Source organism: Paracoccus sp. S3-43, from assembly GCF_029027965.1.
Taxonomy (GTDB): Bacteria; Pseudomonadota; Alphaproteobacteria; order Rhodobacterales; family Rhodobacteraceae; genus Paracoccus.
Genome location: NZ_CP119082.1, coordinates 2,577,443 through 2,687,357, shown reverse-complemented (window position 1 = coordinate 2,687,357; position 109,915 = coordinate 2,577,443). Strand labels below are relative to the sequence as shown.

The following is a 109,915-nucleotide window of genomic DNA, read 5'->3' as shown; positions in this document are numbered from 1 at the left end:
CATCGAGGCCGCGAACGGTCCCGTCACGGCCGATGCCGACGCCATCCTGAAGCGCAAGGGCATCGTCATCATCCCCGACATGTATGCCAACGCGGGCGGCGTCACGGTCAGCTATTTCGAATGGGTCAAGAACCTGTCGCAGATCAGCCTGGGCCGCCTGGAACGCCGCCACGAGGAAGCCCGCGCCCGGATGCTGGTCGAGGAGCTGGAGCGGATTTCGGCCGATACGGGCACGAATTTCGAACTGGCGCGGGGCTTCAAGGAGGCGTTCCTGCATGGCGCGGACGAGCTGGATCTGGTGCGGTCCGGCCTGGACGACACCATGCGCGAGGCGTTCGGCAAGATGAAGGAGGTGTGGATGTCGAACCCCAAGGTCGACGACATGCGCACCGCCGCCTATGTCGTGGCGATCCGGCGGATCTCGAACGTCTATGGATCGCTGGGATTGTGAGCGGGCAGGGGGGCGCTGCCCCCCGCCGCCGTTCCGGCGACTCCCCCTGGGATATTTTCTTGAAGAAGAAGTGCTCTTAGCCCCGAGGGGCGGCGGCGCGGCGCAGGCGGTCGTTGATCGCCGCGCCAAGGCCGTGGTCGGGGATCGGGGCGACCGCGATGGGGCGGCCCTCGCGGTCGGCGCGGCGCAGCGTGTCGAACAGGCGGGCGGCGGCCTGGGTCAGGTCGCCGGTTTCCGACAGGGTGAACGGGCCGGGCGCGGCGAAGGCGATATGGGTCTCGCCCGGCGCGGGCGTCGCCGCGTTCAGGCGCAGCGCGGCGGTCGGGGCATAGTGGCTGGTCAGTTGGCCGGGCGCGTTCGGGGCGGTCGGGTGGGCCTGGTGGTCCGCGAGCGGATGGCCGAGGGTTTCGGCGATGGCCTCGGCCGGGACGCCGCCGGGGCGCAGCAGGGTGGCGCGGCCCTCGGGCCAGCCGACGATCGTGGATTCGAGGCCCACCGGGCAGGGACCGGCGTCCAGCACGGCGCTGATGCGCCCCGCCAGCCCGCCATCCGGGTCCAGCACATGATCCGCGCTTGTCGGGCTGATCCGGCCCGAGGCATTGGCCGAGGGCGCGGCCAGCGGTCCCGCCAGCCGCAGCAGCGCCTGCGCGACCGGATGGGCGGGCACGCGGATCGCGATGGTCGCCAGCCCCGCCGTCACCAGAGAGGCGATGCCCGCATCGGCGCGCAGCGGCAGCACAAGGGTCAGGGCGCCGGGCCAGAAAGCCTGGGCCAGCGCCGAAGCCTCGGGCGGGACGTCGGCGATGGTGCGGGCGGTTTCCAGATCCGGGACATGCACGATCAGCGGATTGAAGGACGGCCGCCCCTTGGCCTCATAGATCCGGGCGACCGCCTGACCGCTGCGCGCATCGCCCGCCAGGCCATAGACCGTCTCGGTCGGGATCGCCACGACCTGGCCCGACGCCAGCAGGATCGCGGCGCGCGCCATGCCCATCTGGTCTGGCAACAGTCTCTCGGTCTGCATTCGTGACGCCGGGTTTCGATTGAGCCTTGCCGGAAGCCCCCTAAGATGCCACCCGACAGCGGTTGTGATAGTCGCGCCGGCCTCGATTGCCAAGGCGCCAGGGGAGGGGACCAGATGAGCTACAAGGCGCCGGTCGCGCAGATCGACTTCATCCTGAATCATGTCGTGCCGTTCGGCGATCTTGCCCGCACCGATCTTTTCGCCGAGGCGACGCCGGACACCGCCGCCGCCATCCTGGCCGAGGCCGGGAAGCTGGCCACCAACGTGCTGGCGCCCCTGAACCGCAAGGGCGACGAACATCCGGCGGTGCTGGAAAACGGCCGGGTGCGGTCCTCGCCCGGCTATGCGGACGGATTCCGCGCGATTGCCGAGGGCGGCTGGATCGGGCTGGCGGCGAACCCCGACCATGGCGGCATGGGCCTGCCGCAGGCGCTGAACATGGCCGTGGCCGAGATGATGGCGGGCGCCTGCCTGGCCTTGCAGCTGAACCCGCTGCTGACCCAGGGCCAGATCGAGGCGCTGGAACACCACGCCAGCGACGATCTGAAGGCGCTGTATCTGCCGAAACTGATTTCCGGCGAATGGTCGGGGACCATGAACCTGACCGAACCCGGCGCGGGCAGCGATGTGGGCGCGCTGGTGACCAGGGCCGAACCGGACGGCGACGGCACCTATCGCATCAGCGGGCAGAAGATCTTCATCACCTGGGGCGACAGCGACGTGACCGAGAATGTCTGCCATCTGGTGCTGGCGCGCCTGCCGGACGCGCCCAAGGGGACGCGCGGCATCAGCCTGTTCATGGTGCCGAAGCTGATCCCCGACGAGGCGGGCAGGCCGGGCGTGGCCAACAGCCTCAAGGTCGTCAGCCTTGAGGAAAAGCTGGGCATCCACGGCAGCCCCACCTGTGTTCTCAGCTTCGAGGGCGCGACCGGCTGGCTGGTCGGTGCCGAACACAAGGGCATGGCCGCGATGTTCACGATGATGAACTGCGCCCGGCTGGGCGTCGGGATGCAGGGCGTCGGCCTGGCCGAGGCGGCCTTGCAGCAGGCGGTCGCCTATGCGGCGGATCGCAACCAGATGGGGCCGATCATCCGGCATCCCGATGTGCGCCGGATGCTGGCCACCGCGCGGGCCGAGGTGTTCGCCGCCCGCGCCATCGCCCTCGCCTGCGCCACCGCCATCGACCTGGACCGCGCCACGGGCGATGCGGTCCACGCCGCCCGCGCGGCCTTCCTGACGCCGATCGCCAAGGCTTACGGCACCGATGTCGGCTGCCGCGTCGCCGATATGGGCGTGCAGGTCCATGGCGGCATGGGCTATGTCGAGGAGACGGGCGCCGCCCAGTATCTGCGCGATGTGCGGATCACGCCGATCTATGAGGGCACGAACGGCATCCAGGCGATGGATCTGGTGGGCCGCAAGCTGTCGGATGGGGGCGACGCCGCCCTGCGCCTGCTGGACGAGATCGCGGACGGCGCCAAGGCGGCGCAGGCCGATCATCCGCAGATGGCGAATCAGCTGTGGCAGGCGGCGGAATCGCTGCGCGAGGCGACCCAGACCCTGCTGGAACGCGACCTGCCCGAACGCTTTGCGGGGGCGGTGCCCTATCTGACCGCCTTCGCGCGGGTGCTGGGCGCGCTTTACCACCTGCGCGCGGCGCAGGCGGGCGGCGAATCGCATCTGGCGCTGGCCCGCGTCTTCATGGCCCGTGTGCTGCCGCGCCATGTCTCGGATCTGGCCGAGGCGGTGGCGGGGCTGGACGACCTGACCGGCATTGGCGACGCCGTGCTGTCGGGCGATTTCGCGGCGTGATCGTTTATCCCTTCGATACCCCGCCCGAGCCGGGGCAGGCCGCGACGGTCGCGCCGGGCGTGTTGTGGATGCGCCTGCCGCTGCCGATGGCGCTGGATCACGTCAATGTCTATGCGCTGGAGGACGGCGACGGCTGGACGCTGGTCGATACCGGATTCGACACCGCCGCCAGCCGCGAGGTCTGGGAGACGCTGCTGGCCGGGCCGCTGGAAGGCAGGCCGGTCCGCCGCGTGATCGGCACCCATCACCACCCCGACCATATCGGGCTGGCGGGCTGGTTCATGGCGCGTGACGGGGCCGAACTGGCGATCAGCCGCACTGCCTGGCTGACCGCGCGGATGCTGGTGCTGGACCGGCAGGACCGCGCCGGCCCCGAATCGCTGGCCTTCTGGCGCCGCGCCGGGATGCCCGCCGACCTGCTGGCACAACGCGCCACGGAACGGCCCTTCAACTTTGCCGATGTGGTCCATCCGCTGCCGCTGGGCTTCACGCGGCTGGTGGACGGCCAGCAGATCGGCTTCGGAGGCCGCCGCTGGCGCATCGCCATGGGCCACGGCCATGCGCCTTGCCACGCGACCTTCTGGTCTCTGGACGACGATCTGGTGATCGGAGGCGACCAGTTGCTGCCCTCGATTTCCCCGAATCTGGGCGTCTACCCGACCGAGCCGCAGGCCGACCCGGTGGGCGAATGGCTGGAAAGCTGTCAGCGGATGCAGGATCTGGCGCAGCCGCGGCATCTGGTGCTGCCCGGCCACAAGCTGCCCTTCACCGGCCTGCCCGCGCGGCTGCGGCAGTTGATCGACAACCACCATTCCGCGCTGGATCGCATGACCGCCGCGCTGAGGGATGAACCGCGCACCGCGGTCGGCTGTTTCGACATCCTGTTCAAGCGCCGCATCGGTGCGGGCGAATTCGGCCTGGCCCTGGTCGAGGCGGTGGCCCATGTGAACCACCTGCACCGGCTGGGGATCGTCACGCAGGTCGGCGCAAGGGACGGCGCGGTGCTGTGGGGGGCGTGACAGGGCAGACGGTTTCCGTTATCGCAGGGACGAACCGGACAGGAGGGCAGGCGCATGGCCACGCATCATCACGACGTCACCGACCACAGGATCGGCACCATGGACATCACCGAACAGCAGCGGACCTTCGCGGGCTTTCTGAAGTTCGCGACCTGGGTCGGCATCCTGTCGATCCTGGTCCTGATCTTTATGGCCCTGGTCAACAGCTGATCGGGCAGGCGGGAATTTCATGAAAAGACGCGTCTTTCTGGCGGCGGCGCTGCCCGTCGCCTTGGCCGCCTGCGGCGCCCAGAAGGTCTGGGATTCGGACGAGGAGCTGCGCGCGGCGCGCTTTGTGTCCGACGAGCCGCCCTCGATCACGCTGCTGACGGTGATCGGCATTCCGCGCGGCGAAGGCGGGCATTCGGGGCTGATGATCAACGGCAGCCAGCGGGTGATCTATGATCCGGCGGGAAGCTGGGAACATCCGCGCATCCCTGAACGCAACGACGTGCTGTACGGGATCACCGACAACTTCAAGCACTTCTACATCGACTATCACGCCCGCAAGACCTATTGGGTGGCCGAGGATACGGTCTTTGTCAGCCGGGAGGTTGCCGATGCCGCGATTCGGGCGGTGGAGTCGCAGGGCGCCTCGCCCAAAAGCTATTGCGCGGTGAATTCCGGCAAGGCCCTGCGCCGCGTGCCGGGCTTCGAGGGCGCGCCGACCGGATTTTCGCCGCTGAAGCTGCGCAACTGGTTCCTGACCCTGCCGGGCGTGCAGTCGAAACGGCACATGGACGGCGATCCGGCCAACAACCACGACGTGCTGCTGCGCCAGAAGAACGGGCAGATCGTCGGCTACAACATGTAAAGCAGGCCGAACAGCGTGATCGCGCCCGCAAGGATCGCCAGGATCATGTTCTTCGTCCACAGGCCGACCGCCACCGTCACCGTGGCGGCGGCCATCCGCGCGGGATCGGGCTGGCCGCCGGTCGCGGCGGGCCAGACGACCAGCGGCGCGACCAGGGCGGGCAGCACCGCCACGGGGGTATAGCGCAGCATCCGCAGCATCCATTCCGGCAGATCCCGGCTGCCAAGCGCGCCCAGGAAGGACCAGCGGATCAGGAAGGTGCCGATGCCCAGCACCAGGATGACCAGCCAGATGGTCAGGTCGGATGTCCCGTTGCTCATGGCTGCGCCCTTTTGCGGGACCGGGATTCGACGGCGGCGCCCGCCGCCATGCCCAAGGGCGCCGCGATCAGCAGGCCCAGCCCCGAGGGCAGGCCCGCCAGCACCAGCGATCCCAGCACCGCGACGAAGCAGGCCGCCAGATGCGCGGGCGTGCGCAGCATCGGCGCGATCATCGCCAGGAAGGTGATCGGCATCGCGAAATCCAGGGCGATGTCGTCGGGAATCGCCTTTCCGACCGTCGCGCCCAGCCAGGAAAAGGCCATCCAGGGCAGGCAGACCACCATCACCACGCCCGCGAAGAAAGCCAGCCGCTGCGGCAGGGTCATGCGCGGGTTCGCCTCGTATTCCTGGATCGACAGGGCATAGCTCTGATCGACCAGGGCATAGGCGACCCAGGCCTTCTGCCCCGCCGAGGCATGGCGCAGCCAGGGCACCAGCGAGGCCGAATACATCGCCATGCGCAGGTTCACCGCCAGGCAGGACAGGATCACGATGATGACGGATGCGTTGTCGGACAACAGCTGGACCGCCGTGAACTGCGACGCCCCCGCCAGCACCAGCACCGAAAATCCCATCACCTGCGCCACGTCCATGCCCGCCTCGGTCGCGACGACGCCGAACAGCAGCGCAAAGGGGATCATCACGATCAGGAAGGGCAGGGACTTCACCGCGCCGCGCAGGAAGGTCTGGCGCAGGCTGCGGGTCGGACCGCCGTCGGCAAGGGGCTGCCGGGGATCGGGACGGGGCTGGGGAACGGGAGACATGGGGGCTTTCGCATGGGGCCGGATCGCGGCACCTTCGTTGCACGACGCCCAATCGGAAGGCAAGGCCGCGTGCGGATCACGACCCCCATTCCCGCCCCGCTTCTGGGCGACGCCGCGCGGCTGTGGTGGGCCGCCTTCGCCCCGCCGCTGGGCGCCGCGCGGCCGCCCGCCGTGCGGGCCTGCCACGGCATCGCGGCCGTTGGCGCGGACGGCCGGCTGGGCGGGGTGGCCGGGCTGCGGGACGCGAATGGCGGGTTTCTGGCGGATCAGCCCTGGCTGGCGCGCGCGCTTTATCGCGCGGCGCCCCCGACGGCGGATCTGGTGATCGACGGGATCGTGGTCGACGGCCCGCGCCGGGGCATCGGCCGGGCGCTTCTGGACCGGGCCGTCCAGGGCGCGCGCCGGGCGGGCCATCCCGGCCTGCGGGCCGAAGTCGAGATCCGCAATACCGCCGCCATGGCCTTCTATGCCGCCACCGGCTTTGCCGAGATCGGACGCGGCGCCTTTGGCTGGCCCTGGTCCGGCCCGGTGGCGATCCTGCATCGGCCGGTCTGACCGGCGTTGCGTCAGCCGAAGATCCCCGAGATGCGGCCCAGCAGCATGAAGGCGCGGGCCGACCGGGTCTGGGCCAGCACGGCGACCTGCGCATCGTCCATCTGCGGCAGGTGCCGGGTCAGCATGGCGTCGAAATGGCGCAGGAAATGATGCGTGGTATCGCGGAAGATCTCGTCCCTGCGCAGCAGGCCGGCCGCGATGTCAAGCGCCAGGGGATCCTGGATGCCGCCCAGGGCCGCCACCGCGCTGCCCCGTTCGCCTGCCGCGAAGCGCCGCCAGACGGCCGCCGGGGCCGGATCGGGGGGCAGGTCGTCCATGTACAGATCCTGGCCGGCCAGCAGCGTCACCACGTCCTGGGCCGCGCGCAGGACGCGGGCCTGGTCGGGATCCTGCAAGGCGGCGCGCAGCGCGGCGATGGCGGGCGCGTCATCGGCCCCGTCGGGAAAGTTCAGCGCCCGGATCAGCGTTTCCGCATCGACCGGGGCGGAGGGTTCGCCGCCGCCGCCGCGCATCGGCTGCGGACGCGGATCGGCGGCGGGCCGGGGCGCGGCGCGGGGTGCCGCAGCCGGCGCGGGAACCGGGCGGGGCTGCGGTTCGGTCTCGTCCGCATCGGACAGGGCGATCCGAGGCGGCGCGCCGCGGGTCGCGGCCATGTCGCGCATCTGCGACAGGCGCAGGCGCAGGTCGGCGGCCTCGGCCCGCAGGACCGCCAGGGCGCGGGCCATGCCGACCGCCAGCCAGATCAGCACCAGCGGCAGGATCGTGCCCATGACCGTGGCCAGCCGGGCGATGCCGCCCGGCCCGCCCTCGGCCTCGGGGGCGAGCAGCCAGAACAGGGCCACCAGGAACAGCCAGGCTGCGGTCAGCGCGATGCCGGTGACGGTCAGCGCGTCCCGCTGCGCCAGGCTGGTGATGCGGGCAACCAGGCTCATGGTTTATTCGAACCGAATCGCCAGGATTTCATAGCTGCGCTGCCCGCCGGGGGTCGCGACATCAACGCTGTCGCCGACATCCTTGCCGATCAGCGCGCGCGCCAGGGGCGACCGGATGTTCAGCAGGCCGCTTTCGATATTCGCCTCGGCCTCGCCCACGATCTGATAGGTGCGCTCTTCCTCGGTGTCCTCGTCGATCAGGTGGACGATGGCGCCGAACTTGACCGATCCGGTCAGCTTGGCGGTGTCGATCACCTCGGCCCGCGACAGGATCGATTCCAGTTCCTTGATGCGGCCCTCGATGAAGCCCTGCTTTTCGCGGGCGGCGTGGTATTCGGCGTTTTCCGACAGGTCGCCATGTTCGCGCGCCTCGGCGATCTGGCGGATGATGGCGGGGCGTTCCTTGGATTTCAGGTCGCCCAGTTCGCGTTCCAACGCGGCGCAGCCGCTGCGGGTCATCGGAATCTTGTCCATCGCTGCCCTGTCCTTCCGGGGATGCGTTACCGTCCAAATGCTAAGGCAACGCCCCCGCCATTCGGATGGCAGGGGCGCGGCCTTGTTGTCGGCACCGTGACCCGAATTGCCGCGTCTTTGCAAGCCCGGCTGCGCCGACGGTGGCAGATTTCGGCCGTCGCGTCAGCATTGCCGCGATGCGGCAGAACCGTTACATCCAGACGACAGCCAAGCAAGGGGGGAACCGAGCCATGACCGACACGCCAGCGATCGACCGCGAGTCGATGGAATACGACGTGGTGATCGTGGGGGCGGGGCCTGCGGGCCTGTCGGCGGCGATCCGGCTGAAGCAGATCGACCCGGACCTGTCTGTGGTGGTGCTGGAGAAAGGCTCCGAGGTCGGCGCGCATATCCTGTCGGGCGCGGTGCTGGATCCCATCGGCCTGAACCGGCTGATCCCCGACTGGCGCGAGAGGGGCGCCCCGGTCCGGACCGAGGTCGTGGACGACAACTTCTATGTCCTGGGCGCGGCGGGGCAGGTGCGGGTGCCGAACTGGCCGATGCCGCGGCTGATGAACAACCACGGCAACTATATCGTCAGCATGGGCAGCGTCTGCCGCTGGCTGGCCGAACAGGCCGAGGAACTGGGCGTCGAGATCTTTCCCGGCATGGCCGCCAGTGCAGTCGTGTGGGAGGGCGATCGGGTCAAGGGCGTCGTCGCGGGCGAGATGGGGCTGCAAGCCGACGGCACGCCCGGTCCCCACTATGAACCCGGCATGGAACTGCACGGCAAATACGTCTTCATCGGCGAGGGCGTGCGCGGGTCGCTGGCCAAGGTGATCATCGACCGCCTGAACCTGTCCGAGGGCCACGAGCCGCAGAAATTCGGCCTGGGCATGAAGGAGATCTGGGAGGTCAGCCCCGAGAAGTTCAGCCAGGGCCGCGTGGTGCACACCATGGGCTGGCCCCTGGGCAAGAACGCCGGCGGCGGCAGCTTCATCTATCACTACGAGGACAACCTGGTGATGCTGGGCTTCGTGGTGCATCTGAACTACGAGAACCCGTATCTGTATCCCTATATGGAGTTCCAGCGCTTCAAGCACCACCCGATGGTGGCCGACCTGCTGGAGGGCGGCAAGCGCATCAGCTATGGCGCCCGCGCGATCAGCGAGGGGGGCTACCAGTCGCTGCCGGAACTGAGCTTCGCGGGCGGCGTGCTGCTGGGCTGTTCGGCGGGCATGGTCAACGTGCCGCGCATCAAGGGCAACCACAACGCCATGATCTCGGGCATCGAGGCGGCGGAAGCGGCGGCCAAGGCGATTGCCGAGGGGCGCGAGGGCGACCGGCTGGAGGATTACGATCGGGCGGTGCGGACGGGCGAGATCGGCAAGGATCTGAAGAAGGTCCGCAACGTCAAGCCCGCCTGGTCGCGCTATGGGTTGTGGCCCAGCCTGGTTCTGGGCGGCATGGACATGTGGGGGGCCGGGCTGACCGGGCGCAACATCCTGCGGACCTGGAAGCACGGCAAGTCTGATGCCGAGGCCACCGGCAAGGCGCGGGACTTCAAGCCCATCGACTATCCGAAACCCGACGGCAAGCTGTCCTTCGACCGGCTGACCAACGTGGCCTTTTCCTTCACCAACCACGAGGAAAGCCAGCCCTGCCACCTGAAGCTGAAGGATCCCACGATCCCGATCCGCGTCAACCTGCCCGAATACGCGGAACCCGCGCAACGCTATTGCCCGGCGGGCGTCTATGAGGTGGTCGAGGACGCGGATGGCCCGCGCTTCGTGATCAACTTCCAGAACTGCGTCCACTGCAAGACCTGCGACATCAAGGATCCGTCGCAGAACATCGTCTGGACCACGCCGCAGGGCGGCGACGGGCCGAACTACCCGAATATGTGATCTGCCGGGCGGGGGCAGGCGTTGCGACGGCTTTGGCGCCGCGTTAGGGTCGACAAAACGTTTTTGTGACTTTCCGGGATGGATGCCGTGACCCTGACCCGCCCGACTCTGGCCCTGATCGCCGCCCTGATGGCGGCGCTGTCGCTGCCCGCAGGCGCGCAGGAACGGCCCGCCCCCCGCCCCGAAGGCGATGCGCCCGACGCCGCCGCGACCCAGGCGCCGAAGCCCGATTCCGCGCCGCTGACCTTCGGGTTGGCCGGGCCGTTCCTGGCCGCGCGCATGGCGACGGTGGAAAGCGACTTCCAGGCGGCCGCGCGGTTCTTCGTGCAGGCCGTGGCGCATGATCCGGGCGACCGCTTTTTGCAGGACAGCGCCCTGGTGGCCCTGGTGTCGGCCGGGGAAATCGACCGCGCGGTGGCCCTTGCCGACCGCATCGGGTCCGAGGGCGAGCCGACCGAACTGTCGCATCTGATCCACCGCGCCGATCTGGTGCATTCCGGCGACTGGACCGGGCTGCTGGCCGATGTGGGCACGCCCGGCGATGCGGAATCGGAAGCCGACCTGCTGGCCGGGATGCTGCGCGGCTGGGGCCTTCTGGGCGCGGGCAAGGCGTCCGAGGCGCTGGCCGAATTCGAGCGCCTGTCCCGCGTCGAGGGCGTGGCGCCGATGGTGAACTATCACCTGGCGCTGGCCCGCGCGCTGGTCGGCGATTACGAAGGCGCCGAATCGCTGCTGGCCGACGACATGACCGGCGCGCATATCCTGGGCTTTACCGCCCGCGCGCAGATCCTGACCCAGCTTGAGCGGCGCGACGACGCCGTGGCCATGATCGAGGCGATTCCGGGCGTCGAGGCCGAGCCGCAGCTTCTGGCCCTGCGCGACCGGATCAAATCCGGCCAGCCGGTGGCCTTCGACGTGGTCAGGACGCCCGCCGACGGCATCGCGCAGGCGTTCCTGACCTTTGCATCGGCCCTGGTCTCCAGCCCGGATCCCGAACCCCTGTCGCTGATCCACGCCCGCCTGGCCGCCTGGCTGTCGCCCGACACCGCCGAGGCGCGGCTGATGGTCGCCCAGATCCTTCAGGAACGTCAGCAGTTCGACCTGGCGGAACCCGAATTCGACGCGCTGCGCCGCATGGGCCAGATGCGGCCCGTGGCGGAACTGGCGCGCATCGACACCCTGTCGCGCGCCGACCGCACGGACGAGGCTAGCAAGGCCGCGCTGTCGCTGACCGCCGCCTATCCCGACCTGCCGCAGGCCTGGATCGCGCTGGGCGACCTGCTGCGCCAGCAGGAAAAATTCGCCCAGGCCGTGCCCGCCTATGACAAGGCGCTGGCCCTGCTGGCCGACGCCCCCGCCGATACCCGCTGGTTCCCGCTATATGCGCGCGGCATCGCCCTGGAACGGTCGCAGCAGTTCGACCGGGCCGAGGCCGATTTCCTGGCCGCCCTCGAAATCCGCCCGAATCAGGCCGGCCTGCTGAACTATCTGGGCTATAGCTGGATCGACCGGAACAAGAATCTGGACCGCGCGCTGGACCTGATCAAGAAGGCGGTCGAACTGTCGCCGGACGACGGCTATATCCTCGATTCGCTGGCCTGGGCCTATTACCGGCTGGGCCGCTATCCGGAAGCGGTGGCGCCGATGGAAGCCTCGATCCTGACCATGTCGCAGGATCCGCTGGTGAACGACCATCTGGGCGACATCTACTGGAAGGTCGGCCGCCACCGCGAGGCCGAGATCCAGTGGCGCCGCGCCCTGTCGCTGGAACCGACCGATACCGATGACGTGGATCCCGACCGCATCCGCGCCAAGCTGGACCGGGGCCTTGATGCCGTCCTGGCCGAGGAAGCGGCGGCCCCGGCGGATGCCGCCGCACCCGCCCCGCAGGCCGCGAACAACTAAGGCGATGCCCGTCACCGAAGCTGCGCCGGCCAAGCTGAACCTTGCGCTGCATGTGACGGGGCGTCGCGCGGACGGCTATCACCTGCTGGATTCGCTGGTGGGCTTTGCGGGTGTGGGGGATGTGGTGACTCTGGACCCCGGTCCGCTGTCCTTGCGGATCGACGGGCCGTTCGCGGGGGGGCTGTCGGGGGGTGACAACCTGTGCCTGCGCGCCGCGCGGCTGGCGGGGGCGGATGCGGCGATCACGCTGACCAAGAACCTGCCCGTCGCCAGCGGCATCGGCGGCGGCTCGGCCGACGCGGCGGCGGTGCTGCGCGGGCTGGCCCGCATGGGCCATCCGCTGCCTGCAAACACCGAACGGCTGGGGGCCGATGTGCCGGTCTGCCTGGTCTCGAACCCCGCGCGGATGCAGGGGGTGGGGGAAATCGTGACGCCCTTGCCGCCTTTGCCCGCGATCCCGCTGGTGCTGGTCAATCCGGGCGTGGCGCTGTCCACGCCGCAGGTCTTTGCCGCGATGGAGCAGCGCAACAATCCGGGCCTGCCGCACATTTCGCGCTTTGGGGGGCTTGCCGACCTGACCGCGTGGCTTGCGGAAACGCGCAACGACCTGGAAGCCCCAGCCCGCGCCATCGCCCCGGTGATCGGACAGGTGCTGGAGGCGCTGCGGGCGACGGGCTCCGCCGTCCCGCGCATGTCGGGATCCGGGGCCACCTGCTTCGGATTCTACGATAGCGCCGACCACGCCCGGATTGCCGCCAATGCGTTGAAACAGCATGGCTGGTGGGCGGTCGCGACGGAACTGGCACCCCCGCTGCCGTGCCGCTAGACTGCCGCGAAACAGGGGGACATCCATGCTGCGTCTTGGCGTCAACATCGATCACGTCGCAACCATCCGCAACGCGCGCGGCACGCCCTGGCCCGACCCGCTGCGCGCCGCCCGCATTGCGGAAGGTGCGGGCGCAGACGGCATCACCGCCCATCTGCGAGAGGATCGCCGCCATATCAGCGACGCCGATATCGACGCGCTGATGGCGAAGCTGCGGCTTCCCCTGAACCTGGAAATGGCGGCGACCGCCGAGATGCAGGCCATCGCCCTGCGCCACCGCCCCCATGCCGTCTGCATCGTCCCCGAAAAGCGCGAGGAACGAACGACCGAAGGCGGCCTGGACGTGGCCGGCAACGAAGCCGTGCTGGCCGACTACATCGCCCCCTTGCGCGAGGCGGGCAGCCGCGTGTCGCTGTTCATCGGCCACGCCCCCGCCCAGATCGAGGCCGCCGCCCGCATCGGCGCGGCGGTGGTGGAGCTGCATACTGGCGCCTATTGCGATCTGAACACCGAAGGTCGCCATGCCGAACGCGACACCGAACTGGCGGGCCTGACCCGTGGCGCGCGCCTGGCCGACAGCCTGGGGCTGGAGGTCCACGCAGGCCATGGCCTGACCTTCGACACCGTCGGCCCCATCGCCGCGATCCCGCAGATCAAGGAATTGAACATCGGCCATTTCCTGATCGCCGAATCGGTCTTCACCGGCCTGGGCGAGGCGATCCGCGAAATGCGCCGCAGGATGGACGAGGCGCGCGCATGATCCGCCCCGTCCTCGCCCTGTCGCTGCTTGCCGCCCCCGCCCTGACCATCAATCAGCAGACAGGCGAGATCGCCGTGCGGGGCGCGAAGTGACCGGCAGCTTCTTCTTCATCCAAATATCCATGATCCTGCCGGGGCCACGCGGCGCATGATCCTGGGCATCGGCACCGACCTTGCCAATATCGACCGCATCGCGGGCACGCTCGACCGCTTCGGCGACCGGTTCCGCAACCGCGTCTTCACGCCCACCGAACTGGCCAAGGCCGCGCGCCGCACGGACGAGGCGGGGACGCTGGCGAAACGCTGGGCCGCGAAGGAAGCCTGTTCCAAGGCCTTGGGCACCGGGCTGGCGATGGGCATCAGCTGGCGCGACATGGCGGTCAGCAACCTGCCGTCCGGCCAGCCGGTGATGGCGCTGACCGGCTGGGCGGCGGAGCGGCTGGCGGCGATGACCCCGCCCGGCCACCGCGCGGTGGTTCACGTCACCTTGACCGACGACCACCCCTGGGCGCAGGCTTTCGTGGTGATCGAGGCGCTGCCCCTTGCGCCGCAATCTTGACTTTGCCCCCCGCCGGGGACCATGAACGCGCCAATGCGGCCAATCGCCCGCGCTTGACGACGAAGGACGACATCATGGCCGACAGCACGGCGGGCAAGAAAAAGGAAGGCCTCTGGGAAACGGTCAAGACCGTGTTCTGGGCGCTGGTCATCGCGGGCGTGTTCCGCACGCTGTTCTTCCAGCCCTTCTGGATCCCGTCCGGGTCGATGAAGGACACGCTGCTGATCGGCGATTTCCTGTTCGTCAACAAGATGGCCTATGGCTATTCGCAATATTCCTGCCCCTTCGCGCTATGCCCGATCTCGGGCCGGATCCTCGGCAGCGAACCCGAACGCGGCGATGTGGTGGTGTTCCGCCATCCGACGCGGGGCGTCGATTTCATCAAGCGGCTGATCGGCCTGCCCGGCGATACCGTGCAGATGCGCGGCGGCCGCCTGTTCATCAACGGCCAGGAAGTGCCGATCACCCCGGCCGGAGAGTTCGTCGAGATCAAGGAACAGCAGGGACCGCAGGGCCTGGTGCCGCGCTGCGTCAACGACCCGGTGGCCGAGGGCGGCGACTGCATCAGCCAGCGGTTTACCGAAACCCTGCCGAACGGGCGCAGCCACGCCATCCTGAACATCCAGGACGGCGCCTTCGCCGACGACACGCCGACCTTCACCGTCCCCGAAGGCCAGTATTTCTTCATGGGCGACAACCGCGACAATTCCGAGGATTCGCGCTTTCCGCAGGAAATCGGCGGCCTGGGTTTCGTCCCCGCCGAATACCTGATTGGCCGCGCCGACCGGATCATGTTCTCGTCCGGGGGCCGCTCGCTTCTGTATTTCTGGACCTGGCGGGCGGATCGCTTCTTCAAGGCGGTCGATTGAAGCCGTCCATGATGAAGCCGGGCGCCGACATCCGCGCCTTCATGACCCGACTGGGACACGACTTCGCGCGCCCCGACCTGCTGGTGCGCGCGCTGACCCATGGATCCATCGCCACCACCACCCGGCCCGACAATCAGCGGCTGGAGTTTCTGGGCGACCGGGTGCTGGGCCTGGTCATGGCCGAGGCGCTGTTCGACGCCGACCAGTCCGCCAGCGAAGGCCAGCTTGCGCCCCGCTACAACGCGCTTGTCCGGGGCGAGACCTGCGCGGCCATCGCCCGCGAGATCGGCCTGGGCGAGGTGCTGAAGCTGGGCCGGTCCGAGATGATGTCGGGCGGCCGCCGCAAGGACGCCCTCTTGGCCGACGCTATGGAGGCCGTGCTGGCGGCCGTCTATCTGGACGCGGGCTTCGACGCCGCGCGCCGGATCGTGTTGCGCCTCTGGGCCGACCGGCTGGCGACGCTGGAGGATGATCCCCGCGACGCCAAGACCGCGCTTCAGGAATGGGCGCAGGCCCATGGGATGCCGCCGCCGGCTTACGTCCAGACCGAACGCAGCGGCCCCGACCACGCCCCGGTCTTCCTGATCACCGCGCGGCTGGCCGACGGACGGCAGGCGCAGGCCCAGGGCGCGGGCACGAAACGCAGCATCGAACAGGCGGCGGCCCAGGCCCTGCTGGACCGGCTGGAGGGCCGCGAATGACCGAATCACCCGCCGCCCCGACCCGCGCCGGCTTCGTCGCCCTGATCGGCGAGCCCAATGCCGGGAAATCGACGCTGCTCAACCAGATGGTCGGCGCCAAGGTCAGCATCGTCACCCACAAGGTCCAGACGACCCGCGCCCGGATCCGCGGCATCGCCCTCCACGACGCGGCGCAGATCGTCTTCGTGGACACGCCCGGCATCTTTCGCCCGCGCCGCCGCCTGGACCGTTCCATGGTCGCCGCCGCCTGGGGCGGGGCCTCGGACGCCGACATCATCCTGCTGCTGGTCGAGGCGCATCGCGGCCTCTCGGACGGCGTGGTGGCGATCATCGATTCGCTGAAGACGCTGGACCGCAAGACGCCGGTGGCCCTGGTCATCAACAAGATCGACCGGGTGAAGGCCGAAAGCCTGCTGGCGCTGTCGGCGGAACTGAACGCCGCCTATCCCTTCGTGCAGACCTTCATGATCTCGGCCGAAAAGGGCTATGGCTGCGACCAGTTGCGCGACTGGCTGGCGGCGACCTTGCCGGAAGGCCCCTGGCTTTACCCCGAGGATCAGATCGCCGACCTGCCGATGCGCATGATCGCGGCCGAGATCACCCGCGAAAAGCTGACCCTGCGCCTGCACGAGGAAATCCCCTATCAACTGACGGTCGAGACCGAAGCCTGGGAGGAGCGCAAGGACGGATCGGCCAGGGTCGACCAGATCGTCTATGTCGCCCGCCCCGGCCACAAGGGCATCGTGCTGGGCAAGGGCGGCGACACGATCAAGGCCGTGGGCCAGGCCGCCCGCGCCGAGCTTGAGGAATTCATGGGCCGCCGCGTCCACCTGTTCCTGCAAGTCAAGGTCCGCGAGAACTGGCTGGACGAGGCGGAACGCTATACCGAGATGGGCCTCGATTTCCGCGACGGCGATGCCTGAACCCCGGCTCGCGGCGGGGATCTGGGTGGCGGCCTATCTGGCGCGGCTGGGGGCGGTGAATATCCCGGCCTATGTCACCGCGCGCGGCGACGACACGGCTGGCGCGGTGCTGGTGAAATGCGCGCTGCTGGACGGGACCGCGCGGCTTTACGGGCGCGAATGGGATTTCGACAGCGACAGCCGCCCCTGGCAGGTATTGGCCCAGGGCGACGAGCGCGAGGTGGACCAAGCCATCGCCCGGCAACGCGGCTTCGACCCCGACCTGTGGGTGATCGAGATCGAGAGCCGCGACGGCCGCACGCTGCTGACGGAAGATGGGCTGACCTGACGCGCCCGTGCTAGGCTGCCGCCATGGACGATTCGGTGACGCAGCTTTTTCGCGATTACGAGGCGTTGACCGCACGCGGTTTGCGCGGGGATGTGGATGCCGACGCGTTCGCGGCGTTTTTCGCGCCCGAGTTCATCGGCGCATCTCCGCAGGGCGTGCGCGGCGACAAGAACGACGCGGCGATGCGCGAGGCGATGGCCGAGGAATTCGTCCATCACCGCAAGGTCGGCGCGAAGGCCATGCGGATCGAGGCGATCCGCGTCCTGCCGCTGGATGCGGCCCATTGCGTTGCATCGGTCGATTGGATCGCCAGCTATGGCCGCAAGGCCGGGTCTGATGCGCAGATCCGGTTCACCGTCCACTATTTCGTGCAGCGAACCGCCGATGGCCCGCGCATCTTCGGCTGGGTCAGCGGCGACGAACAGGCGGCGCTGAAGGAACAGGGCATCCTCTGACGCGGCATCTGGCGCGGACCGGTTTTGCAGCCTATGCAACCGATATGAGCAACCCGTCCCCCTCCGGTGATTCCCCGCGCGGCCTGATCCTGGCCATCGCCACCTATGTCATGTGGGGGTTTCTGCCGCTGTTCATGAAGCAGCTTGCCCATGTCCCCCCGTCCGAGGTGATCGCGCATCGGGTTCTGTGGTCCCTGCCCATCGCGCTGGCGGTCCTGCTGTTGCAGCGCCGCTGGGCCGAGGTGGCGGGCGCCCTGCGCCAGCCGCGCCTGCTGGGGATGGCGCTGGTGACGGCGGCGCTGATCTCGGTCAACTGGATGATCTATGTCTGGGCGGTGGGCAACGATCATGCGCTTGATGCGGCGCTTGGTTACTATATCAACCCGCTGTTCAGCGTGCTTCTGGGCGCGACGCTGCTGCGCGAACGGCTGAGCCGGGCGCAGATCGCCGCCATCGCCCTGGCCGCGCTGGCGGTGGTGGTGCTGACGGTGCAGCTGGGACGCCTGCCGATGGTCGCCATCGGGCTGACGCTGACCTGGGGCGTCTATGCCTTCTGCAAGAAAAGCCTGCCGCTTGGCCCGACCCAGGGCTTCACGCTGGAGGTTCTGCTGCTGACGCCCCTGGCGCTGGCCTATGTGATCTGGCTGACGGTCGGTGGCCAGTCGCATTTCGCCGCCGGCAGCCTGACCGACACGCTGCTGCTGATCGGCTGCGGCCCGGTGACCGCCGTGCCGCTGCTGTGCTATGCGACGGCGGCCAAGCAGTTGCGGCTGACCACCATCGGCATCCTGCAATACATCGCGCCGACGATGATCTTCGTCACCGCCGTGCTGGTCTTTGGCGAGCCGTTCGGCCTGGCGCAGATGATCGCCTTTCCGATGATCTGGGCGGCCCTGGCGATCTATACCCTGTCGCTGCTGCGCGGAGCGGGCGCGCGGCGGCGCGCCATGCAATAGCTTGGCAGCGCCGAAGGCCCGTGCCAAGCTGCCACCTTGGAGATTGCCATGTCCCTGTCCCGTCAACGTCTGACCCTCGTCACCCTGGGCGTCGCCGACATGGGCCGCGCGCGGCGGTTCTATGACGCCTGGGGGTGGGCGCCGCATCCCGGTTCGCAGCCGGGCGTGACCTTCTATCAGATGAACGGCGTGGTGCTGGGGCTGTTCGGGCTGGACGATCTGGCCGCCGATCAGGGACGGCCGGGCGCGGCCTTGGGGACCGGGGCGGTCACGCTGGCGCAGAACTGCGCCGAGGACGCGGAAACCGATGCGGTATTCCAGGCGGCGATTGACGCGGGCGCCACGGTTCTGAAGCGGCCCGAAAAAGTCTTCTGGGGCGGTTATTCCGGCTATTTCGCCGATCCCGACGGGCATGTCTGGGAAATCGCCACCAACCCGTTCTGGCCGCTGTCCCCGGACGGGTCGCTGACCCTGCCGGACGCCTGAATGGAGTGGCAGGCAGAAGGCACGGTCCTGGCCCGCCGCCCGCATGGCGAAACCTCGGTGATCCTGGACGTGCTGACCGACCTGCACGGGCGCCATTCGGGGCTGGTGCCGGGCGGCGTGTCGCAAAAGCGCGCGGCGATGCTGCAACCCGGATCGCGGCTGGATCTGCGCTGGCGGGCGCGGCGGGACGACCAACTGGGCACCTTCGCGGCGGAACCCCTGCGGCTGCGGTCGGGGCTGCTGGCCGATCCGCTGGCGCTGGCGGGGCTGAACGCGGTCTGTTCGCTGCTGGTCTTTGCCCTGCCCGAACGCGATCCGCATCCGGTGCTGGTCGGCGCCACCGAAGGTCTGCTGGATCTGATGGAGGCGGGGGCCGACTGGGGCCAGGATTACCTGCGATGGGAAATGCGCCTGCTGGACGAGATGGGCTTCGGCCTGGACCTGTCCGCCTGCGCGGTGACGGGCGCGCCGCAGGGGCTGGCCTATGTCAGCCCGAAATCAGGTCGCGCGGTCAGCCGTGAAGGGGCGGGGGACTGGGCCGACCGGCTGCTGCCGCTGCCCGGCATCCTGGGCGGGGCGGGCGACAATCGCGGCCGGGGCCTGGCCGAGGGGCTGGCCATCACCGGGCATTTCCTGAACGCCCGCCTTGCCGCCGAACTGGTGGGCCGCCCGCTTCCGGCAGCCCGCCAGCGTCTTGTGGACCGGCTGGCGCGCGGCCAGCCGAAGGGCGGTCACTGACCCGCGCGCGCCTGATCCAGCGCGGTGACCTGGCCCTGCGTCTCGGTCACGCCGCGTTCGAAGATCAGCCAGGTCTGGGGCGATTTCACCTTCAGCACGCCGCCGTAATATTCCATCTCGGTCGCCGCTTGCAGGACTTGGAAGAAGCGGTTCTCGATCGTGGCGTTCTTGCCGCAGTCGACATTGGTCCTTTGCAGCGGCGACAGCGCCACCAGCGGCAGTTCGGCGTTGTTCTTGGCGCCATAGCCGTTGCAGGGACCACGGCCCGACACGCTGGTCTCGGCAATGGTCAGCGTCATGTTGCGCAGCGGCACGGTCGCGCCGTCCATGCCCACCAATGCGTAATCGCCGCCCGGAATGAAGCCGCGGTCGTCGGCGGACACGGGGGGCGTCGGTTCGCAGGCGGCAAGGGCAAGGGCTGCGGCGGTCAGCGCGCCGAATGTGCCGAGACGGGGCATGATGGGACTCCTTGGGGCGATCATCGAACGGGGTGCGGCAATTTCCGCATGAATTGCGGCACCCTAGACGAAATCGCGTCAGCCTAACAGCCGCCGGGCGATCACTTGAGCCTGAATTTCGGCCGCCCCCTCAAAAATATTCAGGATGCGTGCATCGCACAACACACGGCTGATCTGGTATTCCAGCGCGAAGCCGTTGCCGCCGTGGATTTGCAGCGCATTGTCGGCCGAGGACCAGGCCACCCGCGCGCCCAGCAGCTTGGCCATCCCGGCCTCCAGGTCGCAGCGATGGCCGTGATCCTTTTCCCAGGCGCTGAAATAGGTCAGCTGCCGGGCGATCATGATTTCCACCGCCATCATCGCCAGCTTATCGGCCACGCGCGGGAAATGGATCAGCGCCTTGCCGAACTGCTTGCGGTCCAGGGCGTATTGCAGGCCCAGCTCCATCGCGTTCTGCGCGACCCCGATGGCCCGCGCCGCCGTCTGGATGCGCGCCGATTCGAAAGTCTGCATCAATTGCTTGAAGCCCTGCCCGGTGACGCCGCCCAGCAGGTTGTCGGCCTTCACCTCGAACCCGTCGAAGGCCAGTTCGTATTCCTTCATGCCGCGATAGCCCAGAACCTCGATCTCGCCGCCGGTCATGCCGGGGGTGGGGAAGGGGTCGGCATCGCCGCCCGGCGTCTTTTCGGCGATGAACATCGACAGCCCGCGATAATCGGTCGTGTCGGGATCGGTGCGGGCCAGCAGCGTCATCACATGAGTGCGCGCGGCATGGGTGATCCAGGTCTTGTTGCCGGTGATCTTCCAGACATCGCCGTCCCTGACCGCGCGGGTGCGCAGGCTGCCCAGGTCGCTGCCGGTGTTCGGTTCGGTAAAGACCGCCGTGGGCAGGATTTCCCCGCTGGCCAGGCGCGGCAGCCAATGCGCCTTCTGGTCGTCGGTGCCGCCGCCCAGGATCAGTTCGGCGGCGATCTCGCTGCGGGTGCCAAGGCTGCCCACGCCGATATAGCCGCGCGACAGTTCCTCGGAGACCACCACCATCGCCGCCTTGGACATGCTCAGGCCGCCCAGGTTTTCCGGGATGGTCAGGCCGAAGACGCCCAGTTCGGCCAGTTCCTCGATGATCTCCATCGGGATGAACTCGTCCTTCAGGTGCCATTCATGGGCATGGGGCACCACCTTGTCGTCGGCCCAACGGCGGAACTGGTCGCGGATCATCTCCAGATCCTCGTCCAGGCCGGTGGCGCCGAAGGTCGCGCTGCCCCTGTTCTCGGCCATCAGCGCGGCCAGCCGGGCGCGGGCGTCGGGCGTGTTCGCGGCCATCAGCGCGCGCGCCGCGTCCGAGGGGTGCCAGTCCACGCCCAGATCGGACAGGCGGGCGAATTCCATCTGGCTCATCGGGATGCCGCCGGCGATCTGGGTCAGGTATTCGCCGAAACCGATCCGGGCGATCAGCGCCTCGATCTCGCCGCGGACGCGGGCGGACCAGGCGGCAAGCTGGCGCAGCGATTCGACATAGGTCGCCAGCCAGGACAGCGCATGGGCGGCGTGCTGGTGCTGCTCCAGTGCCCGGGCATCGACCTTGCCGTCGGCCGTCACCATCGCGCGTAGAGAGTCCGTGGCCCGCGATTGCAGATCCGCCAGTTCGGTCAGGACGGTATCAACCTGTTGCGGCATGTCTTTCATGAAATCCCCCTTGCGGCATCGCGGCATGGGTAGCGCCTTCGCAGTCGCAGCGCAACAATTATGCGCATCGGTCGTGATATGCGAACGAATATGTCTGTCTCGCTGCGATGCGTTCGGCATTTCCATTTCTCCCCCAAGCGGTTAGCGTGCCGGGATGTTTGGACTGGATCCTTGGCAATTCTGGACGATCTTCGCCGTCACGGCCTTCGCGGGCTTCGTGAAGGGCGCCATCGGATTCGCCATGCCGCTGGTCATGGCCTCGGCCTTCGCCTCGATCCTGCCGCCGCAGACGGCGCTTGCCGCGCTGATCCTGCCGGTGCTGACCACCAACGTGAACCAGGCGCTGCGCGAGGGGGTCGGGGCGGCGGCGCGGTCGATCCGCGATTATCGCTGGCATATCGGCATGGTGCTGCTGTTCATGGCGGTCTCGGCAGGCTTCGCCACGGCGATCCCGCAACAGGCGATGTATGCGCTGCTGGGCTTTCCGGTGGTGGGCTTCGCGCTGTGGCAATTGTCGGGGACGCCCCTGGCGCTGCCCGTCCATCACCGCCGCCGGGCCGAGATCGTGACCGGCATCGTCGGCGGCCTCTATGGCGGCGTCTCGGGCATCTGGGGGCCGCCGCTGGTGGTCCTGCTGCTGTCCCTGGGGGCCGAGAAGCGCGAACAGATGCGGGTGCAGGGCGTGGTCTTCTTGCTGGGCAGCGCCGGGCTGACGGTGGCGCATCTGATGTCGGGCGTGCTGAACGCCCAGACCATCCCGCTGTCCGCCGCGCTGTGCATTCCCGCCTTCGCCGGAATGTTCGCGGGTCAGGCCTTGCAGGACCGCATGGATGTCGCACAATTCCGCCGCTGGACGCTGATCCTGCTGGTGATCACCGGCCTGAACCTTGTCCGCCGCGCCCTTTCCGACTGGATATGAGATGATCGACGCCGCCGACCTGACCGCCCGCCTGATCCGCTGCCCCTCGGTCACGCCCGAGGAAGGCGGCGCCCTGGTCCTGCTGGCCGACCTGCTGGCGGAAGCAGGATTCGAGGTTCACCGCGTGGACCGCAACGGCACGCCCAACCTGTTCGCCCGCTGGGGCGCGAGGGGCGCGCGCAGCTTCGGCTTCAACGGCCATACCGATGTGGTGCCGCCGGGCGACCTGGGTTCCTGGACGCATCCCCCGTTCAGCGGCCATGTCGAGGACGGCGTGATCTGGGGCCGGGGCGCGACCGATATGAAATCGGGCGTCGCGGCCTTCGTGGCCGCCGCCATCGACTTCGTGCGCGAAACGCCCCCCGACGGCGCGGTGATCCTGACCATCACCGGGGACGAGGAAGGCCCGTCCCGCGACGGCACCACCGCGATCCTCGACTGGATGGATCAGCACGGCGAACGCATGGACGCCTGCATCGTCGGCGAACCCTCGAACCCCGAGATCATGGGCGAGATGATGAAGATCGGGCGGCGCGGGTCCGTGACGTTCACGATCACCGCCAGGGGGGTGCAGGGCCATGCCGCCTATCCGCACAAGGCCAAGAACCCGCTGCACGCGTTGACCGCTTTTCTGAACGACCTGATCGCCGCGCCGCTGGACGCGGGGACCGAGCATTTCGACCCGACCGGCTTGCAGATCACCAGCATCGACTGCGGCAACCCGGCCTCGAACGTGATCCCGGAAACGGCGCGGGCGGTGGTCAATATCCGCTTCAACGACCTGCACAGCGCCGCCAGCCTGGAAGCCGACCTGACCGCCCGTGCCGCCCGCGTCAGCGCGGCGACCGGCGTGACGCTGACCATTGCCGCCCAAGTCACGGGAGAGGCCTTCCTGACCCAGCCCGGCCCCTTCGTCGATCTGGTCCGCAGCGTCGTCACCCAGGAAACCAACCGCCAGCCGGTGCTGTCCACCACGGGCGGCACCTCGGACGCGCGCTTCATCAAGAACCACTGCCCGGTGGTCGAATTCGGGCTGGTCGGCACCTATATGCACCAGGTGGACGAACGCGTGCCGGTGGCGCAGGTCCAGCAGTTGAAGACCATCTACCAGCGGATTCTGGAAAAATATTTCGAATGAAGATCGAACAGACCGACGACCTTGCCGCCTGCCACGCCCTGCGCCGCGCCGTATTCATCGACGAACAGGGCGTGTCCGAGGCCGAGGAACGGGACGACAGGGACGCGGACGCCATTCACCTGCTGGCGCGCCGGGATGGCCGCCCGGTCGGCACCGCGCGGATCCTGCTGCAAGGCGACACCGGCAAGATCGGCCGCGTCTGCGTGCTGGCGCAGGCGCGCGGCACGGGCCTGGGCGCGGCGCTGATCCGGGCCGCGCTCGACGCGCTGCGGAACCGGCCGGGGATCGTCCGCGCCGAGCTGGGCGCCCAGACCCATGCCCTGGGCTTTTACGAAAAGCTGGGCTTCACCGCATTCGGCCCGGTTTACGACGACGCGGGGATCCCGCATCGTGACATGATCCGCGATCTGTAAGGGGGAACCGCAAGATGGCCCAGATTCCCAGCAAGGAACAGATCATGGAATGGGTCGGCCAGCATCCCGACGCCAATTCCAAGCGCGACATCGCCAAGGCCTTCGGCATCAAGGGCGCGCTTCGGATCGAGCTGAAGCGCCTGCTGAAAGAGCTTGAGGGCGAGGGCCAGCTTGAACGTCGCCGCCGTCACTATCTGGACGCCGAGCGTCTGCCGCCCGTCACGGTGCTGGAACTGCTGCCGCCGGACGGGTCTGGCGATCTGTTCGCGCGCCCGCTGGAATGGCATGGCGACGGGCCGATGCCGCGCATCCACTATGTCCCCCGCGACAGCGATCCGGCGCTTGGCCGGGGCGACCGTTTCCTGGGCCGCCTGGTCGAGGTCCATGGCGAGGATCACCAGTATCAGGCCCGCCTGATCCGCCGCATCACCGCCGCGCCCCATCGCATCACCGGCATCTTCCGCAAGGAAACCGAGGGCGGCCGCATCGTCCCCATCGACAAGGGCCAGGACCGCGAATGGCACGTGCGCCCCGATGCCACGCTCGGCGCGCAGAACGGCGAACTGGTGCAGGCCGAACAGATCGGTCCCAAGGGCCGGATGGGCCTGCCGATGGCGCGGATCATCGACCGGCTGGGCGATCCCTCGGCCCCGCGCGCGGTCAGCCTGATCGCCATCCACCAGCACGGCATCCCCGACGATTTCCCCGATGCGGTGATCGCCGAGGCCGAGGGTGCGAAACCCGCGACCATGAAGGGCCGCGAGGATCTGCGCGACCTGCCGCTGGTGACCATCGACCCCTCGGACGCGCGCGACCACGACGACGCGGTGGCCGCGCAGATCGAGGAGGACGGCGGCGCGACCATCTGGGTCGCCATCGCCGATGTCGCCCATTACGTCACTCCCGGCTCGGCCCTGGACCGGGAAGCCTGGCTGCGCGGCAATTCGACCTATTTCCCCGACCGGGTGGTGCCGATGCTGCCCGAGGCGCTGTCGGCCGACCTGTGCTCGCTGCACGAGGGCGTGGACCGCCCGGTGATCGCCGTCAGGATGCGGCTGGACGCGCAGGGCAACAAGATCGGCCACAATTTCCATCGCGGCATGATGCGCAGCCGCGCCTCGCTGTCCTATGAACAGGCCCAGGCGGCGGCGGACGGCCATCCCGACGCGCAGACGGAACCGCTGATGGACAGCGTGATTCGCCCCCTGTGGCACGCCTATGGCCTGCTGAAAGAGGCCCGCGCCCGCCGCCAGCCGCTGGATCTGGACCTGCCCGAACGCCGCATCGAGCTGACCCCGGACGGCCGCGTCAAGTCGGTGAATTTCCGCGACCGCTTCGACGCCCACCGGCTGATCGAGGAATTCATGGTGCTGGCCAATGTCGCCGCCGCCGAGGAACTGACCCGCCGCCAGCGTCCCCTGCTGTTTCGCGTCCACGAGGAACCGACCCTCGCCAAGATCGACGCGCTGCGCGAGGTGGCGCAGGCTTCGGGCTTCACGCTGGCCAAGGGGCAGGTGCTGCATACCAGCCACCTCAACCGCCTGCTGGCCCAGTCCGAAGGCACCGATTTCGACGAGCTGATCAATATCAGCACCCTGCGGTCGATGACCCAGGCCTATTACCACCCCGAGAATTTCGGCCATTTCGGGCTGGCGCTGAAATCCTATGCGCATTTCACCTCGCCGATCCGGCGCTATTCGGATCTGGTGGTGCATCGCGCGCTGATCTCCGGCCATGGCTGGGGCAGGGACGGGTTGTCGTCCCAGGACATGGACCGGCTGTCCGAAACCGCGACCCATATCAGCGAAACCGAACGCCGCAGCATGGCCGCCGAACGCGACACCACCGACCGCTATCTGGCGGCCTTCCTGGCGGATCGGGTGGGGACCGAGATGACCGGCCGGATCAGCGGCGTCCAGAAATTCGGCGCTTTCGTGAAACTGGACGAGACCGGCGCCGACGGGCTGCTGCCGATCCGCGCCATCGGGCAGGAGTATTTCCATTTCGATCCCGATGCGCAGATGCTGGTCGGCAGCGATACCGGCCTGGAGATCGGCATCGGCCAGCGCGTCACCGTGCGCTTGGCCGAGGCGATCCCGATGACCGGCGGCCTCACGCTGGATCTCTTGGAACTGGACGGCCAGCCGCTGCCGCGCGGCCCGCAAAAGGGCAGGCGCGGCCGCAGCCCCCGGCCGCTATCCACGAAATCCCGCCTTGCCGAGATCAAGCGCGCGACCAGGCGGCGCCGCAAGACATAAACCTGGTGGCTTTTGCCTTGGCCCAAATATCCTCGGGGCTTCGAAGCGCCTGGAAAAAGATCCGGTGGACCTTTTTCAGCGAGGAAGGGGCCGGCAGCCCGAAGGGGGCGCGAAGCCCCGCCGTCAGCTTTCCCGGAACGCCCGGTTGAAGTAATCCGTCAGCGGCTTCACCAGATAGGCCATCGGGCTGCGCTCGCCGGTCTGGATATAGACCTCGACCGGCATGCCGGGAATCAGCGCCAGGTCGCCCAGCTTGGCCAACTGGTCGGCGGGGATCGTCACCTCGGCCCGGTAATAGGGCTGGTGCGTCGCCTCGTCGATCAGCGCATCGGCTGACACGCGGCCCAGCATGCCGTCGATTTCCGGCGTCGTGCGCGACGAAAAGGCCGAGAATCGCAGCACCACCGGCTGGCCCACCTGCACCTCGTCCACGTTGATCGTCGCCAGGCGCGCGCTGACCACCAGCGGGCGGTCCTGCGGGATGACATACAGCACCGGGTCGGCGGGCCGGATCACCGAGCGGGGGGTCGTCACCTGCAGGTCGTAGATCACGCCCGCCGCGGGCGCGCGGATGTCCAGACGGTTGATCTGTTCCGTCAGGCCCCGGCGGCGTTCGGCCAGTTCCAGTTCGCGATAGCCCAGGTCGCGCAACTCGGTTTCAGCCTCCTCGCGGCGTTCGGCGCCCAGGCGCAGCCGCTGGATGTCCAGTTCGGTCTGGCGCGTCTCGGCCGAGGCCCGGCTGGCCTTCAACTCGCCCAACCGGCCGTCCAGGCTGGCTGCCTCGCGCTCCAGCGCCAGCACGCGGGACGCTTGGGCCAGGCCGCGATCCAGCAGGGATTGCTGGTCCTCCAGCTCCTCGCCGATCAGTTCGCGCTGCCGGTCCAGCGCCACGATCTGCGCGTCGATGCCGTCGACCTGCTGGCGGACCTGTTCGGACTGTTTCTCCAATTGTTCAACCGACTGGCGCAGGGTGTCGCGGCGGGTTTCGAACAGGCTGCGCTGTCCCTCGATCAGGGTTTGCAGATCGGCATTGCCTTCCGCCGCCTCCAGCAATTCGTCGGGGATCTGCATGGTTTCGGCGTCGCCGCGTTCGGCCTCGAGCCGGCCGCGCCGGGCCAGGATCTCGAAATACTGGCCTTCGACGATGGCATGTTCGGTGCGCAGCAGGCTGCCGTCCAGGCGGATCAGCGGCTGGCCCGCCTCGACCGTCTGGCCGTCCTTGACCAGGATCTCCTCGACCACGCCGCCGTCGGGATGCTGGACGACCTGGCGCTGCTGCTCGACCTCGACCTGGCCAGAGGCCACGACGGCGCCCGCGATGCGGCTTTGCATCGCCCAGGCGGTAAAGCCGCCCAGCAGCACCACGATCGAGATCAGCCCGGTCAGCAGGGCGCCGCGCACCGACCAGCGGGACGGGTCGGGCGGTGCGATGGGCCGAGGCGGCGGTGGGGGCGAGGGCGGTTCGACCGGGGGCAGCGGCTGCGCCGGGGCGGCCTGCCGGGGCGCGGGGCCGGGAATCGGCGCATCGACCGGCGGGGCGATGCGGCTGGACAGGATCCCGGACTGGATCCCCGACGGGCGGGGGGCGGGGTTCCGATCACCGCCGGGATTCTTGGTCTCGTCGCTCATGCCACGCCCCCTGCGCGTCCGGTTTCCTGCGATTTCAGGATCTGCGCCGAATTCTGCACCATTTCCTGCAACACCTTGTCGCGCGGCCCGAAGGCCCGGCGGATGCCCTGTTCCATGACCAGCAGCAGGTCGCATTCGTTGATCGCGGCGGGCCGGTGCGCCATGATGATGACGCAGCCGTTCTGCGCCTTGATCCGGCGGATCGCGGCGTTCAGCGCCATCGACCCCTCGTTGTCGAGGTTCGAGTTCGGCTCGTCCAGGACCAGCATCACCGGGTCGGGATACAGCGCGCGGGCCAGCCCGACGCGCTGGATCTGCCCGCCCGACAGGCGGCCGGTGGCCTGGCTGATGCGCGTGTCATAGCCCTGCGGCAGATCCAGGATCATCTGATGCGCCGCCGCCGCCTGGGCCGCGCGCACCACGCGGGCCGGATCCATGTCGGGCGACAGGCGGGCGATGTTTTCCGCGATGGTGCCGTCGAACAGCGTCACCTGCTGCGGCAGATAGCCGATCATGTTGCCCAGCACGTCGGGATCGTACTGGTCCAGCGTCGCACCGCCCAGCCGGATCGAACCCGCGCCGACCGGCCAGGCACCGATCAGCGCGCGGGCGAGCGTCGATTTGCCCGCCCCCGACGGCCCGATCACGCCAAGCGCCTGGCCCGGCGCCACCGCGAAGGACACGCCGCGCACGATCGCGACATTCTGGCCCGGAGGCGCCACCGAAAGCTGCCGCACCTCCAGCACCGCCTCGGGGCGGGGCAGGGGGGTATGGGCCGTCTGCGCGGGCTGGCGCGACAGCAGCCGGGCCAGCCGTTCCCAGGCGTCCTGGGCCGCCTGCACCATCGGCCAGCCGCCGACCAGCTGCTCGACCGGCGCAAGCGCCCGGCCCATCATGATCGAACTGGCGATCATCGCGCCCGGCGTGATCGCCTGTTGCAGAACCAGCCAGGCGCCGGCGGCCAGCATCGCGCTTTGCAGAAACAGCCGGAAGCTTTTCGAAAAGACCGTGAAGCCCGACGAGAGGTCGGCGCCCTTCACGGCCTGTTCCTGCGCCTCGGCTCGGGCCTTGCGCCAGCGGGCATAGGTGGCGCTGCGCATTCCCAGGGCGCCGATCACCTCGCCCTCGTCCCGATACAGGTCCGCCATGCGCTGCGCCTGCGCAGAGGCGATGTTGGATTGCTGCAAGGGTGTCTTGGTCAGCGTCCGGTTGGCCAGGGTGCAGACCACCAGGATCGCCCCGCCGATGGTCGCCACGGCCCCCAGCAGCGGATGGAAGACATAGACCGCCGCCAGGAACAGCGGCGCCCAGGGCAGGTCGAAAACCGCCAGCAGCACCGGCGAGGCGATCAGCCGCTGAACCGAATCGAGATCGCGCATCCCGCTGGCCGCCGCCGCCGATTCGTCGCCCGAGATCGCGCCTTCGCGCAGCGCGGCGGTGAACACCCGCCCCTCCATCCGGTCCTGAAAGCGGGCGGCGATCCGCTGCATCACGCGGGCGCGGATGAAGTCCACGAACCCCATCAGCATGAACAGGAATACCACCAGCACGAACAGCGCGGTCAGCGTTTCGACCGACCGCGATGCCAGCACCCGGTCATAGACCTGCAACATGAACAGCGGTCCGGTCAGCATCAGCAGGTTCACGACCGCTGAAAACAGCGCGACGGCTGCGAACAGGGGCAGACCCGCGGTGCGTGCCTGGCGCAATTCCTTGGCGCCGTCCTGGAAAGCGGGCGATTTGCTCATTCCTTCATCCTTCATCTTCGGCCGTCGGTGCCGGCCTTGCCGCAAGCCCCGTGCGCCAGTATTCCAGGATCGCTGATCGCGGTCTTGACTCTGTGTTATCCCGAAAAGGTTAGGAGATCCTTTGCATCGTCCCTTGTCCCTTGTCGTTCCGCTGGCCCTGTGCGTGATTCTGGCGGGCTGCGCGTCAGAACCTGTGATGCAGGACGGCATTCGCGTCAACGACCCGTTTGAATCCGGCAACCGCCGCATACATGCCTTCAACAAGGCGTTCGATCAACAGGTGGTCGCGCCGGTGGCCAGGCGGGTCTCGGCGGACGGCGAGGGGGCGGACGAACCGGGGGCCATGGATCTGGTGATCAACGCGGGGGCGAACCTGTCGCTGCCGGGCAAGGTCGTCAACAGCCTGCTGCAAGGGCGTCCCGAGCCCGCGATTCGGAATTTTTTCCGCTTTGCCGTCAACACGACGCTGGGAATGGGCGGTCTGCTGGATCCTGCCGGGAAGGATTTCGGGCTGCCCGAAGCCGACACCGATTTCGGCGAGACCCTGGCGGTCTGGGGCGTGCCCGAGGGCGCCTATCTGGAGTTGCCGGTCCTTGGCCCCTCGACCCAGCGGGACGCGGCGGGCAAGGTCGTGGATCTGCTGATCGACCCGGTCTATCATCTGCTGCACCGGGACGCGGCATGGGCGGCATTTGGCCTACGCGCGGCGTCAAAAGCCGGTGATCGGGCGCGATTCGGGGATACGGTGGATAGCGTTCTGCAAGGCAGTGCGGATAGCTATGCGCAATTGCGGCTGATCTATCTGATGCACCGCCGCCACGAATTGAACGAGGGAGGGACCGAGATTGACCCCTATGCCGACGCTGCCGCAGATGATGTCATCGACCCTTACGACCCGTGACCGGCGCAGCGTCCTGGCGTTGTTCGCAGGCGCGTCGGCGGCATCGCTGATGCCCCTGCGCGGCTGGGCGCTTGACGCGGACCAGGCCCGGTCGCTGATCGACACCGCCCTGGGCGAGGTCTACCAGGTCATCAATTCCGGCCGCCCGCCCGCGCAGATGTATCGCGAATTCGAGGCGATCTTCGCGCGCTATGCCGATGTGGCGGTGATCGCGCGCTCTGCCCTGGGCCCCGCCGCGCGGCAGGCCGACCCCCGTGCCCTGGCCGCCTATACCCAGGCGTTCCAGGGCTATATCGGCCGCAAATACGGCAAGCGGTTCCGCGAGTTCATCGGCTCGAAGATCGAGGTGACCGGCGCGCGGCCGCTGAAAAGCTTCTTCGCCGTGACCTCGGTCGCCTATCTGAACGGCCGCGCGCCCATGGAGGTCGAATGGCATGTGTCGAACAAGTCGGGCCGCGACAAGTTCTTCAACATCATCATCGAGGGCGTGAACATGCTGGCCAGCGAACGCGCCGAGATGGCGGCGATGCTGACCGCAAGGCGCGGCGATCTGGCGGCGCTGACGGCGGATTTGCAGCAGGCGGGCTAGGGTCGGCTGACAGAAGCCGCCCGCAGGGACAAAGCGGCCGGTCATGCCGGCATGGACAATTGCTCCAGAACTGCCGCATGGAGGCCGGACGAGCCACAGGCAACGATCGCCCCGCGTGACGACAGGGACAGAGGCTGGCCCGTCCAGTCGGATATCGTGCCGCCCGCTTCCTGCACCACCGGGCACAGGGCACAGATATCATAGGCGTCCAGGTCATTGCCGTTCAGGCAAACGTCTATCAGTCCCCGAGACAGCGCGCCGTAGGCCGCAGCGCCGCCATCGAACACCCTTATACGCCCGCTTCTGCGCAGGGTCTGGTATCCTGCGGCGCAGTCCCCCCTGAAACTGTCCGGGTTCGCGAGGCTGATGACCGCCTTCGACAGGTCATGCTGGCCGCCGCTGCGGACAAGACGATTGCCGAAGCTGGTGCCCCGCCCCTCTGCCGCGAGGTAACGTGCGCCCGGCATCGGCAGGTCAATGATCCCCAGAACCGGATGGCCATCCCGGCAGACGCTGATCAGGGATGCGTAGTTCAGCAATCCCGCCCCGAACTGGCGCGTGCCGTCGATGGGATCGAGCACCCAGGTGAAGGCGCTGCGCCCCGCCTCAGCGCCGTATTCCTCGCCCAGAATGCCATGAGAGGGAAACCGTTGCCGTATCCGTTCGCGCCACAGCGCCTCGATGGAGAGATCGGCTTCGGTGAGGGATGAGCCGTCCGGCTTGTAGCTGACGGCCAGGTCGCTGCGCCATGTGCGTGCCGCGATGTCAGCCGCCATCTCGGCGAGATCCAGCGCCGTCGCCACGAGGTTATCCAGTTCGGTCATCCTGCACCCTTTGAAAGGCGACACCGTATAGCGCCCCGAGGGTAACGGCTGAATGACGGCAAGGCGTCCAGGCGCCCTGCGTCCAGCCGAGGGGCGACCGTCAATTCCCGCCCAGGATCCCGTTCAGTGCCCGGCTCAGCGCGTCATCCGAACTCGCTGTGCTGCTGTCGCCCGGCGTCTGCGGCGCCGTCACCGGGGTCGGAACGCCGGGGGCCGGATTGGCGCTGTTCACCGCCCCCGCCAAGGCCGCCGCCAGCGGGTCATCCGCCGACCCCGAGGTCACGACGCGCGGCGCGCCATCGTTCGACAGCAGGATGCCGCTGCCGTCCGGCGACACCGTGGAGAGCGGCAGTTCCGGCAACCCCTCGTGGATGTCGGTCATGACCGCCTGCCAGATCTCGGCGGGCAACCCGCCGCCGGTGACGCCCTTCAGCGGGGTGTTGTCGTCATAGCCCATCCAGACGCCCACCACATATTGTTCGGAAAAGCCCACGAACCAGGCGTCGCGATAGCTGCTGGTGGTGCCGGTCTTGCCCGCCACCGGGCGCGAGCCCATCTTGGCGCGCCCGCCCGTGCCGCTGTCGATCACCTGCTGCATCATGTAGATCAACTGCCCCGCCGCCCGCTGGCTGATGACCCGCGCGCCCATGCCGCCCGACTGACCCATCAGCGGCTGGTCGTCGCCCGCGATGCGCAACTCGACCAGCCCATAGGGCGCGACCGAGGTGCCGCCGTTGCGGATGCCCGCATAGGCGCCGGTCAGTTCCATCAGCGTGGCCTCGGACGCGCCCAGGCCCAGCGAGGGACTGGTGGTCAGGTTGCTGACGATGCCGAAGTCATGGGCGATGCGGCGGACCTCGGACCGGCCGACGGTTTCCTGCAACCGGATCGTGGCGGTGTTCAGCGACTGTTTCAGCGCGGTGGTCAGCGTGACGTTGCCGTAATAGCGGCGGGTATAGTTCTGGGGCGACCAGGGCTTGCCGCCGGGGATGCGGATGGTCAGCGGCCCGTCCTCGACCCGGTCGCCGGGGCCATAGCCCGCCTCCAGCGCGGCGGCATAGACGAAGGGCTTGAAGGACGATCCGGTCTGGCGCTTGGCTTGGACGGCGCGGTTGAAGGCGCCGTTCACGATGCTGTCGCGCCCGCCGATGATGGCGCGCACCGCGCCATCGGCGGACATCACCACCACGGCGGCCTCGGCCTTGGAATTGTCGCTGACCTTTTCGTCGAAGATCCGCTTCAGGGCGCGTTCCGCCGCCGTCTGGATGCGCGGGTCGAAGGTGGTGCGGATCGTCACGTCCTCGGTCGTCTCGCTGGTCAGGAAGCCGGGGCCGGATTCCATTACCCAGTCGGCGAAATATCCGCCCGCCCGCGCCTCGGCGGCCTGCGACAGCCGGGCGGGATTGGCGCGGGACTGGGCGACCTCTTCGGGGGTCAGATAGCCTTCCTCGCCCATCAGGCCCAGGACCACGCTGGCCCGTTCGCGGCTGCGTTGCAGGTTCGCGGTCGGCGCGAAATAGCTGGGCGCTTGCAGCAGGCCCGCCAGCATCGCCGATTCGGCCGCGCTCACCTCGGACGCGTGCTTGTTGAAATAGCGCTGGCTTGCGGCCTCGAACCCGCGCGAACCGCCGCCCATATAGGACCGGTTCATGTAGATGCTGAGGATTTCGTCCTTGGAATACTTCGCCTCAAGCGCGAAGGCGAAGGGCACTTCCTTGATCTTGCGCCAGATGCCGCCGCCACGGCAGTCCTGTTCGAAGGCCGCCTCGTTCTTCCAGCGGATCGGATCGAAGGTCTCGCCCAGGCACAGCAGCTTGGCGACCTGCTGGGTGATGGTCGATCCGCCGTTGCCTTCCAGCGGGCCGCGCCCCTCGGCCAGGTTGATCTTGACGGCGCTGGCGATGCCGCGCGGGCTGACGCCGAAATGGCGGTAGAAGCGGCGGTCCTCGGTCGAGATCACGGCCTCTTTCAGGACCGGGGCGATCTTGTCGCTGGTGACGGCGCCATAGGTCTCGCCCCGCCAGGCGAAGACCTTGCCATCGGCGTCCAGCATGGTGACGGAGCCGCGCGCGCGGGCGTCGAACAGGGCCTCGGGCTGGGGCAGGCCGGCATAGAAATAGGCGGTGGCGCCGCCGACGATCAGGGCCATCACCATCGCCAGCCGCCACATCGACCCCCAGACGATGCGCCAGATCAGGCCGACTGTCCCGGCGACGGTGCGCACCACGACATTGCCGCGCCGGACCGGGGCCTTGTGGCGGCGCACGGGGGATTTCGGCTCGGCCGGGGCCGTGCGTTTGTCGGCAACAGGGCTGCGGCCCGTGCGCTTCGGGGTGCCGGTCGGTCGTTTCATGAGTCAGGGTGCCTGCGTGTCTGCCCACGGCCGTTTGCCGGCCAAATTGCGCGCCACCCTACACGAAGAATCGCCGCAGGGGAATTGCCCTGACCAATCCGTGATTTGCGCATGGAAAAGGCCCGGCGGGGACGCCGGGCCATCGGGACGGCACCGAGGCCGTCAGTTATAGGCGTTCTCGCCGTGGGTGGTGATGTCCAGGCCCTGGCGTTCGTCATTGACAGTGACGCGCAGCCCGATCAGCGCCTTGACGATGTGGATGGCCACGAAGGACACCACGCCCGACCAGACGATCGCGATCACCACGCCCAGGGTCTGGGCATAGACCTGCCCGCCCATCGAGAAGTCGGCCACGGCATTCGCGCCGTAATCGAAGACGCCCGTGCCGCCCAGCGAGGGCGCGGCGAAGACGCCCGTCAGGATCGCGCCGACGATGCCGCCGATGCCGTGGATGCCGAACACGTCCAGGCTGTCGTCGATGCCCATGCGCGGCTTCACGCTGATGACGAACCACATGCACAGCAGGCCCGCCACCAGGCCGATGGCGATGGCGCCCATCGGGCCGACGAAGCCCGCCGCGGGCGTGATGCCCACCAGCCCGGCGATGGCGCCGGAAATCCCGCCCAGCAGGCTGGGATGGCCGCGGAACGCCCATTCGCCGAAGGACCAGGCCAGCACGCCCGCCGCCGTCGCCACCGCCGTGTTGATCATCGCCAGCGCGGTCAGGCCGTTGGCCTCGAGGTTGGACCCGGCGTTGAAGCCGAACCAGCCGATCCACAGCAGGCAGCCGCCCACCAGGGTGAAGGTCAGGTTGTGGGGCGCCAGCAGTTCCTTGCGATAGCCGATGCGGGGACCGGCGACCATCGCGGCGACAAGGCCCGCCACGCCCGCGTTGATGTGGATGACGGTGCCGCCCGCGAAATCCAGGGCGCCATGGCCGAACAGCAGGCCCGAGGGCGCGTCATAGGCAGACGGACCGCCCCACCACCAGACCATGTGGGCCATCGGCAGATAGGAAAAGAAGAACCAGATCACGATGAACAGAAGGACCGCGCTGAATTTCAGACGTTCCGCCGTAGCCCCCACGATCAGCGCGGATGCGATGCAGGCGAAGGCCATCTGGAAGACGACAAAGGACAGTTCCGGGATCACCACGCCCGCGCTGAAACCTTCGATGTTGGACGCAGTGGTGACGCCCGACAGGAACATCTTGGACAACCCGCCGATATAGGGGGTAAAGAAGGTCACGTCCTCGGCCGTGCCTGCGCCGGTGAAGGCCAGCGAATATCCGAAGGCCACCCACAGGATCACCATCAGGCTGAACACGGTCAGCACCTGCATCAGGACCGACAGCATGTTCTTGGCCCGCACGAGGCCGCCATAGAACAGCGCCAGCCCCGGCAGCGTCATCATCATCACCAGGATGGCCGAGATCAGCATCCAGGTCGTATCGCCCTTGTCCGGGACCGGCACGGCGGCCTGAACCGCGACCACGGCATCCTGCGCGAATGTGGGCGCGGCGATCAGCATCGCGGCACCGGCAATAAACGGAGCAGCCCTTGTCATCATCATATCCCCTTCCATGCGGCACCGGACGCGCCGCCGACGCCCTTTCATGGGGCGGGGCGCGGGGGCTTGCACAGGCGCCGGGCAGGAAGGGGACGGCACCAGACGGCGATTGCCCGTTTCACGGGCGGATTATGCCGCCCGAGCCTGTCTGGTGGGCAGAGTCGGGACGGGCGATGCCCGCCGGACGTGCATCGCGGCGGATCGGCCGGGTCAGGCGACGCGGCTGACGACGAAATCCGCCAGATCGGACAGCATGTCGCGGATCGGATGCGGCGGCATCTGGGCCAGCGACGCCTTGGCGGTGGCCGACCACAGCATCGCGTCGGCGCGCGCGGCCTCCATCGCGCCGTGGCGCGACAGCAGCGACAGCGCCTGTTCCAGGTCGCCGTCCTGCTGGTCGCCCTTTTCGATGGTCCGCGACCAGAAGGCGCGCTCCTCGGGGGTGGCGCGGGCCACGGCCTTAATGACCGGCAGGGTCAGCTTGCGTTCGCGGAAATCGTCGCCGACATTCTTGCCGATGGTCTCGGTCGCGCCGCCGTAATCCAGCAGGTCGTCGACGATCTGGAAGGCGATCCCCAAAGCGTCGCCGTAATCGAACAGCGCCCGCACCTGATCGGCGGGCGCGCCCGCGATGACGCCGCCCACCTCGGTCGCGGCCGAGAACAGCGCGGCGGTCTTGCCGCGCACGACCTGAAGATAGACGGCCTCGTCGGTGCGCAGATCCTGTGCGGCGGTGAGTTGCAGCACCTCGCCCTCGGCAATCGTGGCGGCGGCGTTGGCCAGGATCTCCAGCGTGCGCAGGTTGCCGGGCTCGACCATCAGCTGGAAGCTGCGCGCGAACAGGTAATCGCCCACCAGCACGCTGGACTTGTTGTCCCACAGCAGGTTCGCCGTCGGACGCCCGCGCCGCTGGCTGCTTTCGTCCACCACGTCGTCATGCAGCAGCGTCGCGGTGTGGATGAATTCGACCGTCGCGGCCAGGTGGACGTGATAGGGACCGGCATAGTCCAGCATCTTCGCCGCCGCCAGCGTCAGCATCGGCCGCAGCCGCTTGCCGCCGGCCTCGATCAGATGGGCCGTCACCTCGGGGATGCGGGGGGCGTGTTCGCTGGACATCCGCTGACGGATCAAGGCGTTGACCGCCTCCATCTCGGGGCCGAGCGCCTCTGCCAGCCGGTCCAGCGGTTTCTGGACGTTTTCCTGCACACCCATGGCCTTATCCCCGTTGACGCGCCCGTCCCTTGCCATGCCATCGACAATTGCGCAACCGCCCCCTAACGTTTCGCCCATGAAAGAACTGTTCCGCAGCAACGATCCCGTCCGCATGTCCCGCGCCCTGGGCCTGCTGGAGGATGAGGGCATCCCCGCCTTTCCCCTGGACCAGCACATGAGCGTGCTGGAAGGATCGCTCGGCATCCTGCCGCAGCGGCTGATGGTCGCGGATCGCGACGAATTCATGGCTCGCGCGATCCTGCGCGACGCCGGCCTGGATGAGTGAGCTTTCTGAGGACGGCTTCCTGGACGGCCGGCTGCGCGTCTTGCAGCCCCGGCGCGGTTTCCGGTCGGGCGCGGATGCGGTGATGCTGGCAGCGGCCTGTCCGGCCATGCCGGGCCAGGCGGTGCTGGAACTGGGCTGCGGGGCGGGGGTCGCCAGCCTGTGCCTGGGCTGGCGCGTGGCGGATCTGCGGCTGGCGGGGCTGGAGCGGCAGCCCGACTATGCCGACCTGGCGCGGCGGAATGCCGCGGGCAACGGCATCGCGATGCAGGTGCTGACAGGGGATGTGGCGCGGCCGCCCGCCGAATTGCGGATGATGGCCTTCGACCATGTGATCGCCAACCCGCCCTATTTCCTGGACGGCACCCCGGCGCCAGACGGCGGCCGGGCGCTGGCGAGGCGAGAGCAGACGCCGCTGGCGGCCTGGATCGACACGGGCCTGCGCCGCTTGCGGCCGGGCGGCGTCCTGACGCTGATCCAGCGGGCCGACCGGCTGGACGCGATGCTGGCGGCGCTGTCGGGCCGGGCGGGATCGGTGGCGATCCTGCCCGTCGCCGGGCGCGCGGGACGTGATGCGGGCCGGGTGATCCTGCGTGCGCAGAAGGGCGGGCGGGGTCCGCTGCGGCTGCTGGCCCCCTTCGTGATGCACCGCGAACCCGCCCATCCGGGCGACCGGGAGGACCTGACCCCGGCGGCATCGGCGGTTCTCCGCGAGGGGCTGCCCCTCACGACGCTGTTTGCAAAAGTCTCGTGACAGAATCGAAAGCCTGTGCTGCAATCTCTCTGTTCGACTCAACCTATACAGGAGGACGAGATGTCGGTTGCTTCCCACGTCGAGGAACTGCGCAAGAAGCACCAGGTTCTGTCTGAAGCCGTTGAAAAGGAACAAAGAAGCCCTGGTGTCAGCGATCTGCAAATCAAGGCGATGAAGCGCGAGAAACTTCGTCTCAAGGAAGAAATTTCCCGACTGTCCCACTGATCCGTTGAACGATGACGGAATCGGAACGGCCCGCGCGATCCGCGCGGGCCGTGTCCGTTTGTCGCAGGCCGGTCAGACGAAATACTGCCCGCCATTCGCGCTGATGGTGGACCCGGTGATGAAGCCCGCCTCGTCCGAGGCCAGGAACACCACGGTCCGCGCGATCTCCTCGGGTTCGCCCAGGCGGCCGACGGGGATCTGCGGGATGATGCGTTCGTTCAGCACCTTTTCGTCGATGGCCTTGACCATCTCGGTCGCGATATAGCCGGGGCAGATCGCGTTCACGGTGATGCCCGCCCGCGCGCCTTCCTGGGCCAGCGCCTTGGTGAAGCCCAGGTCGCCCGCCTTGGCGGCGGAATAGTTCGCCTGACCCGCCTGGCCCTTCTGCCCGTTGATCGAGCTGATGTTGATGATCCGCCCGAACTTGCGGTCGCGCATTCCCGCCCAGACCGGATGGGTCATGTTGAAGACGCCGGTCAGGTTGGTGTCGATGACCTCTTTCCACTGCTGGGGGGTCATCTTGTGGAACATCGCGTCCCGCGTGATGCCCGCGTTGTTGACCAGCACGGCGATGGGGCCAAGATCCGCCTCGATCTGCTTGATGCCGGCAGCGCAGGCGTCATAGTCCGCGACCGACCATTTATAGGTCTTGATCCCGGTTTCCTCGGTGAACGCCCTGGCGGCCTCGTCATTGCCCGCATAGGTGGCGGCGACGGTATAGCCGGCCTCTTGAAGCGCCTTGGAAATCGCCGCGCCGATCCCGCGCGAGCCGCCGGTGACAAGTGCAACCTTGGACATGGTCCCCTCCCTCAAATAATTCCTATTGAAATATTGCTACAAGGCAAGTGGATGGCGCGCAATATCATTGCGCACCATTTTTCTTACCGTTCCACGCAGAGCGCCACGCCCATGCCGCCGCCGATGCACAGCGTCGCCAGGCCCTTCTTGGCGTCGCGGCGCTTCATCTCGAACAGCAGGGTGTTCAGCACCCGCGCGCCGGATGCGCCGATCGGGTGGCCGATGGCGATGGCGCCGCCGTTCACGTTCACGATGTCCGGGTTCCAGCCCATGTCCTTGTTGACTGCGCAGGCCTGGGCGGCGAAAGCCTCGTTCGCCTCGACCAGATCGAGATCCTGGACGGACCAGCCGGCCTTTTCCAGCGCCTTGCGGCTGGCGGGAATCGGGCCGGTCCCCATGATCGCCGGGTCCAGCCCCGCCGTGGCCCAAGAGGCGATGCGGGCCAGCGGCGTCAGGCCGCGCCGGTTCGCCTCGTCCTCGGTCATGACCATCACCGCCGCCGCGCCGTCGTTCAGCCCCGAGGCGTTGCCCGCCGTGACCGAGCCTTCCTTGGAAAAGGCCGGACGCAGCTTCTGCATGGCGTCGATGGTCGCGCCGTGGCGGATGTATTCGTCCTTGTCCACCACCGTGTCGCCCTTGCGGGTCTTGACGGTGTAGGCCACGATCTCATCGTCGAAGCGGCCCGCCTTCTGCGCGGCTTCGGCCTTGTTCTGGGATGCAAGCGCGAATTCGTCCTGCTGGTCGCGGCTGATCTGCCATTTCTGCGCGACGTTTTCCGCCGTGGTGCCCATGTGATAGTTGTTGAAGGCGTCCCACAACCCGTCGCGGATCATCGTATCGACGAACTGCATGTCGCCCATCTTCTGTCCGCTCCGCAGATAGGCGGCGTGGGTGGACATCGACATGCTTTCCTGGCCACCCGCCAGAACCACCCTGGCATCGCCCGCCGTCACCTGCTGCGCGGCAAGCGCCACGGCCCGCAGGCCCGACCCGCAGACCTGGTTCAGAAGCCAGGCCGGGGATTCCTGGGGCAGGCCCGCCTTGATATGCGCCTGGCGGCCGGGGTTCTGGCCCTGGCCCGCGGTCAGCACCTGGCCCAGGATCGTTTCATCGACCTCGGCCGGGTCGAGGCCCGCGCGGGCCACGACTTCCTTCAGGACGGCGGCGCCCAGGTCATGCGCCGGAATATTGGCGAACGATCCCATGAAGCTGCCGACGGCGGTGCGGGCGGCAGAGACGATTACGGCTTTGGTCATGACGGGTTCCTTCCCTCGAAGCCAGACAGATGGCGAATCGAGGACAGGATGCGGGTTCGTGCCGTCACGTCAAGCAGATCGGCCAAAAGTCGTGCAGACCTTTACCGCAGGGCCGCCGAGGGCGGGGATTTCCACGGCGGCGCGATGGTCGGCGCCCCGAAGTAATAGCCTTGCAGGCAGTCGATGCCGTTTTCGATCAGGAAGCTGGCATCCTCCGCCGTTTCCACCATCTCGGCCACGGTGAACATGTCGAAATGCCGGGCGATGGACATCAGCGCCTGGGTCAGCACCTGGTTGTCGGGATGGTTCGAGATTTCGCGAATGAACTGGCCGTCGATCTTGATCATGTCGAAGCAGAAATCCCGCAGATAGCGGAACGAGGTATATCCCGCCCCGAAATCGTCAAGCGCCAGGCTGATCCCGTATTTCTGAACCTCGCGCATGAAGGACTTCACCTCGTCCGGCAGGCCCATGGCCGAGCTTTCGGTGATTTCCAGGATCAGCCGTTCGGCGGCCTGCGGGTCGTCGGCGACGCCGCGGCGCAGGATGGTCATCCAGCCGGGATAGCCGATGGAGCGCGCCGACATGTTGATGGACAGCCGCAGCGCGCTTTCCTCGGACAGGGCCTTCAGGCCCAGGGACAGCGACAGGCAGTCGATCCGGCGGCCCAGTTCGGTGGTTTCCGCCACCGGCATGAAATCGCGCGGCGGCACCATCCGGCCCGATTCGTCGATGATGCGGATCAGCCCTTCGTAAAAGGCCGGACGGCTGGTCCGTTGCGCCTGCACGACGGGCTGGAAGGCCAGCACGCCATTGCCCCTTTCGACCGCCAGCCTGACGCCCGGCAGGGTCAGCCGGCTTTGCCGGTCCACGGCATGATCCAGCGGCGAGCCTTTCGCAGGCGGGTTCGCATCGGTCACATCAACCCTCGTTACGCAATCATTCCGTGTTCCCTTATGGCGATGATCGCCTAATTTGCCGTAAACGGGCAGGAGTTTCTGGATAAAAGGTTAACGATCCATGACCGACCGCTGCGCCTGGTGCGGGACCGACCCGCTGTATGTCGCCTATCACGACACCGAATGGGGCGTGCCCGAACGCGATCCGCGCGCCCTGTGGGAAAAGCTGGTGCTGGACGGGTTCCAGGCGGGCCTGTCCTGGATCACCATCCTGCGCAAGCGCGAGGCGTTCCGCGAGGAATTCGACGGCTTCGACCCCGAACGCGTGGCCCGCTGGGACGCGGCGCGAATCGACCGCGCGCTGCAAAACCCCGGCATCGTCCGCCATCGCGGCAAGATCGAATCGGCCGTGAAGGGCGCGCGGCTGTTCCAGGAGATCGAGGGCGATCAGGGATTCGCGCCCTGGCTATGGTCCTTTGTCGGCGGCCAGCCGATCCAGAACCGCTTCGCCAGCATGGCCGAGGTTCCCGCCGCCACCTCCGAATCGACCGCCATGTCCAAGGCGCTGAGGAAGCGCGGCTTCACGTTCTGCGGGCCGGTCATCACCTATGCCTTCATGCAGGCGACCGGAATGGTCAACGACCACATGACCGGCTGTCCGCGCCACGCGGAACTCAGCCCTCGGTCAACTGCCGGATAAGGGTCTTGGCGCCGTCGGAGTCCCAATGGTCGTCGCCCATCAGGCGGGCGATCTCGTTTCCGTCGCGGTCGATCAGGACGGTGACGGGCAGGCCGACCACGCCCATTTCGCGCGCCAACTGCTGGCGCGGGTCCAGCAGCACGGGCAGGTCGGTCACGCCGGTCTCGGCGAAGAAGTCGTGGATCTTCGGCACCGCGTTGCGGCCCGTGGCGATGGTCACGACCTGGAAATCCTCGCCCCCAAGCTCGGCCTGGAGGGCGTCGAGCGCGGGCATCTCCTTGCGGCAGGGCGCGCACCAGGTCGCCCAGAAGTTCACCAGAACGACCTTGCCCTTGTAATCGGCCAGCCGGTGCGTGCCGCCGTCCGGGTCGGTGAATTCGACCGCGCTGACCGGGGCCGCGTCCTGGGTCCGGACCAGCTTCGGCAGCGCCTGCCGGGCCGCGTCCCAGTCCACCGGGCCCGCGAAGGCGGCGTTTGCACCGAAAAGCAGTGCCGTATAAAGCAGGGCGGAACGCAGCATGAAGACCTCCGAGGGACGCGCCAATGACCGACCGGCCGCAACAGGACAGCGCCAACAGCATGTGGGGCGGGCGCTTCGCCGCCGGGCCGGATGCGATCATGGAGGCGATCAACGCCTCGATCAGGTTCGACCGGCGGCTCTACGCCCAGGACATCCGGGGCAGCCGGGCCCATGCCGCGATGCTGGCGGCACAAGGCATCATCAGCACTAGCGATGCCGAGGCGATCAGGGAAGGGCTTCTCACCGTCTTGTCAGAGATCGAGGCGGGCGATTTCCCCTTCCGCACCGAGTTGGAAGACATCCACATGAATGTCGAGGCGCGCCTGAAAGAGATCATCGGCGAACCTGCGGGCCGCCTGCATACGGGGCGGTCGCGGAACGACCAGGTGGCGACGGATTTCCGGCTGTGGGTGCGCGACCAGTGCGACGCGGCCATCGACGCGCTGCGGGCGCTGATCCGCGCCGCCTTGTCGCAGGCCGAGGCCGGGGCGGATTGGGTGATGCCGGGCTTCACCCATCTGCAAACCGCCCAGCCGGTGACCTGGGGCCATCACATGATGGCCTATGTCGAGATGTTCGGCCGCGACCTGTCTCGGTTCCGGGACGCGCGGCGGCGGATGAACGAATCGCCCCTGGGGGCGGCCGCCCTGGCGGGGACGAGCTATCCCATCGACCGCCATGCGACCGCGCAGGCGCTTGGCTTCGAGGCGCCGATGGCCAACAGCCTGGACGCCGTATCGGATCGGGATTTCGCGTTGGAGTTCCTGTCGGCATCCTCGATCTGCGCCGTCCACCTGTCGCGGCTGGCCGAGGAGCTGGTGATCTGGTCCTCGGCCCAGTTCCGCTTCGTGTCGATGTCGGACAAGTGGTCCACCGGTTCGTCGATCATGCCGCAGAAGCGCAACCCCGACGCCGCCGAACTGATCCGCGCCAAGATCGGCCGGATCTTGGGCGCGACGGTGGCGCTGTTCACGGTGATGAAGGGCCTGCCTCTGGCCTATTCCAAGGACATGCAGGAAGACAAGGAACAGGTCTTCGACGCCGCCGACAGCCTGATGCTGGCCCTGGCCGCGATGACCGGGATGCTGTCGGACCTGACCGCCAACCGCGACCGGCTGGAGGCGGCGGCGTCCGCCGGCTTCTCGACCGCGACCGATCTGGCCGACTGGCTGGTGCGCGAACTGGGCCTGCCCTTCCGCGACGCGCACCATGTCACCGGGTCGCTGGTGGCTCTGGCGGAACAGCGAGGCTGCGACCTGCCGGACCTGACGCTTTCCGACATGCAGGGGGTCCATGCGGGGATCACCGATAAAGTCTTTGGCGTTTTGGGCGTTCACAACTCGGTCGCGTCGCGGCAAAGCTATGGCGGCACGGCGCCGGATCAGGTGCGTGCGCAGATCGCCCGCTGGAAGGAGATACTGGCATGAAATGGTTCGCAATCCTGGCGGTGATCGCGGTGGCCGCCTGCGGCGTCGACGGCGCCCCCGAACGCCCCGCGCCGAAGACCGCGCCGAAATCCAACGTCTCGATTTCCGGCCACGCCACCATGGGCGTGATCACGGAGCTGTAGGTGGATCACTTCAACTATCACGCCGGAGAGCTGCACGCCGAGGATGTGCCCCTGTCGCGCATCGCCGCAGACGTGGGCACCCCGGTCTATGTCTATTCGGCGGCGACGCTGACGCGGCATTTCGGGCTGTTCCGCCAGGCGCTGGACTGGACCGATCACCTGGTCTGCTTCGCGGTCAAGGCCAACAGCAATCTGGCGGTCCTCAAGCTGCTGGGCGATCTGGGCGCGGGGATGGACGTGGTATCGGGCGGCGAATACGCGCGCGCCCGCGCGGCGGGCGTGCCGGGCGACCGGATCGTCTTTTCCGGCGTCGGCAAGACCCTGGCCGAGATGCGCGAGGCCATCGAAGGCGGCATCCGCCAGTTCAATATCGAGAGCGAGCCGGAAATGCGCGCCCTTTCGGCGCTTGCCGCCGGCATGGGCGCGGTGGTGCCGGTGGCGGTCCGGGTGAACCCGGACGTGGACGCCAAGACGCATGAAAAGATCGCCACGGGAAAATCCGAGAACAAGTTCGGCATTCCCATCGCCCGCGCGCGTCAGGTCTATGCCGAGGCGGCCAGCCTGCCCGGTTTGCAGGTGGTCGGCGTCGATGTGCATATCGGCAGCCAGCTGACCGATCTGGACCCCTATCGCGCGGCCTATGCCAAGGTGGCCGACCTGACCCGCGCGCTTCGCGCCGACGGCCATGCGATCACCCGGCTGGATCTGGGCGGGGGCTTGGGCATTCCCTATCGCCGCGACAACAACGCGCCGCCCCTGCCGCTGGAATACGGGGCCGTGATCCGCGAGACGGTGGGCGACCTGGGCTGTCAGATCGAGATCGAGCCGGGCCGCAACATCGTCGGCAACGCGGGCATCCTGCTGTCGCGGGTGATCTATGTGAAACAGGGCGAGGGCCGCGACTTCCTGATCGTGGACGCGGCCATGAACGATCTGGCGCGGCCTGCCATGTATGGCGCGCATCACGACATCGTGCCGGTGATCGAACCGGCGGTCGGCGCGGCGGTGCGGCCCTTCGACGTGGTGGGGCCGGTCTGCGAATCGGGCGACACCTTCCAGAAGGGCGCGGAACTGCCCCGGATGGCGGCGGGCGATCTGGTCGCCTTCCGATCCGCAGGGGCCTATGGCGCTGTGATGGCCTCGGAATACAATTCCCGCCCGCTGGTGCCCGAGGTTCTGGTGCGGGGCGATCACTTCGCCGTCATCCGGGCGCGACCGACGTTTGAGGAGATGCTGGCGCGCGATAGCATCCCGGAATGGCTTTGACGCGGCGCCCCCCGGAACCGTTGCGGCCGGGGGCGCTGCCCCCGGACCCCCGGGATATTTTCATGAAGAAGAAAGGGCATGTCGCCCGCGCCCTGCATCTGACCCGCTGGGGGATGGTGTGGGAACAGGTGGCGCGCGCCTTCTGGCCATTGGCGACCGTGCTGGCGCTGATCTTTGCGGCCTTCGCGCTGGGGGCCGTGGCGGCGGTGCCGGGGCCGGTGCTGCCTTGGCTGGCGGGGGCCGTGGTGCTGGTGCTGCTGTGGACCGCGATCCGGGGCGGGATGCGCTTTCGCCGGGTGCGCCTGGCCGATGCGGTGGACCGGCTGGACCGGACCCTGCCGGGGCGGCCGCTGGCGGCGCTGTCCGACCGCGCGGCCATCGGCGGCGAGGGCGCCCTCTGGCAGGCGCATCTGGCGCAGATGCAGGCCCGCGCGGCGCGGGCGCGGGCGGTGCGGCCCGATGCCGGGCTGGCGCGGCGCGACCCCTTTGCGCTGCGGCTGGCGGGGCTGGTGGCCCTGGTCATGGCGATGGTCTTCGGCGGCGCGGCGCAGATGGGGCAGGGGATCCAGGCCCTGGCCGCGACCGTGTCCCGCCCGGTGGCGGCCGATGCCGTCCCGACCGGGCCAAGCTGGGAGGGCTGGGCCGAACCGCCCGCCTATACCCGCCGCCCGACGATCTATCTGAATTCGCTGGCCCAGGGGCAGGTGCTGGAACTGCCCAAGGGCAGCGCCGTGACCTTCCGGCTGTATGGCGACGGCGCGGCGGTGACCCAGGATATCGGCCCCCCGTTGGGCGAGGATCCGCAGGCGCCGGGCTTTCGGGCCGAGGCATCGGGCGTGATCGAGGTCGCGGGGCGACGCTTCGAGGTGACGGTGCTGCCCGACAACGCGCCGGTGATCCGCGCCGGGGCCGCGCCGCTGCGCCGCGCCGACGGCCGGATGGTGCAGGATTTCGAGGCCAGCGACGATCACGGCGTCGCCTCGGGCCAGGCGGTGATCGCGCTGGACCTGCCCGCCGTGGACCGCCGCTTCGGCCTGGCCGCCGACCCCGAGCCGCGCCCGGCGGTCGAACTGGTCCTGCCGCTGCCGCGCGGCGACCGCCATCGGGTCAAGGGCAAGCTGACCGAGGATCTGTCGCGCCACCCTTGGGCGAACCTGCCGGTCAGCGTCAGCCTGCGCGCTGTCGACGGGATCGATCAGGTGGGGCGGTCCGATCCGATGCACACCGTCCTGCCGGGGCGGCGCTTCTTCAATCCGCTGGCCGCCGCGCTGATCGAGATGCGGCGCGACCTGCTGTGGTCGCGCGGCAATGCCGGGCGCAGCGCCGAGATCCTGCGCGCGGTCACCTGGCGGCCCGAGGGATTCGTCGAACAGCCCCTGTATCTGCAACTGCGCGGCGCCGTGAACCTGCTGGAAGGCCCGGCCCTGACCGACAAGCTGCGCGACGACCTGGCCGAGGCCTTGTGGCAGGCCGCGATCCAGCTTGAGGATGGCGGGCTGTCGGACGCCCTGGAGCGGATGCGCCAGGCCCAGCAGAAGCTGTCCGAGGCGATCCGCAACGGCGCCAGCCCCGACGAAATCCAGCGGCTGATGGATGAGCTGAAAGAGGCGACGGATGCCTATACCGACATGCTGGCCCAGCAGAACCAGCAGGATCCCTCCGAACGCTTCACCAGGGACCAGCCGCGCCAGCAGATCACCGGCGACCAGATCCAGCAGATGATGGACGAAATCCAGCGCCTGATGAACGAAGGCCGCATGGCCGAGGCGCAGGAGTTGCTGGAACAGTTCAACCGCATGATGGAAAACCTCCAGGTCCGTCAGGGTCAGGGCGGCGAGGGCCAGCAGGGCAGCAGCGGCAACCAGCCGATGAACCGGCTGGCCGATACGCTGCGCGAGCAGCAGCGGCTGTCGGACGAGGCCTTCCGCGACATGCAGGAACAGTTCGGCCAGGGCCAGATGGGCCAGCCGTCCCCCGACGCCCAGGGCCTGGCCGACCGGCAGCGGCAGCTGCGCGAAGAACTGGGCCAGCAGCAGGGGCTGTTGCCCGGCCAGGGCTCGCCCGGCGGCGATCAGGCGCGGCGGCAACTGGATCAGGCGGGCCGCGCGATGGAGGAGGCCGAGCGCGCCCTGCGCGAGGGCGACAGCGGCGGCGCGCTGCAACGGCAGGCCGATGCGATCCAGTCGATGCGCGAGGGGATGCGCGCGCTTGGCGACATGCTGGCCCAGCAGCAGGGGCAGCAGGGCCAACAGGGCCAGCAGGGGCAGGGGCAGGACGGCCAGCGACCCGGCGGCGGCGATCGCGCCGGGGAAGGGCAAAGCTTTGGCCAGCGTCCGGCCTTGGATCCGCTGGGCCGTCAGCGCGACGGTAACGGCAATGTCATCGCCGGCGGCGATCCGCTGGCCGAAGGCGTCGATCCGGCCCGCCGCGCCCGCGACCTGCTGGACGAAATCCGCCGCCGGACCGGCCAGCCGGACCGTCCGCAGGACGAACGCGATTATCTGGGACGGCTGCTGGACCGATTCTGATCAGCGGACCAGCGTGGCCGCGCGATCCTGCAACCACAGCCGCGCCCCGTCCAGGCTGGCGCGCAACTGCATCAGCCCGTCGCCAAGGCCGCCCTGATCGGCCAGCCGGGGCGCCAGCAGATACAGCGCCACGACCGCCCCGGCCAGCATCGCCGCCAGCCCGAAGCCCATGACATAGCCGCCCGGCTTGCGGTCCGGCGCGGCCCGCAGGACGGGTTCCGGGGCGTCGATGACCGGGGCAGCGGCGGGCCGGGGTTCGGCAGGCTGTTCAGGGACCGGCAGGAGGGGTTCCGGCAGGTCGGGACGCGCGGCCTCGGCGGGTTTGGGCTCGAAATGCCGGGTGATGGTCGTCGCGGGCCATTCGGGATCGACGGCCGCGCGGGGGAGGCTGGCGGCGGCATCGCCATCCTCGGCCGCACGGGCGCGGCGTTCGTGTTCGACCTCGTCGCGCAGGATCTCCAGCACGCTGACGGGCAGGCGGCGGCTGAGCGGCGGCAGGTCGGCGGGCGGCTGGGCGGGCGGTTCGGCGGCGGGCAGGGGCGGGACATCGCCCAGATCCAGCCGCGCCCTGGCGTGCCAGACCTTGCCGCAGGCGCTGCACTCGACCTCTCGCCCCTCGGCGGGGATGGCGGTGTCGGGCACCCGGTATTCGGCCGCGCAACCGGGACAGATCAACCGTATTTCCGCCATTCCGACCCCTCGCATTCGCCTTGTGGCTGTTCTATCAAGCGCGGGGCCGGGTTCCAAGCCGGGCACCGAAGGAACAAGGGGATTGCGCTTGATCGAGATGCGGGATGTCGGCTTCGGCTATCACGGGGGGGCCGAGCTGCTGTCGAACATGACGCTGACCTTGCAGCCGGGCATGTTCCATTTCCTGACCGGCCCCTCTGGGTCGGGCAAGACGACGCTGCTGCGGTTGTGCTATGCCGACCTGCTGCCGACCTCGGGGCAGATGACGGCGTTCGGCGACGATGTGCGGCAACTGACCCGCGACGGCATTGCCGATCTGCGCCGCCGGGTGGGCGTGGTCCATCAGGACACGCAGTTTCTGGATCATCTGCCGGTGGCGGAAAACGTGGCCCTGCCGCTGTCCGTCTCGGGTCAGGCGGTGGACATGGCGGCGCTACGCGACCTGCTGGGCTGGGTGGGCCTGTCCCAGCACGCCCGCGCCATGCCGCCGTCCCTGTCGGGCGGCGAACGCCAGCGCGCGGCCCTGGCCCGCGCGGTGATCCTGTCGCCCGACCTGGTGCTGGCGGACGAACCCACCGGCAACCTGGACTGGGAGATGTCGGTCCGGCTGATGCAACTGCTGATCGAACTGAACAAATCGGGCAAGACCGTGCTGGTCGCCACCCATGACCTGAACCTGATCCGCGCGACCAAGGCGCAGGTCGCGGCCCGCGTGCTGCGGATCGCGAACGCAACATTGCAGCTGGCAGGGGCGGATCTGTGAGACGGACTGAATTTCGGGCGCTGAACCTGAAGGCGCTGTGGCAGGGGCTGATGCGCGACGGCGGGTCGGGCGACCGGATCGTGCCGCCGACCGGGTTCACCGCGCAACTGACGCTGTTTTCCGCGGGGGCGATGGCGTTCCTGGCGGTCTTCGCCCTGGCCCTGTCGCTGGCGACCGGGCGGCTGGCCGACCGCTGGGCCGGCGAGCTGGCGGGCTCGGTGACGGTGCGGGTCAGCGCCTCGTCCGACGAACAGGACGCCCGCACCCAGGCCGCGATGCAGGTTCTGTCGACCACGCCCGGCGCGGGCCAGCCGCGCCTGCTGCCGCCCGATGAGGTCGCCGGCCTGCTGACCCCCTGGTTCGGTCCCGACATGCCGGTCGATGCGCTGCCGGTGCCCGCGCTGATCGACCTGCCCATCGCGGGCGACGATTTCGACGCCGAGGGCCTGCGGCTGCGGCTGGAGGCCGAGGCGCCGGGCGCGGTGCTGGACGACCACACCGAATGGCGCCGTCCGCTGGTGACGGCGGCGAACCGTCTGCGGTTGCTGGGCATCGTGTCGCTGCTGCTGATCGCGGCGGCCTCGGCCTCGATGATCACGCTGGCGGCCAAGGCGGCGCTTGCGGCGAACGGGCAGGTGATCCGGGTGCTGCGCCTGATCGGGGCGCGCGACATCACCATCGCCACCGCCTTCGTGCGCCGCTTCACCAAGCGCGCGGCGGTGGGCGCGGCGGTCGGCACGTTGTTCGGCATGGCGGGCATCGCCCTGCTGCCGGGCATGGACGCGGCGGGCGGGTTCCTGACCGGGCTTGGCTTTCAGGGCTGGGGCTGGCTGCTGCCGCTGCTGATCCCGGTCGTGGCCGCCGCCGTCGGTTTCCTGGCGACCCGCTGGGCGGCGCTGAAGATGCTGGGAGCGGTCCGATGAGCCAGCGGGCAGAAGGGGGGCGGGCGCAATCGCCCGTGCCCGGCCCGCTGACGGCCTGGCAATATGGGCAGAACGCGCTCTATTACCTGCATGCCGCGCTTGCGACCATCGTGATCGGGCTGCTGGGCCTGCCCGCGCTTCTGCGTGACGGCCGGGCGGGCGCGAACCGCGTCGCGACCCGCTGGATCGGATACATGCTGTGGGCCGCGCGCCTGCATCTGGGCCTGACCTGCGAGGTGCGCGGCACGCCCCCCGCCGACGACTGCATCATCGCCGCCAAGCACCAGTGCTTCCTGGACATCCTGGTGATCGCCCATACCGCCCCCCGTCGCGCCTTCATCATGAAGCGCGAGGTGAAGCATGTCCCGATCATGGGCTGGTATGCCTGGAAGGTCGGCTGCATCCCCATCGACCGCTCGCGCGGCCGCGACGCCATGCGCGCCATCTCGGCCGAGATCAACCGGCGGATCGCGGGCGAGGGGCTGGGCCAGCTGATCATCTATCCCGAAGGCACCCGCACCCGGCCGGGCGAACGCCGCCCCTACAAGCACGGCGTCGGCACGATCCGCGCGGGCACCGGCCTGCCGGTGGTGCCGGTCGCGGTGAATACCGGGCTGTTCTGGCCCCGCAAGGGCTGGGGCATCCGCCCCGGCCGCGCCGTGGTCGAGTTCCTGCCGGTCATTCCGGCCGAGGTTCCGGCGGAAGGCTTCATTCCCCGGCTGGAGGCCGAGGTCGAGACTCATTCAGACCGGCTGATGGCCGAGGCGGGGTTTGCGCATGAACTGGCTGGAACCGAGCGATCTTGAGACGATCTATGGCACGCCCGGCGCGACATCGCTGCGCAAGGTGGCCGACCGGCTGACCCCGGATTACGCCGCCTTCCTCGCCCGGTCGCGGTTCTGCGTGCTGACCACCGTCGGCCCCGAGGGCACCGATGGCAGCCCGCGCGGCGACGACGGCCCGGTGGTCCGCGCCCTGGACGACCGGCATCTGGCGCTGCCCGACTGGCGCGGCAACGACCGCATCGATTCGCTGCGCAACATCCTGCGCGACGGGCGCGTCAGCCTGATGTTCCTGGTGCGCGGATCGGGCAATGCGATCCGCGTGAACGGCCATGCCCGCGTGACGGACGACGCCACCCTGCGCGACAGCCTGTCCCGTCAGGGCAAGCTGCCCCGCACCGTCATCGTCGTGCGGATCGCCGAGGTCTATTTCCAATGCGCCCGCGCGGTGATCCGCGCCGGGCTGTGGTCGGGCATCGACGACAGCCAGGGCCTGCCCACGCCCGGACAGATCCTTGCCACCATGACCCAGGGGACCGTGGGCGGGGCGGCCTATGACGCCGAATGGCCCGTGCGCGCCGCCGCGACCATGTGGTGACCGGGCCTCAGGCCAGGCTTTTCGATCCCATCGCCAGGAATTTCTGCCGCCGGTCCCTGATCAGGTCGGCGGGCTTCTTGCCGTTCAGCTCGGCCAGCATCGCGGCGATTTCCTCGCCCACGGCCTTGATGGCGGCCGCCGGGTCGCGCTGCGCGCCGCCCACGGGTTCGGGGATGATGCGGTCGATCACATCCAGCTTCTTCAGATCCTGGGCGGTCAGGCGCAGCGCCTCGGCCGCCTCGCGCATCCGTTCGGCGTCCTTCCACAGGATCGAGGCGCAGCCCTCGGGCGAGATCACCGAATAGATCGAATGTTCCAGCATGGCGATGCGGTTGGCGGTGGCGAAGGCCACGGCGCCGCCCGATCCGCCCTCGCCGATGATGACGCTGACCAGCGGCACGCCGATATCGAGGCATTTCTGGGTGCAGCGGGCGATGGCCTCGGATTGGCCGCGTTCCTCGGCGCCCTTGCCGGGATAGGCGCCGGGCGTGTCGACCAGCGTGATGACCGGCAGCTTGAAGCGATGCGCCAGATCCATCAGCCGGATCGCCTTGCGGTATCCCTCGGGGCGGGCCATGCCGAAATTGTGCTGGATGCGGGTCTTGGTGTCTTTGCCCTTTTCATGGCCGATCACCACGCAGGCCGCGTCGTTAAAGCGCGCCAGGCCGCCCATCACCGCATGGTCGTCGCCGAAGGCCCGGTCGCCCGCCAGCGGCGTGTATTCGGTGAACAGCGCCTCGATATAGTCGCGGCAATGCGGGCGGTCGGGATGGCGGGCCACCTGGGTCTTGCGCCAGGGATCCAGCGATTTGTAGAGATCGCGCAGCAGGTCGCCGGATTTCTTGTCCAGCGCCGCCGCCTCTTTTTCCACATCCACGGTGTTTTCGGATTTGCGGGCCAGGGCGCGAAGCTCCTCGGCTTTGCCTTCGATGTCGGCAAGCGGCTTTTCGAAATCCAGATAGACCATGCGCGGGCTGCCTTCGGGCTGTTCGGGTTGCGCCCCTATATGATCGCAGGGGCGCGGGATTGCAACGCGGTGCCGGGGGTTTCACACCCCCGGACCCCCGTGGGATATTTGGGCAAAGGTGAACAGGCTAGGGCAGGATTTCCACCGTCGTGCCGATCCGGGCCGCGGCATAGAGTTCGCGGATCTCGGCATCGGATACCGCGATGCAGCCCGCCGTCCAGTCGCCGGGCAGGGTTTCGCCGTCGGTGCGTTCGTTGGGTTGGCCGTGGATGAAGATGTCGCCGCCGGGATCGACCCCGGCTGCCATCGCCCGCGCACGATCCTGCGGGCGCGGGTAATCGAGGCCCAGCGACAGGTGATAGGCGCTGTCGGGGTTCACGCGGTCGATGGTGAAGCGGCCTTCGGGCGTCCTGCCGTCGCCTTGACGGGCCTTGTCGCCCTGGGGCGCGAAGCCAAGCGCGATGCGATAGGACTTCAGCGGCTGGCCGTCGCGGAAGGCGGTCATGCGGCGGGCGGATTTGCGGATCTCGATGTGATCGACGGGGCCGGTCAGCGGTCCCGCCAGCGGCGGGACGGGCGGCAGGGGCGCGGGGCGCGGCGCCAGCATCAGCCAGGCCGCCGCCAGCAGAAGCAGCAGCGTCAGGGCCGAGAACAGGCGCGCAAGCCCCCTCATTGCAGGTCGGCGAAGGCCCGTTGCAGGCGGCCCACGGCCTGGGCCACGCGGGCGCGGGGGGTGGCGATGTTGAAGCGCAGGAAGGATTCGCCGCCCGTGCCGAAGGTTGCGCCGTGGTTGGCGGCGATGCGGGCGGTCTTTTCCACGCGGGCGGTGAATTCGGCGGGCGCCATCCCGGTGCCCGAGAAATCGACCCAGGACAGATAAGTCGCCTGCAACGGCATCGACCGCAGGCCGGGGATCGCCGCGATCCCGTCGTCGAACAGCCGCCGGTTGCCGTCGAGATAGCCGACAAGCGCATCGACCCAAGCCGCGCCCTGAGGCGAATAGGCGGCGGCCACCATGTCCATGCCGAACAGGCCGGGCGAGATGCCGCGCGCCATCAGCGCCCCCTTGAAGCGGTCGCGCAGCGCCGGGTCGGCGATGATGGCGTTGCCGATATGGGCGCCGGCGATGTTGAAGGTCTTGGTGGCGGCGGTCAGCGTCACCAGCCGATGGGCGACATCGGGGCAGGCCGTCGCGGTGACGGTGTGGCGGTGGCCGGGCATCACCAGATCGCAATGGATTTCGTCGGAAATCAGGATCAGGTCGTGGCGGATGCAGAAATCCGCGACCTCGCGCAGTTCCTGCGGCGTCCAGATCCGCCCGCCGGGATTGTGGGGCGAACACAGGATCAGCAGCCTTTCCCGGCCGGTCAGGCTGGCCTCCCATGCGGGCCAGTCCATCCGGTAGAGCCCGTCCTCCTGAGCCAGCGGCAGTTCCACCAACTGCCGCCCCGAGGCCCGGATCACGCGGGCAAAGGCGTGATAGACCGGCGACATCACGATCACCCCGTCGCCCGGCCGGGTATAGGCGTCAAGCGCCATCGCCACCCCGTTGACCAGTCCCGCGCAGGTCAGGATCCAGCCGCTGTCGATCCGCCAGCCGTGGCGCTGTTCCATCCACCAGCCGATGGCCCTCAGATAGGCGGGATTGTCGCCGGGATAGCCGTAGACGCCGTGGGCGGCCACCTGTTCCACCGCGCGCTGGACGGCGGCGGGCGGGCGGAAATCCATGTCGGCCACCCACATCGCCAGGCCGCCATCCTCCGGCGACACGCCATAGGCCGCCTGCATGTCGTCCCATTTGGAACATCCGGTGCCCACGCGGTCGATGATTTCGTCGAAGTCGGGAATGCTCATGCTTCTGCCTGCCGCTGTTTTCCCCTGCATACGCCGCTTGTTGCTTATGGTGAAGCCTTGCCCTAAATCGCTAGGCATGAGCAGCCTGCGCCCCATCCTGATCCATCCCGATCCGCGCCTGAAGAAGGTCTGCGAACCCGTGGCCCGCATCACCCCCGAGATCGAGACCCTGGCCGCCGACATGCTGGCGACGATGTATGACGCCCCCGGCGTGGGGCTGGCCGCGCCGCAGGTGGGGGTTCTGGCGCGCGTCTTCGTGATGGACGCGACCCGCGATCCCGAGGCCGAGCGCCGCCCGATGGTTCTGGTCAATCCCGAGATCACCTGGACATCCGAAGAGCCGAACACCTATGAGGAAGGCTGCCTGTCCATTCCCGACCAATATGCCGAGGTGACCCGCCCCAAGCAGGTCGGGCTGCGCTGGCTGGGGCTGGACGGCAAGACGCACGAAGACGAGTTCGACGGGCTGTGGGCGACCTGCGCGCAGCACGAGCTGGACCACCTGGACGGCATCCTGTTCATCGACCACCTCTCGGCCATCAAGCGGCAGATGATCACCCGCAGGATGGTCAAGCTGAAGCGGGAAAAGGGCCGTGCCTGAGACCGGGCCGTCGATCCCCCAACCGTTCCTGCCCGTCGCCGGCGGCGATGGCGGGGGCGGGGGCGGGCGCGTCCTGCCCATCGTCCTGCATCCCGATCCGGTCCTGCGGAAGCGCTGCGCACCCGCCGGGGATCTGACCCATGCCGAGACGCGGCAACTGGTCCGCGACCTGCTGGCGACGATGTATGCCGCGGGCGGCCGGGGTCTGGCCGCGCCGCAACTGGGCGTCCTGCGGCGGGTCTTCGTCATGGATGCCGGATGGAAGGACGGCGCGCCGGTCCCCCTGGCGCTGCTGGACCCCGAGATCCTGGCCTGCTCGGACGCGAGGGAGGCGGCGGTCGAACGCTGCCTGTCCATCCCGGACCAGCCGGTATCCGTCAGCCGCCCCCTGACGGTCGAGATCGGCTGGTACGACCTGGACGGCGCGCATCATCGCCGGTTGCTGACCGGGGCCGAGGCGCGCATCGCCCAGCACGAGGCCGATCACCTGGACGGCCGCCTGATCCTGGATGTCCCGGAATGACCGTTCGCGCCTTTCTGCCCTATCACGACCGCCGCCTGCATGTCCCCGCCGAGCCGGTCGAGGCCGTGACCGAGACCGTGCGCATGATCTGGGACGACATGGTGGACAGGATGGAGGCGATGCCGGGCGTGGGCCTGGCCGCGCCGCAGATCGGCATCATGCGGCGCCTGGCGGTGGTGGACGCATCCGACAGGCGGGGCCAGGCGGTGCGGATGGCGAATCCCGAGATCCTGCACGCCAGCGTCCAGGTCCGCAGCCATGACGAGGCCAGCCCGAACCTGCCCGGCGTCTCGGCCCCCGTCAGCCGCCCGCGCGCGGTGACGGTGCGGTTCCTGAACGAGGCGGGCGAGGTCGAGGATCGCGATTTCGTCGGCCTCTGGGCGACCAGCGTGCAGCATCAGATCGACCATCTGGACGGGCGGATGTATGTCGATCACCTGTCGCCCCTGCGGCGCAGGATGCTGGTCGCGAAATCGGGCAAGCTGGCGCGGCGGTGAAGGCCGGGGGCGCTTCGCCCCCCGGACCCCCCGAGGATATTTTTGTGAAGAAGAAGGGCTTGCCGATGCGCGTGATCTTCATGGGAACGCCGGAGTTTTCGGTGCCTGCGCTGCGGGCGGTCGCCGCGCGGCATGAGGTGATGGCGGTTTATTCGCAGCCGCCGCGCGCGGCGGGGCGGGGGCAGAAGCCGCGCCCCTCGGCGGTTCAGGCGGCGGCCGAGTCGGTGGGGATCCCGGTTCGGACGCCGCTGCGGCTGCGGGATGCGGACGAACAGGCGGCCTTCGCGGCGCTTGGCGCCGATGTGGCGGTGGTGGTGGCCTATGGGCTGATCCTGCCGCAGCCGGTGCTGGATGCGCCCCGGCTGGGATGCCTGAACATCCATGCCTCCCTGCTGCCGCGATGGCGAGGGGCGGCGCCGATCCATCGGGCCGTGATGGCGGGGGATGCGGAAACCGGCGTCGCGATCATGCGGATGGAGGCCGGGCTGGATACCGGCCCCGTTCTGGCCGAGGCGCGCACGGCGATCGGGACCGAGGAAACCACCGCCGACCTGCATGACCGGCTGGCGGCGATGGGGGCGGATCTGATCGTCGATGTGCTGGACCGCCTGCCCCTGCCGGCCGTGCCGCAGCCCGAGGAGGGCGTGACCTATGCCGCCAAGATCGACAAGGCCGAGGCGCGGGTGGACTGGACGCGTCCCGCCGCCGAGGTGGACCGCCTGATCCGGGGGCTGTCGCCCTTTCCCGGCGCCTGGTGCGAGATCGGGGGCGAGCGGGTGAAGCTGCTGCGCAGCCGCGTGGTCGCGGGGGCGGGCCTGCCGGGCAGGGTGCTGGGGGGCTTCACCGTCGCCTGCGGGACCGGGGCGGTCGAGGTGCTGGAGGCGCAGCGGTCGGGCAAGAAACCGATGTCCGCGGGCGAATTGCTGCGCGGATGGGTGCTTCCCGCGCAACTTGACTAGGGCCGTCGCGGCGCGTCAGATCGCGCCGTGGCAATGCTTGAACTTCTTGCCCGATCCGCAGGGGCAAGGGTCGTTGCGCGACGGGTTGCCCCAGCTGGCGGGGGTCTGTTCGTCGAAACCCTGGACCAGCGGGGCGGGTTTGTCCGCCTCGTCCTCGTCCCGCCGGTCGGCCCCGTGTTCCATCGTCAGGTGTTCCTGCGCGGCCTGTTGCTGCTGGGCCATCTGGCGCAGCATCTCCTCGCGTTCGGCATCGGTCAGGGGACGGATTTGCGCAAGGCGCTGCGTCACGTCGAAGCGCAGGCTGTCCAGCATCGTCTCGAACAGCTGGAAGGCCTCGGTCTTGTATTCTGACAGGGGATCGCGCTGCGCATAGCCGCGGAAGCCCACGACCGACCGCAGATGTTCCAGCGTCAGCAGGTGGTCGCGCCATTTCTGGTCGATCATCTGCAACAGAACCTGCTTTTCGATGTTGCGCATGTTTTCGGCGCCGAAGGCCGCCGCCTTGTCGGCCTGATAGGTGTCGGTCGCCTGTTCGATGCGTTCGCGGATGGCGTCCTGGTCCACGCCTTCCTCGGCCGCCCAATCGGCGACGGGAAGGTTCATGTTCAGGCGTTCGCGGATCGCGGTCTTCAGCCCTTCCAGATCCCATTGCTCGGGATAGGATTTCGGCGGCATGAATTCGTCCACCAGATCGTCGATCACCTGATGGCGCATGTCGGCGGCGATCTCGCCCACCTCGGTGCTGTCCATGATCTCTCGCCGCTGGCTGAAGATCGCCTTGCGCTGATCGTTCATCACGTCGTCGAATTTCAGCAATTGCTTGCGGATGTCGAAGTTGCGGCCTTCCACCTTGGCTTGGGCGCGTTCCAGCGACTTGTTGACCCAGGGGTGGACGATGGCCTCGCCTTCCTTCATGCCCAGGGTGGACAGCACCTTGTCCAGCCGTTCGGACCCGAAGATCCGCATCAGGTCGTCGTCCAGCGACAGGAAGAACAGCGACCGGCCCGGATCGCCCTGGCGGCCCGAGCGGCCGCGCAGCTGGTTGTCGATGCGGCGGGATTCGTGGCGTTCGGTGCCCAGGACGAACAGGCCCCCAGCGGCCAGAACCTTGTCCCTGTCGGCGGCATGTTCGGCCTCGATCCGGGCGCGAAGCTCGTCGGGATTGGCTTCGGGATCGGCCCTCAGCGCCTCCATCACCTTCATCTCGACATTGCCGCCCAACTGGATGTCGGTGCCGCGACCGGCCATGTTGGTGGCGATGGTGACGGCGCCGGGCTTGCCCGCGTCGGCGACGATCTGGGCCTCGGCCTCGTGCTGGCGGGCGTTCAGGACGTTGTGGGGGACGCCCGCCTTTTTCAGCATCTCGGACAGCATTTCCGATTTCTCGATGCTGGTGGTGCCGACCAGGGTGGGCTGGCCCTTGGCATGGGCCTCGTTGATGGCCTCGATCACGGCGGCGTATTTCTCGGCCGCCGTCCGGTAGACGCGGTCATGTTCGTCGACCCGCGCGATGCCGCGATTGGTCGGAACCTCTACCACGCCCAGCTTGTAGATCTCGGCGAATTCCTCGGCCTCGGTCGCGGCCGTGCCGGTCATGCCCGCCAGCTTGCCGTAGAGGCGGAAATAGTTCTGGAAGGTCACGCTGGCCAGGGTCACGTTCTCGGGCTGGATGTCGACGCCTTCCTTGGCCTCGATGGCCTGGTGCAGCCCGTCGGACAGACGGCGGCCCTTCATCATCCGGCCGGTGAATTCGTCGATCAGCATCACCTCGCCGTCGCGGACCATGTAATGCTGGTCCTTGTTGAACAGCTTCCAGGCGCGCAGGGCCTGGTTCGCGTGGTGGACGATGGTGGTCGATTCCGGGTCATAGAGCGTCTGCCCCTCGGGCAGGATGCCGTCGGCTTGCAGGCGCTTTTCCAGGAATTCGTTGCCTTCCTCGGTAAAGGTCGCGTTGCGGGCCTTTTCGTCCAGCTTGTAATGGTCGTCCGTCAGCAGCGGGATATACTGGTTCAGCGTCACATACAGTTCGCTGCGGTCCTGGCTGGGGCCGGAAATGATCAGCGGCGTGCGCGCCTCGTCGATCAGGATCGAGTCAACCTCGTCCACGATGGCGAAGTTGTGGCCGCGCTGGACCATTTCCTCGACGCTGCCCTTCATGTTGTCGCGCAGATAGTCGAAGCCCAGTTCGTTGTTGGTGGCATAGGTCACGTCGGCGGCATAGGCGGCGCGCTTTTCGGGTTCCGCCTGGAAGGGATAGACCACGCCGGTGGTCATGCCCAACTGCCGGAACACCTTGCCCATCCAGTCGGCGTCGCGTTTCGCCAGATAGTCGTTGACCGTGACGATATGCACGCCCTTGCCCGTCAGCGCGTTCAGATAGGCGGGGAAGGTGGCGACCAGGGTCTTGCCCTCGCCGGTCTTCATCTCGGCGATGTTGCCCTGGTGCAGGAAGATGCCGCCCATCAACTGCGTGTCGAAGGCGCGCAGGCCCAGGGCGCGGCGCGCGCCCTCGCGGCAGTTGGCGAAGGCTTCGGGCAGGATGTCGTCCAGGCTTTCGCCCTGCGCCACGCGGGTCTGGAATTCGCGGGTCTTGTCGATCAACTGCTCGTCGCTCAGCGACCGGAACTGATCCTCCAGCGCGTTGATCCGGGCCACCAGCCCGCGCGTTCCCTTGACCTTGCGGTCGTTGGGGCTTCCAAAGACCTTCTTCGCCAGTTGTCCGATGCCGAGCATGTTACCTTCGCAATCACGTTGTTGGGAAAGGCGGTCACGGGCGGGCCTACTTGCCGCGACCTGCCGCATTGCCGTATCAGGGGCCTGAACGAAAGCGGCGGCGGCGCCTTCCACGGAGTTGGACCGGGATCTATGCCTCGCCTGCCCCACTGTCAACGCTGGCCCGGATGTGCGGGCGGAACAAGCGAAGGGATCCCCATGCTGAAGACCTCGATACTGGCCGCGCTTCTGGCCACCGCGCTGCCGATTGCGGCCATGGCGCAGGACAAGGGCGCGGATACGGTCGTGGCCACCGTCAACGGCACGCCCATCACCTTGGGCGAGATGATCGTCATGAAAGAGGCCGCCGGCCAGGATCCGCAGATGGCCGAAATGGCCGACGGCGCGTTGTACGAGATGATGCTGGACCAGTTGATCCAGCAGACCGCCCTGGCCGCCGCGGGCAAGGAAAGCGCGGGCGTTCGCGCGCAGCTGGAAATCCAGCGGCGCAACACCCTGGCCGCCTCGGCCATCGCCGAGGTGGCCAAGACCCAGCCCAGCGATCAGGACATCCAGGCGGCCTATGACGGGCTGTTCGCCCAGGCCAAGCCCGTGACCGAATATTCCGCCGCCCATATCCTGGTCGATACCGAGGAAAAGGCGAAGGACATCAAGGCGCAACTGGATGGCGGCGCCGATTTCGGGACGCTGGCCGAACAAAGCTCGACGGGGCCAAGCGGGCCGAACAAGGGCGATCTGGGCTGGTTTGCCGCCGACCAGATGGTCAAGCCCTTTGCCGATGCGGTGGCCGGGATGGAAAAGGGCCAGATCTCGGACCCGGTGCAGACCGAATTCGGCTGGCATGTCATCAAGCTGAACGACACCCGGATGCGCGAGGCCCCGAAGCTGGAGGAGGTGCGCGACCAGATCAGCCAGATGGTGCTGCGCGACAGGGTCCAGGCGGAAATCCAGCGCCTGACCGCCGCCGCCACGGTCGAGAAGACCGAGGGCATCGACCCCGCCTGGCTTGGCAAGACCGACCTGCTGGAGGCCGAATGATGGCCAAGGCCGGGCTTCCCGTATCGCCGCTGGCGCCCGCGCGTTTTCCCGACCTGCCGGTGATCGCGGGCGTCGAATTCGCCAGCGGCGCGGCGGGCGTCAAATACCAGGGCCGCACCGACGTGACGCTGATCCGCATCGCGCCCGGCTCGACGGTCGCGGGGGCGTTCACCCGGTCGTCCACCCGCGCGGCCTGCGTGCTGGACAACCAGGCCAAGCTGGCGCAGGGTGGCGATGCGCCCGAGGGCGCGGCGATCATCGTCAATTCCGGCAATGCCAATGCCTTCACCGGCGCGCGCGGCCAGGAATCGGTCGATGCGGTGACGGGCGCGGTGGCCCGGGCCACCGGCGTTCAGGCGTCGCGGGTCTTTTCCTCCTCGACCGGGGTGATCGGGGAACCGCTGCCCCATGACCGGATTGTCGCCATCGTCGGCGATCTGGCGGCGTCGCTGGACGCGGGCGGCATCGCCGATGCGGCGCGCGCGATCATGACCACGGATACCTTCCCGAAGGGCGCCTCGGCCGTTGTCGCGGGCGAGGGCGGAGAGATCCGCATCGCCGGCATCGCCAAGGGGTCGGGGATGATCGCGCCGGACATGGCGACGATGCTGGTCTATGTCTTCACCGACGCGACCATCGCCGCGCCGCTGTTGCAGCAGGCGCTGAGCAGCGGCTTGGATTCGACCTTCAACGCGATCACGGTGGACAGCGACACCTCGACATCCGACGCGCTGATCCTGGCCGCGACCGGACGCAGCGACGCGACCCCGATCACCACGCTGGACAGCGGCGTCGGCGCGGCTTTCGTCACGGCCTTACACGGCGTGATGCGCGACCTGGCGCAGCTTGTGGTCCGCGACGGCGAGGGCGCGACGAAATTCGTCGAGGTGCAGGTGACGGGCGCGGCCTCGGATGCGGATGCCCACAAGGTCGCCATGGCCATCGCCAACTCGCCGCTGGTCAAGACCGCCATCGCGGGCGAGGACGCGAACTGGGGCCGGATCGTCGCCGCCGTCGGCAAGTCCGGGGCGCAGGCCGACCGGGACCGGCTGACGATCCGTTTCGGCGACATGATCCTGGCCGAGAACGGCTGGCGCTCGCCCCGCTATGACGAAGGCAAGGCCAGCGCCTATATGAAGAACCGCGATCTGCTGATCGCGGTGGATCTGGGGCTGGGGCAGGACGCGCGGACCGTCTGGACCTGCGACCTGACCCACGGCTATATCGACATCAACGCCGATTACCGGTCGTGAAAACCCTGTCGGAGACGCGCAGGTGAAGACCGTTCTTGTCGCCGCCGTCGCGCTGATCGACACCGACGGGCGCGTGCTTCTGGCGCAGCGCCCGGAAGGCAAGTCCATGGCAGGGCTTTGGGAATTCCCCGGCGGCAAGGTCGAGCCGGGCGAAACGCCCGAGGCGGCGCTGATCCGCGAGCTGCACGAGGAACTGGGCATCGACACCTGGACCTCGTGCCTGGCGCCGCTGACTTTTGCCAGCCACGGCTATGACGATTTCCACCTGCTGATGCCGGTCTTTGCCTGCCGCCGCTGGTCGGGAATCGTCCGCCCCCAGGAAGGGCAGCAACTGGCCTGGGTCCGGGCCGGCGATTTGCGCGATTACCCCATGCCGCCTGCCGATGTCCCGCTGATCCCGATGTTACAAATGTGGCTTTAAAGCCGCAATTTCGGCCCGGTTTCCGTAATCTGCCCCCAAAATGTCCTAGATCGCCGCATCGTTAATTCCTTGTGAACCATTTCGTGACAGGCTGACCTCAGAGGGAACAAGAGGGCTTGACATGATTCGCACGATCTCGATCGGCAGCCATATTCTCATCCAAGGGCTTTTCGAAGGTCTGGCCCCGAACGGGAACATGGTCGTCCGCATCGGTGCGCGCACCTTTGAGGGAAAACCGGTGACGCGCTGACACCCAACGCACCACGACGGGCAAAGCGAAAGGGGCGGCCATGACGGCCGCCCCTTTTTCCATGGGACAGGACAAGCGCCGCCTTACAGCGTGCGCTCGACCTCCTCGCGTTCGAAGATCTCGATGATGTCGCCTGGGCGGATGTCGTCGTAATTCTCGAAAGCCATGCCGCATTCCTGGCCCGAGATGACTTCCTTCACCTCGTCCTTGAAGCGCTTGAGCGTCTTCAGCGTGCCTTCGTGGATCACCACGTTGTCGCGCAGCAGGCGCACGCCCGCCGACCGGCGCGCCACGCCCTCGGTCACCAGGCAGCCCGCGACCTTGCCGACGCCGGTGACCTTGAAGACCTCGCGGATCTCGGCATAGCCGATGAAGTTCTCGCGCACCTCGTTCGACAGCAGGCCCGAGGCCGCCGCCTTGATGTCGTCCACCAGGTCGTAGATGATCGAGTAATAGCGGATCTCGACACCCTTCTGGTTGGCGGAATTGCGGGCCGGGGCATTGGCACGGACGTTGAAGCCGATCACCGGGGCCTTGCTGGCCTCGGCCAGGCCGACATCGGATTCGGTGATCGCGCCGACGCCGTAATGCAGCACGCGGACGCGCACCTCGTCGTTGCCGATCTTTTCCAGCGCCTGCACGATGGCCTCGGCCGAGCCCTGCACGTCGGCCTTCACGACCACCGGCAGTTCGGACACGCTTTCGTCGGCCTTGGCCTTGGCCATCAACTGTTCCAGCGTGGTCGCGGCACCGGCGGCGGCGCGTTTGTCCTTGGTCTGCTGGATGCGGTAATCCGCGATCTCGCGGGCCTGGGCCTCGGTCTCGACCACGTTCAGAACGTCGCCGGCGGCGGGGGTGCCGTCCAGGCCCAGAACCTCGACCGGGACCGAGGGACCGGCTTCGTCCACGCGTTCGCCCTTGTCGTTGATCAGGGCGCGGACCTTGCCCCACTGTTCGCCCACGACGAAGATGTCGCCGCGCTTCAGGGTGCCGTTCTGGACCAGAACGGTGGCGACCGGACCACGGCCCACGTCAAGCTGCGCCTCGATCACCGCGCCCTGGGCGGCACGGTCGGGATTGGCGCGCAGTTCCAGGATTTCGGCCTGCAACGCGATGGCTTCCAGCAGTTCGTCAAGACCCTGGCCGGTCTTGGCGGACACTTCGACATCCTGCACGTCGCCGGACATCTTCTCGACCACGACCTCCTGGTGCAGCAGCGAGGTGCGCACCCGGTCGGGATCGGCCGAGGGCTTGTCGATCTTGTTGATCGCCACGATCATCGGCACCTTGGCGGCCTTGGCGTGGTTGATCGCCTCGATCGTCTGCGGCATCACCGCATCGTCGGCGGCAACCACCAGCACCACGATATCCGTGACCTGCGCGCCCCGCGCCCGCATCGAGGTGAAGGCGGCGTGGCCCGGCGTGTCCAGGAAGGTCAGCACCGCCCCGGATTCGGTCGTCACCTGATAGGCGCCGATATGCTGGGTGATCCCGCCGGCCTCGCCCGAGACGACGTTGGCCTTGCGGATCGCATCCAGCAGCGAGGTCTTGCCGTGATCGACATGGCCCATGATCGTGACGATCGGCGGACGCGGGCGCAGATCCTCGTCGCGGTCCTGGACCGTGTCGATCACCTGTTCCACGTCGGCATCCGACACGCGGACGGCCTTGTGGCCGAATTCCTCGATCACCAGTTCGGCGGTGTCGGCGTCGATGGCCTGGTTGATGGACACCATCATGCCCATCTTCATCAGCGACTTGACCACATCGGCGGCGCGTTCCGCCATGCGGTTGGCCAGTTCCGACACCACGATGGTCTCGGGCAGCTGCACGTCGCGCACCTGTTTCTCGGTGCGGACATTGCCCATCGCCTTCTGCCGGGCGCGGTCCTGCTTGCGCTTCATCGCGGCCAGCGACCGCTGGCGCCCGCCTTCGCCGTCAAGCGCCTGGTTCAGCGACAGTCGGCCGGTGCGGCGGCTGTCCTCGGCCTTGGCCTTGGCCTTGGCGTCGCTGTCGCCGCCGGTGTCGCGGCGGTCGCGGTCGGTGCGGCGCGGACCCGTGGCGACGCCGGGCTTTTCGGCCCGCGAAGCCGCAGCCTCGATCGCGGCGCGGTCCGGAGCGGCCGGGCGCGGCGCGCCCGCCGGACGGGCGGCGGCCGAGGCGGCGCGGGCCGGGCGTTCGGCGGCTTTCGGTTCTTCCTTGCGCTTGGCCAGTTCCTCGGCCTCGCGGGCCTGGCGTTCTTCTTCTTCCGCCTTGGCCTTGCGGGCTTCCTCGCGTTCGCGTTCCTCGCGCTCTTTCGCCTCGATTTCGGCGCGGCGGCGTTCGCGTTCTTCCTCGCGCGCCTTTTCCTCGGCGGCGCGGGCCAGGGCGTCTTCAGCCTCGCGGGCCTTGGCGGCGGCAAGCGCCTTCAGCCGGCGCTCCATCTCGGCGTCGGAAATGCCCGCGGGGCGTTTCGAGGGATCGCTGGCGACCCTGGCGGTCAGCGGGTTCTTGATCTTGTCGGTCACGGTGGGCGCCGCGCCGGGCTTGGGCACCACGACGCGCTTGCGTTTGGTTTCCACGACGACGCTCTTGGTGCGGCCATGGCTGAAACTTTGCTTGACCTGGCCCGAACGGCCGCTGCCGCCGAACCCCAGGGTCGATTTTCCGTCTTTGTCGCTCATCTGCGTCTTCATTCCTTCCCGGCCGCCGTATTGCCGCCGTCATGCCCGCGCAGACCCGTCAGTCTGCCGGCTTCCAAGATCACCTTGTCCGTCAGTCCACCCGCCGCAAGCGCGCCGTGTATGACATGATCGCGCCCGAAGGACAAACCTAATTCTGATGCGGTCAGGCAGCCGAACCAGCGTCCGCCCGTAGGCGTCCACAGCTTGCCCTTGCCCCGATCCGACCCGTCGCTGGCCTGCAAAAGCACCTTCGCGCGCCCCTCGGCCAGCCAGCCCTTGACCTTTTCGAACCCCGCCACCGCCCGGCCCGACTTGCGCGCCAGCGACACCAGTCCGACCAGCCGCCGCGCCACTCCCGCCTCGACCAGATCGGCCAGGCCGTCGGGCGCCCGAAGCGGCGCCTTGGCGGCGCGGGAAAACAGGCCCTTGGCCGCCGCTTTGTCGATGGCCGCGCGGTCCGCGCTGACCCATATCCCCCGGCCCGGCAGCTTTTCCGCCAGATCCGGGACGACCGTGCCATCCGGCCCGGCCACGAAACGGATCAGTCCAGCCTTGGGCTGGACCTCTCCGGTGACGATGCAGCGCCTTTCGGGCTGATCATGATCCTTGATGCGACCACCGCGACTCAAGCGGGCAAATCCGGGGCATCACGCCCCGGCCTCCTCGTCGGTGTCGTCGCCGTCGTCCTCGGCGTCGCCGTTCAGTTCCTCGGGATCGACCCAGCCCAGCATGACGCGGGCCGTCATCACCATGGCCTGCGCTTCCTCCAGCGACACGTCGAAGGGTTCCAGCAACCCCTCGTCCTTGACCCGCTGGCCGTTCACCGTGGTCCAGCCTCCGGCCAGTTCCCAGTCGGCGCAGGTGGCGAAATCCTCCAGCGTCTTGACGCCGTCCTTGGCCAACGCCTCCACCATCTGGGGGGTCAGCCCCTCGAATTCAATAAGGCTGTCCTGGGCGCCCAGGGCGCGGGCGTTTTCCAGCGCGGCCTTGGACTTGGCTTCCAGGACGTCGCGAGCGCGGGCCTGCAATTCGGACGCCGTGCCCTCGTCCACGCCTTCGATGGACAGCAGCTCGTCCAGATCGACATAGGCCACTTCCTCCAGGTCGGTGAAGCCCTCGGCGACGAGCAACTGCGCGAAGAATTCGTCCAGATCCAGCGCGTCCATGAACAGCTGGGTGCGGGCGTTGAATTCGGCCTGGCGGCGCTTGGATTCCTCTTCCTCGGTCAGGATGTCGATATCGAGGCCGGTCAACTGGCTGGCCAGGCGGACGTTCTGGCCGCGCCGCCCGATGGCCAGCGACAGCTGTTCGTCGGGAACCACCACCTCGATCTTGCCGGCTTCCTCGTCGAAGACGACCTTGCTGACCTCGGCCGGTTGCAGGGCGTTGACCAGGAAGGTCGCCTGGTCGTCGTTCCAGGGGATGATGTCGATCTTTTCGCCCTGCAATTCGCCCACGACCGCCTGGACGCGGCTGCCGCGCATCCCCACGCAGGCGCCCACCGGGTCGATCGAGTTGTCATAGCTGATCACGGCGATCTTCGCGCGGCTTCCGGGGTCGCGGGCCACGGCCTTGATCTCGATGATGCCGTCATAGATTTCGGGCACTTCCATCTTGAACAGTTCGGCCATGAATTGCGGGTCGGTGCGCGACAGGAAGATCTGCGGGCCGCGCGATTCGCGGCGCACGTCCTTGACATAGGCGCGGATGCGGTCGTTTGGGCGATAGCTTTCGCGGCCGATCTTTTCGTTGCGGCGCAGGATCGCCTCGCCCCGGCCCACGTCCACGATGATGTTGCCGTATTCCTCGCGCTTGACGATGCCGTTGATGATGGTCCCGGCGCGGTCCTTGAATTCCTCGTATTGGCGGTCGCGCTCGGCCTCGCGGACGCGTTGCAGGATCACCTGTTTCGCGGATTGCGCGGCGATGCGGCCCAGTTCCACGGGGGGCACCTGGTCCACGATCTCGTCGCCGACCTTGGGGCCGTCCAGATAGGGGCGGGCCTGTTCGACGGTCAGCTGCGCCTGATAGTTTTCCACCGCGTCGTCCTCGACCACGGTGCGGATGCGGGTGAAGGTGGCGTTGCCGGTCTTGCGGTCGATCTTGACGCGGATGTCCATGTCCGCGCCATAGCGCGACTTGGCGGCGCGGGCGAGGCTGTCCTCCATCGCCTCGATGACCAGCTCAGGCTCGATCATCTTCTCGCGCGCGACGGCTTCGGCGGTTTGCAGCAGTTCAAGCTGGTTGGCAGAGGTGATTGCCATCACTCACTCCTTGGCATGGGCGTTCTCGCCGTCGTTGTCTTCGGTTTCGCCAGTCTCGGCTTCGATCTCGTCGAAGGCGGCTTCGTCCAGGTTCTCGATCTGGACGCCCGCTTCCTTCTTCTGGCGCAGCATCTCGCGGATCAGCTCGTCGGTCAGGACCAGCTTGGCGTCCGACAGCCAGTCGAATTGCAACCCGATGGTCTGGACCTCGCCCGCTTCCTCGATGTTCAGCAGAACCTCGTCGCCCTCGACGCCCGCCAGCACGCCCTTGAAACGCTTGCGCCCGTCGATGGGCTGGTTGGTTTCCAGCCGCGCCTCATAGCCCTCGAAGGTCTCGAAATCCTTCATCCGGGTCAGCGGGCGGTCGATGCCGGGGCTGGAAACCTCCAGGTGATAGGCGTCCTCCAGCGGATCCTCGACATCCAGGGTGGCGCTGACGGCCACGGAAATGTCGCCGCAATCGTCCACGTTGATGCCGCCTTCGGGGCGGTCGGCCATGATCTGCAAGGTCGCCGTCTTGCCGCCTTGCAGGCGCACGCGCACCAGTTCGAATCCCAGATCCTCGATCACCGGGGCGATGATCTCGGCCAGGCGGCGGTCGATGGCCGTCTTGGCGATCAGATCGTTCGACATGAGATCCCTTCGGATATGAAAAAAGGCCCGTCAACGGGCCATACGGAACGGTCCGGTGGGCAGGGGGTGGAAGCCTGCGCCGCTGTTGAGGCGGTATTTAGCACGAAAAACGTGACAATCAAGGTTAAACTGCTTTTGCGCGATCCCGGTCCCGCCACGCGTCCATCACCTGCACCAGTTCCGCCGTGATGCGCGGTTCCGACAGCGCATGGCCCGACGCGGGAACCAGGCGCAATTCGCAGCCCTGCCAGCCCTGTGCCAGGCGCCAGGCCGACAGCGGCGGACAGACCATGTCATAGCGGCCCTGCACGATCACCGCGGGCAGGTGTTCGATCCGGTGGCGGTCGCGCAGCAACTGACCCTCGTCCAGAAAGCAGCGATGGGTGAAATAGTGATTCTCCAGCCGGGCGAAGGCGCGGGCGTAATCGGGGGGCGCGTGGCTGACGGCCGAGGATTGCAGCCCGGCCAGGGCGTTTTCCCACATCAGCCAGGGCTGGGCATAGCGGCCCTGCCGTCCGGCATCGTCCGAAAACAGCCGCTTGTGATAGGCCGCGATCATGTCGCCGCGCTCGCTTTCGGGGATCGGGTCGCAGAACTGCGCCCACAGGTCCGGGAAGAACCGCCCCGCCCCGCCGCCATAGAACCAGTCAAGCTCGGCCTGCGTGCCCAGGAAGACGCCGCGCAGCACCAGACCGGTCACGCGGCCGGGATGCGCCTGGGCATAGGCCAGGGCCAGCGTCGCCCCCCAGCTTCCCCCGAACAGCAGCATCGATTCCAGGCCGAGGGTCCGGCGGATCACCTCGATATCCGCGATCAGATGGGGGGTCGTGTTCGCGTGGACGGATGCCTGGGGGCGGGACCGTCCGCAGCCCCGCTGGTCGAACAGGATGGCGCGATAATGGGCCGGGTCGAAGAAGCGGCGCATGAACGGGCTGCACCCGCCGCCGGGGCCGCCGTGCAGGACCACGACCGGGGGGCCTTGGGGATTGCCGCTTTCCTCGACATAGATCTGGTGGCCGTCTCCCACATCCAGCGTGTGACGGGCGAATGCTTCGGCGGCCGGGTAAAGGCGGCCATGCGACGCGGCGATTTGTCCTGCCAATCGGTCCATCCGGGCAGTATAAGCCCAGACGGAAGCGCCCGCCAGAAGGACCGGACCATGACGAGCATCGACCCCGCCGAAATTGCCAAGTTCGAGGCGATGGCCGCCGAATGGTGGGATCCCAGGGGCAAGTTCCGGCCGCTGCACCTGATGAACCCGGTGCGGCTGGATTACATCGCCACGCAGATCGCCGCCGAATTCGGACGCGACCGGCGCGGCCTGCGCCCGTTCGAAGGGCTGCGGGTGCTGGACATCGGTTGCGGCGGCGGCCTGGTGGCCGAACCGATGGCGCGCCTGGGCGCCGAGGTGACGGGCGCCGACGCGGCCCAGGGCAACATCGCCGTGGCGCGGACCCATGCCGAAGGGCAGGGGCTGGCCATCGACTATCGCGCCGCCACCGCCGAGGCCCTGGCGGCCGAGGGCCAGCGTTACGATGTCGTCCTGGCCCTGGAGATCGTCGAGCATGTGGCCGATCCCGCGGCCTTCGTCGCCACCTGCCGCGACCTGCTGCGGCCGGGCGGGATCGCGATCCTGTCCACCCTGAACCGGACCGCCAGAAGTTTCGGCGCGGCGATCCTGGCGGCGGAATGGATCCTGCGGTGGCTGCCGCGCGGCACCCATGACTGGAACCGCTTCATCACGCCCGACGAACTGGCGGCCATGGCGGCGGGCGCGGGCCTGGCGGTGGCGGAGCGGCGGGGCATGGTCTTCAACCCGGTCAGCTTCGCCTGGCGCCTGTCCGAGCGCGATCTGTCGGTGAACTATATCCTGACGGCGCGGCGCGCCGGCTGATCGTCGCTGCCTTCCAGCCGGATCCGCAATTCGCGCAGGACCGGCAGGGCGATGCGCACCCGGTCGATGCCGATGTCGCGCACCACCTCGCCGATCAGGGGCATGAAGGCGGCGATGGCCGCGTCGCGCGCCGCCCGGCCCGCCGGGCTGATCGACACGAACTTGCGCCGCGCGTCGTCCCAGTCGGGCCGGATATGGACATGGCCCGCCCATTCCAGCCGCGACAGCGTGTTGGTCATCGCCCCGCGCGTGACATGGAACGCCTGCGCCAGTTGCGCGGGGGTGCGTTCCTCGTTCACATGGGCCAGCAGGTTCAGCACCGAGAAATGCGAGATCTGCATCCCGCGCGGCAGGGCCTTGCTGATCAGGTTGCGCGACAGCTGGTCGGCGATCAGCACCTCGGCGAAAAGGCTGGCGGCAAGCCGGTCATGGGCCTGAGGCTTGTCAGAGGCCTGGGGCCTGTCGGGTTCGAACACAAGGGGGGGCATGGTTCCCTGGGGGGCGGGCTGGGTTTGACCGGAGGGGGCGAAGCCGTGACCGTGCCTTGCGGCCTGCCCCTTGGTCAAGCCCGACATTGGCCGCACCTTGCGTCACATCTGCCCATGCCTATGCGCCCGCGCCCGCCAGCAGGCCGTCCAGCTTGCCCTGACGCTCCAGGTCGAACAGGTCGTCGCAGCCGCCGACATGCCGGTCGCCGATGAAAATCTGCGGCACCGTGCGGCGTCCATTGGCGCGCTGCGTCATCCGCGCGCGGATCTGCGGATCGGCGCCCACGTCGATCTCGTCATAGTGGGCGTTCTTCTCGCGCAGCAAGGCCTTGGCGCGGTGACAGAAGGGGCAGGTGCGGGTGGTATAGATGGTGATGGCGGCTTGGCTCATGATGCGATCCTTTTCCTGTCGCCCCCCTTATCTAGTCATCCTTCACCGCCCTTGCCAGAACCGCGACCGAAACCGGACCCGATCCCGCCGCCAGCAGCACGTCGGTGGCCGCGGCCATCGTCGCGCCCGAGGCCATCACGTCGTCGATCAGCAGCACCGGCCGACCCGCCAGCGCCGCCGCATGGCGCGGATTGACCGCAAGCGCGCCCTCGATATTGGCGAAGCGGTCGGCGACGCCGCGATGATCCTGTCCCGGCGTATGCCGCCGCCGGACCAGCAGGCCGGGCAGATGCGCCGCCCCATGCGCCCGCGCCACCCGCCCCGAGATCAGCGCCGCCTGGTTGTATCGCCGCTTCAGCAGCCGCCGCAGATGCAGCGGCACCGGCGCCACGATCGTGTCGGGCCGGATCAGCGGCGTCGCCGCCCGCGCCAGCCAGGCCGCAAGCGCGGGCGCCAGGTCGGGCCGGTCGCCATGCTTCAGCGCCAGCACCAGCTTGCGCCCGGTGCCCGAATAGACCATCGCCGCCCGCCCGGCCTGCCAGGGCCGCGCCATCGCCAGGCAGTCGTCGCAGATCAGCGTCGGATCGTCCGCGCCTGTCCCGTCATCGGGCAGCGGCACCCCGCAGCGGCGGCAGGCCGCGCCGGTGATGAAGCGCGTGTCGGGAAAGCAATCCGGGCACAGCTGGCCGGGATCGTCCCCGCCGCCCGCCACGGGCGCGCCGCAGGACACGCATTGCGGCGGGTAAAGCAGGCGCAACGCGCCTTTCATCGCCCCCTGAAGCACCCTATGTTCCACCCCCATGACCAACCCCGCCCCAGATCGCCCCGCCCTGACCGACCGCCCCGCGCTGCTGCGCCAGCGCGACCGAGCGATTCGCCAGGGCCTTGCCGACGTGCTGCACCGGCTTGCCGCCGACGAGATCCAGGATAGGCTCTCCGAGATTAATAGAAGGTTTACGGCCCCCGCCGTGGTGACGGGTTTTCCGGGCCTCTGGGCGGAATTCTTTCCCGGCGTCCGCATCGTTGCCGACGACCCGGTGCTGGATCTGGAACCCGGCGCGCATGACCTGGTGATCCACGCCCTGTCGCTGCACTGGGCCGAGGATCCGGTGGGCCAGATCGTCCAATGCGCCCGCGCTCTGCGCGAGGACGGGCTGTTCATCGCCGCCTGCTTCGGCGGCCAGACCCTGCACGAATTGCGCGGCGCCCTGGCCCAGGCCGAGGTCGAGCTGACCGGCGGCCTGTCCCCCCGCATCCTGCCGATGGGAGAGATCCGCGACATGGGCCAGCTTCTGAACCGCGCCGGGCTGGCCCTGCCCGTGGCCGATGTGGTGACGCAGAAGGCCAGCTATCGCGACCTGATCCACCTGGGCCGCGACCTGCGCGCCATGGGCGAGGGCAACGCCATGGCCGCCCGCCTGCGCCGCCCCACCGGGCGCGCGGTGCTGGCGCGGGCTGCCGCGATCATGGCCGAACACCATCCCGACCGCGACGATCCGTCCCGGATCGCGGCGACCTTCGATCTGGTCTTCCTGACCGGATGGTCGCCCTCCGACAACCAGCAGAAGCCGTTGCGGCCGGGTTCGGCCAAGACCCGCCTTGAAGACGCGCTGAACGACATCAGGACCAAGACATGACGCCAGCCCCTGCGCCCGCAAGCCATCCCGCGATCCCGCCCAAGAAGACCGGGATCCTGATCGCCAACCTGGGCACGCCGGACGGCTATGACTATTGGTCGATGCGCCGCTATCTGAACGAATTCCTGTCCGACCGGCGGGTGATCGACTATCCGGCCTGGAAATGGCAGCCGCTGTTGCAGGGCATCATCCTGACCAAGCGGCCCTTCACATCCGGCAGGAACTACAAGCTGATCTGGAACGAGGAGCGGAACGAAAGCCCGCTGATGACCATCACCCGGTCGCAGACCGAGGCCCTGCGCGCGCGCGCCGCCGCCGAATGGGGCGATGCGGTGATGGTCGAGTTCTGCATGCGCTATGGCAACCCGTCCACCCAGGACGTGCTGGACCGGATGGTCACGGCGGGCTGCCAGCGGATCGTGTTCCTGCCGCTTTATCCGCAATACGCGGGGGCGACCTCGGCCACGGCGAACGACCAGCTGTTCCGGGCGCTGATGACGCGGAAATGGCAGCCGGCGGTGCGCACCTGCGAGCCCTATTTCGACCGGCCGGACTATATCGCCGCCCTGGCCGGGTCCGTCCGCCGCGCGCTTGGCGACACCCTGCCCGCCAGGCTGGTCGCCAGCTATCACGGGATGCCGAAACGATACCTGCTGGAAGGCGATCCCTATCATTGCCAGTGCCAGAAGACCTCTCGCCTGCTGCAACAGGCGCTTGGCTGGCCCGACGGGGTGATCGACACCACCTTCCAGTCGGTCTTCGGGACCGAGGAATGGCTGCGCCCCTATACCGTCCAGCATGTGGCCGACCTGGCGCGGCGTGGCGTCACCGACATCGCGGTGATCTCACCCGCCTTCGCCACCGACTGCATCGAGACGCTGGAGGAAATCAACGGAGAGATCCGCGAAAGCTTCGACCATGCGGGCGGCAAGGGCTTCACCTATATCCCCTGCCTGAACGACGACCCGGCGCATATCGAGGTGATGCTGAACGTCATCCGCGACAATATCGGCGGCTGGGTGTGATCCCGAAAGCGAAAGGGGGCCGCCCGGCCCCCGTCCTCAGATCACCAGAACCTGCGTGCCGACCTTGGCCAGGCCGAACAGTTCCTTGATATGTTCGTTATACAGCCCGATGCAGCCGTTCGACGACTTGCGGCCGATCTTGCGCGTGTCATGGGTGCCGTGGATGCGGTAATACTGCCAGCTCAGCCACAGCGCATGGGTGCCCAGGGGGTTGTCGGGGCCGGGGGGCACGAAGTCGGGCCATTCCGGGTTGCGGGCCTTCATTTCCGGGGTGGGAGACCAGCTGGGGCCTTCGACCTTCTTGATGATCTCGGTCCGGCCGGTGCGGGTCAGATCCTGGCTGACCGGGATGGAGGAGGGATAGACCCGATAGGTGGCCCCGTCCTCGGACCAGAAATGCACCGCGCGAGAGGTCAGGTCGCACAGGATCGCGCCGTTGGTCAGCGTCTGGAAATGCGGCTGCCAGTTTTGCCCCGAAAAGCTGGAGATGTTGTGGCGCTGATCGGCGTTCGGATCGTATTGCACCGCGCCCGCGTCGGGGGCGGCGCCGGGGACCATCGCGCCCTGGATCGGCTGGCCGGTATAGGGGTCGTATTGCTGGGCAAGCGCCGGCATCGCCAGGCCGGCGGCGCCCAGGGCTGCGGCCGAACCCAGGAAGGCCCGGCGGCTGATTGCGGATGATCTGCTCATCGTCACATGTCCTTCGAAGGATGGCCGTTCTTGCTGGACGGCCTTGACCACTCTGCCTTTGGCGGCAGGACGTGCTATACGACCGGGCGGCGATTCCGGCAATTCAAACTGCCGTGCGGGCCAAGATGCCACAGCGGTCCGCTTCACGAATTCGTGGGTTTGATCGGCCCATCGTCCTTCGATAGATCTGCGCGCAAGAAACACGAGGGATGGCGAAAACATGCCGAATTACAAGGTGATCGCGACGGTGTCACTGATGGCGCTGGCGGCCTGCCAGCCGCGCAGCCTGCCGCCGGTTGCGCCCGGCGGGCAGGCGCTGCCCACCGGCCGCCAGATCAGCGCCGCCGAGGAACAGCAGATTCCGATCCGTGTGTTGCAGCAAATCAACACGCTGCGCGGGAACATCGCCGCGCCCGCGCTGACCCTGAACCCGCAACTGTCGGCGGCGGCCCTGGCCCATTCGCGCGACATGTCGGCGCAGAACCGGGCCTGGCACTGGGGATCGGACGGATCCTCGCCCTTGGATCGGGCGCGCAGGGCCGGTTATTTCGGCACCGTCATCGGCGAGAACATCTCGGAATCCTATGAGAACGACATGCAGACCCTGTCCGCCTGGATGGGCACGCGGGACACGCGCGACGTGATCATGGATCCGGCCGCCTCCAACCTGGGCTTCGCCTGGTATCAGGAACCCTCGGGCAAGCTGTGGTGGACGCTGCTGACCGGCAATTGACGCGCAGGCAAAAGGCCCCGGATGTCCGGGGCCGTCGTCATGGGCCGGTGTCATCCGGCGCTCAGGGATTGATGACGATGGGAACGCCGGGGCGCAGCATCGCATAGACCTCTTCGATCTCTTCATCCTTGATGGCGATGCAGCCTGCGGTCCAGTCGCGGTTCTTGGGCGCGAAGCGGTTGCCCTCGGGGCCGCGGCCATGGATGAAGATGTCGCCGCCCGCGTGACGGCCCAGGGCGGTGGCAAGCGCGGCATCGCGTTCGTTCGGATAGGACACGCCCACCGACAGGTGATAGCGGCTGCGCGGATTGAAGCGGTCGATCACATAGATCCCTTCAGGGGTCTTGCCGTCGCCCTCGAACTGCTTGTGGCCGATGGGCACATTGCCAAGGCCAACCTCATAGGATTTCAGCACGGTCGTGCCGTGCAGAAGATACATCTTGCGGGCGCCCTTGTTCACGACGACCTGGGTCACGGCGGGACCGTTATAGGCCTTGAACTTGCTTTCCGGTTTGCCGCAGGCCGCCACGAAGGCAAGCATGGAAAAAGCGACGGCGCGGCGCGTTGGCTTGAACATCACTGCCTCTGACGTTTTTGATTTTTGTCGGTGATTCATATCACAAGCGACTGTGATCTGACTAGGTTCTGACGAATTCGGCGACCGTTTCGACATGCGGAGACCAGCGGAACTGATCGACCACGATCAGCCGGGCCAACCTGAAGCCGCCATCGGCAAGAAGCCGCGCATCCCTTGAGAAATTGACCGGATCGCAGGCCACGAAGGCCAGCCGCCCGACCCGAGAGGTGGCGATTTCGCGGGCCTGCGCCTCGGCCCCGGCGCGGGGCGGGTCGATCACAATCGCGTCAAAGCGGTCCAGCTCGTCAGCCATCAGCGGGCGGCGGGCCAGGTCGCGAATCTCGGTGGTGACGCGGCCCAGGCCGGGGGCGGCGCGCCAGCCCGCGTCCAGGGCGGCAAGGGGGGCCGCCAGCCCCTCGACCGCATGGATCGTCGCGGTTTCCGCCAGGGGCAGGGTGAACGTCCCGCAGCCCGCGAACAGATCGACGATGCGCGCGGCCCCCGCCGTCATGTCGCGCACCGCCGCCAGCAGTGCCGCCTCGCCCTCCGGGGTTGCTTGCAGGAACCCGCCCGGCGGCGGCACGACCCGCGCGTGGCCCATCGGCAGGGCGGGCGGGCGGCGGGTGATCGACTGCCCGTCCCAGGTCAGCCGCGCCAGATCGCCCTCGTCCGCCAACTGGGCCAGCGCCTGAAACAGCGCCGGGTCCAGCGGCTTGCCGCCGGTGACGGTCAGGTCCAGCCCGGCGGGGCCGTGGATCACCGTCATCGACAGCTCGCCGCCGCGCGAGGCGCCCGCCACGGTGATCCGCCGCAGCAGCGGCAGGGCTGCGGTGATCTCGGGGCGCATGACATGGCATTCGGCCAGATCCACGATCACGTCCGAGGCCCGCGCGTGAAACCCGACCAGGGCGCCCTTCCTGGTGCGCTTGCCCGACAGCACCGCGCGCCGCCGCGACACGGGGGGCGAGACATGCACGGCCTCGATGGGCGCGGGCAGGCCGCGCGCCGCCAGCGCGGCCTGAACCACCTGCCGCTTCCAGCCGGTGGTGAAGCCTTCGGACGCGTGCATCAGCGAACAGCCCCCGCAGGCGCGGTAATGGGCGCAGAGGGGCCGCACCCGGTCGGCCGAGGGCGTGACGATGCGCGGCGCGGCGATGCGGCCGTCCCGCGCCTCGCCCTCGATCCGCTCCCCGGGCAGGGTCAGGGGGGCCAGGGCGCGGCCCGCCTCACCGACCGCCACCCCGTCGCCGCGACGGCCCAGGCGTTCGACCTGCCACAGGCTCATTCGGCGGCTTCCTCGGTCCCCAGGAAGCCGCCCGACTGCCGGTTCCAATAACGCGCATACAGCCCGCCCCGCGCCAGCAACTGATCGTGGCTGCCCTGTTCGACGATCCGGCCCGCGTCCATGACGATGATCCGGTCCAGCTCGGCGATGGTGGACAGGCGGTGCGCGATGGCCAGCACGGTCTTGCCCTTCATGGCGCGGACCAGGGCGTCCTGAACCTGAGCCTCGACCTCGCTGTCCAAGGCACTGGTGGCTTCGTCCAGAACCAGGATCGGCGCGTCCTTGAGAAAGGCGCGGGCCAGCGCGATCCGCTGGCGCTGCCCGCCCGACAGCTTGACGCCGCGTTCGCCCAGATGCGCGTCATATCCCTTGCGCCCGGCATGGTCCTGAAGCGTCAGGATGAAGTCATGCGCCTCGGCGGCCCGCGCCGCCGCCTCGACCTCGGCCTGGGACGCGCCGGGGCGGCCATACAGGATATTGTCGCGGGCGGAGCGGTTGAACATCGCCGTTTCCTGCGTGACCATGCCGATCTGGCGGCGCAGGCTTTCCTGAGTGACGTGGCGGATGTCCTGCCCGTCGATGCGGATCGCGCCCTTTTCCACGTCGTAAAGCCGCAGCAGCAGCGCGACCATGGTGGATTTGCCCGCGCCCGACGCGCCGACGATGCCGACCTTCTCGCCCGGCCGGATATGCAGGTCGATGTCGCGCAACCCGCCCTCGTCGCGGCCATAGGCGAACCCCACATGATCGAAGTCGATGCGGCCCGCGACGCGGTCCATCGCCACGGCATCGGGGGCGTCGGTCAGGCCGTGGGCGGGGGACAGGGTCTTCATGCCGTCCTCGACCTCGCCCACGCTGCCCCAGATGCCCATCAGCGCCATGCTGACCCAGCCGGTCATCTGCGACAGGCGCATGGCGATGGCTCCCGCCGCCGCCACGTCGCCCGGCGTGGCCTGGCCCTGCCGCCACAGCATGATGGACCCGCCCACCAAGATCACCGGCAGGATCCCCGCGATCACCATCAGCGACATGCGGAAGCTGCTGCTGACCACGCCGAAATCCAGCGCCCGTTCCCGGAATCCCGCCATGGCGCCCAGGGCGGCGCGATCCTCGTGTTCGGCATGGGCGAACAGCTTGACGGTCTTGATATTGGTGATCGTGTCGACGACCTGGCCGGTGATCATCGCGCGGGCCGATGCGCGGGCGCCCGATTTCGCCCGGATGCGCGGCAGGAAGAACTGGATCAGCACCAGATACGAGGCCAGCCACAGGATCAGCGCCACCGCCCCCCAGGCATCGACCGACACCAGAAAGGCCGCCGATCCCAGGATCGAGGCCAGCGCGAAGGCCACCACGTTCACCATTTCCGTGGCGACATCGGTGACGGCGCGGGCGGTCTGCATCTGCTTCTGCGCCAGCCGCCCGGCGAAGTCGTTGTCGAAGAAGGCGACCGAATGGCCCATGGTCCAGCGGTGGATCCGCGACAGGACCAGCGGCAGCACGTTTGGCCCGATGATGACGCTGCTGGTCGCGGTGGACAGGCCAAAGACCAGCGGCCGCAGCAGCAGGAAGAAGCCCACGAAGGCCGCGACCAGCAACCCGTTCTGGCCCCAGAACGCGGCCGGATCGCCGGCGGCGATGGCGTCCACGACCCAGCCCAGCAGCACGGCCGCGACCACATCGGCCACGCCCCCCAGGGCGGATGCGACGGCGGCAAGGCCAAGCCCGCCCCAGGCGCCCGACAGGCACCAGCGGAAGAAGGACAGCAGGGTCGCGGGCGGCGGGCCGTCGGCCGGGCGGAAGGCGTCGATCAGGCGGCCGAGGCGGTGGTGCAGGGTCATTCGGTCTCTCCGGCCAGCAGGGCGATGTCGATCAGGGCGGGGGGCGGCAGGGCAAAGCCCGAATCGATCCAGGCATCCTCGGCCGCTTTCAGACCCCGGCCAAGCGCCGGGCCTTGCAGAGGAGGTTGCAGATCGGCGGCGGTGATGGGCAGCGGCCGGGCGGCGGCCTGCGCCTCGGCCCAGCCGCCGCGCGGGCCGGAAGGGCCGGTCTGGACCAGCAAGGCGGCGGCCTGGGCGAGGTCGCCCGACAGGCGATAGGCGATGCGGTCGAAGGACCAGTCCTGGGCCAGGGCGGTGACAAGGGTGCGATGGTCGCGGACCTCAGGCCGCGACAGGCGCAGCGCCTCGGTCAGGTCGGCCTGCGACAGCGCCGCCAGCCGGGCCAGCCAGGGCGCGGGGGATTGCAGGCGATAAAGCCGGTCCGGCGCGGCATCCGGCAGAACCTTGTCCAGAACGCCCGTGTCCGCCATCAGCCGGATGGCGGGCAGCGGATCGGGGGCCATCAGCAGCTTGCGCAGTTCCTGTCCGATGCGCTCGCGGGAAATGCCGTCCAGCCCGTCGCGCCCGTCCCGGCAGGCGGCCACAGCCGCCGGATCGGCATCCTGACCATACCAGGCCAGAAAGCGGAAGAAGCGCAGGATCCGCAGGTAGTCCTCGGCGATGCGCTGCGCGGGATCGCCGACAAAGCGCAACCGCCGGGCGCGCAGGTCGTCAAGACCGCCCACCAGGTCGATGACCTTTCCGTCGCGACCGGCATAAAGCGCGTTCATCGTGAAATCGCGCCGCTGGGCGTCCTGCGACAGGTCGTCGGAAAAGGCCACGACCGCGCGCCGCCCGTCGGTTTCCACGTCGCGGCGCAGGGTCGTCACCTCGAACCCGCGCCCGTCCGCCACCACCGTCACCGTGCCGTGGTCGATGCCCGTGGGCACCGGCTTCAGGCCGGCGGCCCGGGCCAGTCGCGTGACCGTTTCCGGCGGCGCATCGGTCGCCAGATCCAGATCGCCCACCGGCTGGCCCAGCAGGGCGTTCCTGACCGCGCCGCCGACCAGCCAGACGCGGCGGCCCCCTGACTGGAGGGCGTCGAAGACCGATTGCAGGGCGGGATCCTGCAACACCGCCGGGGGAAGCTGGGTCACGCCTGCATCCTTCTGGCAAGGCCCAGCAGGATCCGCGCCGTCGCGCCCCACAGGTAATAGGGGCCGAAGGGCGCGGCGTGATAGCTGCGCCAGCCCTCGCGCCAGCGCCGCCGCTCGATGCGATAGCGCGAGGGATCGGCGACATGGGCAAAGGGCAGGGCGAAGGCTTCCTCGACCTCGCCGGGTTCGGGGCGCGGGGCGAAGGGGCCGCGGATGATGCCGATGACCGGGGTCACGGCGAAGCCGGTGACGGTGCGGTGCGGCGGCAGCGTGCCCAGCAGATCGACCTGCGCGGGATCGAGGCCGATCTCCTCCCGCGCCTCGCGCAGGGCGGCGGCGATCTCGTCGGCATCGGCGGGATCGACCTTGCCGCCGGGCAGGGCGATCTGGCCCGGATGGTGGCGAAGGCCCGAGGCGCGCTTGGTCAGGATCAGGCGGCCGTCGTCGTGATGGAACGCGGCCAGCACCCCTGCCGGGCGCAGGCTGCCCGCAGGCGGGGTCACGTCCGGGTTCAGGTCGTAATCAGAGGTCGGCCCCATGGCCACGGCCAGCGCAAGGCGCAGGCGATCCTCGGACCAGTCGGGAATCACTCGGCCGCCCTGTCGGACAGGGGCTGGCCGTCGGCGTCCACCGTCGCCTCGAAGCCCAGGCTGTGCGGGTCGAATTCGTAATGCGCCCCGCAGAACTGGCAATCGGCGGTGACGATGCCGGCGTCGGTCGTCATATGGGCGATGTCCTTGGCGGAATAGATCGACAGCGTGTTGCGCACCCGGTCCGCCGTGCAGGAACAGCCGAATTCCACGCGCTGCGTATCGAAGACGCGCGGTTCTTCCTCGTGGAACAGGCGCAGCAACAGGTCGGTCGGCCCGACCGTTGGGCCGATCAGCTCCAGAACCTCGACGGTGTCCAGCAGCAGGTTGGCGCGGTTCCAATCCTCGGATTCGGCGCCTTGCAGGATGTCGGCGGCCTCGATCAGCCCGCCTTCGCCGCTGCCGCCCTCGCCCTGCATGGGTTTGGCGGGCAGGGTTTGCAGCATCACCCCGCCCGCCCGCCAATGGCTGTCCTGCCCCGACAGGCGCGATGCCCCGCTGGCAAGCTGGAACCGGGTCGGCAACTGTTCGGACTGCGCGAAATAGGTCTGGGCGCAGGCCGGCAGCGATCCGCCCGCCAGCGGCGTGATCCCCTGGTAGGGCAGCGTGCCTTCGCCCTGGTCGATCAGCACGGCGAAATAGCCCTCGCCGATCTGCTGGAAGGGGGGGCGGTCGTCCAGCCTGGCGTCATCGAAGCTGGCCCAGGCGCGGATGCGGGCCGGGGCGCCGTCCCGTTCGGGGGCGTAATAGTCGGCGGCCAGCGTGCGGATGGCGCCGTTGCCGCGCACCTGAAGGCTGAGCTTCCAGCGCAGCTTGACGGTCGGTCCGATCAGGGCGGCCAGCAGCGCCAGTTCGGCCACCAGGGCGCCCACCGGGGCGGGATAGTCGTGGCGCGTCAGGATGTGGTCCAGCACCCCGTCCAGCCGGGCGACGCGGCCGCGAATGTCCGAACGGTCCAGCTGGAACGGCAGGATCGTGTCGTCCCACGCGATCTGGTTGATCTTGCTCATGCGGTGATTCCTGAAAATCCTGGGCAGGCCCGCGCAAGGCGGGCCAGGTCGCGCCCAATATAGGATGTTTGCGCGCAATCCCAAGGGGGTGGCTTTTGCGCCGCGCCGGGTTGCGCTAGACAGGCGCCAGCGACCGGAGTTCCCATGATCCCCCGATACGGCCATGTCCCCCGCCCCGGACGGCGGCACCGTCTGCGCCCCGGCGCCTATGCCCTGCTGATCCGCGACGGGCGGCTGCTGCTGACGCATCAGGCCGGGCCGGAACCGGAATACCAGCTGCCGGGCGGCGGCATCGACCCCGGCGAAACCGGCCTGCGCGCGCTGCACCGCGAGGTGTTCGAGGAAACCGGCTGGACCATGGGCGGCGCGCGCAGGCTTGGCGCCTATCGCCGTTTCGCTTTCATGCCGGACTATGGCTGGTGGGCCGAAAAGCTGTGCCATGTCTGGGTGGCGCGCCCGATCCTGCGCCTGTCCGCCCCGACCGAGCCGCATCACAGCGCGCACTGGGCCAGCCCGCGCGCCGCGATGGGCCTGCTGGCCGATCCGGGCGCGCGGGCGTTCCTGGCGCGGTTCGGGCACCTGGCCTAGCGTCCGACACCCGGCCTAGCGGCGGGGCAGGGGCATCGTTTCGGCCGGGGCAAGGTATTCGATCAGCACCGCCGACATGTCGTCCTGCCGTTCGCCCCGGCAATATTCCGACACCGACCAGGCCATGGATTCCAGGAATACATGGCCCCCCAGGAAGGCGTTGGTGCGCAGGATCGCCTCGACCCCGTCATCGCCCAGCAGGCGGCCCGCCGGGTTCGTCGCCTCGGTGATGCCGTCCGAACAGATCAGCAGCCGGTCGCCGGGTTCCAGGATCACCTCGATCTCGCCGAAGATAGGCTTTTCGAAGACGCCGATGGGCATCCCGCCATTGCCCAGGGGCAGGACGGTGCCGTCGGCGCGTTGCAGCACCGGATGGGGATGGCCCGCCTGGACCATGCGCAGCCTGCCCGTCGCGTGATTGAGATCGGCATAGATCATCGTGTAATAGGTGTCGGTCGCCATCTCCTCCAGCATCATGTTGTTGAAGAAATGCGCCAGCGCCGCCGGGCTGACCGCGTCGGTCCCGGTCTGGGCCGCGCGCAGCGCGACGTTCTGATCGGGCGATCCCGACAGGTGCACCGACAGCTGCGCGGTCAGCAGCGCGGCCGTCACCCCGTGGCCCGACACGTCCAGCGCATAGATGCCCACGCGTTCGGGGCTAATCGGAAAGAACCCCACCAGATCCCCGCCGATATGGCCCGCCGGGCGCAGCAGCAGCGACAGCTGGATCTGCCCGAAGCGCCCCGACCGCTGCTTGACCAGGCCCTGTTGCAGCTTGCGCGCCTCGGTCAGGTCGCGGTCGATGGCGGCCTGGGTTTCGCGCAGCTTGTCAAGCGCCGACCGAAGCTGGGCGTTGCTGGCGCGCAGATCCTCCTCGACCCGCAGGATGCGTTCGCCGGCGGCCAGGCGGGCCAGCAGATCCTGTTGCGTGACCGGCTTGGCCAGGAAATCGTCGGCCCCGGCCTCCAGCCCGCGGGCGATATCCTCGTGATCCTGGGCCGAGGTGAGCAGCACGAAATAGCCATAGTTGCGGCGTTCCCCGGCCCGGAAGGCCCGGCACAGATCCAGCCCCGATTCCGGTCCCGCCCGGCCCGGAATCGACCAGTCGGACAGGATCATGTCGGGTTCGCTGCGCTGGCACAGGTGCAGCGCATCGGCGACCGAGGCGGCCTCCATCACCTCGTATCGGGCGCGGCGAAGCTGGATGGCGAAGATGCGCCGTTGCGCGGAACTGGCGCTGACGATCAGCACCCGCCGCATCAGCCGGGCGCCGGAGGGTGGGGCAGGGGACGGGATCCGGTGATTCGCAAGTGTCATGACCAAGGTGATAACCCCTCGGCGGTAAAGGCCCGGTTAAGCGCGGATCGTCACGGGCAGGTCAGACCAGCAGCTCGGCCAGGATCTCGTCATTGGTGATGTCGCGATAGACGAAGCCGGCATGATCCAGCCGCGCCTTCAGCGTGGTCAGGTTCTGCGGGGCCGAGGTTTCGATGCCGATCAGGATCGACCCGAAGTTGCGCGCCGATTTCTTGAGATATTCGAACCGCGCCACGTCGTCGTCCGGACCCAGCAGTTCCAGGAAATCGCGCAGCGCGCCGGGCCGCTGCGGCAGGCGCAGGACAAAATATTTCTTCACACCCGCAAAACGTTGCGCGCGTTCCTTGACCTCGGGCAGGCGTTCGAAGTCGAAATTGCCGCCCGAACAGACGCAGACCACGCGCTTGCCCGTCAGGTCGCCCAAGTCGCCCAGCACGTCGATGGCCAGCGCGCCCGCCGGTTCCAGCACCACGCCTTCGGTATTCAGCATCTCCAGCATGGTGATGCAGATCCGGTCCTCGGGCGCCAGATGCACGTCCTGCGGGCTGAACCGGCGCAACGCCTCGAAGGGCAGGGCGCCGATGCGGGCCACGGCGGCGCCGTCGACGAAATTGTCCACCGCAGGCAGCGCGACCGGCGCGCCCTGTTGCAGCGCCGCTTGCAGGCTGGCCCCGCCCAGCGGCTCGGCAAAGGCGACGCGCGTGTCGGGCGCCATCTCGGCGAAATAGCGCGTCACTCCGGCGGCCAGCCCGCCGCCGCCCACCGGCAGCACCACCAGGTCGGGCGCGCCGCCCGCCTGTTCCAGGATTTCCAGGCCGACGGTCGCCTGGCCCTCGATCACATCGGCCGAATCGAAGGGCGCCAGGAACTGCGCGTCCTGTTCGGCGGCAAAGGCCTGGGACGCGGCCAGAGTCTGGTCGAAATAGTCGCCCGTCAGCACGATCTCGATCGCGTCGCCGCCGAAGACCTTGGTCTTGTCGATCTTCTGCCGGGGCGTGGTCACCGGCATGAAGATCGTGCCCCTGGCCCCGAAATGGCGGCAGGCATAGGCCACCCCCTGCGCGTGATTGCCCGCGCTGGCGCAGACGAAATGCGCGTTCCCCGCGGCCCCCCCCGTCACCCGCTTGCGCATGGCGTTGAAGGCGCCGCGCAGCTTGTAGCTGCGCACGGGGGTCAGATCCTCGCGCTTGAGCCAGATCTCGGCCCCGAACCGGGCCGACAGGTGGTCGTTGCGCTGAAGCGGCGTCGGTTCGAACAGGTCGCGGATCGCGGCTTCGGCGTTGCGGACCAGATCGGCGAAGAGGGGGGCGGCGTTTTCCATGCGCCTGCGCATGACGCGAAAGCGCGGCTTTTGCAAGGGGATGGGCGCGCGGCCCTTGTGACAACGCGCCGACTGGCTTATTGCCCCGGAAACTTTGCCGAAGGGTTAACCGCATGTCTGACGCGCCGAAAAAAGTCGTCCTTGCCTATTCGGGCGGGCTGGACACCTCGATCATCCTCAAGTGGTTGCAGACCGAATACGGCTGCGAGGTGATCACTTTCACCGCCGACCTGGGCCAGGGCGAGGAACTGGAACCGGCGCGCGCCAAGGCCGAACTGCTGGGGATCACGCCGGAAAACATCCATATCGAAGACCTGCGCGAGGAATTCGTGCGCGACTTCGTCTTCCCGATGTTCCGCGCCAATGCGGTCTATGAGGGGCTGTATCTGCTGGGCACCTCGATCGCGCGGCCGCTGATCTCGAAGCGGTTGGTCGAACTGGCGCACCGGCATGGCGCCGACGCGGTGGCCCATGGCGCGACCGGCAAGGGCAACGACCAGGTGCGGTTCGAACTGTCGGCCTATGCGCTGGATCCGTCGATCAAGGTGATCGCGCCCTGGCGGCTGTGGGATCTGACCAGCCGCACCAAGCTGATCGAATTCGCGGAAGCCAACCAGATCCCCATCGCCAAGGACAAGCGCGGCGAGGCGCCCTTCAGCGTGGACGCGAACCTGCTGCACACCAGCAGCGAGGGCAAGGCCCTGGAAAACCCCGCCGAACCCGCGCCGGATTACGTCTATCAGCGCACCGTGAACCCCGAGGATGCGCCGGATGCGCCGGAATTTGTGGAAATCACCTTCGAACGCGGCGATGCGGTGGCGATCAACGGTCAGGCGCTGTCCCCCGCCACGATCCTGACCCGGCTGAACGAGCTTGGCGGCAAGCACGGCATCGGGCGGCTGGATTTCGTGGAAAACCGCTTCGTCGGCATGAAGTCGCGCGGCATCTATGAAACGCCCGGCGGCACGATCCTGCTGGAGGCCCATCGCGGCATCGAACAGATCACGCTGGACAGCGGCTCGGGGCATCTCAAGGACAGCCTGATGCCGCGCTATGCGGAACTGATCTATAACGGCTTCTGGTTCAGCCCCGAACGCGAGATGCTGCAAGCCCTGATCGACAAGTCGCAGGAACATGTCAGCGGCACGGTGCGGCTGAAGCTCTACAAGGGCCTTGCCACCTGCGTCGGCCGCTGGTCGGACCAGTCGCTGTATTCGGAAGCGCATGTGACCTTCGAGGACGACGCCGGCGCCTATGACCAGAAGGACGCGGCGGGCTTCATCCGGCTGAACGCGCTGCGTCTGAAGCTGGTCGCGAACCGGAACGCGCGGGTGAAGTAAGCGCCCCCTGCACGGACCGAAGGCCGCGACATCGCCCGCGGCCTTTTCTTTTGCGCGGGCCTGCCCCACAGTGGCCCGACCCCCTGAAAGGCCCGCGCCATGACCGACCGACCCGCCCGCATCGCCATCGTCACCGTCAGCGACCGCGCTGCGCGCGGCGAATACGAGGACAAGGGCGGCCCCGGCGCCGAGACCTGGCTGAAGGGTGTGGTGACCTCGCCCATGGAGATCACCCGCACCATCATCCCCGACGGGCGAGAGGGCGTGGCCGCGACCCTGCGCGAACTGGTCGAAGGGGGCGCGGACCTGATCCTCGTCACCGGCGGCACCGGCCCCGCCCCGCGCGACCAGACGGCCGAGGCGGTGGCGGACGTGGCCGAAAAGGAACTGCCCGGCTTCGGCGAGGAAATGCGCCGCGCCTCGCTGGCCGAGGTGCCGACCGCGATCCTGTCGCGCCAGACGGCGGTGATCCGGGACGCGACGCTGATCATCACGCTGCCGGGCAAGCCGGGGGCGATTGCGACCTGCCTGAACGCGGTGTTCGCGGCGGTTCCCTATTGCTTGGATCTGATCGGCGCGGCGCGGATGGAGACGGATGCGGGGAAGGTGAAGGCGTTTCGTCCGGGGAATGGGTGAAGCGCATGACGTTGGATGACCCTTGGCCCCAGGGGCCGCGCGCGCTGAAGAACGCCGATGCGATCAAGATGCGCCACGCACTGCGCGCTGACCCTCATATCGCCCCCTTGGCGAGTTATGTTGACGCCTTGCGTGCCGAGAACCGAGGCTATGTGCCGGATTTCGATCCTATGGATGGGGGTATCGATGCAGAAATCCTGTTCCTGTTTGAAAAGCCTGGCCCGAAAACGGATCCTGCAAATGGCGGGTCGGGATTCATCTCGCGAGACAATGATGATCCGAGTGCGGAAGCAACATACCGGTTCACGGAACTGGCGCAGGTTCCCCGACGCGCAAGCGTGATCTGGAATACAATTCCGTGGTGGAATGGAACGACGAAGGTAAGCCCTCTTGAGTGTAGCGAGGGGATGTTGCGTTTGAGTGAGTTGTTGAGAATGCTCCCTTACCTGCGTTCGGTGGTGTTGGTTGGCAATAATGCCAAAAAAGCACGCAGCGTTGTCGAGTCTACCGGAGTGCAGGTATTCGAATCCGCGCATCCATCCGCACGGGTTCGTGGTGCCAATCGCAGGCTTTGGGACCAGATACCTCACCAGTGGCGGCGGGCCTATCAAGCCTGCCATACAAAATTTGTCTATACCGCAGACAGCAACCTGTCTGTCGAAGCGAAGCTCTCAGAGGATGCGACAAGCCAGCAAACCTTGTTGGAGCGCGTGCGGGCAGCGCAGGCACGGTATGAAGCTGCCCTTGCAGAATACGAAGCTGCCTGGGCTGAACTCAGACAGTTTCAAGGCGAAGGTGATGAACAATAAGACGGACTGTTTGATCGCTCACCCCAGCCACCCCACCACAATCGGCGCGATCACCGCCGTCAGCACCGCGTTCAACCCCATCCCGATGCCCGAGAACGCGCCCGCCATCTCGTTCACCTGAAACGCCCGCGCGGTGCCGATCCCGTGCGCCGCCACGCCCACGGCGAAGCCTCTCGCCCGCCAGTCCCTCACCCGCAGCATGTTCAGCAAAGGCGTCACCACCACGGCCCCGAAGATCCCCGTCAGCAACACCAGGGCGGCGGTCAGCGTGGGCTGGCCTCCGATCCGTTCGGCGATGCCGATGGCGACGGGGGCGGTGGTGGACTTGGGCGCCAGCGAGGCCAGCACCGGACCCGAAATCCCGAAGGCGCGGGCGATCAGCAGGGCCGACACCACCGCCATCCCGGACCCCACGAACAGCCCCGCCAGCATCGGCCAGAAGGCGCGGCGTACGCGGGGCAGGTTGTCGTAAAGCGGCAGCGCCAGGCAGACCGTCGCGGGGCCCAGCATGAAATGGACGAATTGCGCGCCCTCGAAATAGGTCGCGTAACCGGTGCCCGTCGCGCCCAGCAGCACCGCCAGCAAGATCACCGCGATCAGCACCGGGTTGGCCCAGCTTTGCCGCCCCGCCGCGCGGAAGCAGGCGTCGCCGATCACATAGGCCACCAGCGTCGCGGTCAGCCACAGCAGCGGACCCTCGGCCAGATAGGACCAGATCAGCAGCGGGTCAGTCATCGCGGCCCCCTCTCAGCGCGTCGGGATCGGTCGAGCGGGTCCATCGCGCCACCGCCTCGAAGGCCAGCGCGCCCGCCGCGATCGCCAGCACCGTCGAGCCCATGATCGCCAGGGCCAGCCCGATCCCGTGTTCGCGCAGCACCGGCAGATGCGCCACCACGCCGACGCCCGCCGGGACGAAGAACAGCGACAGATGCGACAGCAGCCCCTGCGCGGTGGGACGCAGCCGGTCGGCCAGGGCGGGGCGCAGCACGCAGGCGGCGACCAGCAGGCACAGTCCCACCACCGGGCCGGGCAGCGGCAGGTCCAGGGCGCGAGACAGGATCTCTCCGGCAAGCTGGAAGGCCAGAATCAGGGACAGGGCGGCGATCATGCCCCGATCCTAGCGGAAATCGCCCCGCCAGCCAGACGCATCTTGTGGAAACTGTATCGCGCCGCGCCAGATATAGTTGACTTGGGCGCCCGTGTTGGGACAATCCCCGGTGGAACGAAAGGAACCCGCTTGCGCTTCGACCGGCTGCGACTGAACGGCTTCAAAAGCTTCGTGGACCCGACCGACCTGGTCATCCGCGAGGGGCTGACCGGCGTGGTCGGCCCGAACGGCTGCGGCAAGTCCAACCTGCTGGAAGCCTTGCGGTGGGTGATGGGCGAGAACCGTCCCACCGCCATGCGCGGCGAGGGGATGGAGGACGTGATCTTCGCCGGAACCTCGCGCCGGTCGGCCCGCGCCCATGCCGAGGTGGTGCTGACGGTCGACAACCGCGCCCGGCTGGCGCCCGCCGGTTTCAACGACGAGGACAGCTTCGACATCGTGCGCCGGATCACGCGGGACGCGGGGTCGGCCTATAAGATCGCCGGCAAGGACGTGCGGGCGCGCGACGTGCAGATGCTGTTCGCGGACGCCTCGACCGGGGCGCATTCGCCGGCCTTGGTGCGGCAGGGGCAGATCAGCGAATTGATCAGCGCCAAGCCGCGTTCCCGCCGCCGGATCCTGGAGGAAGCGGCGGGGATCAGCGGGCTTTACCAGCGGCGCCATGAGGCCGAGCTGAAGCTGAACGGGGCCGAGGCGAACCTGACGCGGGTGGACGATACGCTGGACCAGCTGTCCACCCAAGCCGCCAGCCTTGCCCGGCAGGCCCGTGCCGCCGCGCGATACCGAGAGATCGGCGCGGCGCTGCGCGCGGCCGAGGGCGCGCTGCTCTATCGCCGCTGGTCCGAGGCCGAGGCGGCGCGGCTGGCCGCCGCCGAGGCGCTGGCCGGGGCGATCCGCGAGGCGGGCGCCGCCGAGGCCGCCTCGCGCGAGGCATCGGCCCGGCGGGAAGCAACTGATGCCGCGCTGCCCGATCTTCGCGAGGAGGAACAGGTCGCCGCCGCCATCCTGTCGCGCATCGTCGTCGAACGCGAGGCCCTGGACGAGGCCGATGCCCGCGCCGCCCAGGCCATCGCCGGGCTGCAAGCCCGCGCGGCCCAGCTTGCCCGCGACATCGAACGAGAGGAATCGCTGAACCGCGACGCGGGAGAGGTCGTGGAACGGCTGGCCTGGGAAAGGGCCGAACTGGACAAGGCCGGGCAGGGCCATGACGCCCGCCTTGACGCCGCCGCCCATGCCGCGGACGAGGCCGCCGAGGCGCTGCGAGAGATCGAGGCGCGGCTGGCGGAACTGACCGACGAGGCGGCCCGCCTTGCCGCGCGCCACCAGTCGGCGGAACGGCTGGTCGCGGATTTGCGCGCCATGCTGGACCGATCCGACCGCGCCGCCGCCGAGGCGCAGGCCAATGCCGACCGCGCGGCCGAGGCCGGGGCGGCCGCCGAAGAGGCGCTTGCTGGGGCCGAACAGGCGCAGGACGCCGCCGCCGCCCGCGCCGAGGCCGCCGAGGATGCGCTTGCCGGGGCCGAAGCGGCGCGGGCCGAGGCTGAAACCCTGGAAGCTGCCGCCCGCATCGCGCGGGCCGAGGCCGAGGGCGAATCCAGCGCCCTGGCCGCCGAGATGGCCGCGCTGCGCAAGCTGGTGGAACGCGGCGGTTCCGGGGGCAGGGCGATCCTGGATCAGGTGACGGTCGCCAAGGGCCATGAGGTCGCCTTCGGCGCGGCCTTTGGCGATGATCTGCGCGCGGGCCTTGCGGCGGATGGCGAAAGCGGCTGGCATCTGCTGGCGGGTTGGGACGATCCGCAGCCCTTGCCGGATGGCGCCGCGCCGCTGGCCCCGCATGTCGCGGGTCCGGGCGTCCTGGCGCGCAGGCTGTCTCAGGTGGGACTGGTCGCGGACGCCGCACGGGGCGCGGCGATGCAGCCCGCCTTGCGGCCCGGTCAGCGGCTGGTGACGCCTGCGGGCGATCTGTTCCGCTGGGACGGGATGCGGGTGATGGCGGGCGAGGCGTCCTCGGCCGCGGCGCTGCATCTGCAAAAGGTGAACCGGCTGGCGGAACTGGCCGATCAGGCCGCGAGCGCCGAAGCCCGGTCCGCCCATGCCGTCGAACGGCACGAGGAGGCCCGCGCGGCCCTGGCCGATGCGACCGCCGTCGAGAAATCCGCCCGCGATGCCCGCCGCGAGGCCGAGCGGCGGTTGTCCGACGCCGCGCGCGCGCTGACGCGGGCGGAATCCGACCTCTCGATGGCGCGCAGCCGGGCCGAGGCGGCGGCGGCGGAACTGGCGCGGCACCGGGCCGATGCGGGCGAGGCGCGCGGGCGGCTGGCGCAGGCCGAGGCTGCCTTGGCCGAGCTGCCCGATCGCGGCGATGCGGCCCTGGCCCTCGAACACGCCCGCACCGGGGTCGAGGCCGCGCGGATCGCTACCATGGCCCGCCGCGCCGCCCTGGACGAATTGAAGCGCGATGCCAATGCCCGCACCAAGCGCCTGCAAGAGATCGCCAAGGAGGAATCCGGCTGGACCCTGCGGCTGCAACAGGCGGGCACCCGCGCCTCGGAACTGACCGCGCGGCGCGATGCCGCGATGGCCGAACTGGCGGATGCCGAGGCCCAGCCCGCCCTGCTGGCCGGACGCCGCGCCAGCCTGCGGGACCGCGAGGATGACGCGCAGGCCCGCCTGTCCACCGCCCGCGACGCGCTGTCGGCGGCCGAGGACGCCGCCCGCGCCGCCGCCCATGCCGAGAGAGAGGCCGAGCGGCTGGCCTCGGAGGCGCGAGAGGCCCGCGCCATGCGCGAGGCCCGCACCGAGGCGGCCCGCGACGCCGAGGCCGCCGCCCGGATCCGCATCCTCGAAGAGGCCGAGACCACGCCGCAGATGCTGCTGGACTCGCTGGGAACGACGGCGACGGAAACGCCCGCCGCCGTGCTGGAGGACCAGATCGCCCGGTTGCGCACGCAGCGCGACGGCCTGGGCGCCGTGAACCTGCGCGCCGACGACGACAAGCGGGAACTTGAGGCCGAACGCGACCGCCTGGCCGCCGAAAAGGCCGATCTGGAAGAGGCGATCCGCAAGCTGCGCGCCGGCATCGGCAGCCTGAACCGCGAGGGCCGCGAACGGCTGCTGGCGGCCTTCGACACGGTGAACGCGAATTTCACCACCCTGTTCACCACCCTGTTCGGCGGCGGCGAGGCGCGGCTGGTGCTGGTCGAATCCGACGATCCGCTGGACGCCGGGCTGGAAATCCTGTGCCAGCCGCCGGGCAAGAAGCTCTCGACCCTGTCGCTGCTGTCGGGGGGCGAGCAGACCCTGACCGCGATGGCGCTGATCTTCGCCGTCTTCCTGGCCAATCCCGCGCCGATCTGCGTTCTGGACGAGGTCGACGCGCCGCTGGACGACGCCAATGTCAGCCGCTTCTGCGACCTGCTGGACGAGATGACGCGCCGCACCGACACGCGCTTCCTGATCATCACCCACCATGCCGTCACGATGTCGCGGATGGACCGGCTGTTCGGCGTCACCATGGTCGAACAGGGCGTCAGCCAGCTTGTCAGCGTGGATCTGAAACGCGCCGAGGCTCTGGTCGCGTGACCGGGGGCGGGTTAGGCTGCGCCGCGAATCCGCAAGCAAGGAGACCGCGATGAGCATCGAAGCCACCCTGGCCCAGAAGGGCATCACCCTTCCCGCAGCGCCCGCGCCCGCCGCGAATTATGTGCCCTTCGTGCAGTCGGGCAACCTGATCTTCGTCTCGGGCCAGATCAGCCAGGACGACAATGGGCTGATCAAGGGCCGCCTGGGCGACGGCATGTCGGTCGAGGACGGCGCCGCCGCCGCGCGCCGCTGCGGGCTGTCGCTGATCGCGCAGTTGAAGGCCGCCGTAGGTGATCTGGACCGGGTGCGCCGGGTGGTGAAGCTGACCGGCTTCGTGAACTCGACCGCCGATTTCACCGACCAGCCCAAGGTCGTCAACGGCTGTTCCGACCTGATGGTCGAGGTCTTCGGCGATGCCGGCCGCCACGCCCGCGCCGCCGTATCCGCCCCCGCGCTGCCTTTGGGCGTCGCGGTCGAGATCGAAGCGGTGTTCGAGGTCGCCTGATGGCGCTGCCCGCAGCCTTGCCCGCCGCATTCCTGGCCCTGCCCATCGCCCATCGCGGCCTGCACGGCCCCGCCGTTCCCGAAAACAGTCTGGCCGCCGCGCGGGCCGCCATCGACGCGGGCTATGCGATCGAACTGGATATCCAGCCCGCCGGGGCCGAGGCCGTGGTCTTCCACGACTATGACCTGCGCCGCCTGACGGGGCGGGACGGGTTCGTCTCGGCGCTCGATCCGGCTTCGCTTGCCGGGCTGCGCCTGCTTGGCAGCGACCAGTCGGTCCCGACCCTGCGACAGTTCCTGGACCTGGTCGCGGGCCGGGTGCCCCTGCTGATCGAGATCAAGGACCAGGACATGCGCCTGGGTCCGCAGATCGGCGAGCTGCACCGGCGCGTGGCCGGGGAATTGCAGGGTTATGACGGCCCCGTCGCGGTCATGTCCTTCAACCCGCATGTGGTCGAGGCCTTCCATCGGATCGCCCCCGACATCCCGGTCGGCCTGACGACCTGCGGCTTTGACGCGGACGACTGGCCGGGCATCGCCCCGGACACCCTGCGCCGCATGGCCGATATCGAGGATTTCGACCGCTGCGGCGCCTGCTTCATTTCCCATGACAAGGCCGACCTGGCCAATCCGCGCGTCGACGCGCTGAAGGCCCTGGGCGTGCCGATCCTGTCCTGGACCATCCGCAGCCCCGAGGAGGAGGCCTTGGCCCGCCATGTCGCGGACAACATCACCTTCGAAGGCTATCGGGCGGCGCTCTAAGGGGGACTTCGCGTCCCCCCATCCACCTGCGGGATATTGGGGCCAAAGTGAAAGACCCATCGCAATGTGAAGCGGTGCCCCCTGACAAAGCCGCCCGCAGCGCATAGCTTGCCCGCATGAACACGCTGACGCTGACCACCCATTCCTCCATCGCCGCGATTCCCGCCGCCACCTGGGACGGGCTGGGCGACGGCAATCCCTTCACCGCGCATCGCTTCCTGCTGGCGCTTGAAGACTCCGGCTCGGTCGGGCGCGGGACCGGCTGGCAGCCGCTGCATGTCACGCTGGAGGAGGGCGGCACGGTGGTCGCCGCCGCGCCGCTTTACGCCAAGTCCCACAGCCAGGGCGAATACATCTTCGATCACGCCTGGGCCGAGGCCTATACCCGCGCGGGCGGCAGCTATTATCCGAAATTGCAGGCCGCCGTGCCCTTTACCCCGGTGACCGGCGCGCGGCTGCTGGCGCGGGATCCGGCCATGCGCCGGTCGCTGCTGGCCGGGATGACGCGGGTCGCCGAACGCGGCGGGGCGTCGGGCGTCCATGTCACCTTCTGCACCGAGGCCGAGGCGCAGGCGGGGGCCGAGAGCGGCTTCCTGCCCCGCGTGACCCAGCAGTTCCACTGGCTGAACCGGGGCTATGGCAGCTATGACGATTTCCTGGGCGCGCTGTCCTCGCGCAAGCGCAAGGATCTGCGCAAGGAACGCGCAAAGGCGCAGGCGTTCGGCGGCACCATCCGGCATCTGACCGGGGATGATCTGAAGCCGCATCACTGGGATGCCTTCTGGGCCTTCTACCAGGACACCGGCAGCCGCAAATGGGGCCGGCCCTATCTGACGCGCGGCTTCTTCGACTGCCTTCAGCAGACCATGCGCGACGACATCCTGCTGGTCCTGGCCGAACGCGACGGGCGACCCATTGCCGGAGCGCTCAACTTCCTGGGGCCCGATGCGATCTATGGCCGCTATTGGGGCTGTGTCGAGGATCACCCCTTCCTGCATTTCGAACTCTGCTATCACCAGGCCATCGACATGGCCATCGCGCGCGGGCTTTCGCGGGTCGAGGCCGGGGCGCAGGGCGAACACAAGCTGGCGCGGGGCTACGAGCCCGTCGCCACCCATTCGCTGCACTGGGTCGCCGACGAAGGCTTCCTGCGCGCCTTGGCCGAGTACCTGGGCCGCGAACGCGACGCGATGGGCGCCGAGATCGACGCCCTGGCGGATTTCACCCCGTTCCGAAAGGGCTAGACCGGCAGTCGCCCGTCGGTCACCGTGATCAGGCCTTTTCCAGCAGGGCCTCGCCTGCGCTGACGCTGCACTGGCCGGGGCTGTCCTCGATCTCGATCACCTCGAAGACGCCGTCTTTCAGCAGGGCGGCGAACCGCTTGCTGCGGCCGAAAAGCCCGGCCGGGGGCGCGTCGAAATCCAGGCCCAGGGCCTTGGTCAGGCTGCCGTCGGCATCGGCCAGAACCTCGATCCCGGCCGCGTCGGCGCCGGTGGACTTGGCCCAGGCATCGGCCACGAAGGGGTCGTTCACGGTCAGGCAGACGATCCGGTCCACGCCCTTGCCGCGAAAGGCGTCGGAGTTGCGCACGAAGCTGGGCATATGCGCGTTGGTGCAGGTGCCGGTGAAGGCGCCCGGCACGCCGAACAGCGCGACGCGGCCCTGGGACAGATCTGCGGTGTCCACGGCCTCGGGGCCATTGGCGCCGACGCGCAGCAGCTTGCCCGCGGGCAGCTTGTCTCCGACGGTGATGGTCATGATGTCCTCCTGAATTGCAACGGATTCGCGGCGACTATAGGGTGCGTTCCCAGGACAGGCCAGCGGGCCGCAAGGGGCAGGGATGGCCATGAGGATCGTGATCGTCGGGGCAGGGCAGGCGGCGGCGTCCATGGCGGCGCGGCTGCGGGCCAAGGGGCATGACGGCGAGATCGTGGTGATCGGCGCCGAGCCCGCCGCCCCCTATCAGCGCCCGCCGCTGTCCAAGGCCTATCTGCTGGGGCAGATGGGGCAGGATCGGCTGGTGCTTCGGGGGGACGACTGGTGGCGGGATCAGCGCATCGCCCTGCGGCTTGGTGAAACCGCAAAGGCCCTCGACGCCGCGCGCCGGGTGGTGGTGACCGACCGGGGCGAGGTGACCTATGACGCCCTGGCCCTGACCACCGGCGCCCATGCCCGCCGCCTGCCCGCCGCCATGGGGGGCGATCTGCCCGGCGTCCATGTGATCCGCACCCTGGCCGACGTGGATGCCCTGGCGCCGCAGATGCGGCCGGGCCGCCGCCTGATCGTCATCGGCGGCGGCTATATCGGGCTGGAGGCCGCAGCCGTCGCCCGCAAGCTGGATCTGTCCGTCACGCTGATCGAGGCCGCGCCCCGCATCCTGGGCCGGGTCGCCGTGGCCGAGACGGCGGACATGATCCGCACCCTGCATCTGGCGCATGGGGTGCGGATCCTGGAAGGCACCGGCATTTCCCGCATCACCGGCAGCGATCGGGCGACCGGCGTGGCGCTGACCGACGGGCGCGACCTGCCCGCCCACCTGCCTGCCGACCTCATCGTCACCGGCATCGGCGTGCTGCCGGAAACGGATCTGGCGCAGACCGCCGGGCTGGTGCTGGACAACGGCATCGCCACCGACGCGCTTGGCCGCAGCTCGGACCCGGCGATCTGGGCGGCGGGCGATTGCGCCAGCTTTCCCTGGCAGGGCGGCCGCCTGCGGCTGGAAAGCGTCGGCAACGCCATCGACATGGCCGAGGCCGTGGCCGACAACATCCTGGGCGCGAACACGCCCTATCACCCGAAACCCTGGTTCTGGTCCGACCAGTTCGACGCCAAGCTGCAGATCGCGGGCCTGGGCATCGGCCATGACCGGATCGTCACGCGGGCGGGCGATGGCCAGCACGGCGGGTCCGTCTGGTATTTCCGTGAAAAGCGCCTGATCGCCGTCGATGCGCTGAACGACGCCCGCGCCTACATGATCGGCAAGCGCCTGATCGAGGCGGGCCGCAGCCCCGACCCCGAGGCGATCCCCACCACGCCGGACCTCAAGGCCCTGCTCGCATGACCGTTCTTCTTCATTCAAATATCCTGGGGGGCACGGGGGGCAAAGCCCCCCGCCATCGCGGGACGCAAGCATGAGGATCGTCGGCGGCAGCCTGCGCGGCCTCAAACTGGCCGAGATCGGCGCGGGCGATGCAGCCGCCCATCTGCGCCCGACGACCGACCGCGTGCGCGAATCGATCTTCAACCTGCTGGTCAACGGCACCCACGGCAACCCGATCCCCGGCGCGCGGGTGCTGGACCTGTTCGCGGGCACCGGCGCCCTGGGGCTGGAGGCGCTGTCGCGCGGCGCCGCCCAGGCGAGTTTCGTCGATGACGGCGCCAGGGCGCAGGCGCTGATCCGCAGCAATGTCGCCAAGGCGCGGATGGAGGGCGCGGCCGCGCTGCTGCGGCAGGACGCGGCGCGGCTGGCCGCCAACCGCGATGTCCCCTTCGATCTGGTCTTCATGGATCCGCCCTATGCGCAGGGGCTGGGGGAACGCGCCATCGCCTCGGCCCTGGCGGGCGGCTGGCTGGCCCCCGGCGCGGTGGTGGTGTGGGAGGAAAGCCGCCCGCCGGTCATAGCCGCTCCGCTGGTCCAGATCGACCAGCGGCGCTATGGCGACACGCTGGTGACGCTGGCGCGCCTGACCAAGCCGTGAGACTGGGACATGAGGCAGCGGTGCCGGGGAAGTGAAGACCCCCTGCTTTCGTCCCGCCGCGATTTGCGCCAGCCTGCGGGGGCACATCGCGAAGGAGCTTTCGATGACCGCGTCCATCCGCCGGGGCCTTGGCCTGTCCCCGATCCTGTTCGCCCTGGCCTGGGGCGCCTATGCCCAGGACGATCATGCGGGCCACGCCGCGCAGGACGGCGCCGCGACCGCCTATCAGTCGGCAATGGAAAAGATGCACAGCGACATGCCGATGGAATCGACCGGCGATGCGGATGCCGATTTCGTGCGCGGCATGATCCCGCATCACCAGGGCGCCATCGACATGGCCAGGGTCGTTCTGGAACACGGTGACGACCCCGAGATCCGCCAGCTGGCCGAGGAGGTCATCGCCACGCAGGAAGCCGAGATCGAGATGATGCGCGCCTGGCTGACGGCGCATGGGCACGCCGAATAGGCGGAGGTTCATCCCGCACCGCCTTCCGTGGTCATGGGATGGCGCCGCCTTTGAGTGGCGCCGTCGCTTCGCGGACGGGGGAAACACATTGTGTTTCCTGATCCCTGCCGGCAGCCGACGCGGCTTTTCACGTCACGCCGGTTCCGCCAGCACCCGCGCGGCGGCGTCAAGCCCCCCCGGCCCGTGCGGGATGCCAAGCGCCGCCATGCCCGCCTGCATCGCGCCAAGCGCCGCCAGGATCATCGCGGCATTGGCGTGGCCCATATGCGCCACCCGCAGGGCGTTTTCCGGCTGCTCGGCGCCCAGGCCGATGCCCAGCGTCACCCCGCACTGCGCCGCCGTCCAGGCGCGCAGCGCATCCGCCCCGGGCAGCCCCATCGCCGTCACGGATGAGGCGCGCGACATCGGATCCTCGACGGACAGCCGGATCCCCGTGCCGCCCTCGCCCCAAGCGTCCGCTGCGGCCCAGACGGCGCGGGCCAGGGCCGCGTGGCGCGCCCAGACGGCGAACAGCCCCTCCTCGTCCAGGATCATCCGCAGCGCCTCGTCCAGGGCGAAGATCTGCTGGACCGGAGGCGTGCCGCCCCAGAACCGCCACAGCGCCTCGGCCCCGGCGCGGGCGTGCCAGTCCCAATAGGGCGTCGTCAGGCCGGTGCGCCCGCGCGCGGCGGTCTTGTCGGAATACCACAGGAAGCAGGTGCCGGGCGGGCACATCATGCCCTTCTGGCTGGCCGAGATCAGCACGTCCACGCCCCAGTCGTCCATCATCATCGGCGCGCAGCCCAGGGACGCGATGGCATCCACGGCCAGCAGCGCCGGATGATCGCCCATGGCGTCGCGCAGGGCCGGAATATCGGCCATCACCCCGGTCGCGGTGTCGATCTGGCAGACCATCACCGCCTTGATGGCGCCCGCCCTGTCCTCGGCCAGCCGGGATGCCAGCCGGTCGGGATCGGCAGGCAGGCTGCCGAAATCCAGCCGCTCCACCGCGACGCCCATCTGTTCCATCTGCTGCGCCCAGGACCGCCCGAAATGGCCCGAACACAGCGCCAGGGCCTGGTCGCCGGGGTTGAAGAGGTTGGCGCCCGCGGCCTCCCAGGCGGCATGGCCGTTGCCGATATAGGGGGCCAGATGCGCCTGGGTGCCCGCCAGCCGCTTCAACTGCGCCATCACGGCCAGGTTCAGATCCGCCATCTCGTCGCCATAGATGTCCGGCGAGGCGCGATGGGCGGCGCGCAGCACCCGGTCCGGCAGGGGCGAGGGGCCGGGAATGGCGATCACGGGGCGACCAGCGGCAAGGCTCATGGCGTTCATCTGTCCTTCACATCCTGCAAAATCGCTAGTCCCCGCGCGGGCGAAGGTCAACGCCCCTTGCCGCCTTGCCGCCTTGCCGCCACGGTGCGGGTCGGGCTAAGGCTGGGTCCAGCCCCGGACCAGAAGGCGCGCCTGCCCGTGACCCCATCCCCGACCCATCCCAGTGCCACCCGCCTGCTGCGCCGGTTCTGGGCCGACTATCTGCGCATCCATCGCGGCCCGATGGCCGGGGCCTTCCTGCTGATGACGGCGGAGGGGTCCACGCTGGCGCTGATCTCGTGGATGCTGAAGCCGCTGTTCGACCGGGTTTTCGTGGGCCGCGAGGAAAGCGCGATCTGGTGGGTCGGCGGGGCGATCATGGCCATCTTCCTGCTGCGCGCGGTGACGCTGATCGCCAGCCGGTCGCTGCTGTCGCGCATCTCGCTGGGGATCTCCACGACGATGCAGCGCGACCTGCTGGCCCATATCATGACCTTGGACGGGCGGTTCTTCCAGCAGAACCCCCCCGGCGCGATGATCGAGCGGATCCAGGGCGACACCATCGCCGTGCAGGGCGTCTGGGCGACGCTGATCACAAGCGCCACGCGGGACGCGATCTCGCTGGTGATGCTGTTCGCGGTGGCGGTCAGCATCGACCCGCAATGGACGCTGGCCGCGCTGATCGGCGCGCCGATCCTCATCCTGCCCGCCGCCATGGTGCAGCGCTATATCCGCCGCAAGGTGCGCCAGAACCGCGCCAATGCCAGCGCCCGCGCCACCCGCCTGGACGAGGTGATGCACGGCATCGCCTCCATCAAGCTGAACCGGGCCGAGGCCGACCAGACCCGCCGCTTCGCCGAGATCGTGGCCCGCATCCGCCAAGCCGAGGTCAAGGTCGCCGCGATGGGCAGCCTGGTCCCCGCCCTGACCGACATCGTGACCGGCATCGGCTTCGTCGCCGTCCTGGCCTTGGGCGGGCGCGAGGTGATGGAGGGCCAGCGCAGCATCGGCGACTTCATGTCCTTCTTCACCGCCCTTGCCCTGGCCTTCCAGCCGATGCGCAGGCTGGGCGGGCTGGCGGGCACCTGGCAGACCGCCGCCGCCAGCCTTGAACGGATCTATCAGGTGCTGGACACCCGCCCGCGCATCCTGTCGGGCACGCGCGTCCAGCTGCCCGCCGATACCGGGATCCGGTTCCGGGACGTGTGGCTGTCCTATGACGACAATCCGGTCCTGCGCGGCCTGGACTTCACCGCCGAGGCGGGCCGGACCACCGCGCTTGTCGGGCCGTCCGGGGCGGGCAAGTCCACGGTCTTCAACCTGCTGACCCGGATGGTCGATCCCGACCGGGGCGGCGTGACGCTGGGCGGCGTTCCGGTGCGGGATTTCGACCTGGGGGTGCTGCGCGACCAGTTCTCGACCGTGGCGCAGGATTCGGCGCTGTTCGACGAAACGCTGCGCGACAATATCCTGATGGGGCGCCCCGGCGCGGACGACGCGGCGCTGCGGCGCGCGATGCAGGCGGCCCATGTCAGCGATTTCGTCGCCGCCCTGCCGGGCGGGCTGGACAGCCGCGCCGGGCCGCGCGGATCGGCCCTATCGGGCGGGCAGCGCCAGCGGATCGCCATCGCCCGCGCCATCCTGCGCGACGCGCCCGTGCTGCTGCTGGACGAGGCGACAAGCGCGCTGGATACCGCCAGCGAACGGCTGGTCCAGGAGGCGCTGGAAACCCTGTCGCAGGGGCGGACGACGCTGGTCATCGCGCACCGGCTGTCGACCATCCGCGACGCCGACAAGATCGTCGTGATCGAACAGGGCAGGGTTGTCGAACAGGGCAGCCATGCCCAGTTGATCGCTCAGGGCGGCGCCTATGCCCGCCTTGTCGCCCTCCAATTCGGAGAACGCCAATGACCCGCCAGATCATCCGCCTGACCGGAGAGGACCGCGTCCCCTTCCTGCAAGGGCTGGTCAGCAACGACGTGACCCGCGCGCCCTGCTGGGCCGCGCTGCTGACGCCGCAGGGCAAGTATCTGGCCGATTTCCTGATCGTGCCGGATGGCGACTCGCTGCTGATCGACGTGGACGCGCGGCTGGCCGACGACCTGATGCGGCGTCTGTCGATGTACAGGCTGCGATCCAGGGTGGCGCTGGAGGCGACCGGCATGACCGTCGCGCGAGGCACCGGCCCGGCACCGGAGGGCGCGATCCCCGACCCCCGGCATCCCGCGCTTGGCTGGCGGCTGTATGGCGGAACGGGCGACGACGGCACCGATTTCGACGCCATCCGCGTCCAGCATACTATCCCCGAAACCCTGGTCGAGCTGATCCCGAACGAGACCTTCATCCTGGAAGCCGGATTCGAGCGCCTGCACGGCGTCGATTTCCGCAAGGGCTGCTATGTCGGGCAAGAAGTGACGGCCCGCATGAAGCACAAGACCGAATTGCGCAAAGGCCTGGTCCGTCTGCGGATCGAAGGCGAGGCCCCGGTGGGCACGCCGATTGCCGCCGAGGGGCGCGAGGTCGGCACCCTGTTCACCCAGTCGGGCGGCCATGCCCTGGCCCATGTGCGGTTCGACCGCATCGGCCCTGACATGCAGGCGGGCGCGGCGCGGCTGTTTGCGGAATGACCTTGCGGATTAGGCAAAAGCTATTTTTCTGAGGAATAGAAAGCGGCCGATCAAGAAGCTGCCATGGCAGTCTCTACCAAGTCGATGGTCCGCATGAGATCCCCTGTATTCTGGACATAGCCGCCTTCTACCCTGTCTGCAACCGTATAACCGTAATGGTGACCCATGGCGTTAGCATAGATGCGGCCTAGGGCATTGAAATGATCGGCAGGCTGTATAACGATCAGTCCTGCGCCTTCACGAAGCGAAAGCAGCGTGTGGCAGACAGCCGAACCCTCAATCGCTATAGCTATTTTAGAGTTGGAAAGGATGGCCGCTATTTCGCGAGCGGTTGATTGTGTCGGATCTAGAACGGAAAAGTTCTTCTGCCTCAAAGTCTCGATGATTTCAGCTTCATTGCGAAGTTCCCGAGATCCAGCCATCCGCCTTCTGATAAAAACGCCTTGCCTTGCCTTTGTGGCAGGCAGGCCTGAAACAACCTTGTCCCGCAACTGATGGAGCCGCGACACGCGATGAGAATTCAGGTGGCGGTCATCGGCAATCCAGATTGACCTGAAAAAGACTGCTTTCGTGAGCAGAGGCTGACTGAGATCGGCCAAATCTCGATACTCGGCAACATGGGTCCATTTCGACAAATCTGCCATGACAGGGCGAAGGCCGATGTTTTTGGCTAACTGTTCTTGCGGGCTTGCATCGTGGATCCAGTGCCCAAAATATTTCTCTATATGCCTGGAGGAAATGTATAAACCGTCTTCTATTTCCTCAATGTGGTCTGTGTAAGGAAGCAGCTCTCGCCGTGCTCCGGGCCTTCTGACAAATCTGCGGCTGCTGTAAAATCCCGAAGGAGTCAGTAGAACGTCTTTATATCGGTACAACTTTGTCGGGCCATTTTCAATAATTGTCCCATAAAGATTGGATTCCTGCTGCTGCCGGTTGGAAGCCGAGGTGAAGCCACATATCTTCTCTGCCTGATTGGGTAGCTCTATGGTCTTTTTCAAATGCAAAGGTTGAGCAGGAGCTAAGGTTTGCTGCTCGACAGCTTCGTCTATGAGTATATTACGTTGCGTCAAAGCAGACACACGTGAGGACCAAGGACGAAATCGAACCGCAAAGTCCATGACTTATCACCGAAAAGATTTTGACGGAAAGAATGCTATGCCGGATAGGAAGCTAAGTCCAGCTTCCTGCTGGCGTCGCAAGCAGTCGGCCTTTTCGGATTAGGCAGTGCCGTTTGCTTGAACTGGCAAGCAAGCTGGTGCGGCTTTCGGCCGATTAGCCCAGCTTGCGGATCGGATCGCCCAAGCGCACCTCCCCGTCCTGCTCGATCGAACACAGGATCCCCCGCAGGCGCAGTTCCGGGTGGCCGGGGGCGGTGATCCAGTCCTTGGCCGACTGGCCATAGCGGACCTTCCATTTCACGCAGGCGTCGTTGAAGACGTCCGACACGCGCAGAACCGCAGTTCCGGCTTGCAGAAGCGTGCCGACCGGCAGGTTCGCCTCGCTGGTATCAAGATCGCAGACCATGGTGTCGCCAGGATGGGGCGTGCCTTCGCGGTCCAGCCAGACGGCGTCCATCACCCGGCGCGGCAGGATCGAGACCTGGATGCGCGGGTCGGGCGATCCGTCCGTCAGCTTCAGCCAGGGGGCCTTCAGCCAGCGTTCGCCGGGAATGCCGTGGCCGCGCGTCAGGGTCAGGCTGTCGGGAAAGGTCCGCTGGTTGAAGCCGGGCCGGAAGCACAGCCATTCGACCCGCGCATCGTCCTTGGGCGCGGCCAGGACATGGGGCAGGGCGCGGGCCAGATCCTCGGCCGTGGCGTGGGTGGCGGTCGCCATCGGCGGTTCGTCCCGGACAGGAAGACGCCCCGGACCGGCCGGGACGCCAAGGGTAGCGGGGGGGGCAGCGGGGGGCGTCAGGCCCGTTCGCTGTATTCGAAGACCTCGGTGTTGACGATGATCTTCTCGCCCTCGCCGACGAAGGGCGGGATCATGATGCGCACGCCGTTGTCCAGGATCGCGGGCTTGTAGCTGTTGGCGGCGGTCTGGCCCTTCACCACCGGCTCGGTTTCCGACACGGTGCAGGTGACCTTCTGCGGGATCGACACCGACAGCGCCTCGTCGCCGTAATATTCGATGGTGGCGGTCATGCCGTCCTGCAGGAAGGGCCGGCGGTCGCCCAGCAGGTCGGCGTCCAGTTCGGTCTGCTCGAAGGTCTCGCTGTCCATGAAGACCAGCTTGCCGTCGGATTCGTACAGGAACTGCTGGTCCTTCTGTTCCAGCCGGACCTGTTCCACCTTGTCCTCGGACCGGAAGCGTTCGTTCAGCTTGCGGCCGTCGCGCAGGTTCTTCAACTCGACTTGGGCGAAGGCGCCGCCCTTGCCGGGCTTGACATGGCTGACCTTCACGGCGGCCCACAGGCCCCCGTCATGTTCCAGCACGTTGCCGGGGCGGATTTCGTTGCCGTTGATCTTGGGCATGGAAAACTCTTTGAGGTTCGGGAAATTCCCGCCGTCCGTCGTTGAACGGCGCTGTGCGGCCCCTATATCGGTCCCTTGGGAGGGAGGCAACCAAAACGGTTTTGCGGTGTTGTCAAGGCACAGACCTGGGCGGAACGGTGCCAATCGCAAGCTGCAAAGGCAGATTTCACCTGATTTTTACACGACATGCATTATGTGCATGGGTGATATGCGGCCAGGGGAATATCGAATCGGCGTCGTTCCGCGCTAAGCAGCGACACCGTCAAAGAAACGGAAACAAGAATGATGGGTCGGCATCACGCCCCCCACGCGGCTGCTTTACTGTTGCAGCCTTGAATATGGACGAATGGTATGCGCGATTTTGTCGACGGATCGGCTTTCAATTTTGAGCAGGGACAACGGGCCCGCAAGCTTTTTGCCGCGGTTGTGTTGGCGGCGCTTGATGATGCTATTGCAGACGACAAGAAATATGGCAACGGGCCGGAACAGATCGCCCGCTGGGCGCGGTCGCGCGACGGGCGCGAGGTTCTGTCCTGCGCGGGCATCGACCCGAACGAACGTGTCGTGAAGGGGCTGATGGAGTTCGTGTCCAAGGGCGTGCGCACCTCGGTCGCGCTGTCGCGCGAGGAAAGCGAACGCCGCATGGCCGCCGAGGCCGAGGAAGCCGAAGCCGCCTGACGGTCCTTTCGCGTCCTCTGACCTTTCGCGTCCTGTGAAAAAGCCGCCCATCGGGCGGCTTTTCCGTTTTCGGATGGGGCGATCAGAAGCTTTTGGCCAGCGTCAGCTTGATGTTGCGGCCGGGTGCCTTCCGGGTCGCCAGCCAGGGCTGATAATCCTTGTCGAACAGGTTCTCGATCCCCACGCGCAGTTCGGCGCCCTCCAGCACCCCGGTCTGCGGGCGATAGGTGGCGCGCAGGTTGTGGATCGTATGGCCCGCCTCCTCCTCAGCATCGTCGTTCACCCGGTCCATGCGGGCCGCGGCGACGGCTTCCCAGCTGAGATCCAGCTCTTCGGTCACATGCTGACCCAGGGTCAGGCGCAGCCGGTCGGCGGGCGCATAGGCCCAGTATTCCGAGGCGCCGGCTTTCGTCCATGCGTCGCCTTCGGTCCAGGTCGCGTTCAGGTCCACATAAAGACCGCCGGCCATGCTGTAGGCGGTCTCGACCTCCAGCCCCTTCGTCTCGACCGCGCCGATGCCGGAATAGGATGTCACGTCCCAGACATCGGTCTGGAACAGGTTGGCCTTCAGCGCCAGCCGGTCGCCGCCGCCCAGCAGATCCTGGCCGTCATAGGACGCGCCCAGTTCCCAGGTCCGTGCCTTCTGCGGCTGCCTCATGTACTGCGCATTGTCGAAGTCATCCAGGATCGGCAGGTTCTCGGTATAGGCCGCGCTGCCGAAGACCGCGAGGCCGTTGCCGAAGGCATAGCGCAGCGACAGCCCGCCCATCGCCGCGTCGTTGTCGAAGTCGGTCTGGGGGTTGGACGCCGTGTTCGCCCCGCCGTCGCGCGTCAGATCCTGCGATTCATAGCGCAGCGCGGGCGAGACGGTCAGCCCGCCCGCCGTGATGTCGTCGACCGCGAAAACCGCCCAGCGGCGATCCGTGCCGCCGGGGGCCGAGGACGCCTCGGCGCGGGTCTTGCGGACCACCTCGAACCCGGTGCGCAGGTCGTGGGAAAAGGCGCCGGTCTGGAAGGCGGCGGTGTTCTTGACGGTCAGCTTGGTCGTCTTGTAGCGGTGATCGGCATTGGCAAGCCCCAGCACGCTGCCCGCGAACATCGGCCAGGCGGGCGTCCCCTCCATCGACGAGCTTCCGGGGATATAGCTGCTGTCGATCTGCTGGTCGGCATGGCTGAGATTCGCCGTCACATGGATCAGCGGATTGTCGGGATCGTATTCGTATTCCAGGATCGCCGTCCGCGTGTCGATGTCGCGGTCCACCCGGCCGAAGGTGCTGTCGGACACCGCGAACTGGTCATAGGGCACGTCCCGTTCGGCCATCTTCGTGTCGTTCCACGACAGGGTGACAGAATGGTCGCGCGCCGCGCCGAAGCTGTATTTCCCCTTGACCAGAACCGAGGGCAGGTCGAACGGCTCGGCCCCGATGGGATCGCCCGCGCCGTCGTCCTGCGCGTCCTGCTTGCGGCGCACATACTGGGCCAGGAATTCCAGATCTTCGGTCGGCTGCCAGGCCAGGATCGAGGACGAGGTGACGCCGTCGCCGTTCGTGGTGAATTCAAAAGTCTGGCGCCCGGCCCAGCCGATCCGGCCGCCGGTGAAATCGGACGCGTCCTTGGTGCGCAGACGCACCAGGCCGCCGACCACGCCGGATCCGTATTCGAAGCTGCCGACGGTGCCGCGCCGCACCTCGACCTCTTTGTAAAGCGCCGGGTCGGTATAAAGCTGGGTGCCGATGCGATACAGTTCCTCGGACCCCTGGGTGGCGCCGTCGACCTGGATCAGCACCATCTGGTCGGTGCCATAGGTGCCGGTCGCGCCGAAGCCGCGGATGTTGATCCCCGACCCGCCGGGCGTGTTGCCGTTCATCAGCGTGACGCCGGGCACCGAATCGATCAGTTCGGCGACGGTCCCGGCCTGCCGGTCGTCGATTTCCCGCTGGTCGATGCTGGTGACGGGCGTGGCGCTGTCCGTCGCCACGTCGCGTTTGCTGTGCAGGGTGATGGCATCCAGCACCACCGGGGCGGCGGCATCCTGCGCCAGACCGGCGGCCGGAAACGCGAAAGCTGCGCCGCACATCAGCGCGGCGATTGGGGAAGGGCGTCGCAAGGCAAGCTCCTGTTCAGAAGGGGGCAGGGCTTGCGGGATGCTGGCACGAGCCATGGATCATAAGGGCAAAGGCCGGGCTGGGAAAGCGCCGCAGACCGATCCGGCGCCGCCTGTTGGCCGAAAAGCCACAGGAAGCCACAGACAACCGGGCGTTGTCAAAGCCGCGTGACGATCCGTTCGGCGTAGAAGCGGTCCGCATCGGCGGCGTGGCACAGTTCGGTCGCGGGCGTCATCACCGCGGCCGATGCCGCCGCCGCGCCCAGGGCCAGGGCTTCCCGCACCGGCCAGTCCCGCGCCATCGCCAGCACGAAGCCCGCCACGAAGCTGTCGCCCGCGCCGACCGCGCTGACCACTTTGACCCGCGCCGCCGCCGCGTGCCAGGCGCCGTCCGGCCCGGCGATGACCGATCCGTCGGCCCCGCGCGCCACGATCACCGACCGCGCCGCGCCGTCCCTGACCAGCCCCGCCGCGAAATCCGCGCTGTCCTCGCGCCGGGGCAGGGGGCGGCCCGCCAGATCCTCGGCCTCGTGGCTGTCCATGCGCAGCACGTCCACGGGGGTCGAGGATCCGGCCAGCACCCGCAAGGCCTCGCCCGAGGTATCGACCAGCAGCCGCGCCCCGCTGTTCTTCAGCCGCACGGTCAGCATCTGTTCGAACCCCGCGGGCACGCCGGGCGGGTTCGACCCGGACACGACCACCCAGCCGCCTGCCTGTGCGTTTTCGGCGATGGCCTGGGTCATGTCGGCGACATGGGCCTTGTGCCATTCCGGGCCGGGCAGGACAAAGCGGTATTGCCCGCCGGTCGCGCGATCGGTGACGGCCAGCGATTGCCGCGTCTCGCCCGGCGCGGTCAGGCGGACCAGCGACAGCCCGTCCGCTTTCAGCATGTCGGCGATGCGCGAGCCGGTCGCCCCGCCCAAGGCCACCATCGCCGTCGACTGCCCGCCCATATGCTTGATCGCGCGGCTGACATTGATGCCGCCGCCGCCCGGATCGACCACCGGCTTGTCGCAGCGCAGCTTCAGTTCCGGGCGCACCTCGTCCGCCGCCGTGGACAGATCCAGGGCCGGGTTCAGCGTGACCGTCAGGATCGGCGCCTGTTCCGTCATTCCCACCACCGGTCGATGCTGGCGATGTCGTCGTCCGACCAGCCAAAGTGATGCGCCATCTCGTGCGTGACGACATGGCCGACCAGTTCCGCCAGGGTGACATTGCCGCGCGCCGCCCATTCGTCCAGCAACGGGCGGCGATACAGCCAGATGATGTCGGGCTGGCCCGGCTGGTCGGATACCGACTTTTCCGTCACCGGAACGCCGTCATAGATGCCGGTCAGTTCGAACGGATCGTCGATCTGCAATTCGTCCAGCACGTCCTCGGGCGCGAATTCGGCCACGCGGATGGCGATGTCCTGGGCATGGGTCGCGAATTCCGGGGGCAGGGCGGCCATGGCGTCGCGCGCCATCGCCTCGATCCGGGCCGCATCGGGGGCGGTCAGGTTGTTCCAATCGGTCATCGGCCTCTCCTGCATGGTGACCCTGATATGGACAAGAATCGCTGCGTGTGAAAGAGCAAGGCGAACAGGAGACCTGCCATGACCACCACCCGCTTCGCCCCGTCGCCCACCGGCCATATCCATGTCGGCAACCTGCGGACCGCGTTGTTCAACCATCTGATCGCGCGAAAGGCGGGCGGCACCTTCATCCTGCGGTTGGACGATACCGACCAGGAACGGTCCAAGGAGGAATATGCCGACGGCATCAAGCGCGACCTGGACTGGCTGGGCCTGCACTGGGACCGCGAGGAACGCCAGTCGCTGCGCCTTGACCGCTATGCCGAGGCCGCCGATCAGCTGCGCGCGGCCGGGCGGCTTTACGAGGTGTTCGAGACCCCGGTCGAACTGGACCTGAAGCGCAAGAAGCAACTGAACATGGGCCGCCCGCCGGTCTATGACCGCGCCGGGCTGGCGCTGTCGGATGCCGACCGCGACCGCCTGCGGGCCGAGGGGCGCGAGGGATACTGGCGCTTCAAGCTGGATCAGGAACGCATCGAATGGACCGACGGCATCCTGGGCGACATCTCGATCGACGCGGCGTCCGTCAGCGACCCGGTGCTGATCCGCCATGACGGGCAGGTGCTGTATACCTTCGCCTCCTCGGTCGATGACGTGGACATGGCGGTGACGCATATCGTGCGCGGCGCGGATCACGTCACCAACACCGCGACCCAGATCCAGATCATCCGCGCGCTTGGCGGGGTGCCGCCCGCCTTCGCCCATCACAGCCTGCTGACCGGCGCGCAGGGCGAGGAGCTGTCGAAGCGCATCGGCGCCCTGTCGATCCGCGACCTGCGCGAGGCGGGCGTCGCGCCCGAGGCGCTGCTGTCGATGATGGCGCGGCTGGGCTCCAGCCAGCCGGTGGAACTGAAACTGACGCTGGACGAATTGGCCGAAGGGTTCGACCTGTCGAAATTCGGCGCCTCGCCCACGAAATTCGACGCCGAGGATCTGTGGCCGCTGACCCGCGAACGGAACCAGGCGCTGCCCTTCGAGGCGGTGCGCGACCGCATCGCGGCGCTTGGCGTGCCCGCCGATCTGGCCGAACGGTTCTGGTCGGTGGCGTCCCAGAACATTACCACACTGGACGACCTGGGCCGGTGGTGGACGATCTTCAGCCAGGGGGCCGAGCCGCAGATCGACCCCGAGGATGCCGATTTCATCGCCCAGGCCATGCCGCTGCTGCCGCCGCCGCCCTATACCGACGCGACCTGGGGCGACTGGACGGCGCGCGTGAAGGAGGCCACCGGCCG

General features: G+C 68.3%; 113 protein-coding genes (2 of these 113 cut by a window edge). 64 read left to right on the top strand and 49 right to left on the bottom strand.

Annotated elements, in window-relative coordinates; translation table 11 throughout:
• Nucleotides 1–451: the final stretch of a Glu/Leu/Phe/Val family dehydrogenase gene (locus PXD02_RS13885; protein WP_275104428.1), read on the top strand. It extends 977 nt beyond the left edge of the window; the window shows 451 of its 1,428 coding nt (coding positions 978–1,428); its start codon lies beyond the left edge, outside the window; it ends in the stop codon at nucleotides 449–451.
• A gap of 76 nt (nucleotides 452–527) precedes the next feature.
• Here PXD02_RS13885 and PXD02_RS13880 read toward each other — a convergent pair whose 3' ends face one another.
• Nucleotides 528–1,475 carry an L-threonylcarbamoyladenylate synthase gene (locus PXD02_RS13880; protein WP_275104427.1) on the bottom strand — a complete coding sequence of 316 codons (948 nt, stop codon included), beginning with the start codon at nucleotides 1,473–1,475 and terminating at the stop codon, nucleotides 528–530.
• 114 nt (nucleotides 1,476–1,589) lie between these two features.
• On the opposite strand from PXD02_RS13880, the gene PXD02_RS13875 reads away from it, so the two are divergent.
• From PXD02_RS13875 to PXD02_RS13860, 4 genes are read left to right on the top strand one after another with little or no spacing between them, the layout of a single operon-like run.
• Nucleotides 1,590–3,287, top strand: a complete 1,698-nt coding sequence (locus PXD02_RS13875) for an acyl-CoA dehydrogenase (protein WP_275104426.1) — start codon at nucleotides 1,590–1,592, stop codon at nucleotides 3,285–3,287.
• A complete protein-coding gene (locus PXD02_RS13870; RefSeq protein ID WP_275104425.1) occupies nucleotides 3,284–4,306 on the top strand; it encodes an MBL fold metallo-hydrolase in 1,023 nt (340 codons plus the stop codon). The genes PXD02_RS13875 and PXD02_RS13870 overlap by 4 nt, the downstream gene beginning before the upstream one ends.
• Before the next feature lie 54 nt (nucleotides 4,307–4,360).
• Nucleotides 4,361–4,516: an aa3-type cytochrome c oxidase subunit IV gene (locus tag PXD02_RS13865; protein WP_275104424.1), complete on the top strand. Its 156-nt coding sequence runs from the start codon at nucleotides 4,361–4,363 to the stop codon at nucleotides 4,514–4,516.
• Nucleotides 4,517–4,535: 19 nt separating this feature from the next.
• Nucleotides 4,536–5,159 (top strand): type 1 periplasmic-binding domain-containing protein, encoded by a 624-nt coding sequence (locus tag PXD02_RS13860; RefSeq protein WP_275104423.1) that lies wholly within the window; start codon nucleotides 4,536–4,538, stop codon nucleotides 5,157–5,159.
• Here PXD02_RS13860 and PXD02_RS13855 read toward each other — a convergent pair.
• Together PXD02_RS13855 and PXD02_RS13850 are read right to left on the bottom strand one after the other, a co-directional pair.
• Nucleotides 5,147–5,479, bottom strand: coding sequence for an AzlD domain-containing protein (locus PXD02_RS13855; protein WP_275104422.1), 333 nt, complete (start codon nucleotides 5,477–5,479; stop codon nucleotides 5,147–5,149). The genes PXD02_RS13860 and PXD02_RS13855 overlap by 13 nt on opposite strands.
• Complete coding sequence (locus tag PXD02_RS13850; protein WP_275104421.1) at nucleotides 5,476–6,243, bottom strand: AzlC family ABC transporter permease; 768 nt, start codon at nucleotides 6,241–6,243, stop codon at nucleotides 5,476–5,478. The genes PXD02_RS13855 and PXD02_RS13850 overlap by 4 nt, the downstream gene beginning before the upstream one ends.
• A gap of 69 nt (nucleotides 6,244–6,312) precedes the next feature.
• Here PXD02_RS13850 and PXD02_RS13845 point away from each other — a divergent pair, with 69 nt between their 5' ends.
• Nucleotides 6,313–6,798: a GNAT family N-acetyltransferase gene (locus PXD02_RS13845; RefSeq protein WP_275104420.1), complete on the top strand. Its 486-nt coding sequence runs from the start codon at nucleotides 6,313–6,315 to the stop codon at nucleotides 6,796–6,798.
• An 11-nt stretch (nucleotides 6,799–6,809) separates the two neighbouring features.
• Here the strand turns inward: PXD02_RS13845 and PXD02_RS13840 are convergent, their stop codons facing one another.
• Both PXD02_RS13840 and greA read right to left on the bottom strand, forming a co-directional pair.
• Complete coding sequence (locus tag PXD02_RS13840) at nucleotides 6,810–7,730, bottom strand: hypothetical protein (RefSeq protein WP_275104419.1); 921 nt, start codon at nucleotides 7,728–7,730, stop codon at nucleotides 6,810–6,812.
• A 3-nt stretch (nucleotides 7,731–7,733) separates the two neighbouring features.
• Entirely contained in the window at nucleotides 7,734–8,204 is a 471-nt protein-coding gene (gene greA, locus PXD02_RS13835) for a transcription elongation factor GreA (RefSeq protein WP_275104418.1), read from the bottom strand.
• A 230-nt stretch (nucleotides 8,205–8,434) separates the two neighbouring features.
• On the opposite strand from greA, the gene PXD02_RS13830 reads away from it, so the two are divergent.
• The 13 genes from PXD02_RS13830 to recO all read left to right on the top strand — a co-directional run bounded on the left by PXD02_RS13830 (nucleotide 8,435) and on the right by recO (nucleotide 19,595).
• On the top strand, nucleotides 8,435–10,090 hold the full coding sequence (locus PXD02_RS13830) for an electron transfer flavoprotein-ubiquinone oxidoreductase (RefSeq protein WP_275104417.1): 1,656 nt from the start codon (nucleotides 8,435–8,437) through the stop codon (nucleotides 10,088–10,090).
• An 87-nt stretch (nucleotides 10,091–10,177) separates the two neighbouring features.
• Entirely contained in the window at nucleotides 10,178–11,995 is a 1,818-nt protein-coding gene (locus tag PXD02_RS13825) for a tetratricopeptide repeat protein (RefSeq protein WP_275104416.1), read from the top strand.
• Nucleotides 11,996–11,999: 4 nt separating this feature from the next.
• Nucleotides 12,000–12,821, top strand: a complete 822-nt coding sequence (locus PXD02_RS13820) for a 4-(cytidine 5'-diphospho)-2-C-methyl-D-erythritol kinase (protein WP_275104415.1) — start codon at nucleotides 12,000–12,002, stop codon at nucleotides 12,819–12,821.
• 25 nt (nucleotides 12,822–12,846) lie between these two features.
• A complete protein-coding gene (locus PXD02_RS13815) occupies nucleotides 12,847–13,581 on the top strand; it encodes a pyridoxine 5'-phosphate synthase (protein ID WP_275104414.1) in 735 nt (244 codons plus the stop codon).
• 147 nt (nucleotides 13,582–13,728) lie between these two features.
• Nucleotides 13,729–14,139, top strand: coding sequence for a holo-ACP synthase (gene acpS / locus PXD02_RS13810; RefSeq protein ID WP_275104413.1), 411 nt, complete (start codon nucleotides 13,729–13,731; stop codon nucleotides 14,137–14,139).
• A gap of 74 nt (nucleotides 14,140–14,213) precedes the next feature.
• Nucleotides 14,214–15,008, top strand: coding sequence for a signal peptidase I (gene lepB / locus PXD02_RS13805; protein WP_275104412.1), 795 nt, complete (start codon nucleotides 14,214–14,216; stop codon nucleotides 15,006–15,008).
• A gap of 11 nt (nucleotides 15,009–15,019) precedes the next feature.
• The gene (rnc, locus tag PXD02_RS13800) at nucleotides 15,020–15,709 is read left to right on the top strand and encodes a ribonuclease III (protein WP_275106437.1); all 690 of its coding nucleotides are present in this window, start codon (nucleotides 15,020–15,022) and stop codon (nucleotides 15,707–15,709) included.
• Complete coding sequence (era, locus tag PXD02_RS13795; protein WP_275104411.1) at nucleotides 15,706–16,632, top strand: GTPase Era; 927 nt, start codon at nucleotides 15,706–15,708, stop codon at nucleotides 16,630–16,632. Before rnc ends, era begins: the two co-directional genes overlap by 4 nt.
• Nucleotides 16,625–16,960, top strand: coding sequence for a DUF1491 family protein (locus tag PXD02_RS13790; protein WP_275104410.1), 336 nt, complete (start codon nucleotides 16,625–16,627; stop codon nucleotides 16,958–16,960). The genes era and PXD02_RS13790 overlap by 8 nt, the downstream gene beginning before the upstream one ends.
• A 23-nt stretch (nucleotides 16,961–16,983) precedes the next feature.
• Nucleotides 16,984–17,415, top strand: a complete 432-nt coding sequence (locus PXD02_RS13785) for a nuclear transport factor 2 family protein (protein ID WP_275104409.1) — start codon at nucleotides 16,984–16,986, stop codon at nucleotides 17,413–17,415.
• Between the two features lie 44 nt (nucleotides 17,416–17,459).
• Nucleotides 17,460–18,371 carry an EamA family transporter RarD gene (gene rarD / locus PXD02_RS13780; protein ID WP_275104408.1) on the top strand — a complete coding sequence of 304 codons (912 nt, stop codon included), beginning with the start codon at nucleotides 17,460–17,462 and terminating at the stop codon, nucleotides 18,369–18,371.
• A 54-nt stretch (nucleotides 18,372–18,425) separates the two neighbouring features.
• Nucleotides 18,426–18,857, top strand: coding sequence for a VOC family protein (locus PXD02_RS13775; protein ID WP_275106436.1), 432 nt, complete (start codon nucleotides 18,426–18,428; stop codon nucleotides 18,855–18,857).
• The gene (gene recO, locus PXD02_RS13770) at nucleotides 18,858–19,595 is read left to right on the top strand and encodes a DNA repair protein RecO (RefSeq protein WP_275104407.1); all 738 of its coding nucleotides are present in this window, start codon (nucleotides 18,858–18,860) and stop codon (nucleotides 19,593–19,595) included.
• On the opposite strand, the gene PXD02_RS13765 is transcribed toward recO, so the two are convergent.
• Together PXD02_RS13765 and PXD02_RS13760 are read right to left on the bottom strand one after the other, a co-directional pair.
• Nucleotides 19,589–20,053, bottom strand: a complete 465-nt coding sequence (locus tag PXD02_RS13765) for an META domain-containing protein (protein ID WP_275104406.1) — start codon at nucleotides 20,051–20,053, stop codon at nucleotides 19,589–19,591. The two genes, recO and PXD02_RS13765, sit on opposite strands and share 7 nt — an antisense overlap.
• A gap of 78 nt (nucleotides 20,054–20,131) precedes the next feature.
• On the bottom strand, nucleotides 20,132–21,739 hold the full coding sequence (locus PXD02_RS13760; protein ID WP_473092028.1) for an acyl-CoA dehydrogenase family protein: 1,608 nt from the start codon (nucleotides 21,737–21,739) through the stop codon (nucleotides 20,132–20,134).
• 154 nt (nucleotides 21,740–21,893) lie between these two features.
• Here PXD02_RS13760 and PXD02_RS13755 point away from each other — a divergent pair, with 154 nt between their 5' ends.
• The 4 genes from PXD02_RS13755 to rnr are packed head-to-tail and all read left to right on the top strand — an operon-like array spanning nucleotide 21,894 to nucleotide 26,467.
• A complete protein-coding gene (locus PXD02_RS13755) occupies nucleotides 21,894–22,658 on the top strand; it encodes a sulfite exporter TauE/SafE family protein (protein WP_275104405.1) in 765 nt (254 codons plus the stop codon).
• Between the two features lies 1 nt (nucleotide 22,659).
• Nucleotides 22,660–23,796: a succinyl-diaminopimelate desuccinylase gene (gene dapE, locus PXD02_RS13750; protein WP_275104404.1), complete on the top strand. Its 1,137-nt coding sequence runs from the start codon at nucleotides 22,660–22,662 to the stop codon at nucleotides 23,794–23,796.
• Nucleotides 23,793–24,209 (top strand): GNAT family N-acetyltransferase, encoded by a 417-nt coding sequence (locus PXD02_RS13745; protein WP_275104403.1) that lies wholly within the window; start codon nucleotides 23,793–23,795, stop codon nucleotides 24,207–24,209. The genes dapE and PXD02_RS13745 overlap by 4 nt, the downstream gene beginning before the upstream one ends.
• Nucleotides 24,210–24,223: 14 nt before the next feature.
• Complete coding sequence (gene rnr / locus PXD02_RS13740; protein WP_275104402.1) at nucleotides 24,224–26,467, top strand: ribonuclease R; 2,244 nt, start codon at nucleotides 24,224–24,226, stop codon at nucleotides 26,465–26,467.
• Nucleotides 26,468–26,590: 123 nt separating this feature from the next.
• Here the strand turns inward: rnr and PXD02_RS13735 are convergent, their stop codons facing one another.
• Together PXD02_RS13735 and PXD02_RS13730 are read right to left on the bottom strand one after the other, a co-directional pair.
• On the bottom strand, nucleotides 26,591–28,096 hold the full coding sequence (locus PXD02_RS13735; RefSeq protein ID WP_275104401.1) for an HlyD family type I secretion periplasmic adaptor subunit: 1,506 nt from the start codon (nucleotides 28,094–28,096) through the stop codon (nucleotides 26,591–26,593).
• Entirely contained in the window at nucleotides 28,093–29,844 is a 1,752-nt protein-coding gene (locus PXD02_RS13730; RefSeq protein WP_275104400.1) for a type I secretion system permease/ATPase, read from the bottom strand. The genes PXD02_RS13735 and PXD02_RS13730 overlap by 4 nt, the downstream gene beginning before the upstream one ends.
• A gap of 196 nt (nucleotides 29,845–30,040) precedes the next feature.
• On the opposite strand from PXD02_RS13730, the gene PXD02_RS13725 reads away from it, so the two are divergent.
• Together PXD02_RS13725 and PXD02_RS13720 are read left to right on the top strand one after the other, a co-directional pair.
• Nucleotides 30,041–30,745: an MlaA family lipoprotein gene (locus PXD02_RS13725; protein WP_275104399.1), complete on the top strand. Its 705-nt coding sequence runs from the start codon at nucleotides 30,041–30,043 to the stop codon at nucleotides 30,743–30,745.
• Nucleotides 30,717–31,334 (top strand): MlaC/ttg2D family ABC transporter substrate-binding protein, encoded by a 618-nt coding sequence (locus tag PXD02_RS13720; protein ID WP_473092027.1) that lies wholly within the window; start codon nucleotides 30,717–30,719, stop codon nucleotides 31,332–31,334. Before PXD02_RS13725 ends, PXD02_RS13720 begins: the two co-directional genes overlap by 29 nt.
• Nucleotides 31,335–31,375: 41 nt before the next feature.
• On the opposite strand, the gene PXD02_RS13715 is transcribed toward PXD02_RS13720, so the two are convergent.
• From PXD02_RS13715 to PXD02_RS13700, 4 genes are all read right to left on the bottom strand, one after another.
• Nucleotides 31,376–32,158 carry an inositol monophosphatase family protein gene (locus tag PXD02_RS13715; protein ID WP_275104398.1) on the bottom strand — a complete coding sequence of 261 codons (783 nt, stop codon included), beginning with the start codon at nucleotides 32,156–32,158 and terminating at the stop codon, nucleotides 31,376–31,378.
• 100 nt (nucleotides 32,159–32,258) lie between these two features.
• Complete coding sequence (locus PXD02_RS13710) at nucleotides 32,259–34,511, bottom strand: transglycosylase domain-containing protein (protein ID WP_275104397.1); 2,253 nt, start codon at nucleotides 34,509–34,511, stop codon at nucleotides 32,259–32,261.
• Nucleotides 34,512–34,673: 162 nt separating this feature from the next.
• Entirely contained in the window at nucleotides 34,674–36,077 is a 1,404-nt protein-coding gene (locus PXD02_RS13705) for an ammonium transporter (protein ID WP_275106433.1), read from the bottom strand.
• Between the two features lie 213 nt (nucleotides 36,078–36,290).
• Nucleotides 36,291–37,292, bottom strand: coding sequence for a polyprenyl synthetase family protein (locus tag PXD02_RS13700; protein ID WP_275104396.1), 1,002 nt, complete (start codon nucleotides 37,290–37,292; stop codon nucleotides 36,291–36,293).
• Between the two features lie 76 nt (nucleotides 37,293–37,368).
• Between PXD02_RS13700 and PXD02_RS13695 the strand changes: the two genes are divergently transcribed.
• The 3 genes from PXD02_RS13695 to PXD02_RS13685 are packed head-to-tail and all read left to right on the top strand — an operon-like array spanning nucleotide 37,369 to nucleotide 38,554.
• Nucleotides 37,369–37,578: a putative signal transducing protein gene (locus PXD02_RS13695; protein ID WP_275104395.1), complete on the top strand. Its 210-nt coding sequence runs from the start codon at nucleotides 37,369–37,371 to the stop codon at nucleotides 37,576–37,578.
• Complete coding sequence (locus PXD02_RS13690; protein ID WP_275104394.1) at nucleotides 37,571–38,329, top strand: tRNA1(Val) (adenine(37)-N6)-methyltransferase; 759 nt, start codon at nucleotides 37,571–37,573, stop codon at nucleotides 38,327–38,329. Before PXD02_RS13695 ends, PXD02_RS13690 begins: the two co-directional genes overlap by 8 nt.
• A gap of 60 nt (nucleotides 38,330–38,389) precedes the next feature.
• The gene (locus tag PXD02_RS13685) at nucleotides 38,390–38,554 is read left to right on the top strand and encodes a YdcH family protein (RefSeq protein WP_275104393.1); all 165 of its coding nucleotides are present in this window, start codon (nucleotides 38,390–38,392) and stop codon (nucleotides 38,552–38,554) included.
• Between the two features lie 72 nt (nucleotides 38,555–38,626).
• Here the strand turns inward: PXD02_RS13685 and phbB are convergent, their stop codons facing one another.
• From phbB to PXD02_RS13670, 3 genes are all read right to left on the bottom strand, one after another.
• Nucleotides 38,627–39,352 (bottom strand): beta-ketoacyl-ACP reductase, encoded by a 726-nt coding sequence (gene phbB, locus PXD02_RS13680; RefSeq protein WP_275104392.1) that lies wholly within the window; start codon nucleotides 39,350–39,352, stop codon nucleotides 38,627–38,629.
• An 83-nt stretch (nucleotides 39,353–39,435) separates the two neighbouring features.
• Nucleotides 39,436–40,608 (bottom strand): acetyl-CoA C-acetyltransferase, encoded by a 1,173-nt coding sequence (locus PXD02_RS13675; protein WP_275104391.1) that lies wholly within the window; start codon nucleotides 40,606–40,608, stop codon nucleotides 39,436–39,438.
• Between the two features lie 101 nt (nucleotides 40,609–40,709).
• Nucleotides 40,710–41,528 carry an EAL domain-containing protein gene (locus PXD02_RS13670; RefSeq protein ID WP_275104390.1) on the bottom strand — a complete coding sequence of 273 codons (819 nt, stop codon included), beginning with the start codon at nucleotides 41,526–41,528 and terminating at the stop codon, nucleotides 40,710–40,712.
• 100 nt (nucleotides 41,529–41,628) lie between these two features.
• On the opposite strand from PXD02_RS13670, the gene PXD02_RS13665 reads away from it, so the two are divergent.
• Nucleotides 41,629–42,207, top strand: coding sequence for a DNA-3-methyladenine glycosylase I (locus tag PXD02_RS13665; protein WP_275104389.1), 579 nt, complete (start codon nucleotides 41,629–41,631; stop codon nucleotides 42,205–42,207).
• On the opposite strand, the gene PXD02_RS13660 is transcribed toward PXD02_RS13665, so the two are convergent.
• The gene (locus PXD02_RS13660; protein ID WP_275104388.1) at nucleotides 42,182–42,727 is read right to left on the bottom strand and encodes a TlpA disulfide reductase family protein; all 546 of its coding nucleotides are present in this window, start codon (nucleotides 42,725–42,727) and stop codon (nucleotides 42,182–42,184) included. The two genes, PXD02_RS13665 and PXD02_RS13660, sit on opposite strands and share 26 nt — an antisense overlap.
• Nucleotides 42,728–42,750: 23 nt before the next feature.
• On the opposite strand from PXD02_RS13660, the gene argH reads away from it, so the two are divergent.
• The 4 genes from argH to PXD02_RS13640 all read left to right on the top strand — a co-directional run bounded on the left by argH (nucleotide 42,751) and on the right by PXD02_RS13640 (nucleotide 48,091).
• A complete protein-coding gene (gene argH / locus PXD02_RS13655) occupies nucleotides 42,751–44,154 on the top strand; it encodes an argininosuccinate lyase (RefSeq protein WP_275104387.1) in 1,404 nt (467 codons plus the stop codon).
• The gene (locus tag PXD02_RS13650) at nucleotides 44,151–44,297 is read left to right on the top strand and encodes a hypothetical protein (RefSeq protein WP_275104386.1); all 147 of its coding nucleotides are present in this window, start codon (nucleotides 44,151–44,153) and stop codon (nucleotides 44,295–44,297) included. The genes argH and PXD02_RS13650 overlap by 4 nt, the downstream gene beginning before the upstream one ends.
• Nucleotides 44,298–45,563, top strand: coding sequence for a diaminopimelate decarboxylase (lysA, locus tag PXD02_RS13645; protein WP_275104385.1), 1,266 nt, complete (start codon nucleotides 44,298–44,300; stop codon nucleotides 45,561–45,563). It abuts the gene before it with no gap.
• Nucleotides 45,564–45,625: 62 nt separating this feature from the next.
• Entirely contained in the window at nucleotides 45,626–48,091 is a 2,466-nt protein-coding gene (locus PXD02_RS13640; protein ID WP_275104384.1) for a DUF4175 domain-containing protein, read from the top strand.
• Here the strand turns inward: PXD02_RS13640 and PXD02_RS13635 are convergent, their stop codons facing one another.
• Complete coding sequence (locus PXD02_RS13635) at nucleotides 48,092–48,781, bottom strand: zinc-ribbon domain-containing protein (RefSeq protein WP_275104383.1); 690 nt, start codon at nucleotides 48,779–48,781, stop codon at nucleotides 48,092–48,094.
• Nucleotides 48,782–48,869: 88 nt separating this feature from the next.
• Here PXD02_RS13635 and PXD02_RS13630 point away from each other — a divergent pair, with 88 nt between their 5' ends.
• Genes PXD02_RS13630 through PXD02_RS13615 form a run of 4 tightly spaced genes read left to right on the top strand, consistent with a single transcriptional unit; the run spans nucleotide 48,870 to nucleotide 51,847 of the window.
• Nucleotides 48,870–49,544, top strand: coding sequence for a cell division ATP-binding protein FtsE (locus tag PXD02_RS13630; protein WP_275104382.1), 675 nt, complete (start codon nucleotides 48,870–48,872; stop codon nucleotides 49,542–49,544).
• 50 nt (nucleotides 49,545–49,594) lie between these two features.
• The gene (locus tag PXD02_RS13625) at nucleotides 49,595–50,467 is read left to right on the top strand and encodes a cell division protein FtsX (protein WP_275106432.1); all 873 of its coding nucleotides are present in this window, start codon (nucleotides 49,595–49,597) and stop codon (nucleotides 50,465–50,467) included.
• On the top strand, nucleotides 50,464–51,273 hold the full coding sequence (locus PXD02_RS13620) for a lysophospholipid acyltransferase family protein (protein WP_275104381.1): 810 nt from the start codon (nucleotides 50,464–50,466) through the stop codon (nucleotides 51,271–51,273). Before PXD02_RS13625 ends, PXD02_RS13620 begins: the two co-directional genes overlap by 4 nt.
• Complete coding sequence (locus PXD02_RS13615) at nucleotides 51,245–51,847, top strand: pyridoxamine 5'-phosphate oxidase family protein (protein WP_275104380.1); 603 nt, start codon at nucleotides 51,245–51,247, stop codon at nucleotides 51,845–51,847. The genes PXD02_RS13620 and PXD02_RS13615 overlap by 29 nt, the downstream gene beginning before the upstream one ends.
• Nucleotides 51,848–51,854: 7 nt before the next feature.
• On the opposite strand, the gene PXD02_RS13610 is transcribed toward PXD02_RS13615, so the two are convergent.
• The 3 genes from PXD02_RS13610 to PXD02_RS13600 all read right to left on the bottom strand — a co-directional run bounded on the left by PXD02_RS13610 (nucleotide 51,855) and on the right by PXD02_RS13600 (nucleotide 54,668).
• A complete protein-coding gene (locus tag PXD02_RS13610) occupies nucleotides 51,855–52,814 on the bottom strand; it encodes an acetyl-CoA carboxylase carboxyltransferase subunit alpha (protein WP_275104379.1) in 960 nt (319 codons plus the stop codon).
• 127 nt (nucleotides 52,815–52,941) lie between these two features.
• The gene (locus tag PXD02_RS13605; RefSeq protein WP_275104378.1) at nucleotides 52,942–53,487 is read right to left on the bottom strand and encodes a L,D-transpeptidase family protein; all 546 of its coding nucleotides are present in this window, start codon (nucleotides 53,485–53,487) and stop codon (nucleotides 52,942–52,944) included.
• Entirely contained in the window at nucleotides 53,484–54,668 is a 1,185-nt protein-coding gene (locus tag PXD02_RS13600; RefSeq protein ID WP_275104377.1) for a MalY/PatB family protein, read from the bottom strand. Before PXD02_RS13600 ends, PXD02_RS13605 begins: the two co-directional genes overlap by 4 nt.
• A 76-nt stretch (nucleotides 54,669–54,744) precedes the next feature.
• Here PXD02_RS13600 and def (PXD02_RS13595) point away from each other — a divergent pair, with 76 nt between their 5' ends.
• The 4 genes from def (PXD02_RS13595) to fmt all read left to right on the top strand — a co-directional run bounded on the left by def (PXD02_RS13595) (nucleotide 54,745) and on the right by fmt (nucleotide 57,248).
• Nucleotides 54,745–55,269: a peptide deformylase gene (gene def / locus PXD02_RS13595; RefSeq protein WP_275104376.1), complete on the top strand. Its 525-nt coding sequence runs from the start codon at nucleotides 54,745–54,747 to the stop codon at nucleotides 55,267–55,269.
• Nucleotides 55,262–55,792 (top strand): peptide deformylase, encoded by a 531-nt coding sequence (locus PXD02_RS13590; protein ID WP_275104375.1) that lies wholly within the window; start codon nucleotides 55,262–55,264, stop codon nucleotides 55,790–55,792. Before def (PXD02_RS13595) ends, PXD02_RS13590 begins: the two co-directional genes overlap by 8 nt.
• Nucleotides 55,789–56,289, top strand: coding sequence for a peptide deformylase (def, locus tag PXD02_RS13585; RefSeq protein WP_275104374.1), 501 nt, complete (start codon nucleotides 55,789–55,791; stop codon nucleotides 56,287–56,289). Before PXD02_RS13590 ends, def (PXD02_RS13585) begins: the two co-directional genes overlap by 4 nt.
• Nucleotides 56,290–56,354: 65 nt before the next feature.
• A complete protein-coding gene (fmt, locus tag PXD02_RS13580; RefSeq protein WP_275104373.1) occupies nucleotides 56,355–57,248 on the top strand; it encodes a methionyl-tRNA formyltransferase in 894 nt (297 codons plus the stop codon).
• Between the two features lie 15 nt (nucleotides 57,249–57,263).
• Here fmt and secA read toward each other — a convergent pair whose 3' ends face one another.
• Nucleotides 57,264–59,981: a preprotein translocase subunit SecA gene (gene secA, locus PXD02_RS13575; RefSeq protein WP_275104372.1), complete on the bottom strand. Its 2,718-nt coding sequence runs from the start codon at nucleotides 59,979–59,981 to the stop codon at nucleotides 57,264–57,266.
• A gap of 198 nt (nucleotides 59,982–60,179) precedes the next feature.
• Between secA and PXD02_RS13570 the strand changes: the two genes are divergently transcribed.
• The 4 genes from PXD02_RS13570 to PXD02_RS13555 all read left to right on the top strand — a co-directional run bounded on the left by PXD02_RS13570 (nucleotide 60,180) and on the right by PXD02_RS13555 (nucleotide 62,943).
• Nucleotides 60,180–61,019, top strand: a complete 840-nt coding sequence (locus tag PXD02_RS13570; protein ID WP_275104371.1) for a peptidylprolyl isomerase — start codon at nucleotides 60,180–60,182, stop codon at nucleotides 61,017–61,019.
• On the top strand, nucleotides 61,019–62,272 hold the full coding sequence (gene argJ, locus PXD02_RS13565; protein ID WP_275106431.1) for a bifunctional glutamate N-acetyltransferase/amino-acid acetyltransferase ArgJ: 1,254 nt from the start codon (nucleotides 61,019–61,021) through the stop codon (nucleotides 62,270–62,272). The genes PXD02_RS13570 and argJ overlap by 1 nt, the downstream gene beginning before the upstream one ends.
• 22 nt (nucleotides 62,273–62,294) lie before the next feature.
• Nucleotides 62,295–62,693: a (deoxy)nucleoside triphosphate pyrophosphohydrolase gene (locus tag PXD02_RS13560; RefSeq protein ID WP_275104370.1), complete on the top strand. Its 399-nt coding sequence runs from the start codon at nucleotides 62,295–62,297 to the stop codon at nucleotides 62,691–62,693.
• A 121-nt stretch (nucleotides 62,694–62,814) separates the two neighbouring features.
• Nucleotides 62,815–62,943: a hypothetical protein gene (locus PXD02_RS13555; protein WP_275104369.1), complete on the top strand. Its 129-nt coding sequence runs from the start codon at nucleotides 62,815–62,817 to the stop codon at nucleotides 62,941–62,943.
• 83 nt (nucleotides 62,944–63,026) lie between these two features.
• On the opposite strand, the gene infB is transcribed toward PXD02_RS13555, so the two are convergent.
• The 5 genes from infB to pip form a co-directional block, all read right to left on the bottom strand.
• Entirely contained in the window at nucleotides 63,027–65,606 is a 2,580-nt protein-coding gene (infB, locus tag PXD02_RS13550) for a translation initiation factor IF-2 (protein ID WP_275104368.1), read from the bottom strand.
• Between the two features lie 8 nt (nucleotides 65,607–65,614).
• Nucleotides 65,615–66,235, bottom strand: a complete 621-nt coding sequence (locus PXD02_RS13545; RefSeq protein WP_275104367.1) for an RNA-binding protein — start codon at nucleotides 66,233–66,235, stop codon at nucleotides 65,615–65,617.
• A gap of 18 nt (nucleotides 66,236–66,253) precedes the next feature.
• Complete coding sequence (gene nusA, locus PXD02_RS13540; RefSeq protein ID WP_275104366.1) at nucleotides 66,254–67,870, bottom strand: transcription termination factor NusA; 1,617 nt, start codon at nucleotides 67,868–67,870, stop codon at nucleotides 66,254–66,256.
• 3 nt (nucleotides 67,871–67,873) lie between these two features.
• Nucleotides 67,874–68,503, bottom strand: coding sequence for a ribosome maturation factor RimP (rimP, locus tag PXD02_RS13535; protein WP_275104365.1), 630 nt, complete (start codon nucleotides 68,501–68,503; stop codon nucleotides 67,874–67,876).
• A gap of 124 nt (nucleotides 68,504–68,627) precedes the next feature.
• A complete protein-coding gene (pip, locus tag PXD02_RS13530; protein WP_275104364.1) occupies nucleotides 68,628–69,614 on the bottom strand; it encodes a prolyl aminopeptidase in 987 nt (328 codons plus the stop codon).
• A 48-nt stretch (nucleotides 69,615–69,662) separates the two neighbouring features.
• Here pip and ubiG point away from each other — a divergent pair, with 48 nt between their 5' ends.
• Nucleotides 69,663–70,397, top strand: coding sequence for a bifunctional 2-polyprenyl-6-hydroxyphenol methylase/3-demethylubiquinol 3-O-methyltransferase UbiG (ubiG, locus tag PXD02_RS13525; protein ID WP_275104363.1), 735 nt, complete (start codon nucleotides 69,663–69,665; stop codon nucleotides 70,395–70,397).
• Here the strand turns inward: ubiG and PXD02_RS13520 are convergent.
• The 3 genes from PXD02_RS13520 to PXD02_RS13510 form a co-directional block, all read right to left on the bottom strand.
• Nucleotides 70,367–70,885: a MarR family winged helix-turn-helix transcriptional regulator gene (locus PXD02_RS13520; protein ID WP_275104362.1), complete on the bottom strand. Its 519-nt coding sequence runs from the start codon at nucleotides 70,883–70,885 to the stop codon at nucleotides 70,367–70,369. The two genes, ubiG and PXD02_RS13520, sit on opposite strands and share 31 nt — an antisense overlap.
• 118 nt (nucleotides 70,886–71,003) lie before the next feature.
• Entirely contained in the window at nucleotides 71,004–71,276 is a 273-nt protein-coding gene (gene grxC, locus PXD02_RS13515; protein WP_275104361.1) for a glutaredoxin 3, read from the bottom strand.
• Between the two features lie 31 nt (nucleotides 71,277–71,307).
• Nucleotides 71,308–72,045 carry a double zinc ribbon domain-containing protein gene (locus PXD02_RS13510; RefSeq protein ID WP_275104360.1) on the bottom strand — a complete coding sequence of 246 codons (738 nt, stop codon included), beginning with the start codon at nucleotides 72,043–72,045 and terminating at the stop codon, nucleotides 71,308–71,310.
• A gap of 31 nt (nucleotides 72,046–72,076) precedes the next feature.
• Here PXD02_RS13510 and PXD02_RS13505 point away from each other — a divergent pair, with 31 nt between their 5' ends.
• Both PXD02_RS13505 and hemH read left to right on the top strand, forming a co-directional pair.
• Nucleotides 72,077–72,913 carry a methyltransferase domain-containing protein gene (locus PXD02_RS13505; protein WP_275104359.1) on the top strand — a complete coding sequence of 279 codons (837 nt, stop codon included), beginning with the start codon at nucleotides 72,077–72,079 and terminating at the stop codon, nucleotides 72,911–72,913.
• On the top strand, nucleotides 72,910–73,938 hold the full coding sequence (hemH, locus tag PXD02_RS13500; protein ID WP_275104358.1) for a ferrochelatase: 1,029 nt from the start codon (nucleotides 72,910–72,912) through the stop codon (nucleotides 73,936–73,938). The genes PXD02_RS13505 and hemH overlap by 4 nt, the downstream gene beginning before the upstream one ends.
• A 36-nt stretch (nucleotides 73,939–73,974) precedes the next feature.
• Here the strand turns inward: hemH and PXD02_RS13495 are convergent, their stop codons facing one another.
• Nucleotides 73,975–74,628, bottom strand: coding sequence for a L,D-transpeptidase (locus tag PXD02_RS13495; protein ID WP_275104357.1), 654 nt, complete (start codon nucleotides 74,626–74,628; stop codon nucleotides 73,975–73,977).
• A 220-nt stretch (nucleotides 74,629–74,848) separates the two neighbouring features.
• Between PXD02_RS13495 and dalA the strand changes: the two genes are divergently transcribed.
• Entirely contained in the window at nucleotides 74,849–75,361 is a 513-nt protein-coding gene (gene dalA, locus PXD02_RS13490; protein ID WP_275104356.1) for a divisome-associated lipoprotein DalA, read from the top strand.
• A gap of 61 nt (nucleotides 75,362–75,422) precedes the next feature.
• On the opposite strand, the gene PXD02_RS13485 is transcribed toward dalA, so the two are convergent.
• From PXD02_RS13485 to hslO, 6 genes are all read right to left on the bottom strand, one after another.
• On the bottom strand, nucleotides 75,423–75,938 hold the full coding sequence (locus tag PXD02_RS13485; RefSeq protein ID WP_275104355.1) for a L,D-transpeptidase family protein: 516 nt from the start codon (nucleotides 75,936–75,938) through the stop codon (nucleotides 75,423–75,425).
• Between the two features lie 61 nt (nucleotides 75,939–75,999).
• Nucleotides 76,000–77,223, bottom strand: coding sequence for a class I SAM-dependent RNA methyltransferase (locus PXD02_RS13480; protein ID WP_275104354.1), 1,224 nt, complete (start codon nucleotides 77,221–77,223; stop codon nucleotides 76,000–76,002).
• On the bottom strand, nucleotides 77,220–79,064 hold the full coding sequence (locus tag PXD02_RS13475; RefSeq protein WP_275104353.1) for an ABC transporter ATP-binding protein: 1,845 nt from the start codon (nucleotides 79,062–79,064) through the stop codon (nucleotides 77,220–77,222). The genes PXD02_RS13480 and PXD02_RS13475 overlap by 4 nt, the downstream gene beginning before the upstream one ends.
• On the bottom strand, nucleotides 79,061–80,200 hold the full coding sequence (locus PXD02_RS13470; RefSeq protein WP_275104352.1) for a CCA tRNA nucleotidyltransferase: 1,140 nt from the start codon (nucleotides 80,198–80,200) through the stop codon (nucleotides 79,061–79,063). Before PXD02_RS13470 ends, PXD02_RS13475 begins: the two co-directional genes overlap by 4 nt.
• Nucleotides 80,197–80,739 carry a CoA pyrophosphatase gene (locus PXD02_RS13465; protein WP_275106430.1) on the bottom strand — a complete coding sequence of 181 codons (543 nt, stop codon included), beginning with the start codon at nucleotides 80,737–80,739 and terminating at the stop codon, nucleotides 80,197–80,199. The genes PXD02_RS13470 and PXD02_RS13465 overlap by 4 nt, the downstream gene beginning before the upstream one ends.
• 47 nt (nucleotides 80,740–80,786) lie before the next feature.
• Complete coding sequence (hslO, locus tag PXD02_RS13460) at nucleotides 80,787–81,800, bottom strand: Hsp33 family molecular chaperone HslO (RefSeq protein WP_275104351.1); 1,014 nt, start codon at nucleotides 81,798–81,800, stop codon at nucleotides 80,787–80,789.
• A 144-nt stretch (nucleotides 81,801–81,944) separates the two neighbouring features.
• On the opposite strand from hslO, the gene PXD02_RS13455 reads away from it, so the two are divergent.
• Nucleotides 81,945–82,388, top strand: coding sequence for an NUDIX hydrolase (locus tag PXD02_RS13455; protein ID WP_275104350.1), 444 nt, complete (start codon nucleotides 81,945–81,947; stop codon nucleotides 82,386–82,388).
• A gap of 15 nt (nucleotides 82,389–82,403) precedes the next feature.
• Here PXD02_RS13455 and PXD02_RS13450 read toward each other — a convergent pair whose 3' ends face one another.
• Nucleotides 82,404–83,705, bottom strand: a complete 1,302-nt coding sequence (locus PXD02_RS13450; protein WP_275104349.1) for a PP2C family protein-serine/threonine phosphatase — start codon at nucleotides 83,703–83,705, stop codon at nucleotides 82,404–82,406.
• A 61-nt stretch (nucleotides 83,706–83,766) separates the two neighbouring features.
• Nucleotides 83,767–85,026 carry a threonine ammonia-lyase IlvA gene (ilvA, locus tag PXD02_RS13445; protein WP_275104348.1) on the bottom strand — a complete coding sequence of 420 codons (1,260 nt, stop codon included), beginning with the start codon at nucleotides 85,024–85,026 and terminating at the stop codon, nucleotides 83,767–83,769.
• A gap of 113 nt (nucleotides 85,027–85,139) precedes the next feature.
• On the opposite strand from ilvA, the gene PXD02_RS13440 reads away from it, so the two are divergent.
• The 3 genes from PXD02_RS13440 to PXD02_RS13430 all read left to right on the top strand — a co-directional run bounded on the left by PXD02_RS13440 (nucleotide 85,140) and on the right by PXD02_RS13430 (nucleotide 87,811).
• On the top strand, nucleotides 85,140–86,366 hold the full coding sequence (locus PXD02_RS13440; RefSeq protein ID WP_275104347.1) for an argininosuccinate synthase: 1,227 nt from the start codon (nucleotides 85,140–85,142) through the stop codon (nucleotides 86,364–86,366).
• A 99-nt stretch (nucleotides 86,367–86,465) separates the two neighbouring features.
• Complete coding sequence (gene mog, locus PXD02_RS13435; protein WP_275104346.1) at nucleotides 86,466–87,002, top strand: molybdopterin adenylyltransferase; 537 nt, start codon at nucleotides 86,466–86,468, stop codon at nucleotides 87,000–87,002.
• A 5-nt stretch (nucleotides 87,003–87,007) separates the two neighbouring features.
• Complete coding sequence (locus PXD02_RS13430; RefSeq protein WP_275104345.1) at nucleotides 87,008–87,811, top strand: uracil-DNA glycosylase; 804 nt, start codon at nucleotides 87,008–87,010, stop codon at nucleotides 87,809–87,811.
• Nucleotides 87,812–87,829: 18 nt separating this feature from the next.
• On the opposite strand, the gene PXD02_RS13425 is transcribed toward PXD02_RS13430, so the two are convergent.
• Both PXD02_RS13425 and PXD02_RS13420 read right to left on the bottom strand, forming a co-directional pair.
• Nucleotides 87,830–88,546, bottom strand: a complete 717-nt coding sequence (locus tag PXD02_RS13425) for an LrgB family protein (protein WP_275104344.1) — start codon at nucleotides 88,544–88,546, stop codon at nucleotides 87,830–87,832.
• Nucleotides 88,539–88,919 (bottom strand): CidA/LrgA family protein, encoded by a 381-nt coding sequence (locus tag PXD02_RS13420; RefSeq protein WP_275104343.1) that lies wholly within the window; start codon nucleotides 88,917–88,919, stop codon nucleotides 88,539–88,541. Before PXD02_RS13420 ends, PXD02_RS13425 begins: the two co-directional genes overlap by 8 nt.
• Before the next feature lie 129 nt (nucleotides 88,920–89,048).
• Between PXD02_RS13420 and PXD02_RS13415 the strand changes: the two genes are divergently transcribed.
• From PXD02_RS13415 to PXD02_RS13400, 4 genes are all read left to right on the top strand, one after another.
• Nucleotides 89,049–92,501, top strand: coding sequence for a chromosome segregation SMC family protein (locus tag PXD02_RS13415; protein ID WP_275104342.1), 3,453 nt, complete (start codon nucleotides 89,049–89,051; stop codon nucleotides 92,499–92,501).
• 49 nt (nucleotides 92,502–92,550) lie between these two features.
• Complete coding sequence (locus PXD02_RS13410) at nucleotides 92,551–93,006, top strand: RidA family protein (RefSeq protein ID WP_275104341.1); 456 nt, start codon at nucleotides 92,551–92,553, stop codon at nucleotides 93,004–93,006.
• Complete coding sequence (locus PXD02_RS13405; protein WP_275104340.1) at nucleotides 93,006–93,767, top strand: glycerophosphodiester phosphodiesterase family protein; 762 nt, start codon at nucleotides 93,006–93,008, stop codon at nucleotides 93,765–93,767. Before PXD02_RS13410 ends, PXD02_RS13405 begins: the two co-directional genes overlap by 1 nt.
• A 116-nt stretch (nucleotides 93,768–93,883) precedes the next feature.
• Entirely contained in the window at nucleotides 93,884–95,011 is a 1,128-nt protein-coding gene (locus PXD02_RS13400; RefSeq protein WP_275104339.1) for a GNAT family N-acetyltransferase, read from the top strand.
• Nucleotides 95,012–95,039: 28 nt separating this feature from the next.
• Here the strand turns inward: PXD02_RS13400 and PXD02_RS13395 are convergent, their stop codons facing one another.
• Nucleotides 95,040–95,525, bottom strand: coding sequence for a peroxiredoxin (locus PXD02_RS13395; RefSeq protein WP_275104338.1), 486 nt, complete (start codon nucleotides 95,523–95,525; stop codon nucleotides 95,040–95,042).
• 88 nt (nucleotides 95,526–95,613) lie between these two features.
• On the opposite strand from PXD02_RS13395, the gene PXD02_RS13390 reads away from it, so the two are divergent.
• From PXD02_RS13390 to copM, 3 genes are all read left to right on the top strand, one after another.
• Nucleotides 95,614–96,828, top strand: a complete 1,215-nt coding sequence (locus tag PXD02_RS13390; protein WP_275106429.1) for an NAD(P)/FAD-dependent oxidoreductase — start codon at nucleotides 95,614–95,616, stop codon at nucleotides 96,826–96,828.
• 70 nt (nucleotides 96,829–96,898) lie between these two features.
• Nucleotides 96,899–97,465 carry a 16S rRNA (guanine(966)-N(2))-methyltransferase RsmD gene (gene rsmD / locus PXD02_RS13385; protein WP_275104337.1) on the top strand — a complete coding sequence of 189 codons (567 nt, stop codon included), beginning with the start codon at nucleotides 96,899–96,901 and terminating at the stop codon, nucleotides 97,463–97,465.
• 103 nt (nucleotides 97,466–97,568) lie between these two features.
• On the top strand, nucleotides 97,569–97,931 hold the full coding sequence (copM, locus tag PXD02_RS13380; protein WP_275104336.1) for a CopM family metallochaperone: 363 nt from the start codon (nucleotides 97,569–97,571) through the stop codon (nucleotides 97,929–97,931).
• A 132-nt stretch (nucleotides 97,932–98,063) separates the two neighbouring features.
• Here the strand turns inward: copM and PXD02_RS13375 are convergent, their stop codons facing one another.
• Nucleotides 98,064–99,236, bottom strand: a complete 1,173-nt coding sequence (locus PXD02_RS13375) for a pyridoxal-phosphate-dependent aminotransferase family protein (protein ID WP_275104335.1) — start codon at nucleotides 99,234–99,236, stop codon at nucleotides 98,064–98,066.
• Nucleotides 99,237–99,377: 141 nt separating this feature from the next.
• Here PXD02_RS13375 and PXD02_RS13370 point away from each other — a divergent pair, with 141 nt between their 5' ends.
• The gene (locus PXD02_RS13370) at nucleotides 99,378–101,135 is read left to right on the top strand and encodes an ABC transporter ATP-binding protein (protein ID WP_275106428.1); all 1,758 of its coding nucleotides are present in this window, start codon (nucleotides 99,378–99,380) and stop codon (nucleotides 101,133–101,135) included.
• On the top strand, nucleotides 101,132–101,851 hold the full coding sequence (ygfZ, locus tag PXD02_RS13365; protein ID WP_275104334.1) for a CAF17-like 4Fe-4S cluster assembly/insertion protein YgfZ: 720 nt from the start codon (nucleotides 101,132–101,134) through the stop codon (nucleotides 101,849–101,851). Before PXD02_RS13370 ends, ygfZ begins: the two co-directional genes overlap by 4 nt.
• 50 nt (nucleotides 101,852–101,901) lie before the next feature.
• Here ygfZ and PXD02_RS13360 read toward each other — a convergent pair whose 3' ends face one another.
• The 3 genes from PXD02_RS13360 to efp form a co-directional block, all read right to left on the bottom strand.
• Complete coding sequence (locus tag PXD02_RS13360; RefSeq protein ID WP_275104333.1) at nucleotides 101,902–102,969, bottom strand: glycosyltransferase 61 family protein; 1,068 nt, start codon at nucleotides 102,967–102,969, stop codon at nucleotides 101,902–101,904.
• Nucleotides 102,970–103,123: 154 nt separating this feature from the next.
• On the bottom strand, nucleotides 103,124–103,684 hold the full coding sequence (locus tag PXD02_RS13355; RefSeq protein WP_275104332.1) for an MOSC domain-containing protein: 561 nt from the start codon (nucleotides 103,682–103,684) through the stop codon (nucleotides 103,124–103,126).
• A gap of 77 nt (nucleotides 103,685–103,761) precedes the next feature.
• On the bottom strand, nucleotides 103,762–104,325 hold the full coding sequence (gene efp, locus PXD02_RS13350) for an elongation factor P (RefSeq protein ID WP_275104331.1): 564 nt from the start codon (nucleotides 104,323–104,325) through the stop codon (nucleotides 103,762–103,764).
• Nucleotides 104,326–104,676: 351 nt separating this feature from the next.
• On the opposite strand from efp, the gene PXD02_RS13345 reads away from it, so the two are divergent.
• Nucleotides 104,677–105,003 carry a DUF6280 family protein gene (locus PXD02_RS13345; protein ID WP_042251710.1) on the top strand — a complete coding sequence of 109 codons (327 nt, stop codon included), beginning with the start codon at nucleotides 104,677–104,679 and terminating at the stop codon, nucleotides 105,001–105,003.
• Nucleotides 105,004–105,085: 82 nt separating this feature from the next.
• Here PXD02_RS13345 and PXD02_RS13340 read toward each other — a convergent pair whose 3' ends face one another.
• The 3 genes from PXD02_RS13340 to PXD02_RS13330 form a co-directional block, all read right to left on the bottom strand.
• The gene (locus PXD02_RS13340) at nucleotides 105,086–107,110 is read right to left on the bottom strand and encodes a TonB-dependent receptor domain-containing protein (protein ID WP_275104330.1); all 2,025 of its coding nucleotides are present in this window, start codon (nucleotides 107,108–107,110) and stop codon (nucleotides 105,086–105,088) included.
• Nucleotides 107,111–107,265: 155 nt separating this feature from the next.
• Nucleotides 107,266–108,219: a 1-phosphofructokinase family hexose kinase gene (locus PXD02_RS13335; protein ID WP_275104329.1), complete on the bottom strand. Its 954-nt coding sequence runs from the start codon at nucleotides 108,217–108,219 to the stop codon at nucleotides 107,266–107,268.
• Nucleotides 108,216–108,623, bottom strand: coding sequence for a metallopeptidase family protein (locus PXD02_RS13330; protein WP_126153321.1), 408 nt, complete (start codon nucleotides 108,621–108,623; stop codon nucleotides 108,216–108,218). Before PXD02_RS13330 ends, PXD02_RS13335 begins: the two co-directional genes overlap by 4 nt.
• A gap of 78 nt (nucleotides 108,624–108,701) precedes the next feature.
• Between PXD02_RS13330 and gltX the strand changes: the two genes are divergently transcribed.
• Nucleotides 108,702–109,915: the 5' portion of a glutamate--tRNA ligase gene (gene gltX / locus PXD02_RS13325; RefSeq protein WP_275104328.1), read on the top strand. Its footprint extends 112 nt past the window's final position; only the first 1,214 of its 1,326 coding nucleotides appear in the window; the start codon lies at nucleotides 108,702–108,704; its stop codon lies off the right edge, out of view.

Coding starts and splice junctions, on each gene's coding strand:
- PXD02_RS13880 (WP_275104427.1), bottom strand. CDS start 1,475: ATGCAGACCGAGAGACTGTTGCCAGACCAGATGGGCATGGCGCGCGCC.
- PXD02_RS13875 (WP_275104426.1), top strand. CDS start 1,590: ATGAGCTACAAGGCGCCGGTCGCGCAGATCGACTTCATCCTGAATCAT.
- PXD02_RS13865 (WP_275104424.1), top strand. CDS start 4,361: ATGGCCACGCATCATCACGACGTCACCGACCACAGGATCGGCACCATG.
- PXD02_RS13860 (WP_275104423.1), top strand. CDS start 4,536: ATGAAAAGACGCGTCTTTCTGGCGGCGGCGCTGCCCGTCGCCTTGGCC.
- PXD02_RS13855 (WP_275104422.1), bottom strand. CDS start 5,479: ATGAGCAACGGGACATCCGACCTGACCATCTGGCTGGTCATCCTGGTG.
- PXD02_RS13850 (WP_275104421.1), bottom strand. CDS start 6,243: ATGTCTCCCGTTCCCCAGCCCCGTCCCGATCCCCGGCAGCCCCTTGCC.
- PXD02_RS13840 (WP_275104419.1), bottom strand. CDS start 7,730: ATGAGCCTGGTTGCCCGCATCACCAGCCTGGCGCAGCGGGACGCGCTG.
- greA (WP_275104418.1), bottom strand. CDS start 8,204: ATGGACAAGATTCCGATGACCCGCAGCGGCTGCGCCGCGTTGGAACGC.
- PXD02_RS13830 (WP_275104417.1), top strand. CDS start 8,435: ATGACCGACACGCCAGCGATCGACCGCGAGTCGATGGAATACGACGTG.
- PXD02_RS13820 (WP_275104415.1), top strand. CDS start 12,000: ATGCCCGTCACCGAAGCTGCGCCGGCCAAGCTGAACCTTGCGCTGCAT.
- PXD02_RS13815 (WP_275104414.1), top strand. CDS start 12,847: ATGCTGCGTCTTGGCGTCAACATCGATCACGTCGCAACCATCCGCAAC.
- acpS (WP_275104413.1), top strand. CDS start 13,729: ATGATCCTGGGCATCGGCACCGACCTTGCCAATATCGACCGCATCGCG.
- lepB (WP_275104412.1), top strand. CDS start 14,214: ATGGCCGACAGCACGGCGGGCAAGAAAAAGGAAGGCCTCTGGGAAACG.
- rnc (WP_275106437.1), top strand. CDS start 15,020: ATGAAGCCGGGCGCCGACATCCGCGCCTTCATGACCCGACTGGGACAC.
- era (WP_275104411.1), top strand. CDS start 15,706: ATGACCGAATCACCCGCCGCCCCGACCCGCGCCGGCTTCGTCGCCCTG.
- PXD02_RS13790 (WP_275104410.1), top strand. CDS start 16,625: ATGCCTGAACCCCGGCTCGCGGCGGGGATCTGGGTGGCGGCCTATCTG.
- PXD02_RS13785 (WP_275104409.1), top strand. CDS start 16,984: ATGGACGATTCGGTGACGCAGCTTTTTCGCGATTACGAGGCGTTGACC.
- rarD (WP_275104408.1), top strand. CDS start 17,460: ATGAGCAACCCGTCCCCCTCCGGTGATTCCCCGCGCGGCCTGATCCTG.
- recO (WP_275104407.1), top strand. CDS start 18,858: ATGGAGTGGCAGGCAGAAGGCACGGTCCTGGCCCGCCGCCCGCATGGC.
- PXD02_RS13765 (WP_275104406.1), bottom strand. CDS start 20,053: ATGCCCCGTCTCGGCACATTCGGCGCGCTGACCGCCGCAGCCCTTGCC.
- PXD02_RS13760 (WP_473092028.1), bottom strand. CDS start 21,739: ATGAAAGACATGCCGCAACAGGTTGATACCGTCCTGACCGAACTGGCG.
- PXD02_RS13755 (WP_275104405.1), top strand. CDS start 21,894: ATGTTTGGACTGGATCCTTGGCAATTCTGGACGATCTTCGCCGTCACG.
- dapE (WP_275104404.1), top strand. CDS start 22,660: ATGATCGACGCCGCCGACCTGACCGCCCGCCTGATCCGCTGCCCCTCG.
- PXD02_RS13745 (WP_275104403.1), top strand. CDS start 23,793: ATGAAGATCGAACAGACCGACGACCTTGCCGCCTGCCACGCCCTGCGC.
- rnr (WP_275104402.1), top strand. CDS start 24,224: ATGGCCCAGATTCCCAGCAAGGAACAGATCATGGAATGGGTCGGCCAG.
- PXD02_RS13735 (WP_275104401.1), bottom strand. CDS start 28,096: ATGAGCGACGAGACCAAGAATCCCGGCGGTGATCGGAACCCCGCCCCC.
- PXD02_RS13730 (WP_275104400.1), bottom strand. CDS start 29,844: ATGAGCAAATCGCCCGCTTTCCAGGACGGCGCCAAGGAATTGCGCCAG.
- PXD02_RS13725 (WP_275104399.1), top strand. CDS start 30,041: ATGCAGGACGGCATTCGCGTCAACGACCCGTTTGAATCCGGCAACCGC.
- PXD02_RS13720 (WP_473092027.1), top strand. CDS start 30,717: ATGATGTCATCGACCCTTACGACCCGTGACCGGCGCAGCGTCCTGGCG.
- PXD02_RS13715 (WP_275104398.1), bottom strand. CDS start 32,158: ATGACCGAACTGGATAACCTCGTGGCGACGGCGCTGGATCTCGCCGAG.
- PXD02_RS13710 (WP_275104397.1), bottom strand. CDS start 34,511: ATGAAACGACCGACCGGCACCCCGAAGCGCACGGGCCGCAGCCCTGTT.
- PXD02_RS13705 (WP_275106433.1), bottom strand. CDS start 36,077: ATGACAAGGGCTGCTCCGTTTATTGCCGGTGCCGCGATGCTGATCGCC.
- PXD02_RS13700 (WP_275104396.1), bottom strand. CDS start 37,292: ATGGGTGTGCAGGAAAACGTCCAGAAACCGCTGGACCGGCTGGCAGAG.
- PXD02_RS13695 (WP_275104395.1), top strand. CDS start 37,369: ATGAAAGAACTGTTCCGCAGCAACGATCCCGTCCGCATGTCCCGCGCC.
- PXD02_RS13690 (WP_275104394.1), top strand. CDS start 37,571: ATGAGTGAGCTTTCTGAGGACGGCTTCCTGGACGGCCGGCTGCGCGTC.
- PXD02_RS13685 (WP_275104393.1), top strand. CDS start 38,390: ATGTCGGTTGCTTCCCACGTCGAGGAACTGCGCAAGAAGCACCAGGTT.
- phbB (WP_275104392.1), bottom strand. CDS start 39,352: ATGTCCAAGGTTGCACTTGTCACCGGCGGCTCGCGCGGGATCGGCGCG.
- PXD02_RS13675 (WP_275104391.1), bottom strand. CDS start 40,608: ATGACCAAAGCCGTAATCGTCTCTGCCGCCCGCACCGCCGTCGGCAGC.
- PXD02_RS13665 (WP_275104389.1), top strand. CDS start 41,629: ATGACCGACCGCTGCGCCTGGTGCGGGACCGACCCGCTGTATGTCGCC.
- PXD02_RS13660 (WP_275104388.1), bottom strand. CDS start 42,727: ATGCTGCGTTCCGCCCTGCTTTATACGGCACTGCTTTTCGGTGCAAAC.
- argH (WP_275104387.1), top strand. CDS start 42,751: ATGACCGACCGGCCGCAACAGGACAGCGCCAACAGCATGTGGGGCGGG.
- PXD02_RS13650 (WP_275104386.1), top strand. CDS start 44,151: ATGAAATGGTTCGCAATCCTGGCGGTGATCGCGGTGGCCGCCTGCGGC.
- PXD02_RS13640 (WP_275104384.1), top strand. CDS start 45,626: ATGAAGAAGAAAGGGCATGTCGCCCGCGCCCTGCATCTGACCCGCTGG.
- PXD02_RS13635 (WP_275104383.1), bottom strand. CDS start 48,781: ATGGCGGAAATACGGTTGATCTGTCCCGGTTGCGCGGCCGAATACCGG.
- PXD02_RS13625 (WP_275106432.1), top strand. CDS start 49,595: ATGCGCGACGGCGGGTCGGGCGACCGGATCGTGCCGCCGACCGGGTTC.
- PXD02_RS13620 (WP_275104381.1), top strand. CDS start 50,464: ATGAGCCAGCGGGCAGAAGGGGGGCGGGCGCAATCGCCCGTGCCCGGC.
- PXD02_RS13615 (WP_275104380.1), top strand. CDS start 51,245: ATGAACTGGCTGGAACCGAGCGATCTTGAGACGATCTATGGCACGCCC.
- PXD02_RS13610 (WP_275104379.1), bottom strand. CDS start 52,814: ATGGTCTATCTGGATTTCGAAAAGCCGCTTGCCGACATCGAAGGCAAA.
- PXD02_RS13605 (WP_275104378.1), bottom strand. CDS start 53,487: ATGAGGGGGCTTGCGCGCCTGTTCTCGGCCCTGACGCTGCTGCTTCTG.
- PXD02_RS13600 (WP_275104377.1), bottom strand. CDS start 54,668: ATGAGCATTCCCGACTTCGACGAAATCATCGACCGCGTGGGCACCGGA.
- def (WP_275104376.1), top strand. CDS start 54,745: ATGAGCAGCCTGCGCCCCATCCTGATCCATCCCGATCCGCGCCTGAAG.
- def (WP_275104374.1), top strand. CDS start 55,789: ATGACCGTTCGCGCCTTTCTGCCCTATCACGACCGCCGCCTGCATGTC.
- fmt (WP_275104373.1), top strand. CDS start 56,355: ATGCGCGTGATCTTCATGGGAACGCCGGAGTTTTCGGTGCCTGCGCTG.
- secA (WP_275104372.1), bottom strand. CDS start 59,981: ATGCTCGGCATCGGACAACTGGCGAAGAAGGTCTTTGGAAGCCCCAAC.
- PXD02_RS13570 (WP_275104371.1), top strand. CDS start 60,180: ATGCTGAAGACCTCGATACTGGCCGCGCTTCTGGCCACCGCGCTGCCG.
- argJ (WP_275106431.1), top strand. CDS start 61,019: ATGGCCAAGGCCGGGCTTCCCGTATCGCCGCTGGCGCCCGCGCGTTTT.
- PXD02_RS13555 (WP_275104369.1), top strand. CDS start 62,815: ATGATTCGCACGATCTCGATCGGCAGCCATATTCTCATCCAAGGGCTT.
- infB (WP_275104368.1), bottom strand. CDS start 65,606: ATGAGCGACAAAGACGGAAAATCGACCCTGGGGTTCGGCGGCAGCGGC.
- nusA (WP_275104366.1), bottom strand. CDS start 67,870: ATGGCAATCACCTCTGCCAACCAGCTTGAACTGCTGCAAACCGCCGAA.
- rimP (WP_275104365.1), bottom strand. CDS start 68,503: ATGTCGAACGATCTGATCGCCAAGACGGCCATCGACCGCCGCCTGGCC.
- pip (WP_275104364.1), bottom strand. CDS start 69,614: ATGGACCGATTGGCAGGACAAATCGCCGCGTCGCATGGCCGCCTTTAC.
- ubiG (WP_275104363.1), top strand. CDS start 69,663: ATGACGAGCATCGACCCCGCCGAAATTGCCAAGTTCGAGGCGATGGCC.
- PXD02_RS13520 (WP_275104362.1), bottom strand. CDS start 70,885: ATGCCCCCCCTTGTGTTCGAACCCGACAGGCCCCAGGCCTCTGACAAG.
- grxC (WP_275104361.1), bottom strand. CDS start 71,276: ATGAGCCAAGCCGCCATCACCATCTATACCACCCGCACCTGCCCCTTC.
- PXD02_RS13510 (WP_275104360.1), bottom strand. CDS start 72,045: ATGAAAGGCGCGTTGCGCCTGCTTTACCCGCCGCAATGCGTGTCCTGC.
- PXD02_RS13505 (WP_275104359.1), top strand. CDS start 72,077: ATGACCAACCCCGCCCCAGATCGCCCCGCCCTGACCGACCGCCCCGCG.
- hemH (WP_275104358.1), top strand. CDS start 72,910: ATGACGCCAGCCCCTGCGCCCGCAAGCCATCCCGCGATCCCGCCCAAG.
- PXD02_RS13495 (WP_275104357.1), bottom strand. CDS start 74,628: ATGAGCAGATCATCCGCAATCAGCCGCCGGGCCTTCCTGGGTTCGGCC.
- dalA (WP_275104356.1), top strand. CDS start 74,849: ATGCCGAATTACAAGGTGATCGCGACGGTGTCACTGATGGCGCTGGCG.
- PXD02_RS13485 (WP_275104355.1), bottom strand. CDS start 75,938: ATGTTCAAGCCAACGCGCCGCGCCGTCGCTTTTTCCATGCTTGCCTTC.
- PXD02_RS13480 (WP_275104354.1), bottom strand. CDS start 77,223: ATGAGCCTGTGGCAGGTCGAACGCCTGGGCCGTCGCGGCGACGGGGTG.
- PXD02_RS13475 (WP_275104353.1), bottom strand. CDS start 79,064: ATGACCCTGCACCACCGCCTCGGCCGCCTGATCGACGCCTTCCGCCCG.
- PXD02_RS13465 (WP_275106430.1), bottom strand. CDS start 80,739: ATGGGGCCGACCTCTGATTACGACCTGAACCCGGACGTGACCCCGCCT.
- hslO (WP_275104351.1), bottom strand. CDS start 81,800: ATGAGCAAGATCAACCAGATCGCGTGGGACGACACGATCCTGCCGTTC.
- PXD02_RS13455 (WP_275104350.1), top strand. CDS start 81,945: ATGATCCCCCGATACGGCCATGTCCCCCGCCCCGGACGGCGGCACCGT.
- PXD02_RS13450 (WP_275104349.1), bottom strand. CDS start 83,705: ATGACACTTGCGAATCACCGGATCCCGTCCCCTGCCCCACCCTCCGGC.
- ilvA (WP_275104348.1), bottom strand. CDS start 85,026: ATGGAAAACGCCGCCCCCCTCTTCGCCGATCTGGTCCGCAACGCCGAA.
- PXD02_RS13440 (WP_275104347.1), top strand. CDS start 85,140: ATGTCTGACGCGCCGAAAAAAGTCGTCCTTGCCTATTCGGGCGGGCTG.
- mog (WP_275104346.1), top strand. CDS start 86,466: ATGACCGACCGACCCGCCCGCATCGCCATCGTCACCGTCAGCGACCGC.
- PXD02_RS13430 (WP_275104345.1), top strand. CDS start 87,008: ATGACGTTGGATGACCCTTGGCCCCAGGGGCCGCGCGCGCTGAAGAAC.
- PXD02_RS13425 (WP_275104344.1), bottom strand. CDS start 88,546: ATGACTGACCCGCTGCTGATCTGGTCCTATCTGGCCGAGGGTCCGCTG.
- PXD02_RS13420 (WP_275104343.1), bottom strand. CDS start 88,919: ATGATCGCCGCCCTGTCCCTGATTCTGGCCTTCCAGCTTGCCGGAGAG.
- PXD02_RS13410 (WP_275104341.1), top strand. CDS start 92,551: ATGAGCATCGAAGCCACCCTGGCCCAGAAGGGCATCACCCTTCCCGCA.
- PXD02_RS13405 (WP_275104340.1), top strand. CDS start 93,006: ATGGCGCTGCCCGCAGCCTTGCCCGCCGCATTCCTGGCCCTGCCCATC.
- PXD02_RS13400 (WP_275104339.1), top strand. CDS start 93,884: ATGAACACGCTGACGCTGACCACCCATTCCTCCATCGCCGCGATTCCC.
- PXD02_RS13395 (WP_275104338.1), bottom strand. CDS start 95,525: ATGACCATCACCGTCGGAGACAAGCTGCCCGCGGGCAAGCTGCTGCGC.
- PXD02_RS13390 (WP_275106429.1), top strand. CDS start 95,614: ATGAGGATCGTGATCGTCGGGGCAGGGCAGGCGGCGGCGTCCATGGCG.
- rsmD (WP_275104337.1), top strand. CDS start 96,899: ATGAGGATCGTCGGCGGCAGCCTGCGCGGCCTCAAACTGGCCGAGATC.
- copM (WP_275104336.1), top strand. CDS start 97,569: ATGACCGCGTCCATCCGCCGGGGCCTTGGCCTGTCCCCGATCCTGTTC.
- PXD02_RS13375 (WP_275104335.1), bottom strand. CDS start 99,236: ATGAGCCTTGCCGCTGGTCGCCCCGTGATCGCCATTCCCGGCCCCTCG.
- ygfZ (WP_275104334.1), top strand. CDS start 101,132: ATGACCCGCCAGATCATCCGCCTGACCGGAGAGGACCGCGTCCCCTTC.
- PXD02_RS13360 (WP_275104333.1), bottom strand. CDS start 102,969: ATGGACTTTGCGGTTCGATTTCGTCCTTGGTCCTCACGTGTGTCTGCT.
- PXD02_RS13355 (WP_275104332.1), bottom strand. CDS start 103,684: ATGGCGACCGCCACCCACGCCACGGCCGAGGATCTGGCCCGCGCCCTG.
- efp (WP_275104331.1), bottom strand. CDS start 104,325: ATGCCCAAGATCAACGGCAACGAAATCCGCCCCGGCAACGTGCTGGAA.
- PXD02_RS13345 (WP_042251710.1), top strand. CDS start 104,677: ATGCGCGATTTTGTCGACGGATCGGCTTTCAATTTTGAGCAGGGACAA.
- PXD02_RS13335 (WP_275104329.1), bottom strand. CDS start 108,219: ATGACGGAACAGGCGCCGATCCTGACGGTCACGCTGAACCCGGCCCTG.
- PXD02_RS13330 (WP_126153321.1), bottom strand. CDS start 108,623: ATGACCGATTGGAACAACCTGACCGCCCCCGATGCGGCCCGGATCGAG.